Annotated in this window: 67 protein-coding genes and 8 pseudogenes (1 of these 75 only partly in view); 50 read left to right on the top strand and 25 right to left on the bottom strand. The window is 64.5% G+C overall.

Annotation, left to right across the window (positions count from 1 at the left end; all coding sequences use genetic code 11):
- The 4 genes in view from P3102_RS07335 to P3102_RS07350 are tightly spaced (at most 30 nt apart) and all read left to right on the top strand, a layout consistent with a single transcriptional unit that may run on beyond the window.
- Nucleotides 1–653, top strand: the 3' portion of a protein-coding gene (locus P3102_RS07335; protein WP_276367607.1) for a lanthionine synthetase C family protein. The gene continues 694 nt to the left of window position 1, outside the view; only the last 653 of its 1,347 coding nucleotides appear in the window; its start codon lies beyond the left edge, outside the window; it ends in the stop codon at nucleotides 651–653.
- A gap of 30 nt (nucleotides 654–683) precedes the next feature.
- Nucleotides 684–3,998 carry a lantibiotic dehydratase gene (locus tag P3102_RS07340; protein WP_276367609.1) on the top strand — a complete coding sequence of 1,105 codons (3,315 nt, stop codon included), beginning with the start codon at nucleotides 684–686 and terminating at the stop codon, nucleotides 3,996–3,998.
- Nucleotides 3,979–5,835: an ABC transporter ATP-binding protein gene (locus P3102_RS07345; protein ID WP_276367610.1), complete on the top strand. Its 1,857-nt coding sequence runs from the start codon at nucleotides 3,979–3,981 to the stop codon at nucleotides 5,833–5,835. Before P3102_RS07340 ends, P3102_RS07345 begins: the two co-directional genes overlap by 20 nt.
- An 8-nt stretch (nucleotides 5,836–5,843) precedes the next feature.
- Nucleotides 5,844–7,181, top strand: coding sequence for an erythromycin esterase family protein (locus P3102_RS07350; RefSeq protein ID WP_276367611.1), 1,338 nt, complete (start codon nucleotides 5,844–5,846; stop codon nucleotides 7,179–7,181).
- A gap of 1,609 nt (nucleotides 7,182–8,790) precedes the next feature.
- On the opposite strand, the gene P3102_RS07355 is transcribed toward P3102_RS07350, so the two are convergent.
- Entirely contained in the window at nucleotides 8,791–9,810 is a 1,020-nt protein-coding gene (locus P3102_RS07355; protein ID WP_276367613.1) for an FAD-binding protein, read from the bottom strand.
- Between the two features lie 80 nt (nucleotides 9,811–9,890).
- Here P3102_RS07355 and P3102_RS07360 point away from each other — a divergent pair, with 80 nt between their 5' ends.
- Nucleotides 9,891–10,496: a TetR/AcrR family transcriptional regulator gene (locus tag P3102_RS07360; RefSeq protein WP_276367614.1), complete on the top strand. Its 606-nt coding sequence runs from the start codon at nucleotides 9,891–9,893 to the stop codon at nucleotides 10,494–10,496.
- A gap of 369 nt (nucleotides 10,497–10,865) precedes the next feature.
- Here P3102_RS07360 and P3102_RS07365 read toward each other — a convergent pair whose 3' ends face one another.
- Nucleotides 10,866–13,478 (bottom strand): LuxR family transcriptional regulator, encoded by a 2,613-nt coding sequence (locus P3102_RS07365; RefSeq protein WP_276367617.1) that lies wholly within the window; start codon nucleotides 13,476–13,478, stop codon nucleotides 10,866–10,868.
- An 85-nt stretch (nucleotides 13,479–13,563) separates the two neighbouring features.
- Here P3102_RS07365 and P3102_RS07370 point away from each other — a divergent pair, with 85 nt between their 5' ends.
- From P3102_RS07370 to P3102_RS07385, 3 genes and pseudogenes are all read left to right on the top strand, one after another.
- Nucleotides 13,564–14,691, top strand: a complete 1,128-nt coding sequence (locus tag P3102_RS07370; protein WP_276367618.1) for an MFS transporter — start codon at nucleotides 13,564–13,566, stop codon at nucleotides 14,689–14,691.
- Complete coding sequence (locus P3102_RS07375) at nucleotides 14,688–15,098, top strand: Dabb family protein (protein ID WP_276367620.1); 411 nt, start codon at nucleotides 14,688–14,690, stop codon at nucleotides 15,096–15,098. The genes P3102_RS07370 and P3102_RS07375 overlap by 4 nt, the downstream gene beginning before the upstream one ends.
- Nucleotides 15,099–15,858: 760 nt before the next feature.
- Nucleotides 15,859–16,094: pseudogene (locus tag P3102_RS07385) on the top strand (ArsR family transcriptional regulator); the annotation flags it as partial.
- Nucleotides 16,095–16,510: 416 nt separating this feature from the next.
- On the opposite strand, the gene P3102_RS07390 reads toward P3102_RS07385, so the two are convergent.
- The gene (locus P3102_RS07390; RefSeq protein ID WP_276367622.1) at nucleotides 16,511–18,526 is read right to left on the bottom strand and encodes an RICIN domain-containing protein; all 2,016 of its coding nucleotides are present in this window, start codon (nucleotides 18,524–18,526) and stop codon (nucleotides 16,511–16,513) included.
- Nucleotides 18,527–18,774: 248 nt separating this feature from the next.
- On the opposite strand from P3102_RS07390, the gene P3102_RS07395 reads away from it, so the two are divergent.
- The 8 genes and pseudogenes from P3102_RS07395 (at nucleotide 18,775) to P3102_RS07430 (ending at nucleotide 32,985) form a co-directional block, all read left to right on the top strand.
- The gene (locus P3102_RS07395) at nucleotides 18,775–19,839 is read left to right on the top strand and encodes a hypothetical protein (RefSeq protein ID WP_276367623.1); all 1,065 of its coding nucleotides are present in this window, start codon (nucleotides 18,775–18,777) and stop codon (nucleotides 19,837–19,839) included.
- On the top strand, nucleotides 19,733–24,139 hold the full coding sequence (locus P3102_RS07400) for a hypothetical protein (protein ID WP_276367624.1): 4,407 nt from the start codon (nucleotides 19,733–19,735) through the stop codon (nucleotides 24,137–24,139). Before P3102_RS07395 ends, P3102_RS07400 begins: the two co-directional genes overlap by 107 nt.
- A gap of 67 nt (nucleotides 24,140–24,206) precedes the next feature.
- Nucleotides 24,207–24,722: a hypothetical protein gene (locus P3102_RS07405; RefSeq protein ID WP_276367626.1), complete on the top strand. Its 516-nt coding sequence runs from the start codon at nucleotides 24,207–24,209 to the stop codon at nucleotides 24,720–24,722.
- Nucleotides 24,723–25,141: 419 nt separating this feature from the next.
- A pseudogene (locus P3102_RS07410) lies at nucleotides 25,142–25,516 on the top strand (ATP-binding cassette domain-containing protein); the annotation flags it as partial.
- A 451-nt stretch (nucleotides 25,517–25,967) separates the two neighbouring features.
- Nucleotides 25,968–26,845: pseudogene (locus P3102_RS07415) on the top strand (IS5 family transposase).
- Between the two features lie 1,002 nt (nucleotides 26,846–27,847).
- Complete coding sequence (locus tag P3102_RS07420) at nucleotides 27,848–28,495, top strand: hypothetical protein (protein ID WP_276367627.1); 648 nt, start codon at nucleotides 27,848–27,850, stop codon at nucleotides 28,493–28,495.
- Between the two features lie 12 nt (nucleotides 28,496–28,507).
- The gene (locus P3102_RS07425; RefSeq protein WP_276367629.1) at nucleotides 28,508–29,992 is read left to right on the top strand and encodes a hypothetical protein; all 1,485 of its coding nucleotides are present in this window, start codon (nucleotides 28,508–28,510) and stop codon (nucleotides 29,990–29,992) included.
- A complete protein-coding gene (locus P3102_RS07430) occupies nucleotides 29,989–32,985 on the top strand; it encodes an amidohydrolase family protein (RefSeq protein WP_276367631.1) in 2,997 nt (998 codons plus the stop codon). The genes P3102_RS07425 and P3102_RS07430 overlap by 4 nt, the downstream gene beginning before the upstream one ends.
- Nucleotides 32,986–33,042: 57 nt before the next feature.
- Here the strand turns inward: P3102_RS07430 and P3102_RS07435 are convergent, their stop codons facing one another.
- Complete coding sequence (locus tag P3102_RS07435; RefSeq protein ID WP_276367633.1) at nucleotides 33,043–34,182, bottom strand: histidine decarboxylase; 1,140 nt, start codon at nucleotides 34,180–34,182, stop codon at nucleotides 33,043–33,045.
- 654 nt (nucleotides 34,183–34,836) lie between these two features.
- Between P3102_RS07435 and P3102_RS07440 the strand changes: the two are divergent.
- The 11 genes and pseudogenes from P3102_RS07440 to P3102_RS07485 form a co-directional block, all read left to right on the top strand.
- A pseudogene (locus tag P3102_RS07440) lies at nucleotides 34,837–34,977 on the top strand (MerR family transcriptional regulator); the annotation flags it as partial.
- A 172-nt stretch (nucleotides 34,978–35,149) separates the two neighbouring features.
- A complete protein-coding gene (locus P3102_RS07445; protein ID WP_276367634.1) occupies nucleotides 35,150–35,314 on the top strand; it encodes a hypothetical protein in 165 nt (54 codons plus the stop codon).
- A 24-nt stretch (nucleotides 35,315–35,338) separates the two neighbouring features.
- A complete protein-coding gene (locus P3102_RS37795) occupies nucleotides 35,339–35,491 on the top strand; it encodes a helix-turn-helix domain-containing protein (protein ID WP_346660166.1) in 153 nt (50 codons plus the stop codon).
- A gap of 27 nt (nucleotides 35,492–35,518) precedes the next feature.
- The gene (locus tag P3102_RS07450) at nucleotides 35,519–35,761 is read left to right on the top strand and encodes a transposase (RefSeq protein WP_276367636.1); all 243 of its coding nucleotides are present in this window, start codon (nucleotides 35,519–35,521) and stop codon (nucleotides 35,759–35,761) included.
- Between the two features lie 181 nt (nucleotides 35,762–35,942).
- Entirely contained in the window at nucleotides 35,943–36,257 is a 315-nt protein-coding gene (locus P3102_RS07455; protein WP_276367638.1) for an IS3 family transposase, read from the top strand.
- Nucleotides 36,257–36,688, top strand: coding sequence for an IS3 family transposase (locus P3102_RS07460; protein ID WP_276367639.1), 432 nt, complete (start codon nucleotides 36,257–36,259; stop codon nucleotides 36,686–36,688). Before P3102_RS07455 ends, P3102_RS07460 begins: the two co-directional genes overlap by 1 nt.
- 1,170 nt (nucleotides 36,689–37,858) lie before the next feature.
- Entirely contained in the window at nucleotides 37,859–44,563 is a 6,705-nt protein-coding gene (locus P3102_RS07465; RefSeq protein ID WP_276367641.1) for a LamG domain-containing protein, read from the top strand.
- Nucleotides 44,564–44,659: 96 nt separating this feature from the next.
- Nucleotides 44,660–50,509 carry an RHS repeat-associated core domain-containing protein gene (locus P3102_RS07470; protein ID WP_276367642.1) on the top strand — a complete coding sequence of 1,950 codons (5,850 nt, stop codon included), beginning with the start codon at nucleotides 44,660–44,662 and terminating at the stop codon, nucleotides 50,507–50,509.
- Nucleotides 50,506–50,901: a hypothetical protein gene (locus tag P3102_RS07475; protein ID WP_276367644.1), complete on the top strand. Its 396-nt coding sequence runs from the start codon at nucleotides 50,506–50,508 to the stop codon at nucleotides 50,899–50,901. The genes P3102_RS07470 and P3102_RS07475 overlap by 4 nt, the downstream gene beginning before the upstream one ends.
- A gap of 668 nt (nucleotides 50,902–51,569) precedes the next feature.
- On the top strand, nucleotides 51,570–51,965 hold the full coding sequence (locus tag P3102_RS07480; RefSeq protein ID WP_276367645.1) for a hypothetical protein: 396 nt from the start codon (nucleotides 51,570–51,572) through the stop codon (nucleotides 51,963–51,965).
- Entirely contained in the window at nucleotides 51,934–52,530 is a 597-nt protein-coding gene (locus P3102_RS07485) for a hypothetical protein (RefSeq protein ID WP_276367646.1), read from the top strand. The genes P3102_RS07480 and P3102_RS07485 overlap by 32 nt, the downstream gene beginning before the upstream one ends.
- 1,114 nt (nucleotides 52,531–53,644) lie before the next feature.
- Here the strand turns inward: P3102_RS07485 and P3102_RS07490 are convergent.
- Together P3102_RS07490 and P3102_RS07495 are read right to left on the bottom strand one after the other, a co-directional pair.
- Complete coding sequence (locus P3102_RS07490; protein ID WP_276367648.1) at nucleotides 53,645–53,848, bottom strand: hypothetical protein; 204 nt, start codon at nucleotides 53,846–53,848, stop codon at nucleotides 53,645–53,647.
- Between the two features lie 488 nt (nucleotides 53,849–54,336).
- Nucleotides 54,337–55,323 (bottom strand): hypothetical protein, encoded by a 987-nt coding sequence (locus tag P3102_RS07495; RefSeq protein WP_276367649.1) that lies wholly within the window; start codon nucleotides 55,321–55,323, stop codon nucleotides 54,337–54,339.
- Between the two features lie 717 nt (nucleotides 55,324–56,040).
- Between P3102_RS07495 and P3102_RS07500 the strand changes: the two genes are divergently transcribed.
- The 6 genes from P3102_RS07500 to P3102_RS07525 all read left to right on the top strand — a co-directional run bounded on the left by P3102_RS07500 (nucleotide 56,041) and on the right by P3102_RS07525 (nucleotide 63,901).
- On the top strand, nucleotides 56,041–56,847 hold the full coding sequence (locus P3102_RS07500) for a hypothetical protein (RefSeq protein ID WP_276367650.1): 807 nt from the start codon (nucleotides 56,041–56,043) through the stop codon (nucleotides 56,845–56,847).
- Nucleotides 56,844–57,929, top strand: a complete 1,086-nt coding sequence (locus P3102_RS07505; protein ID WP_276367651.1) for an ImmA/IrrE family metallo-endopeptidase — start codon at nucleotides 56,844–56,846, stop codon at nucleotides 57,927–57,929. Before P3102_RS07500 ends, P3102_RS07505 begins: the two co-directional genes overlap by 4 nt.
- Before the next feature lie 138 nt (nucleotides 57,930–58,067).
- On the top strand, nucleotides 58,068–58,418 hold the full coding sequence (locus tag P3102_RS07510; protein ID WP_276367653.1) for an RIP homotypic interaction motif-containing protein: 351 nt from the start codon (nucleotides 58,068–58,070) through the stop codon (nucleotides 58,416–58,418).
- Between the two features lie 87 nt (nucleotides 58,419–58,505).
- Nucleotides 58,506–62,330, top strand: coding sequence for a hypothetical protein (locus P3102_RS07515; RefSeq protein WP_276367654.1), 3,825 nt, complete (start codon nucleotides 58,506–58,508; stop codon nucleotides 62,328–62,330).
- A gap of 594 nt (nucleotides 62,331–62,924) precedes the next feature.
- Nucleotides 62,925–63,512: a hypothetical protein gene (locus P3102_RS07520; protein WP_276367656.1), complete on the top strand. Its 588-nt coding sequence runs from the start codon at nucleotides 62,925–62,927 to the stop codon at nucleotides 63,510–63,512.
- A 173-nt stretch (nucleotides 63,513–63,685) separates the two neighbouring features.
- On the top strand, nucleotides 63,686–63,901 hold the full coding sequence (locus tag P3102_RS07525) for a hypothetical protein (RefSeq protein WP_276367658.1): 216 nt from the start codon (nucleotides 63,686–63,688) through the stop codon (nucleotides 63,899–63,901).
- 308 nt (nucleotides 63,902–64,209) lie between these two features.
- Here P3102_RS07525 and P3102_RS07530 read toward each other — a convergent pair whose 3' ends face one another.
- The gene (locus P3102_RS07530; protein ID WP_276367660.1) at nucleotides 64,210–64,488 is read right to left on the bottom strand and encodes a hypothetical protein; all 279 of its coding nucleotides are present in this window, start codon (nucleotides 64,486–64,488) and stop codon (nucleotides 64,210–64,212) included.
- Between the two features lie 306 nt (nucleotides 64,489–64,794).
- Complete coding sequence (locus P3102_RS07535; RefSeq protein ID WP_276367662.1) at nucleotides 64,795–67,539, bottom strand: hypothetical protein; 2,745 nt, start codon at nucleotides 67,537–67,539, stop codon at nucleotides 64,795–64,797.
- Between the two features lie 103 nt (nucleotides 67,540–67,642).
- Here P3102_RS07535 and P3102_RS07540 point away from each other — a divergent pair, with 103 nt between their 5' ends.
- Together P3102_RS07540 and P3102_RS07545 are read left to right on the top strand one after the other, a co-directional pair.
- The gene (locus P3102_RS07540) at nucleotides 67,643–67,825 is read left to right on the top strand and encodes a hypothetical protein (RefSeq protein ID WP_276367664.1); all 183 of its coding nucleotides are present in this window, start codon (nucleotides 67,643–67,645) and stop codon (nucleotides 67,823–67,825) included.
- Nucleotides 67,826–67,930, top strand: a pseudogene (locus P3102_RS07545) (pentapeptide repeat-containing protein); the annotation flags it as partial.
- A 27-nt stretch (nucleotides 67,931–67,957) separates the two neighbouring features.
- On the opposite strand, the gene P3102_RS07550 reads toward P3102_RS07545, so the two are convergent.
- From P3102_RS07550 to P3102_RS07565, 4 genes and pseudogenes are all read right to left on the bottom strand, one after another.
- A complete protein-coding gene (locus P3102_RS07550) occupies nucleotides 67,958–68,917 on the bottom strand; it encodes a hypothetical protein (protein WP_276367666.1) in 960 nt (319 codons plus the stop codon).
- Between the two features lie 459 nt (nucleotides 68,918–69,376).
- Nucleotides 69,377–70,673, bottom strand: a pseudogene (locus tag P3102_RS07555) (IS3 family transposase); the annotation flags it as partial.
- A gap of 49 nt (nucleotides 70,674–70,722) precedes the next feature.
- Complete coding sequence (locus P3102_RS07560; protein WP_276367668.1) at nucleotides 70,723–71,547, bottom strand: hypothetical protein; 825 nt, start codon at nucleotides 71,545–71,547, stop codon at nucleotides 70,723–70,725.
- Nucleotides 71,548–72,285: 738 nt separating this feature from the next.
- A complete protein-coding gene (locus P3102_RS07565) occupies nucleotides 72,286–76,632 on the bottom strand; it encodes a leucine-rich repeat domain-containing protein (RefSeq protein WP_276367669.1) in 4,347 nt (1,448 codons plus the stop codon).
- 172 nt (nucleotides 76,633–76,804) lie between these two features.
- On the opposite strand from P3102_RS07565, the gene P3102_RS07570 reads away from it, so the two are divergent.
- The 3 genes from P3102_RS07570 (at nucleotide 76,805) to P3102_RS07580 (ending at nucleotide 80,217) form a co-directional block, all read left to right on the top strand.
- Nucleotides 76,805–77,407 (top strand): TetR/AcrR family transcriptional regulator, encoded by a 603-nt coding sequence (locus tag P3102_RS07570; RefSeq protein ID WP_276367671.1) that lies wholly within the window; start codon nucleotides 76,805–76,807, stop codon nucleotides 77,405–77,407.
- A 372-nt stretch (nucleotides 77,408–77,779) separates the two neighbouring features.
- Nucleotides 77,780–78,922, top strand: a complete 1,143-nt coding sequence (locus P3102_RS07575; RefSeq protein WP_276367673.1) for a substrate-binding domain-containing protein — start codon at nucleotides 77,780–77,782, stop codon at nucleotides 78,920–78,922.
- Nucleotides 78,922–80,217 carry an IS256 family transposase gene (locus P3102_RS07580; protein WP_346660167.1) on the top strand — a complete coding sequence of 432 codons (1,296 nt, stop codon included), beginning with the start codon at nucleotides 78,922–78,924 and terminating at the stop codon, nucleotides 80,215–80,217. Before P3102_RS07575 ends, P3102_RS07580 begins: the two co-directional genes overlap by 1 nt.
- Before the next feature lie 80 nt (nucleotides 80,218–80,297).
- Here the strand turns inward: P3102_RS07580 and P3102_RS07585 are convergent.
- A pseudogene (locus tag P3102_RS07585) lies at nucleotides 80,298–80,824 on the bottom strand (transposase).
- Nucleotides 80,825–81,189: 365 nt separating this feature from the next.
- Here P3102_RS07585 and P3102_RS07590 point away from each other — a divergent pair.
- A protein-coding gene (locus P3102_RS07590) for an IS5 family transposase (RefSeq protein WP_276363339.1) occupies nucleotides 81,190–82,007 on the top strand; the annotation gives its coding sequence in 2 pieces (ribosomal slippage) (nucleotides 81,190–81,532 and nucleotides 81,532–82,007; 819 coding nt in all).
- Between the two features lie 223 nt (nucleotides 82,008–82,230).
- On the opposite strand, the gene P3102_RS07595 is transcribed toward P3102_RS07590, so the two are convergent.
- A complete protein-coding gene (locus tag P3102_RS07595; protein ID WP_276367675.1) occupies nucleotides 82,231–82,599 on the bottom strand; it encodes a winged helix-turn-helix domain-containing protein in 369 nt (122 codons plus the stop codon).
- Between the two features lie 146 nt (nucleotides 82,600–82,745).
- Between P3102_RS07595 and P3102_RS07600 the strand changes: the two genes are divergently transcribed.
- Entirely contained in the window at nucleotides 82,746–82,949 is a 204-nt protein-coding gene (locus P3102_RS07600) for a hypothetical protein (protein ID WP_276367676.1), read from the top strand.
- Between the two features lie 29 nt (nucleotides 82,950–82,978).
- Here P3102_RS07600 and P3102_RS07605 read toward each other — a convergent pair whose 3' ends face one another.
- Nucleotides 82,979–83,128 (bottom strand): hypothetical protein, encoded by a 150-nt coding sequence (locus tag P3102_RS07605; protein WP_276367678.1) that lies wholly within the window; start codon nucleotides 83,126–83,128, stop codon nucleotides 82,979–82,981.
- A gap of 322 nt (nucleotides 83,129–83,450) precedes the next feature.
- Here P3102_RS07605 and P3102_RS07610 point away from each other — a divergent pair, with 322 nt between their 5' ends.
- Nucleotides 83,451–83,960 (top strand): hypothetical protein, encoded by a 510-nt coding sequence (locus P3102_RS07610; protein WP_276367679.1) that lies wholly within the window; start codon nucleotides 83,451–83,453, stop codon nucleotides 83,958–83,960.
- Nucleotides 83,957–84,541, top strand: a complete 585-nt coding sequence (locus P3102_RS07615) for a hypothetical protein (RefSeq protein WP_276367681.1) — start codon at nucleotides 83,957–83,959, stop codon at nucleotides 84,539–84,541. Before P3102_RS07610 ends, P3102_RS07615 begins: the two co-directional genes overlap by 4 nt.
- A gap of 100 nt (nucleotides 84,542–84,641) precedes the next feature.
- On the opposite strand, the gene P3102_RS07620 is transcribed toward P3102_RS07615, so the two are convergent.
- The 6 genes and pseudogenes from P3102_RS07620 to P3102_RS07645 form a co-directional block, all read right to left on the bottom strand.
- Complete coding sequence (locus P3102_RS07620) at nucleotides 84,642–89,456, bottom strand: hypothetical protein (RefSeq protein WP_276367683.1); 4,815 nt, start codon at nucleotides 89,454–89,456, stop codon at nucleotides 84,642–84,644.
- On the bottom strand, nucleotides 89,453–92,554 hold the full coding sequence (locus tag P3102_RS07625; protein WP_276367684.1) for an ATP-binding protein: 3,102 nt from the start codon (nucleotides 92,552–92,554) through the stop codon (nucleotides 89,453–89,455). The genes P3102_RS07620 and P3102_RS07625 overlap by 4 nt, the downstream gene beginning before the upstream one ends.
- Nucleotides 92,551–93,384, bottom strand: a complete 834-nt coding sequence (locus P3102_RS07630; RefSeq protein ID WP_276367686.1) for a hypothetical protein — start codon at nucleotides 93,382–93,384, stop codon at nucleotides 92,551–92,553. Before P3102_RS07630 ends, P3102_RS07625 begins: the two co-directional genes overlap by 4 nt.
- A gap of 201 nt (nucleotides 93,385–93,585) precedes the next feature.
- Nucleotides 93,586–94,883, bottom strand: a pseudogene (locus tag P3102_RS07635) (IS701 family transposase).
- Nucleotides 94,884–94,983: 100 nt separating this feature from the next.
- Nucleotides 94,984–95,801 (bottom strand): IS5 family transposase gene (locus tag P3102_RS07640; RefSeq protein ID WP_276363339.1). Its coding sequence is split into 2 segments (ribosomal slippage): nucleotides 94,984–95,459 and nucleotides 95,459–95,801, totalling 819 coding nucleotides; the frame shifts between segments, so codons are not numbered across the junction.
- 712 nt (nucleotides 95,802–96,513) lie between these two features.
- On the bottom strand, nucleotides 96,514–97,599 hold the full coding sequence (locus tag P3102_RS07645) for a hypothetical protein (protein ID WP_276367687.1): 1,086 nt from the start codon (nucleotides 97,597–97,599) through the stop codon (nucleotides 96,514–96,516).
- Nucleotides 97,600–98,113: 514 nt separating this feature from the next.
- On the opposite strand from P3102_RS07645, the gene P3102_RS07650 reads away from it, so the two are divergent.
- The 3 genes from P3102_RS07650 to P3102_RS07660 all read left to right on the top strand — a co-directional run bounded on the left by P3102_RS07650 (nucleotide 98,114) and on the right by P3102_RS07660 (nucleotide 102,553).
- Nucleotides 98,114–99,178, top strand: coding sequence for a hypothetical protein (locus P3102_RS07650; RefSeq protein WP_276367689.1), 1,065 nt, complete (start codon nucleotides 98,114–98,116; stop codon nucleotides 99,176–99,178).
- 229 nt (nucleotides 99,179–99,407) lie between these two features.
- Nucleotides 99,408–101,261 (top strand): AAA family ATPase, encoded by a 1,854-nt coding sequence (locus tag P3102_RS07655; protein WP_276367690.1) that lies wholly within the window; start codon nucleotides 99,408–99,410, stop codon nucleotides 101,259–101,261.
- Complete coding sequence (locus P3102_RS07660; RefSeq protein WP_276367693.1) at nucleotides 101,258–102,553, top strand: hypothetical protein; 1,296 nt, start codon at nucleotides 101,258–101,260, stop codon at nucleotides 102,551–102,553. Before P3102_RS07655 ends, P3102_RS07660 begins: the two co-directional genes overlap by 4 nt.
- 52 nt (nucleotides 102,554–102,605) lie before the next feature.
- Here the strand turns inward: P3102_RS07660 and P3102_RS07665 are convergent, their stop codons facing one another.
- Together P3102_RS07665 and P3102_RS07670 are read right to left on the bottom strand one after the other, a co-directional pair.
- Entirely contained in the window at nucleotides 102,606–103,901 is a 1,296-nt protein-coding gene (locus P3102_RS07665; protein ID WP_346660168.1) for an IS256 family transposase, read from the bottom strand.
- A gap of 109 nt (nucleotides 103,902–104,010) precedes the next feature.
- A protein-coding gene (locus P3102_RS07670) for an IS5 family transposase (protein ID WP_276363339.1) occupies nucleotides 104,011–104,828 on the bottom strand; the annotation gives its coding sequence in 2 pieces (ribosomal slippage) (nucleotides 104,011–104,486 and nucleotides 104,486–104,828; 819 coding nt in all).
- A 270-nt stretch (nucleotides 104,829–105,098) separates the two neighbouring features.
- On the opposite strand from P3102_RS07670, the gene P3102_RS07675 reads away from it, so the two are divergent.
- Nucleotides 105,099–108,284, top strand: coding sequence for an AAA family ATPase (locus P3102_RS07675; protein WP_276367695.1), 3,186 nt, complete (start codon nucleotides 105,099–105,101; stop codon nucleotides 108,282–108,284).
- Nucleotides 108,285–108,564: 280 nt separating this feature from the next.
- Here P3102_RS07675 and P3102_RS07680 read toward each other — a convergent pair whose 3' ends face one another.
- On the bottom strand, nucleotides 108,565–108,804 hold the full coding sequence (locus P3102_RS07680; RefSeq protein WP_276367696.1) for a hypothetical protein: 240 nt from the start codon (nucleotides 108,802–108,804) through the stop codon (nucleotides 108,565–108,567).
- The gene (locus P3102_RS07685; RefSeq protein ID WP_276367698.1) at nucleotides 108,795–109,784 is read right to left on the bottom strand and encodes a hypothetical protein; all 990 of its coding nucleotides are present in this window, start codon (nucleotides 109,782–109,784) and stop codon (nucleotides 108,795–108,797) included. Before P3102_RS07685 ends, P3102_RS07680 begins: the two co-directional genes overlap by 10 nt.
- 174 nt (nucleotides 109,785–109,958) lie before the next feature.
- On the opposite strand from P3102_RS07685, the gene P3102_RS07690 reads away from it, so the two are divergent.
- From P3102_RS07690 to P3102_RS07705, 4 genes are all read left to right on the top strand, one after another.
- On the top strand, nucleotides 109,959–110,624 hold the full coding sequence (locus P3102_RS07690; protein ID WP_276367700.1) for a hypothetical protein: 666 nt from the start codon (nucleotides 109,959–109,961) through the stop codon (nucleotides 110,622–110,624).
- Between the two features lie 19 nt (nucleotides 110,625–110,643).
- Complete coding sequence (locus P3102_RS07695) at nucleotides 110,644–111,765, top strand: ImmA/IrrE family metallo-endopeptidase (protein WP_276367702.1); 1,122 nt, start codon at nucleotides 110,644–110,646, stop codon at nucleotides 111,763–111,765.
- 298 nt (nucleotides 111,766–112,063) lie between these two features.
- On the top strand, nucleotides 112,064–113,230 hold the full coding sequence (locus tag P3102_RS07700; RefSeq protein WP_276367703.1) for a hypothetical protein: 1,167 nt from the start codon (nucleotides 112,064–112,066) through the stop codon (nucleotides 113,228–113,230).
- 257 nt (nucleotides 113,231–113,487) lie between these two features.
- Nucleotides 113,488–114,942, top strand: coding sequence for a serine/threonine-protein kinase (locus tag P3102_RS07705; RefSeq protein ID WP_276367705.1), 1,455 nt, complete (start codon nucleotides 113,488–113,490; stop codon nucleotides 114,940–114,942).
- Nucleotides 114,943–115,343 lie beyond the last annotated feature (401 nt).

The raw sequence follows: 115,343 nt of genomic DNA on the forward strand, positions 1-115,343 counted from the left end.
ATGTCAATCTCGGTCTCGCGCACGGGCTCCCCGGCCCACTGGCGGCGCTGTCGTGCGCGGTGCTGGCGGGTGTTCGGCACGAACGGTTGCCGGAAACGATCCAGCACGTCGCCGAGTACGTCATCGAGTTCTCGCTCGCGGAACCCGATGGCCCGCACTGGCCGACCGGGGTCGGGCTGACCGATGACGGTGCGGAGGATCGGGCGCGGCGCCCCCCGGCTGCCTGGACCTGGTGTTACGGCACCCCCGGCGTCGCCTGCGCACTGCTCAAGGCCGGTGCCGCCCTCGGTGACGACGGCCTGCGCACGGCCGCGGTCGACGCCTTCGAAGGCTTCCTTCGCCGGTTGGACAAGCACAGCCGGTTCCCGTCGGCCACCTTGTGCCACGGCGGCGCCGGAGTGCTGGCCATCTGCGCGCTGTTCGCCAGGGAGACCGGAAGCGTGCTCGCGCGGGACAAGCTGGGACTGCTGCTCGAACAGGTGCTCGCACACTGCGACCCCGCTTTGCCGCTGGGGGTACAGGAACTCGAACAGCCGGGCATCCTACTGGACAGCCCGGCACTGCTGAGCGGATCGGCGGGTGTCGCACTCGCGTTGTGGTCCGCGACCGCGCCGATCGGCTCTGGATGGGAACGCGCACTGCTCATCAGCTGACCCCACCTCGCGAAAGGGAGCGCACGGACCATGAGCGAACCGCCACTGGACGACTCTGCAGCGGACGAAGAGGCCGGCTACCGCACCGCCGGCTTTTATCTGCTTCGCGTACCGACGCTGCCCTCTGCGGAGTACCTGAGCATGATGTCGACGGCGGACACGGACCTGCCGGGAGCAGAGGATGGCGTCGCGGATCTCGACCGGCTGCGTGACGAGGGCAGGGCGCGGCTGCGCGAAATCGCGGCACGGCCGCGCGTGGCACAAGCGCTCCGGGTCGCCAGCCCGAGCCTGGTGACAAGCTTGGCCAAGCTGGAGTCGGGAAACGCCAGGAAACCCGGCCGGGTATACGCGTCCCTGTTCCGCTACCTCACCCGAATGGCCACCAGGCCGACGCCGTACGGGCTCTTCGCCGCGGTGGGAATGGGTGAGTTCGCCGCGACGACCGCGGCCACTTTGGTGTCCGACCCGGTCGCCGAGACACGGACGCGAGCCGATCTGGCGTGGTTGCTCGCCCTCATCAAGACGATCGAGGAGGACGGAGGCCTCCGGGACGAACTCCGCGTCGCCATCAACCCGTTGCTGTACCAGGTCGGCGACCGGGCGGTGTTGCCGTTCGCCGACGTGCATGGGCAATCCGACAACCGCTCCATCGCGTTCCGGGTCACCGAACCGGTGCGTGTCGCGCTGCGCGCCGCCCAGCTGCCCGGTGCCGCTTACGCCGACGTGGTGGCCGCCGTGCGCGACGAAATGCCCAGCGCCACCGAGGAACAGGTGCGCGCGATGCTCTGCCAGCTCTGGGACGTGCACGTGGTGACCAGCGATCTCCGGCCGTCTTTGACGGTTTCACTTCCCGAGCTGGACCTCGTCAAGAAACTGGACGGTCTGCCGGGCTGTGCGGCGGTGCAGGGCGAGCTGCGGAGGCTGCGCAAGCTGGCCACCACGGTCGACGAAGGGCGTGGCTCCGATGGTGGTGCCGGCTTGGCCGAACTTTCGCGACAGCAACGTGCGCTGACACCGGACTACGACGGTGACACCTACCAGCTGGACGCCGGACTGGCGATGGCGAACCGCAAGCTGTCCGAGGATGTAGCGCGGACCGCCGAAGACGCCGTTCGGACGTTGACCCGGCTCGGGGTGTCGCCTCGGCGGCCGCAGCACATTGTGGAGTATCACAACGCTTTCCTTGACCGCTACGGCATCGGTGCCGAGGTGCCGGTGCTCGAGTTGCTCAGCCCCGAGGCCGGTTTGGACGCTCCGGCGACCTACCTGTCACCGCCGCGGTCGTACCCGTTGCCCGTCATTCCGGAGGAAGACCATGCGCACCGCGACATGGTGTTGTCCGCGCTCGCCTCGCGGGCCCTCTACCGCGGAGACGACGCGGTGGAACTCACCGACGAGAGGCTGGCCGCACTGACGGCGTACGACGCACCGGACGACCACGTCGCCGCACGGCCTTCGCTCGATCTGTACACGCAGCTGGCCGCGGAATCGCGTGCCGCGCTCGATCGCGGCGACTGGCACATGGTCCTGTGCTCCGGGTCGACGACCGACGGAGGACGTACGTTCGGCCGGTTCTTCGACTTGTTCGGTGAGGAGTCGCTCGAGAAGCTGGTGGAGTTCACCCGCGCCGAGGAGCGGCTACTACCCGATGTGGTGTTCGCGGAACTCAGCTACCTCACCCCGTTCGGCCGCAGTGGCAACGTGACCGTGCACCCGCCCCTGCGTCGTTACGAAGTGTCTGTCAACACCGCCCCCTCAGTACCGGAGGAACGGCGGATCCCGCTCGGTGACATCCATGTCGGGGCCACCGTGGACCGCTTCTATCTCCGTTCACGACGGCTGGGCAAGGAGCTGTGCGTCACCCAGAGCCATATGCTCGGGCATATCGGCGCGCCGAACGTCTGCCGCCTGCTGCTGGAGCTGTCCCAGGACTTGTTCGCGCCACTGCCGAGTTTCGATTGGGGAATCGCTGGTGGCGCACCGTATCTGCCCAGGGTCACCCGAGGCCGTGTCGTGCTGCAACCGGCCCAGTGGCGTCTCGGCGCGAGTTTGCTGCCGGGGTTGGCGAAAGACGCCGATCTGCCAGGCGGCAACGGGTTCTTCGAGATGGTGCGCCAATGGCGACACGAGTGGAACGTGCCCCGCTACGTCTATCTGGTGTGGATGGACAACCGGCTGCTGCTCGACCTCGACCATCCCCTCGCGGTCGACGAACTCCGATACGAGGTCCGGCGTGCGATGCGGACCGACCGCCGTAGTGGGGTGCTGCTCCACGAAATGCTCCCCGGCCTCTCGGATGCCTGGTTGACCGACACCGAAGGCAGGCGCTACCACTGCGAAGTCGTGGTGCCACTGCTCGCGAAGCGAGCCGCGGACGTCCGGCGGCCGGCCATCGGCGCGGCACCGGTGCTGCCGAATGGCGACGCGCCGGGTCTGCTGCCGGGGGACACCGCAACGGTCGCACCGGAGCGGCGGAAACACATCGGGTCCGAATGGGTGTACCTCAAGGTGTACGCCGCCACCGCACAGCAGGACGGCATAGTGACCGGCGCGGCGGACTCCCTGACCGCGGCCCTGCGTGCGGAAGGGTTGCTGGACCGGTGGTTTTATCTTCGCTACGGCGATCCGGAGCCACATCTGCGAATCCGGCTGCGCGTACGACAGGGGCAAAATTCGCTCGCCGTGCTGGCGAGAACCACCGAATGGGCCCGCGGCCTGATCGAGTCCGGACACGCCGCCGATTTCGCGTTCACCAGTTATCAAAGGGAGATCGAACGTTACGGTGGACCCGAAATGATCGACACGGCCGAGTTCGTCTTCGAGCGTTCCAGCGAGGTTTCGATCGGTCTGCTGAACATTCTGCGCCGACACAAGGCGGATCTCGAACCCGAAGTCGTGTGCGTGCTCGCGATGCACGAACTGTGCCGGGCATGGGGACGTGATCCGGTGCACGAGATCCGGCCGGGGGCCGAACTCGACGTTCCCGGGAAGACCCGTGCCCACTTCCGGAGCGTGCAGTCGACGCTGTGTGATCTCCTCGAACCGTGGGACGAGCACCCGGACCCGGTCGCGCGCAGCTGCCAAGGCGCGCTCCGAGAAGTCTTCGCCGGGCAATGGGAAACCGTGGCCGCAGCCGGTGAGCGGGCACGGAGCCTGACGGCGCGGGGCCTGTTGACGGGAAGCGAGGACACGATCCTGGGCAGCCTGGTGCACATGCAGGTCAACCGACTGCTCGGAGTCGCGCGGGATCGCGAGGTGCTGTGTCACGAACTATGGTCGCTCGCGCGCAGATCCATTCGTCGTCGGCCGGGCTGGGGAGACAACAGTGACCGCAAACAGCGCTGAAGACCCGACGCGGCGAGGAAATCACTGGCTGCGGGCTTTGGTGCTGCTTTGGCGGGTCAGCCCACCGCAGATGTCCGGAGTATTGGTGACGACGCTGGTGCTCGCGCTCGTTCCCGCGCTCAACGTGTCGCTGACCACGCACGCCGTGCAGTCGGTCGCCGATGCCGTGAGCCGGCGTGAATCGGCAGAAGCGCTGAACCAGGCCTTGTTCGCGGCGGGGGCGATCGCGTTCGTCACCGCGATCGCACAGCTGCTGACCGCCGCCCGTGGTTACCTGGAAACGTTGTTGCGGTACCGGATGGCCAACAGCATCCAGCTGCAGATCATGGAGAAGTCAGTCCGGCTACCGCTCCAAGACTTCGAAGACGCCGGAACCTACGACAAACTGCAACGCGCCAATCGGGAGTCCATGCACCGTCCGTACCAGATCTTCACCAACCTGATCTCGACGGTCTCCAGTGGGGTGTCGCTCAGCGCGGTCAGTGTCGTCCTGATCTCTTGGGACGTCCGGATCGCTCTACTGGTCATGGTGGCGCCGCTGCCCTCGCTGGCGGCCAACATCTTCTACAGCCGGATCATGTGGAAGCTCGAATACGACCGGTCCTCGGACCGCAGGCGGGTGAACTACCTGCAGTACCTCGTCACCACTGACCGCAACTACAAGGAGACGAGGCTGTTCTCCCTCGGGCAGATGTTCGTCGGCCAGTTCCGTGACCTGGTGGAGCGGTTCTATGTGATCGACCGGAGATGGGAAGGCAGACAGGCGGCGGCTACAGCCGCGCTCGGCATGCTGAGCGTCGCGACCGCCGCGGTCGCCATCCTCTTCGCGGTACAGGCCACGGTGTCCAGTGGGACGATCGGCCAGTTCGCCGGTTATGTGATGGCCGTGGCGCTGGTACAGACCACTATCCAGACGTTGGTCGGCAGTGTGGCGCAGCTGTACGAGCACAACTTGTTCCTCGGTAATCTCTTCTCCTTTTTGGAGAAGCCGGAGCACGGACCGGGAACCGAAGGAAAACGCGCGTTCCCGACGACCTTGCGCAAGGGCATCGAATTTCGCGAGGCGTCGTTCACTTACCCAGGTACGGACAACGTCGTCCTCGACCGGGTGAACCTGTTTCTTCCGGCGGGAAGATGCGTCGCATTGGTCGGCCCCAACGGAGCAGGCAAGACCACTATTGTGAAGTTGATCGCGCGGTTCTACGACTGTGACAGCGGCACCATCCTGATCGACGACGTTCCGGTGGAACAGTACGACCTCGAGGACCTCCGGAAAAACATCGGAGTCATCTTCCAGGACTTCATCCAATATGAGGCTTCCGCGCTGGACAACATCGGGTTCGGCAATCTCGCGGCGCGCAACGACCGGTCGAAGGTCGCCGAGGCGGCGCGCCAGGCTGGAGCGCTGCCGTTCCTCGACGAACTGCCGAAGGGACTGGACACCCCGCTCGGTCGCTGGTTCGACGAAGGACGTCAGTTGTCCGGTGGGCAGTGGCAGAAGGTGGCGCTCGGCCGGGCATTCCTGCGTGACGCGCCGGTCGTGGTGCTGGACGAGCCGACCGCGTCCATCGACGCGGCCACGGAGGCGGAGGTTTTCGGCAGACTGAAAGAGATCGCCGGACGGGCTACCACGCTGCTCATCGCTCACCGGTTCTCGACGGTACGGGTGGCCGACCATATCGTGGTGATCGACCATGGAAAGGTAGTGGAGGAAGGCGGTCACACCGATCTGATGACGAGGAACGGCATGTACGCGAACCTCTTCCGGCTGCAGGCGGCGGGTTACCAGTATGATGCCGACGATTGTGCGACTTTGCAGGACTCCGGCATGGCGTGAGGGATTGAATGGCGAAACGGCGGGTGAATCGTGACGCGGTCTCTTCCTGGCTCGCCGAGTCCGCGATCGTGCTCCGAGCGCTCGAGCCCAAGGGCGACCTGGACGATTTGACCCCATTCGCCACCGTGCTGGAAGGCGTACAGGTCGTCGGACTGGGCGAGGCGACGCACGGCAGCAAGGAATTCTTCACGCTCAAGCACCGGCTGATCGAGTTCCTGGTGCGCGAACTGGACTTCACGGTGATCGCCTTCGAGGCGGGAAGGTCGGTCTGCCGGGCCGTCAACGACTACATCCAGTCCGGCGAAGGCACCGCTTCGGCCGCGCTGACCGGTGTGGGGTACTGGACTTGGGACACTTACGAAGTGCTTGCCCTTGTCGAGTGGCTCAGGGAGTACAACGCCTCCATGCCCGCCCAGAGACGGGTGCGGTTCCACGGCATCGATTCGGGAATCGACGAAGGTGCGGTACAACTGGTCGCGAAGTACCTGGACACCGTGGTCCCGCACCGCACCGAGGCCTTCCGTGAAGCGATCCGGACGACGAACATGGGCGAATCCTCGGCCGGCATCGGTGGTCTCGTGGGGGGATCCATAGCCGGGACGGTGCGCCGTCTCTTCCGGCGGAAGGCCGCAGCCGGTTCCGTGAGCCCTCACACCGCGAGCCGGGTTCTCCTGGACACTGCCGAATTCCTGCGGACCGAACGTGCCGGACTTGTCGAGGCGAGTTCGGTACGAGACTGGTCCGAAGCCGTAGAGAGTGCCACAGAACTGGCGAATGCGGCTGACATCGCGGCGTATCCGTTGCTGAGTGCCGATGGGTGCGCCGTGCGGGACCGATACCTGGCCGACGCCGTGCGGGAATTGGCGGACGACGGTGAACGGGTGGCCGTGTGGGCACACAACGGTCACGTTGCACGGAGCACGGTGAGCCGAGGCGTCGCGAGTATGGGGGCACACCTCAGCGAGGTATACGGCAGCGCTTACTACGCGCTGGGCCTGACCTTCAATCAAGGTTCGTTTCAGGCTTCACGGGCCGGATTCGCCGGAAACACCGGCCTTGCCGAGTTCACCGTGGAGCCCGCCGTACGGCGGAGTGTGGAAGCGTTGCTCGCACAACCGGGAATCGGTGACTACCTGATCGACTTTCGCGCAGCGCGGTACAAAGAACCGGTCATGAACTGGCTGACCACACCCGCGCCGACACGTTCCTACGGCGCGATCGTGGGCTTCTGGCCCATGGTCAAAAAGGTCACCGGTTCGGTGACACTCGCCGACGAATATGACGGGTTGGCTTTCATCGAGCGAACTACGCGTGCGCGATCATGTGCTCTCGGCGGCGCTTGGTGACATGTTGCGCCGTGATGATGCACTTTTCAGCATTGCTCGGCCGCAATATTTATTTCGCTGTTTTTCTCACTGAGTAAAAGGGCGCCGGTGGACCTGGCGGGTTCTGTGCGCCGACTGGGTGATTGCCTGCTTAAGTGTTTCACAATTGGGGTCATCGCTGTCACCCTGATATCGGGTCGGCTCACGGCCTCGTCGGCAATATGGCCGGCGCCACACGATAGGGGGAATTTCATGTCGGTACTCAAACGCGCGGTGGTGATCGGAGCGATCACCTGTGGCGCTCTGTTGGGAGGCGGCGTCGCGGCCACGGCGGCTCCGGCCGTGGACAGTCCGTCAGCGACCCAGTTCAAAGGGCACTGCGAAACCCTGTACAACCGGGATGTGCGAATTTGCAGGGCACTTCCACTGCCACCGGCACGGGCCGCCTGCTATGCCGCTGCCGCGGCCAAGTACGCCGCTTGTCTCGCCGAGGGATGACATAATCCAGAGATGGGCATTCATTCCGTGACCGACATCGTGGCCACCCGCACACTGGCGAGCCCCGATGGTCCGATTCGAGTATTGATCGGGCGGCCGAGACCGTTCGATGAGACCCAGCCGGACGGGGACTACGTCTGTCCGTTCCGTATCGAGGGACTGGAGGAACCTCCAGTGGAGATGTCCGCGGGAGGTGTGGATTCGCTCCAGGCATTGGTCCTGGCTCTCGGGATGATTGGTGACCGGCTCAGAGCGTCCGGAAAGGACTTGTCATTTCTGGGCGGTCCGGAACTCGGATTCCCGGTGTCGTAAGGGGTTGCCGGGGATTCAACGATTCGGACGGTCCGCGTCCGTATCCGATGACGCTGTGGTCACACCGTGGGCAGTGAGTGCAACCGGCCCACGCGAGTCCCTTCGGCCGAGTGCCGCTCGGCACTGGGGCCTGCGATCGTTAAGAGGCCGGCTTGAGGCACCTCGCCCGGCGATGATCTCGAGTCAGCGTAAGGCGCCAGCGTGTTCGATGGCTCATTGGGCGAAGGTGCGTGCTGGACGGCCGGTGACCTCTTCGACGGTCGGCAGGACCGTTCGACCTCGGCAGGCCGGTCCATGCCGCAGCCTGCGCACGCGCACGGCATTCCCGCCGACATATGTCGCCAACGCCAAGGGCGTCTATCGCAGCATCGGCTCTCGCGACGAGCAGAAGTACCTCGGCCACGGCGTGTGGACGCGAAGCGATGAGCTGTCGAGAACCGGCGACCGGGACTCCTACGACGACTACCGCGAGGTGAGCGCCGCGGAGCTGGAGAAGCTCAAGCAACTGGCCGACGATCGCGTGCCTGTGAAGCAGGAGCGGCGGGACGGGTTCGAAGGCGGCGGATTCGCGGTGTTCCGGCGGGAGACCGACATGATCGATCTGCGCTCCGCGTACGCCGTGGTCGACGAGTTGCCGCCGGAACACCGTTACGCGTTGTCGCTGGCCCCTTTCGAACGGGACAGCCTTACGGGCATCGTCGCTCTGCTGGCGGCACGTCGGCGTGCCGAACAGGTGGCGGGTCACTATTACTTCGCGGAGTTCGAGAGGCTGGACGACGTCGCGGACTTCGACCGTGCGCACGCGCTGACCCGGTGCCCCTCAAGCGGTGACGGCGAATGGGAGACCTACCTGCAAGAGGGTGTGTGGGTGCTGGGGAAGGAGCCGCGAGACAGGGTTGTGCTGCCGGTCGGCCGCGACGATCTGGAACGGGCCGTCCGCGGACGGGAGACCGCCGAGGTCAGGTACTTCGACGTGTGGCACGGCCTCGACACCAAGGGCGGGTACCACATCCACGATCTCGTTCGCCGCACCGGATCGGCCGACGAGATCCCCGACGACCTCGGCTGGCAGCGCAGCGACGTCCTCGGGCGACTGAAGCCCGGCTGGTGGGTGGTGGAGCTCAGCGAGTGGCACTTCCGCATCGCACGCGCCGTCGCTGGGATCACAGGGAGATCGCGCGCGTTCCGCGGCCGGACCTACGACTACCAAGCAGTCTTCCACAGAGGGGACGACGTCTACGATCTCGATAACGCCCTCTTCCTGGTCAAGCGCCTGCCGAACCCGTATGAACTCGAATACGAGCTGTGGACATCGGACGGCTGGCAGCCGACCAGTAACCTGCTGCTCGAGTACAACACGCTCCCCATCTCCGAGGAGGAGTTCCGGCGGCTGGCAGTGTTCAGCCCAAACGGACCCAATACCGGCGACCTCGGACGCTGAGGCAGTCGTGGGCCGAGCGCCGACTCCCTCGAACGCTCCATACCGCGGAGCCAAGGGAACCCGACCGGCCTGTCTACGACCAGCCGGATGGAGTGGTCCTGCTCGCCGCGTCTCTGTTACGCGATTGCGGTGGTCTCGGTCCTGTAGGCCGTATCGCGGCCGTAGGTCCTGTCGCATCGGGCTCAGGTCGAGCGTCAGTCCGCCGTCGGCCAGCGCGCGACCGGCCCAGTCGTGCCCGCCACCGCGGACCGACAGCGGGAGCCCCTTCTCCAGGGCGGTCCGAATCCCGGCCTGGACATCAGCCGTGTCGGCGCAGCGAAGGACGGCAAGCGGACGGCTGGTCACCGCGCCGTTCCAGATGGACAGGACCGCTTCGTATTCCGTTCCGGATGTCAGCATGTCACCAACATCACCAGAGTAACCCTATATTAATCAGAGTTAAACTCTGATGAGTGGCCTCGGGGTATGCTGGGATCGCCATGACCGAGCTTCCGAGAGGCCGCCGCGCCGAGTACGCCGCGGCCACCCGCACCGCCATCACCGACGCAGCGCGTCTGCTCTTCGCCCGTAACGGATTCTTCGCGACGAAGATCGACGACATCGCGGCGGAAGCCCGGGTGGCACCGGCCACGGTGTACGCGGTGACCGGCGGTAAACAGGGCCTGATCCGGACGCTGGTCGACCTGTGGAGCCGAGCGCCGATCGTGGCGCAGACCCTCTCCCGGATCGAGACCCTCATCGACCCGGACGAGATACTGCGGCACACCGCGGCCGTGGTCAGGTCCATGCGCGAGAAATACGGCGACATCATCCGGCTGGTGCTGTCGACCGCGCCACACAATCCCGAGGTCGCAGAGGACCTGCGCGTGGCCACGAAGCGCTACCGCGATGCCATCGAAGCCGTCGCCACCCGGCTCCGCGACGTCGGCGGTCTGCGCGAAGGAACGACGGTCGCGGAGGCGAGCGACATCCTCTGGTTCTACTTCGGATATTCCGGTTACTTCACCTTGCACGATGACAATGGCTGGACCTACGAGAAATCGGAAAGCTGGCTGGTCGCTCAAGCCGCCGCGGCCCTTCGCTGACACGCGCTCGTGCCCGGCCGTCGGAAGCGGGAATCGGGCACGTGGTCGACGGCTGCCTGCAGCGTCTCGGTTTCGGTGGCCAGAATCGATTCTTCGGAAGGTAAGGTTGATCGCCGTGCCGCCCACAGCCACCTGATTTCGCGTGCACCCCAGCCTGTTCGGTGGATGTCCACGTAGCGCTGGCATTGTGTCGTCACAAGCTTCACCAGGGCCTGTATCGAAGTCGGTCAATTCTCGTTTCGTCGTGGCGGGGGCCGTTATGGGTCGCGGAGCAGGTGTCGGCGCGTGCACGGCGCTTACGAGAGACAGGGAACGTCCCGCTCGTCGGCATGTCGCGCACCGGGACCGGCTGCGAGGCCACCCCTCCGGTCAGGCGATCGGGATGCGCTCCGGCTCCCTGAGCTGGCGCCGGGAGGAGATGCCGAGCTTGCGGAAGATGTTGCGCAGGTGCGCGTCGACCGTGCGGGGGCTGAGGAACAGCCGTCCCGCTACTTCCTTCGAGGTCGCTCCGGTCGCGACGAGCCGGGCGATGAGTGTTTCTTGAGCGGTGAGCGCCTCGGACGTGTCAGCGGTCTTTTTTCGTGCCACCTCACCGGTGGCACGCAACTCGTTGGCGGCGCGTAGGGCGAATGCCTCCATGCCCATGTCCGCCAACGATTCGTGCGCGGCGCGTAGCTGTTCGCGGGCGTCCTTGCGGCGGCTCTCGCGGCGTAGCCACTCGCCGTAAAGCAGGCGCGCCCGCGCTCGATACGGAGCCGGTAGACCGGCCAGCTCCACCGCGTGGCGGTAATCGTCCTCCGCGCCGGTCACCAGCGCTCTCGACCAGGCGGTGACGCCCAGCGCCCACGGGGTACCGCTCGCGTCGGCGCGAGCGGTGAGGTTCTCCAGGGCTTCGGTGGCCGCGTCGGGCTCGCCGCAGCGGACGGCGGCTTCGATCAGTTCCGGCAACGCGATACCCGCGAGATAGAGATCACCCGGTGCGGTCGCTTGCCGGGCCGCGGCGAGAGCGGCCGGGTAGTCCGCGCAGGCGTTGTACAGCACCGCGGCGGCCCAGTGCGCGTTCGCGACCAGGTGGCCGTTTCCGCGGGCGTCGGCGTCGCGCAGGGTACTGCTGATCAGCCGAAGTGTTTCCACGCGCCTGCCGCGCAACGCGGTGGCGTGCACTCGCGCGTAGACCATCGGCGGATCGTCGAACGCGTCCGCGATCGCTTCCTCCTCGGCCACCGCGATCATCGCGGTGCCGAGATCACCAGCGTGCGTGGCGGCGACTGCCTGCTGCGCGAGGGCGAGGCGCAGGACCCACGGCGAACCGGTGTCGCGTCCGGTGCTCAGCAGCCATTCGGTGATCTCGCGGTGCGCTTCGATGTCCCAGAGCTCGCCGGCGATCATCATGGCGAGAGCGGGTCTGCGCGTCCACGACGCGTTCTCCGTGAGTACCCGGCGCAACATCGGGCCGGCGGTCCGATGGCCCTCGGTATTCAACAGGATCAAGGCGTCCAGCACGTCCGGAGCCGGAGCCGGCGGAGCGTGTCGTGCCTCGGCGAGCACGGTGTCCATCACGCCGTTCGCCCGGCCGACGACGAGGCTCATCTCCAGAGCGTCCAGGAAGCTGTCGCGTGACCACGCCGGGTCCACGGCCGACAGACGGTGAGCGGCTCGCAGCATCAAGGCCGGGCCGTCGCCGTCGTTGCGGACGAACGCGATCCGGCCGCGCAAGATCTCCGTGCGGGCGAGTCGCGCATCGTCTGCCACGTCGACGGTCGTGAGCAGTTCCGCCGCCACGCCGGCCGCGCCCGCGTCGAGTTGCGCCTGGACGGCGGCGAGCGTGCGTTCGGTGCGCAGGCCCGGGTCCGACGAGAGCGCGGCGGCTCGTTCCAGGAAAGCCGCGCAAGCCGCGACACCACCTCTGGCGCGGGCGCGCGTCGCGGCGGTATCCAGCTCGGCGGCGATGTTGTCGTCCAGGCCGGTCGCGGCCTCGGCTCGGTGCCACGCCCTGCGGTCGGGGTCGGTCACCGGATCGGTCACCGCCGCCAGGGCCCGGTGTGCGGCGCGGCGCTCATCGGCGGACGCCGCCCGGTAGACGGCCGACCTGGCCAAGGGATGGCAGAACCGCACGCGCGTGGAGAAGGTCACCAGGTCGGCGGCGTCGGCGTTGGTCCTGATGCCCAGGCGCGCGACCGCTGCCCACAACAGGCCCGGGTCGCCGGTCGGGTCGGCGCTGGCGACGGTCAGCAGCTGCCGGGCCTGCGCCGGAAGCCGGTCCAATCTGGCCCGGAAGCTGGCCTCGATCCGTTGCGTCACCGAGGTCGCCTCCGGCAGGCCGAAGCCACCCGCGTTCGGCAGTTCCAGCAACGCCAGCGGGTTTCCCTGTGCCTCGGCCAGGATTCGTTCCCGCACCCGGTCGTCGATCGCGGGGGTGAGCAACGCACGGGCGTCGGCGTCGGCGAGGCCGGTGATGGTCAACGCGGGCAGCTCGTCCAGGCCGTGCCGGGCGGCGAAGACGATCGCCACCGGTTCGGCGGCGACGCGTCGAGCCAGGAACGACAACGCTTTCGTCGATGCCGTGTCGAGCCAGTGCGCATCGTCCACCACGCACAGCAGTGGCTGGGCACGTGCCGCGGTGGCGAGCAGCTCCAGCGTCGCCAGTCCTACCCGGAACATGTCCGGCTCGCCGTCGGTCATACCGAACGCGACTCGCAACGCCTCGCGGTGACGTGCGCCGAGGTCGTCGAGATGCTCGAGCACCGGAACGCACAGCTGGTGCAGGGCCGCGAACGGCAGTTCGGTTTCGAACTCCGACCCCGACGCCTCGACCATCCGGAAACCGGACGCCTCCCGGATGTGGTCCAGCAGCGTGGTCTTGCCGATACCGGCGTCGCCACGCAGCACAAGGACACCGCCGTGGCCATCGGCTGCGGCGTGGAGCAAGCCGTCCAGGCAGCGGATCTCGTCGTGCCTGCCGACCAGCGGACCAGTGCGCATGCACCGGACTATAACTACCTAGGCGGACCATCTAGGTGGTTCTCACCGACGCGACTGCCCGTAGGTTTCGACCACTGTGGGATGCGTGACCACGACACGAACCGCGCCTCCGCTGCTCGCACGGGCGATCGTTCTCGGTGCCGCGACACTCACCATCATGGCCGCCGCGATCATCGCGCCGAGCCTGCCCGCGATGAGCCGGGCGTTCGACGCGGACGTCCTGGTACGCCTGGCATTGACCATCACCTCGCTGGCCATCGCGGTCAGCGCGCCGCTGGCAGGCGCCTTGGCCGACCGAATCGGCCGCCGTCCGCTCCTGATCGCGGCACTGCTGCTCTACACGGTGAGCGGCACGGCCGGCTTCTTCGTCACCGACCTGACCGTATTGCTGATCAGCCGCGCGCTGCTCGGGCTCGCCGTCGGCGGCATCATGACAGCGGTCAGCGCGTTGATCACGGACTGGTTCGACGGCCCGCGCCGGGCGGCGTTCCTCGGGCTGCAGCAGGCGTTCGCGAGCCTTGGCGGTGTGGTGTTCCTGCCACTCGCGGGGGTGCTGGCCGGGATCGACTGGCGAGCACCGTTCTGGCTCTACTCGGTCGCCGTGGTCGTCGTGCTGGCCGCCTTGGCGGGCTTGCGCGACGAGCCGCGCGTGAAGTTCCAGGGCGGTGTGTTCCGGCCGCCCGCCAGGGCACTGGGTATCTACGCCGTGGCACTCGTCGCGACCCTCGTGTTCTTCATGGCGCCGACACAGCTGCCGTTCCTGCTCTCCGAACTGAGCGTCGGTCCTGGCGCCATCGGCATCGTGATCGCGGGCAGCACCCTGACCAGTGTCATCGGCGCGCTCGTCTTTCCCCGGCTGCGAATGGGACCGCGCACCATCACCGCGTCGAGCATCGCGTTGCTCGGCGTCGGCTGGCTGCTCGCCGGCACCGGCACGGTCGCCGGGATCGTGACAGGCCTGCTGGTCGGCGGTCTCGGCGCCGGCATCGTCGTGCCCCACCTCAACGTCCAGCTCTCCGGGATGGCCGCCCCGCAGCACCGCGGCCGGATCCTCAGCGGCCTCGTGGCGGGGATCTTCCTCGGCCAGTTCCTCTCGCCGCTCGTCGTCGCCCCGCTCGTCCAGGCTGCCGGAATCGCCGGCGCTTTCGTCTGGACCGGGGTGTTCACCACCGTGGGCGCACTCGCCGCCCTCGTCACGAAGGAGAAGAAATGATCTACCACGGCAACCGGTTCACCCTCCGCGCGGACGCCCCGCCGGAACAGGTCGAGGAGGCGTTGGAGAGCCTGCGCAACCAGGGACGTGCGATCCCGTCGGTCAAGTCGTTCGTCGTCGGCCGGGACTTCGGCGGCGAGTACGAGTGGGGCGCGGTGTTCGTCATCGAGGATCTCGAAGGCTACTGGGAGTACCTCATCCACCCGGCCCACCGCCACACCGACCGGGTGGGCCTGCCGGTCGTCGACAAGTTCATGTCGTACGACATCACCGACGATGCGGACCCCGAGATGGGTGCCAAGATCGCGGCACTGCACCAGAAGCGCTACGACGGCGACCCCGAGCTGACCCGGCTCGTGTCCGGCCTCGGTGAGTACAGCGGCAGTGCTGCGCCGGGAAAGCACTGACAACCCCGATGAGCGCTTCACCGTGCACGCGGCACGGTGTGGGGTCGTTGAGGGGTAAGGCCAAGGTGTCGTGTTCGGGCGCGGTGCCGGACCGCCTCCCTTCGCCGGGCCGCGTCCCTCAGTCCCTCACTGGGTGGATTTTGCTGCGTTGGATGACTCGAAATCCACTCAGTCCGGTGAGACCGTCCTTGTCACGCCCGGTCCAGGAGGGGTGTGTGGAAATGGAGACCCAACGTCCCTGTTCCCGCACACCCCACCTTTGCCTTGCCCCTCAATAGAACTCTGCAGCTCACTCACGACTCCGGCGCGCTTCGTTTTCTCGCTGACCACTTCATCTCCGTTTCATTCATGAAGCGGAGATGAAGTGGTCAGCGAGTAGTTGTCGTCGATACTGCCGAGACAGCTCGGTTCCGGTCGCCGGCGCCTCGGGCGGGCTCTCCCAATCTCGTGAAGGCCACCTTCATCGCGTGAGACGTAATGAAGGTGGCCTTCACTTGCTTTGCTCAGTCAGGAGGGGTTGGGCGGCGGCATGCCGGGCACGCTCTGGTTCTCCGGGACCACGCCGTCGACCAGGTAGGCGTCCTGCTCGGGACAGTGTGAGCTGACGGCGATGAAAGCCGAAGTGCTGTGCTGGGAAGCGGTAGACGTCGGTGAGGGTCATGTAGTGGTGAAGAAGGGGTCCGACCGCTCTGGGTAGTACATCCCGCGAGCGAGGTCGGTGTCGGTTTCTGCGTCGATCACCACGACGGGCAGCTCGTTCATCCCCGTCGGATTCCCGCCCGAACGCGAAGCGGCTACCTACGCCGCATGGTTCACCTGCCTGGCCGAGCCAATGCGAGTCAAGCTGCTGCACGCCGTCGCGACCGCGCCGCGCTCACGGAGGTCCTTGGGACCAGCCAGTCCACGTGCTCCCATCACGTGCAGAAACTCGCCGAGGTCGGTTCTCTGCGCTTGCGCGAAGAGGGCACGGCGACGGTCGTGACGATCGGTCAGGCCCCAGGTGGCTGTCCCTTGAGGGTCGAGGTATGGCTGATGGGTTTTAGTGGTCTGTGAACACCGCCGGGGACCTGGTCCCTGGCCCAGCCAAGTCCATTGTTTCCGGCATTCGACGACAGCAAGCAAACATGCTCGGTAACAGCGGCGGCACCGATGCGCCACGCTGTGCGCTGCAGTGGAAACCTCCGAACTGACTGCGTTCATCGCAGTGCTCGCGACTGGCGTAGCGCTGATCGCGCATGGCATCTCCCCTAGATCATTCGCCGCCATCGCGAGTGCGCTGTCCCGGCTCTATCTGCCGTGGAAGTACTGAGCCCTTCGGCCAAGGCCGCTCCGAAAGCAGTGATCAGCCGAATAGTGAAGGCCGCCATCAGGAACGCTCTCACTGATGGCGGCCTTCGAAGAGATACCGTCGGTTACGCGGTGGTCATTTGGAGAATGGTCCAGCGCTGGTTGGCACTGCCGGTGCCGTCGTACTGGGAAATGCCCGCACCGTTTCCGGTCTGCCACCCGGTGACGTCGGCGAACTTGCCGGTCAGGGCGCTGGCGAGGCCGAGGGTGTTGTTGTCGCCTTGGACGAACACCCACTGCTGGGCGCCGCCGTAGTGGCAGCCGAACTGGATCAGCGGTGTGCCGTTGGCGACCTCGCCGTAGCGCACGTCGAGGCACTTCCCGGAGTTCTTGTTCTTCAAGCCGTACTTCTTGTCGCCCAAGGGGACCAGTTCCCAGACCTGTTTGACTCCGCCGGCGCAGTCCCAGAGTTCGGTGCCGGCGAGGTCGGCATTGGCGCCCTGGTTCGGCGTGCCCCAGACACCCGCGACCTGGACGCACCGGCCGGAGTGGACACCCTTGATCTGAATGGTGCCAAGTCGCATCTCGACGGTCCACGAGACGTGGGTCGGATCGATGAGGCGCCACCGCTGATCGATCGAGTTGGTGTTGGTGTACTGCACGATCAGGGTCGCGTTGCCGGTGCCCGAGTCGGCAGCGGTGGCGAACCGGCCGGAGCCGACGTTCTTCAGCTGGAACGTGCCGTCGGCGTTCTCCAGGAATTCCCAGCGCTGGTTCGGGTGGTCGTTGCACGGGTTCTGAATCACGTTGTCACCGGTGATGTCCAAGCACATCTTGGACGCGAGGTTCTGCAGACGGTACTGGCTGCCGCCGGTGGCCTGCAGCTCCCAGACCTGTTTCGGGCTGCGGGCACAGTCCCAGAGTTCGCCGCTGGCGCCGGGTGCGAGCGCGCCTTGGCCTGGCGTGTCCCACAGGCCGGCGACCGAAAGGCAGCGGCCGGACTGGATGCCCTGCAGTTCGATGACTCGCTTGTCGGCGGGCTTGATCAGGTCGAGCTTGGCGGCGGCATGCTGGCCGGTGAGGAGGAACGTGTTGCGCTGTGCGGTGGTACCGGCGAGCGCGGCGCGGGCGGCGGCGACCAGGTTCGGCTGGTAGCCATCGCGTTCGGCCTTGTCGAGAATTACCCGGACCTGGCGTTCGGCCTCGATGGCGTCGAGGCGTTCCTGCTCGTCGATGTCCGCTTGGTGTGCCTGGTGCACGCCGGTGAAGATGAATGCCTTCCATGCGGCGGCGTCGCGGCTGTCGTAGGCGACCTGTGCGGCTGCCTTGACCTTGGGACCGGTGGCGCGCTTGATCACCTCGTAGATGAACTCGTGATCGGGCAGGTTCTTGAGTTCTTCGGTGGCCGTCGACTTCGTCGCGGCCGCCCAGGCGCGTTCCTTCGCCGCACGGTTCGCCTCGCGCTCGAGACGCTCACGTTCGAGTCGCTCGGCTTCTTCGATCTTGCGCTTCTTGTCGGCGGCGGACGCGGTGTAGATGCCCGTGACGACGAACTCTTGGCGCTGGTCGTCCGTGGAACCGGTCTTCAGGACGGCCGCTGCGCCCTTCTTGACGTCGCTGCCTTCTTCGGCCATCTCCCACAGCTTGAAGACGAAGTTCTCCAGTGACCCGTCGAGCTGCGCCTGGGGCACGGTGACCCAGCCGATCTCGGCCGCGGCGGCAAGTCGCTGACGGTCGCGCTCGGCCTTTTTCTCCAGCTCGATCTGGTCGAGCCGGGCGGCGTCGAAGATGCCGGTCTTGATGAAGTTGTAACAGGCCAGTTCGTCGGTCGAGTCGGCGAACGCCTTGAGCGCGGCAGCCTTGATCTGGCTGCCCTCGCGGGCCTTCTGCCACAAGGTGATCACGAAGTTCTTGTCGCTCATCACCGCCATTTCGGGCGTGAGGAGGAGGTTGAGCTCACGCGCGGCCGCGGCCTTTTCATCGGTGGTCGACTCCTGCACGGCCTGTGCGGAGGCCGTTGAGGACGGAGTGGACTCGGCCGCTTGTGCCGGGGCCGCGGCGACGCCACCAGCCAACGTTGCCGCGATGGATAGCGCGGCGATTCCACGCACGCCGCGACCGACCAGACTGAATCTGGACAAAGAATTCTCCCCCTCTGGGACTAACGAAATTCGCCCTATTGGACTACGTCGTAAGTAGTGCCTCGACGTCATTAGTCAATGCTTCCCGAACTTTGACACGGCTCACGCGGGAGCAGCAACTGTGAGTGGTCTAGATCACTGATCATCTGCGTTCGATGCGTGCTAAGAATTAGGCGGGCGTTCTTGCTCGTCAGGCTGTTTGTTCGGGGGATTAGTTTAGGGGGAACAAATTGGGCCGTCATGTACTCATGCGCACGGCGCTGGCTGCTGTGATCGCTGCCGGAGGGATCGTTTCGGTTGGCTCGTCCGCGGCGGCGGCAGGAGATGTCATCGTCGCGACTGATCCTGCTGACCAGGTGGAACAGGCAGAGCGCAGCCGGGTCCGGCGGATAGCGACGCGGGACTACCGGCCGGAAGTAACGGCAGAGGCCTGGCACGCGATACTCAGTTCCAGAGGAGCCGAGGCGATCAGGGAATTCCTGGATTTCGGGTATCAGAAGGCGAAGAATCGAGCGGCGGAGACAGTCGCCCGTAATACCCGTTACATTGGGGATGTCAACAGGTTTTCGATTCCCGGAAGTGCGGTGCGCGCTACGTCTACCCGCATTCTGCAGGGCTCGGACGCCGAAAAGGCCGACTACGTCCAGAGCGGTCTCGCGAAAGCGCAAGAACTCGACCGAATCAACGACAACAGGTACGAAGAGAAGTTCGCCGCGCAGGTCCAAGCCGACCGTGACTACGTGACCGATCTCGCCACACGCGATCCCGGTCCACAGGTACGCGCTGCCGCTGGGCGCGCGTTGTCGGTCGGTGATGACGTCGCGATCGGGTTGTTCTTCAAGTACTACTGGGCGAGCGCCGCGAAGCTGGACGACGAGGCGTTCCGCCGTAACGCGGCCGATCTGGACGCCGTGTGGCACAGCAAGATCCGGCTGCTGACCGAGGCCGCGCTGGCCGCTGAGAAGGCGGAACGTGAATCGAGCGGCGAGCTCGCGCGCAAGGCACGCGCCGACGCGATCGCCGCGTGGCGTTCGATCGACGGCCAAGCTGGTCAGTCGTCCGTGGACTGGGCGGCCGAACGGGACAAGGCGGCTTCCCAGGCCGCGGCGTGGGCCGAGGTCGCCGCGCACGCCCGTGCCGCGACGACCGGGCAGGACTGGGCGAGTGTCATCGCCCGCGCCGAGCAGGGCAACACATCGTGGGCCGATGAGGCCGAGTGGGCCGTCCAGCAGGCCGGCGTCTGGCAGGCGATCGCCGCGCAAGCACGAGCGAACGCCGCCGCGGCCACCGATCGGGACAGAGGGGATCAGTAACCGCATGAACAAGACATCTACTGGCGCCGCGATGTGGCGCAGATCCGTGACGGCCGTGGTCCTCACGATGATCATGGCGTTGCTGGGCGGTCTTGCCCCCGCCGAAGCTGCTGCAAGGCCCGCGACGGCGCCGGCCGGCGCGGCCATGGCCACCGTGGCGGAGGATCCCCCTCCCCTCGACGACGAGGACCAGTTCAACCGCGAACTGGTCGAGGACATCGCCAAACACGCGCCCGACATCGAAGTCCGGGAAGCCGCCCAGGCGGCACTGGACACGAACGACCCAGCGAGGATCCTCTGGTTTCTGGACTACGGCGAGGCAGAGGCCAAGGCCAAGGCCGCGGAACGCAAACGTGCCACCGCCGCGAAGAACCGGGAACTGGTCCAAAGCTGGGCGAAGACCGGCGGCCCGCACGTCCGGGCTGGGGCGCAGGCGGCGCTCGATTCCGGCGACGACACGACGATCGCCGACTTCGTGGCCTATGGCAAGGAAATCGCCGAGAAGCAGGACCAGAAGGACGCTGAGGACTCGAAGGCCGAGCAGGATCGCATCATCGGCCGCGTCCAGGAAATGGTCGCGCACGGCGGTCCGCAGGTGCAGGTCGAGGGCGAAGCGATCCTGCTCACCGGCGACTACGCCCGCATCCGCGAGTTCTACCTGACCGGTTACGCCGAGGCGAACCAGCGCGACCACGATTTCCAGCAGGTCATCGAGAAGGCGCTGGAGGATCGCAACAAGGCGATCACCGAGCTCAACGCCTTGGCACGACGTGCGGAAGCCGCGGCGGACGCACGGGCCGAGATCATGCGCGCGAACATCAACGCCGTCAAGGTCATGGAAGACGGCCTGTTCGCGATGCAGATGGCCGTGAAGGCGGCGCACAAGGCCGACAAGATCTTCCAGGAAGACAAGCCCGGCCGCGCCAACGGCGCCAAGGGGCGAAACCAGGACATCGACGCGTTGCGTGCCGAGGCGACGGAGTACGCCGCGCGCGGCGGCCGCATCGCCGGGGAAGCCCGGGGTATCAACACCCAGGTCCACAACGCCGCGGCCCGCCTCGTCGAGACAGGTCTGACCAACGGCCTGGACTGGGCCAAGGTCACCATCGGCATCACGCATGCCGTCGAGGCGGCCGCGCTGGCGGCGGAGACCGCACAGCACGCGATCGAGGCGACGCTGGCCGACAGCCGCGCGCTCGACGCGGACCGCAACGCGCAGGAGCACGCGAACAACGCTCACAAGTACCGCGCGGAAGCCGAACGCCAGGCGCAGCGGGCACTCGACCTGGCCGCGGCGGCGAGGGTCCAGCGTGACATCGCCCTCGTGGCCCGCGATCGCGCCGAACAGCAGAAGAACCTCGCCGCCCAAAAGGCGGTGCAGGCCAAGCAACACGCCGCGAACGCCCGCACCGCCCGGTCGAACGCGCAGGGCGCGGCCAAGAACGCGATCGCCAAGTCCAAGGACGCCACCACCGCCTACAACAACGCTGTCCAGCACAAGGCCGACATGGACGAGACGGTCCAGAAAGCCGCGAGGCTCGGGAAGGAACTCGAGGTCGCCGAGGGTCTCTTCGGGCAGCACGTCCGGGTCTATCACGAGTACGAAAAGCTCCTGGTCGTAGCGCATAAGAAGGCTGAGGATCTCGGCGGCGAGGCATGGGACGAGTACCGGCGCATCGAGGGCGACACCAATCAAGCCAAGGCCGCGGCCGCCCAGTCGGAAGCGTGGGCGAGCCGTGCCAGGGCCGCGGCGGCCACTGCGCGTGCCGAGGCACAGCGGGCGACGAACGCGGCGAACGCGGCGCACCAGGCGGCACTACGCGCAAACCAGGAAGCGGTGACGGCACGCCGCGCCGCCGACGAGACGAATCGTCTCGCGGTGGAGGTTGCCAACGCGGCTGTCGCTTCCAACGCCGCGGCCGAAATGGTGCAGAGCGAGGCCGAGTCGGCGGTACGTGAGGCCAACCAGTCTGTGTACCAGTCCATGATCGCGGACCGGGCGGCGGCCGCAGCGGCTGCTTCGGCCGAATTGGTCATCGACCCCGTGCGGGCGGCGGAGAGCATCCTCAAACCGTTCGCTGCGATCAACGCCGACGCACGACGGGCGCTGGCAGGTGCTGCTGAAGCGCTGCTCATCAGCGAGGAGCAGTCTCGCCTCGCGCGGGAGAAGGCGACCGAGGCGGCCGCAGCGGCGGTCCGCGCGCAGAAGGCGGCAGATGAGGCCGTCGCCGACGTCAAGCCGGCTTACGAGGCTGCCGCTCGCGCCGTCAACGCTGCGAACGTCGCCGCTCAGGACGCACTCACCGCCAACGACGCGGCGAACACGGCGGCGCAGCACGCGAACGCCGCGTCAGGTTCGGCGGCCACGGCCGCGCAGTGGGCGAACTCGGCCCGTTCGGACGCGACGCTGGCGACCCGGTCCGCCAACGCGGCGAGCGCTGCGGCCGCTGCGGCGGGCCAGGCGGCGGGAGCGGCGGAGAGGCTCCGCAGCGCGGCGCTGGAAGTCGCCAAGGGTTTCGACGCCTTCGAGAATTCGATCGTCGAGCGTCTGAACCAGGTCACTGACCTGAGGAAGCGTTACGACGAGGCCGTGCGCCTCGCCGCGGCGGAAGCCGACCGCAAGCGTCAGGAGCTGAACGAGCTGACGTTGCACAATCTGGCAGGCGCACTCGTCTGCAGGGTGTCCACGTCGCTCCCGCCTTGCCAGGAACTGCTGGCCAAGGTCAAGGGACAGCTCGGCCCGGCACTCGACGCCTTGGGCAACTACGTCGAGGACTGGTTCTGGTGCACCTCCGGTATCGACGAGAGCGCTTGCCAGCGGTATCACGAAAAGTCGAAGAAGGCTCTCGAGTTCACTTGGGAGGCGATCAAGGGTTTCGCCGAGGCCGCGGTCAGCCCGTTCGTCACCGTGTGGGAGGTCGGCGGTTGCGTCGTCTCGGGCGTCGACTCGGGTGACTGGTCCAAGTGCAAGGCGATTCTCGACGGCGCGATCTACACCATCGAGAACCCGTACATGTGGATCAATCTGCCCGAATGGCAGACCAACCCGGGCAAGGCGTTCGGCGGGCTTCTGTTCGACGCCGCCGCCGCCGCGGCCACCATCTACGCGGGCGGTTCCGGCGGCGCGGCTTGGAAGACCGTCCGAACTTTGTCGAAGAAGATCGACGGAGGCTCCGGCCCGCTGTCGCAGATGGTAGCAGGCCTGGAGCGCTATGCGGTCAAGCTGCACGAGTCCGTCCGCGACAAGTTGCCGAACGCGGTCGGTGAACTACTCAACCTGAAGGCGCGTTTCGACAACGGCGACGCCAAGTTCGACGGCGCCATCGCGGTCGTCGACGATCGGCTGTACCGGATGGAGCCTTTCGCGATCCGGCCGGAAGGCACGCCGAACCTCGTCGACGGGGCGACCATCCGCCTCGAAGGCGGCACGCTGCGGATCGAGAACGGCCTGGCGAAACTCGACGGCGCCAAACTGAAAGTCGAGCCGCCGAAGCAGTGCGTCGTCGGTGTCGCGGTCCGTGCGGCCGCTGGTTGTGGTGGTGGCTACCCCCAGCCGGTCGAGGGTCCGGACGGCTACAAGCACGACCTCGGCAAGCTGAAGATCAGACTCAGCCCGGAGGAGAACAAGTGGGCCAACGACCTGCTCGACAAGGCCAAGGCGGCCGCGCCGGACGTCACCAGGTCCGTCGAGCAGGTCGCGGCTAGAACGGGCGGACAGCGCTACGGCAAGCAAGGAAGCGAGCTGAAGTCCCCAGAATCGCTTAAGCGCAAACTGTTCGAGGAGCTACAACCAGAGAAAGACGGGATCGGCAACAAGCCGATCTCCGCGATCGAGCACGAGATGAACGACTCCGTCCGGTACACGATCTCGTTCGCGAATCACGACTACGCGTCGCGCGTACTGGCCGCTCTCGACGAGTTCGGGAGGAGCTACCAGCTCGTCAAGCTGAAGAACTTCTGGAAAAGGAATATGGCAGAGGGCGGCAAGACCGACGGCTATCCTGGCATCAACGTCACGTTCAAGACGCCTGGCGGGTTGCTGTTCGAGGTTCAATTCCACACGCCGGACGGCCTCCGCGCCAAGGATTTGGAAACACCGAACTACGAGGACCGCCGAGCGAACCGAGCCGCGCAGAAAGTGATCGAGAACAATACGAATTTGTCCCGGGAGGAGAAGGAGGTGAGATTGAGGGTCCTGCAAGAGGAGCAGGAGGAACTCGAGCAGCAGAAAAGGCGGATTTGGGGCGAGGTGCCAAGGCCGGTCGGCGCGATCTTGATCGACGAAGTGCCCAGGGGCTGACAACGGCCACAATAGATGTGCCCCTGGCGCCTGCCAGGGGCACATCGAATCGAGAGACGAGGTTCAGGTGAGTCCTGAGTACCAGTACTACGCCATTTCCATCAGGGGCAACGACCTGGGACTTGGGCCGACGCAGATTTGCCGTCGGTGGGTGGACGAGGACGGGCGGCACGATGAGGTGTACACCAAAGCGGCATCGTGGTCCGCCACATCGGAGTTGATCGAGGCGGAGTCCGGTCAGTTCGAGACCGAGGCACGCGCGATCTCAGCGAGGTTGGCATTGAGTCTCGTAGAGATCCAGAGCGGTCGTGGCGTCAGTTACGAACCATCCGACGGGAGGTACAGCTACTTTGCCTGGCTGGCTGACGACAAGTCTTCATTGGACGACGCGCGGCAGGTCATCCGGACGTGGAAGAGTCCTCAGGGGTACAGCATGGAGGAGTCGTACACGTTCGATTCCGGGTGGGAGAGGAGTTATCTATACCAGGACGTACGTGACGCGCGCAAGAGCGGCTGGCTGATGTCGATCACCGAGGAAGACGTCGAGCGGTTCAAGGAGATCGTGGCTGAGAGGCGGAGCTAGGGCTGATGATCATGGCTTCCGCCCTCGGCCTCGTCTCTAGTGGTGCAGCCGTTCCTGATGTTGAGCGAAGTAAAGGGCAAGAAGCCAGGCAGTGTGTTGCCGGGCTTTCGGCAGAGCGACGATCAATAGTGGCCACCGCACTCACCTCAAACGGCACGACGTGCCGATGCGGCGGCGCGGGCTGTCGCCGGAGCAGGTCGACGACGCCATCCACCTCTACAACCTCGGCTGGTCCTTGCGCGAGTGGGCGAACACCTGGGCGTCAACCACACCACCGTGCTGACCAATTTCGGGAACGCGGCATCCCGCTCGAGACAGCCACGGACGACCACGATCTTGACCGCGCGAGAAGGTTGACGTTCTGGGCCGGAATAGCTGCGGCGTGAGGCCCCGGCGATGCCACCTACGCCGTCGCGCCACTGCAGGACATCACTCTGTCCCTGAAGGTGACCGCGTGGGCCTGGTCGGACACGACGGCGCCGGCACGTCGACCTTGCTGCGGTTGCTGTCCGGCATCCACGAGCCGACCCGCGGAAGCTACCCGGGTCGCCGGCCGGATCGCGCCCGTGTTCGACCTCGGCGTCGGGCTGGACCCCGAGGTCTCGGGCCGCGAGAACATCCTGATCCGGAGCCTGTTCCTGGGAAAGAATCGCAGACAGATGGAGAAGTGGATCGACGACTACCTGCACCTGCCCTTGCGTACCTACTTCGCTGGCATGCGGGTACGCCTTGCGCTCGGCGTCGTGACCACCATCGACCCCGAGATCCTCATTCTCGACGAGGGCCTGGGCGCTGGGCCTGCACGGCGACGCACGAGGCGGCCCGCCCGGCATCCGGCTGTGCCTTCACCACGACGTCCTCGCCCATCGGCCAGCCGCATCGCGAACACCGCCGATATCGACCGCTCTGCGGACACCACGCTGACTGGCTCGTCTCCCAGATGAGCTACGCACCAGCCCGGCAGCCAGTCCGGCAGGTCGTCCAGCGCCATGACGAGGACTGTGCCATGCGCCGAACACAGCGGAAGCGATCATCGTCAGCTCTTCTGAGGTTGGCCGGACTCGATCGGTCACGGTTATTTCCCGGCCTTTGTCTTCATGGCCGTCCGGCGGGGACCGTGGCGCCGACGTCGAACCACGAGCCGGATCCAGGCTGGGACAATCCCACACGCCAGGGCGAAGAATGCGGCACCGACTAGGGCGTGTCCTGCGGATCTTTCTCATGATCGTGTGCAGATGATGGTGTGTGGTCGGACGCGGTGAGCTGACAGACAAGGCCTGGGCAACGATTGCGCCGCTGTTGCCTGTGGAGACAGGTCGCAGGGGTGGGCGGTGGCGTAGCCACCGGCAGGTGATCAACGCGATTCTGTGGCATGAGCGGACGGGTGCGCCGTGGCGTGACCTGCCTGAACGGTATGGGCCGTGGAAGACCGCGCATGAGCGATTACGGAAGTGGGCCGCGGACGGAACCTGGGACCGGATCCTGGAACACGTGATCGTCAAAGACGACTCACTCGGGACGCTCGAGGACAACATCGAGTTTGTGATCAGTGTCGATTCCACGAGCGTCCGGGCCCACCAGCACGCGGTCGGCGCCCGGAAAAAAGGGGCTGCGCGGACTGGATCGAAGAGCTCGCCATCGACGGCGAGTGCCTCGGACGATCACGAGGGGGACTGACCAGCAAGATCCACTTGGCTGTCGATGCCGCCGGTCTGCCGTTGGCGGTGATCCTGACACCAGGGCAGGCCGCGGACAACCCGCAACTGCTTCCGCTGCTGGATGACATCCGTGACATCGACGTGGACGGGCAGAGGGTGCGGGTCGGGCGGGCGCTGGCCGACAAGGCCTACACCCACCCGAGCACCCGACAGGCGCTGCGGGAGCGCAGGATCAAGGCCACCATTCCCGAACGCGCCGACCAGATCGCCCGCCGGAAGGCGAAGGGCAAGGCCGGTGGCAGGCCACCGGCCTTCGACCCCGACCTCTGCAAGCTCCGCAACGTCGTCGAACGATGCTTCAACCGGCTCAAACAATTCCGGGGCCTGGCAACACGATACGCCAAACGAGCCGCCTACCACCGCGCCGAAATCATCCTCGCCAGCATCGTCCTCCACCTCCGATGAAGATCCCCAGGACACGCCCTAGCCGCCGGAGGGAGACCGCGGCGAGAACGGTGTGCACAAGATGACAGAAGATAACGCCTACCGTCCTCGCGTAGCGGTGGTGACCGGTTCGGAATCCGGTATCGGCCGTCGCCGTCGCGCCGGCCGGTGCCGGCACCGATCTCGGAAGCACGCAGCACACCGATGAGCAGGGTGCCGTGACATCGCGATGGTCATCGGTGGCTCCGGCCGCGGTGGCCGAACGCGCGGAACTCGGTGAGCTTGTCTTCTGTCAAGCTGTACGCCGACAAGGCCTACGGCCATGCCGCCTCCGACGCCTCACCCTGCATTGCGAACGCAAAGTCAGCCACTTCCGCGGAGTCGCTCGCACCTGCCGCAAGATACTCCGCAGACTCACCACGCGGGACACTTTAAAGGTGCTGAAAATTTTCAAACCGCGGGCGGCGGTGGGTTCAACATGTTCAACAGGGAAAACTTCGTGAAGGGTTGACGTACGTCTGTGGTGTCTATTCACTGGAAGGTGAACGGCCCGCAAGAAGGCCGCATCGTAATGCGGAGGAAGAATCTCCTGGGTAGCGGGTCCGACTGCATCGACGATTTGAGCGAAGGTTTCGGGAAGTTGAAACGGGTTCATGCAAGAGCAGGAAGAAAGGTGGTTGGACGCAAGTGAAATAAGCAAAACAATGAGAAACTCGAACCGCTGGCGAGTGCATGGCCCTACTGGCGAAATACTTTTCGGACGGCGCACGTAAAATAGGGCGAGCCAAAATGAAGGCTTGCGCGCGGGGATTGACCGAGGTGACAATCTTTGTCGTCGTGTCGACGTCGGAATCCCCGTTTCTTTTGCGTGCCGATGGTCAATGAAATCATGCAGGCAGAAGCGGCAAATTCAACAAAACATATTAGATCCCTCTAACTGCCTGTTCGTGTCGACGTCGACTCGGTAGAGGAATTTGCTTGATTGGACGTGTTCTGACGCTCGATGTGCAGAAAGGTACCGCAGTGGATGCCAGTGCGATCGTGAACAAGCTCGACATCTCGGTCAAGAATCATGTGGAGAACAATGAGTTCATTGTTGCCGCGCGGAACGGGAGGCTTGACAAGAAGCAGATACACAGGCTGCTGCAGGTCGAGTTCCAGACGCAGGAGGCGGAATTCGCGGCCTATCCGCTGTTGGCGATCCGGTTCCGGCACGAGGTGCCCGCGAGCCTGTTCGTCCACGTCGCCGACACGATCCTCAAGGCCAGGCGCTTCCTGGTGAAAGATGTGGCAGCCGCTGTGGGCCTCGACGTGGAGGACCTGCGACGGGAGCCGCTGCCGCCCGCGATCCAGGAAGCCGCGACCATGCTTTCCTGGATGGGTTTGCACGCGGGCGCCGGTGAGGCGGCGTTGGTCGCCCGGACCGACTTCCTGTTGTGGACCGCGGCGTGCGGAACGCTGTTGGACGTCTTGTCCGACAGCGACGTTCCCGACCTGCTGATCTCCTACCTGCAGCAGTACGCCGAACCGCCCGCGGAGGTCATCGACGGCGCGGTGGAGGTCATCGATTTCGCGTTGGCCGCGGGCGAGGAAGCGGACAAGGTGATCCGCAGCGCACCGGGAGTGGAACCGATGCTCGGCAACCTGTGGCATTTCGCCGCAGCCGGCTGAGCGGCACACCCGATGGGAGCGCGGATCGGCGCCGAGGCGTTCGCGGACGGTGACCGCGAGATTTTCCGCCGTCGTCTGGAGGACTCGCTGTTCGTGTTGGACACCGTGCTGCGACGGCCCGGTTTCGGTGAACCCGCCGATAAGGTCGGCGCCGAGTTGGAGATGTTCCTCATCACCGAGGACGGCACTCCGGCACCGGTGAACCTCGCGGTGATCGCCGCGGCCCGCGACGAGCGGCTCACCCACGAGGTGGGCAGCTTCAACCTGGAGCTCAACCTGACCCCCAGGCGCTTCGCGGGCAGGCCGTTCACCGGCATCCAGACCGAGATCGAGGCGGTTCTGGGACTGCTGGCCGACGTCGGCAGGCAATTCGGGGCACTCGCGCTGCCCATCGGGATGCTGCCGACCCTGCGCCTGGGCGACCTCGGCAGCGACACGATGACCGACGTGCTCCGGTACCGAGTACTCGACCGCGAGTTGCGCCGCCTTCGGGACGGACCGTTCCGCATCGACATCAGCGGACCGGACGAATGCGCCATCGAGGCGGACTCCATCGCGGTCCAGGCCGCCTGCTGCTCGTGGCAGGTCCACATCACCGCGGTCCCGGAGCAGTTGGCGATCACCTACGACGCGGTGCAGTTGGCGACGGCGCCGCTGCTGGCGGTGTCCGGGAACTCGCCACTGCTGCTGGGGCAGCGGCTGTGGCAGGAGACCAGGATCGCGCTCTACGAGCAGGGCATGGGCGACCACGCCGCGGCCACCGCGGCCGGGGCCGTGCCCCGCGTATCCTTCGGATCGGGGTGGACGCACGGGACCGCAGGCATCTTCGAGGACCTGGTGCGCGACCACGAGGTCCTTGTTCCCCAGTGGTCCGACGAGGACCCGCTGACGGCGCTGCAGCGGGGCCACAACCCGCGCCTGGACGAGCTGCGCCTGCACCAGAGCACCGTATGGCGATGGAACCGCCCGGTGTACGACCCGGCGGGCAGCGTCCGGGTGGAAGCGCGCGCGTTGCCCTCCGGTCCCACCCCGGTGGACATGGCGGCCAACACCGCGTTCCTGGTCGGCCTGACCACTCATCTGACCACTGCCGGGAGCGGGTTCACCACCGCGTTGCCCTTCGTCGCCGCGAAGGAGAACTTCTACCGAGCCGCGGCCATCGGTCCCCAGGCGCTCTTGTGGTGGCCGTTTCCCGATGGTGTGCGGCTGCTCCCCGCCGCCGAGCTGGTGTGCGAGCTGATCCCGGTGGCAGCCGACGGGCTGCTCGCACTCGGCGTCGACCACGCCGAGATCGACCGGTACCTGTCGGTGGTGCGATGCCGCGCCACCACCGGGCGGACCGGCGCGCGGTGGCAGCAGCGCGCCTTCGAGGCGCTGCGGCGGCGGTCGTCCACTGAACGGGCGCTGCACGAGTTGGTTCACCGCTACGACGAACTGTGCACCACCAACGAGCCGGTGCACACCTGGCCGGCGCCATTTCGAGGAGCGACCCAGTGAGCACACCTCCCGCGGCCGACCTGCAGGTCGACTTCCCCTTCGACTATGCCGCCCACGTGGCCGACGGGCGGCGCATCGGCCGTTTGCCGACGAGCGTCCTGGGGACCCGGGTCGCGGTGATCGGGACCGGTGGCAGCGGGCTGACCGCAGCCTACGAGCTGCTTCGCGCGGGCTGCATCCCGATCCTCTACGAGGCCGAACGCTCCCCGGACGGCCCAGGGGGCAGACGGTTGGGCGGGCGCATGTACTCCCTGCGACTGGCCCCCGCCGACAGCGCGGTGGTGGAACTGGGGTGCATGCGCGTCCCCGACTCCGCCCGGCTGCTGCGGCACTACGCCGACAGGTTCGGCCTGCACTGGCAATCCTTCCGCGACGAGTATGTCGCGGACACCACCCCGCGCACCGTCCTGGACATCGACGGTCGCACCCACACCGTGCACGAGGTCACCGACCTGTACCCCGAGAGCGAGGTGTTCCGGCAGGCACACACCCAGTGGCTGGCGGCGCTGGAGCGGATCGGCCTCACAGACCTGCGCCGGGCGGTGGCGGACCGGGAGCCCGAGGAGATCCGACGGCTGTGGTCGGCCTTGCTCGGCCGCTACGAGCAGTGGACCTTCCACCGCTTCCTGCTCGATCCCGACGGCGCCGGGCTGACCTGGGACCAGGCCCGTGTGCTGGGCACCTCGGGCGTGGCAACGGCGGCCTGGGACTGCTTCTTCGAACTCGCCTTCACCGAGATCATGCGGCTGCTCCTGTGCACCGAGGGCGCCGAGGTGTTCCACCTGCGCGAAGGCATGAGCGCGGTGGCCGAGGGCTTCTGGAATCACCGGACCGGTCTGCCCGACGGCCGCTTCACCAGCCTGGCCGAGGTCAACGACGGCGCGCCACGGCCCGGGGTGGTCACCCTGGAGGTCGGCGAAAACGCAGCCGAGGGCGTGGTCGTGCACGACGAGGACGGCCGCGCGGACTGGTTCCCCGCCGTCGTCTTCACCCCGCAACTGCACGTGCTGGAGACCTCCGTGCAGGTCCGCCCGCTGCGCCCGGGCGGCCCGGCGCCCTTCGGGCCCAGATTGCTGCGGGCCATCCGCAGGCTCAGCTATTGGCAGTCGGCCAAGACCCTCCTGGTGACCGAGACACCGTTCTGGACCGGAACCAGCCTCGACGGGGTGACCCTGACCGACCGGCTGCCACGTGCGACCTACACGATGGACTTCGGCGAGCCGAGGGAACCGGGCGGCAGGCGATCGGTGCTCGTGCTCAGCTTCACCTGGGCCGAGGACTCCATGAAGGTCGGTTCCTCCACCCTGGAGGAACGGGTGGCGGCGTTCGTGGGCGAACTCTGCGAGATCCACCCGGAGATGGCCGAGGAACTGCGCCACCAGGTCGCCGCGGGCGCCGCCTGCACGATCTCCTGGGAAGGACAGCGCAACTTCAAGGGCATCTGCCGGTTCTCACGGCCCGGGGAATACCCCTACCAGTGGGACCTGTTCTCCCACTTCATGAAAGACGCCACGGGCACGGCGGCGGTGCCGGGGGAACCGGCCAACCCGCTGTTCCTCGCGGGCGACGACGTGGCGTGGTCCACCGGGTGGCTCAACCAGGCCATGACTTCCGGCCTGAACGCGGCCTGGGGAGTGCTGCACTGCCTGGGTGGCAAGACCTTCCCGGACAACCCGGGCCCCGGCGACGTCTGGCGGCACGAGCAGTACCGGCCGCTGTCGCCCACCGAGGTCGTGGACCGGCCGGAACCCGGTCGGCCGTCCACCACGACCCGCCCCCGTGACACCGGTCACGACGAGTTCGTGGTGACCGCCGACCGCCTGTGGGACGGGGAGCGGATGCACCCGGCCGTCGAAGCGCGGGTGCTGGTGCGACAGGGCCGCGTCGAGCAGGTCGGCGCGCGGGTGGCCGTGTCGCCGGCGGTGGGCAGCATCGACCTGCCGGGACACACCCTGCTCCCGGGTCTGATCGATTGCCACGTGCACGTGTTGGACGAGGCGCTGAACACCGCCTCCATCGGAAAGCAGACCCTCAGGGCGCTCCCGGCGATGCGGGCGCTGCTGGACAACGGGTTCACCACGGTGCGCGACCTGGGCAGCGCCGACTACCCCGCCACGATCGACCTGCGCGAAGCGGTCAAGGAAGGGATCGTGATCGGTCCCCGCCTGCTCACCGCGCCTAACATCATCTCCGCCCGCGGCGGGCACGGCGACAAGGAATCGGAACTGACCAAGCGGTTCACCATCGAGGTCGGGACCCTGGCCGACGGCACCGCCGAGGTGCTCACCCAGGTCCGTCAACAAGTCAGGGCGGGCGCCGACTGGATCAAGTTCGCTGCCAGCGGCGGGTTCGGTACGCCGTCGGACCATCCGGCCGCGGTGACCTACACCCAGATGGAGATGACCGCGTTGGTCGCCGCCGCCACCGATCTGGGCCTGCCCTGCGCCGTGCACGCCTTCAACGACGAAGCGGTGTGCCGTGCGGTACGCGCCGGGGTGCGCTCGGTCGAACACGCGAACATGGTCGGGGCCGACACGTTCGCGCTGCTTGCCGACCGCGGTGTCTACCTGGTGCCCACGCTGTACACGATGTTCCACCACCTCGACCGACTCGACGACGAGGACTTCTGGGACGGCAAGTCGGACAGCATGCGCACCAAGTTCGAGGAGTGCGCGGAGGCGATCCGCTCCTCGACAGGCCACCTTGCCGACAGCGACGTGCTGCTGGCCTTCGGCACCGACGCCAGCGTCATCCCTTACGAGGACACGTGGCGGGAATTCACCGCGATGGCGCGCGTCGGCATCGCCACCGACCGGATCCTCAAAGCCGCGACGTCGGTGGCGTCCGACCTGTTGCGGCAGCCCGGACTCGGCCACGTGCGGCCCGGCGCGGTCGCCGACCTGGTCGCGGTCCCCGGTGACCCCATCGAGGACATCGACATGATGGGCAAAGTGGACTTCATCATGCAGGAGGGCATCGTCCGAAAGCCCTGAAAGCCGGTGGACCCCGGGAGAGACGCGGTCCGCGTCTCTCCCGGGGTCCACCGGCTTTCAGGCGGAAGCAGCCAGCTCCTCGCACAACGTGTCGACCAGCCGTTCGGTGACGTGGGGCATAACCACCAACGCCGCGTGCTCCTCGTCGCGGACCAGGTGCCAGCGGTGGCAGAAATCTTTCGAGGGCCGGTCGAACAGCACGATGGTCCCCCCGCGCGCTCGGGTCGGGTTGCGGCCGATCTCGGCGAGCTTGCGCTGGGCGTGGGCGGCGGTTCGGTGGCACTGGCGCACCTGTTCGGCCAGCCCGCTCCTGCCCAGACCTCGGAGTTCGTACCACAGCAGGGCCGGTGCCAGCGAATCTCGGGAACCGGTGATGGTGTCGTCGTCGGAACCGATGGCGACCCCTTCCCTTCGGATGATCGTGACATCGGCCTCCGGCACCAGAACCACACCGCAGGGCACCGGGCAGCCGATCACCTTGTGTCCGCTCATGGCGACGCTGTCGGCCCCCGACGCGAGGTTCCACGGGATCGCCTCGTCGCCGAACTCGGCCAGGATGCCGCCGAACGCGGCGTCGCAGTGCACCCAGCCGCGCTCGACCTGCGCCGCTGCGAGCGCTTTGCGCACCCCGGGCAGGTCGTCTACCGCGCCGCGGCCGGTTGTGCCGATCGTGACCGCGACCACGGCGGCCCGGCCGGGGTGCCGGGCCAGTTCCCGGACCAGCGCCGTGTTGTCCATCGTGCCATCCGACCGGGTTCGCACCGTGACGTAGGGCATCCGCAACAACCTGGCCAGCTTCGGGAACGAGTAGTGCGCCTCCGCCGAGGCGTAGAGCACGGCGTCGGGGTGGCGCTCCCGCGCCACCCACACCGCGAATATGTTGCTCTCGGTTCCCCCGCTGGTGAGATACCCGAACACCCGGGACGGATCACCCCCGGCCAGAGCGGTGAAGAAGTCCAGCACCGCCACCTCGAACGGTTTGGTGTCGATCCGGAACTCGTTCTCCACGCGCGGGTTGCCCGCATTGTTGCCGTGCACGGCCAGGAGATCCGCCAGCGGGCGGTAATCGAAGTCGAGGTTTATGGGTAACCCCACCATGCGGTCGCACTCCGCGCGCATCCACCGCACCGCTTCAGTCAGCGGACCGACGTCCTGGCTGCCGTCCTCGCCGATGCGCAATTCTTGAGAGTCGAACATTTTCATGATTGTCTACCTCCACTGCATTGTGGGAACGCGTGACGTGCGCGGCCATGCCCGATTCGTGCGTGGACTGCGACGCCTCGGACTACTGGCGCGGAATGTCGATGCCAGGCGGTCGGATCGCGGTCCGTTCCGCCCGTGGCATGTGATGCGGGTACTCCGCGGGAACGCAACCGCATTCGATCAGCCGCTCCGGGGTGCCGTCGGCTTGTCATCGGTGCTCCGGAGCGCGCCCCAGGCGCCTCAGCGTCCATCCTGCGAGGTCGCTCCGCCGGACTCCCAATAAAAATGTAGTCGTTCGACGGTCGGGGCGGTAGGCCCATACGGGCTGTTCGCTCCGACTCTCCAGAGGCCGAGTGTCTTCTGCGGGGATTGTTTCGAACCTGGCGATCCGTGTACTTCCTGACTTCTTCCTCCCGCTTACGGAGCGGGTTCGCCGCTGATCACAGGACTCACCCGGAAGGGAGATGGCCTCAGTGGCGAGGCCGTGCTTGAATTGAAGGGGAACTATGGAAAAGAACACAAATTCGATCGGCACTCCGCCGTCAAGCGCGCCGCACAGCGTTGGTTCCCGAAATTTCGACCGTCCGGCCCGCGCGCCCTTTGGGGAGGCTCGGTGGACCGGGCACAAATTCATCATCGAGGTCAACCAGGTCGTGCGCGAAGCGGGTGCGCAGCCTCGACGAAACCGGATTCCTCACACCACAACGCTCCACCGACGGACACCGCCGCTACTCCGGTCACCAACTCCGCCTCGCCGCCCGCGTCCGAGAACTCCTCGACCACGGCACCGGCCGTAATCTGGACAACATGGTGACGAAACCGGGCGCCCTGTCAGCGTAGTTGGCCGGGTTGGGCTGGGACGGTCGGTGCGAGCTAGTGCTGTGTCCATGAACGTTGGCCGGGTTGGCGACACGCCGGTCGATGTTCAGGCGTGGTGATCGTGAGGTGCCAGTCTGGGTGGATGGCGGAACGAGTTCGAGCGCGTCGGTTGACCGACCAGGAAGGTCAGCGGCTGCAGAAGATCGTGCGTAGAGGCACCGGCTCGCCGATCCGGTTGCGGCGGGCGATGGTGATCATGGCTTCGGCCAGCGGAAACACCGTCTCCGCTATCGCCGGCCTGGTCTAGGGCGACGAGGACGCGATCCGGGAAGTGATCCACCGGTTCAACGACATGGGCCTGGCCTGTCTGGACCCTCAGTGGGCGGGTGGCCGTCCCCGCCTGATCAGCCCTGACGACGAAGCCTTCATCATCGCGACGGTCACTGAGCTTCCTCCGGTTGTCCGGACACCTCACCTGAGGTGACCGCCGGTCACCAGGGAGGATGTTCTGGTGCCTGCACCAGACCCGCCTGAGTTTCGTCGGCGTGCCGTCGAGCTGGCCCGTCTGGGCGACAAACCGGTCGCCGCGCTGGCGAAAGATCTCGGGATCAGCGAGTCCTGTCTGCGGAACTGGATGGCTCAGGCCGACGCCGACGAGAACGGCTCGACAACGAAGTTGACGAGCACCGAGAAAAGGGAACTTGCCGAGCTGCGCCGGAAGAACCGGCAGCTGAGCTGGAGAATGAGATCCTGAAACGCGCGGCCGCGTACTTCGCGCGGGAGAACATCCTCCCAAAGTAACGTTCCCGCTGGTCCATGAACTCGCCGCGGACGGTATCGATGTCGCGGTGGCCTGCCGGGTGTTGCACGTCTCTCGTTCCGGCTAGGACGAATGGCGGGACCGGCCGGCCTCGGCGCGCCAGGAAGAGAACGCGTTGCTGCTGAAATACATCGAACAAATTCATGCCGATTCACGAGGCACCTATGGCTCTCCGCGGGTGCACGCGGAACTGACGCTCGGGCTCGGGTTTCCGGTCAACCGCAAACGGGTCGAGCGGCTCATGCGTGAGGCCGGGATCCAGGGTCTCTACCGGCGCCGGCGCACCTGGACCACGATCCGTGACCCACACGTGGATCCCAGCCCAGACCTGGTCAACCGCCAGTTCACCGTGGATGCCCCGGACCGGTTGTGGATCACCGACATCACCGAGCACCCCACCGAGGAAGGAAACTCTACTGCGCGGCGGTGATGGACGCCTATTCCCGGCTCATCATCGGCTGGTCCATCGCGCACCATATGCGCACCGAATTAGTCACGGACGCGCTCGGCATGGCCATCCTGCGCCGCAACCCGGAGAACAACACCACCATATTACATTCCGATCACGGTTCCCAATACACCTCATGGGCGTTCGGGAAACGACTCCGCGCCGCCGGGCTACTCGCTTCAATGGGGACGGTCGGAGATTGTTACGACAACGCCATGATGGAATCCTTCTGGGGCACACTCCAACTCGAAATACTCGACACCAAACAATGGAAAACCCGCGACCAGCTTGCCAACGCCATATTCGAATGGATAGTGTGCTGGTACAACCCCAAACGGCGCCATTCCAGTATCGGGATGCACGCCCCGGTCACGTTTGAGGCTCTCCACACGCCGCCCGACGCGACCGCTTGACCCCACCCCCGCCGTGTCCGGCGAACGGGGGAAGCCCACCAGGCCCCACACCCCTTGGAATCAACCGTCCTAGGCAACATGGCTGAGCTGCGGACTTTTAATCCGAGGGAATCTGCAGCTCATCGACGTGGGGTGGAGCCGCACGCTGCGGGCGCTCCCGAGGAGAACTATCCAGTCGGGTTACACAGCTGGAGCAGAAGATGTGACCCCAGTTGACGTGGGTGGGATGGCCTGCTCCAGGTTTGCTCCAGCTACTGAACAGTAACTGAAGTTCGCCCCACCAATTCTCAAATAGAGGTCAAACGAAAAAACCGCCCTACCTCGGCAAACTTGCCAGGTAGGCGGTGTTTCGTCACTGTGGAGCTAAGGGGACTCGAACTCCTGACCCCCTCACTGCCAGTGAGGATCAAGCAAGGCGCTGACCTGCGGTTATCGAGAACCCGCTGGTCGGCTAACGCGGTTGTGCTTCGTTCAACGCGGTTCATCGTTGTTGGGCGCTGTTGTAACCGACGTCGTGCTCCAGATCTGCTCCAGGAAAATTGGTGAGAGAAGACGTGGTTGCTGTGGCCGTCGGCTCTGATCGGAGTGGTCTTGCTTGTGCCCGCGTTGAGTGCCGTCCGTCCGTCTATGTGTATGCCGGGGCGACCCGGTCAGCTGTGACCCGATGGGCCACGGTCCGCGATCAGTCGCTGCTGCGCGACGACACGTACAGCCGTGACTATCGCTTGCAGCTTTCGGCTACTGCGCCAGCACTCGTGATGGCGGTGCGCTCGACAGCCTTGTGCGGGCTTGCCGGTGGCTATCTGTAGGTGAACGCCTCTGGTTGTGATCAGGCGGCTTTCGAGGCAAATTCTTCGGCCGCGTCGCTTGCCGTAGTGCGGATGGTGCACTGGAGGTTCCGGTAACGCAGTATGCGATAAGTCGGAAAAGTCCCAACAATGCCCGGCGGGGAGGCTTTGCGGATGTCCTACATGGATCATCGGTACGGGCAGCCCGCTTCATGATCGTTCACTCTGTTGGAGTCTTCCTTCACTCGATAGTGATCGTGAAGAGTCATGGTGACTTTGTGGGTCGCGTGGCGTCGGGGACGCGTGCTGACCGGGCCGAGGGGGTCCTTTTCCAATGATGCGTCCGTCAGTGACGCGTGGCTTCAGGCTGCGCGCGTTACCCATGATCTTCCTGATGTTGGCCGGTGTCGTCGTGGTGACGGCGAGCTCGCCGAAAAGTTCACTGCCTGCGGCGGTGGTCCCTGTTGCGGAGGCGCCGGATGCCGCTAGTGCGTTCGCGGCGGCGCGGTTGCAGGGCTCGCCGGTCGGGGTGGCTGATCAGACCGCTGAGGCGAAGAAGGTGCTGGCGAATCCTGACGGGACGTTGACGGCGCAGTTGTCGCCGCAGCCTGTGCGGGTCCGTAAGGCCGACGGTTGGGTTCCTGTCGATACGACACTGGCGTCCGTGCCGGACGGCACGGTGAGGCCGAAGGCCGCTGTAGCCGATGTGGCGTTTTCCGCTGGTGGAGCCAAGGGTCCGCTGGTGCGATTCTCGCGTAACGGTAAGAGCATCGCGTTGCGGTGGCCTGGCTCGTTGCCGAAGCCTGATCTTGACGGCGGTACGGCTAGATACCGGGAGGTACTACCTGGCGTCGACTTGGAGATGCAGGCAGAAGCCGAGGGCTACAACCAGCGTTTCGTGGTCAAGACTGCAGAGGCGGGGCGTGACCTCGCGCTGTCGTCGATCAAACTCGCGCTCGAGACGGAGGGCGTGCAGCTCACGTCGGATGGAACCGGCCGGGTTCAGGCCGTCGATGACACCGGGCAGAAGATATTCGTCGCACCGACCGCGACAATGTGGGACGCCAGAGGGCGCGAGAGCACGAGCACACCGGTCGAGGTAGCGATCGATCGCTCCTCGATGACGTTGACACCGAACGCCGCGATGCTGGCGAGTCCGGGCACGCGGTACCCCGTGGTGGTTGACCCGGACATGCGATCGCCAGGGCAGAGCATGTGGGCGAAGGTGTTCCGCGGCTACCCCAACGACTCCTACGTCAACGGTACGGGTGACGGAGACGCCTGGGCGAAGGTCGGTAAATGTACCTGGAGTGAATGCGGCAGTATCGACCTCGCTCGTACGTACTTCCAGTTCGATACGGCGTTCCTTGCCGGAAAAGAAATCAAAACGGTCAATTTCAACACGGCCGTGGTGCACGGTCCGAACTGCGGCCCCAAGGAACACGAGCTCTTCATCGCGAGAGACAACATCTGGTGGGGCACGACCTGGAACAACGCGCCCGGTGGGGATCTTGTTTCCACCGTCTGGGTTCCCAGTAACTGGAACTCCTGCTCGGGGAACAAACCGGTCGGATTCCCGGTCGGCCTCTACATCAACCCGAACGGTCCTTCGACCTACTTCTTGAAGGGGAAGTCCGAGACGGATTCCGACGCGTGGCGTAAGTACGACGTGCCCAGCACGATCCTGCAGATCACCTACAACACGCGGCCGAACCCGCCGTACGACATGAGGACCGATCCGCCGCTGCCCGCGCCGTGTCGCTGGTGTGACGGTGTGCCGTATGTCGGGGATCCGTCCATCCGGCTGTTGAGCAGGTTGTCTGATCCGGACGCCAACGACCAGCTCCGCCCGGTGTGGGACATCTACGGCGGCGCTCCGGACCAGCGTGCGCCGGCGATCTACCAGGCATCGGGCGCCTATCACAGTACTGATGTCGATCTGACGAAGCGGAATGGACAACGTGTCACGTGGACGGTGTGGGGGCATGATTCCGCGGATGGTGGTGATTGGCGGAATGGGCCTGGCCCGTTCATCGTCGACCGGACGGGGATCGGTATCAAGCCGACGGTGACGGCGCCGCTCTACAAGGCGGACAATGCTTGGCACGGTGGTGTCGGTGTACCGGACGTGTTCGAGTTCGATGCGAGCGACGCGACCACCAAGGTCACGGATGTCGACCACTACCTGTACGGCTGGACGGACCCACCGACAACGCCGGTCGACGCCGTCGCGCTCGGCGGTAAGGCTTACGCGAAGCTGACCCCGCCCGGTGACGGGCCACGAGACCTGTATGTGCAGAGTGTCGACCGGGCCGGGCACCACAGTCCGACGCAGACACACCACTTCTACGTGCGGGCGGGTAACGGTCCGTTGGCGCAGTGGTCGTTGGAGGGCAACACGAAGGACACCGCCACACTCGGGTTCCGCGACGCGACGTTGCACGGCGGGCCCGTCTATGTGCCGGGTAGTACCGGGTCAGGTGTCAAGCTGGATGGTGTCGACGACTACGCGACGGCACCGATTTCGACGAGCACGTACCCCAGTTTCTCCTTTTCAGGCTGGGTCAATCTCGCGGAGAAGAAGCCGGGCTGGTCGACGCTGCTGAGCCAGAACGCGTCGACGACGGCGATGGTGAAGCTCGGGCACACCGGGACCGCGACCGATCGCTGGGCGTTGGAGTTCCGGCCTGGTAACGACCCGGCTACGGCGCCGACGACGGTGTCGTCGCTCACCCCGGCGCAGACGAACACGTGGACTCATCTTGCTGGTGTCTACGACTCCGGGGCACAGCAGATCCGGCTGTATGTCAACGGTGATTTGCAAGGCAGTGCGGCATGGAAGTCCCCGTGGCCCGCGACTCACGAGTTCGCGGTCGGTCGCGCCATCGTCAACAGCGTCGGGAAGGACTACCTGGCCGGTGCGGTCGACGAGATCCGCACTTATGACCGGGTGCTGACCGATGCGGAGGTCAAGTCCGCGGTCACGCGGGACAACGTCACCGCGGGCTACTGGAATCTCGACGACGCGGACGGGACGACCGCACGCAACGCCGCCTCGGGCGGTGAGATGGCGGTGCTCCAGCCGGGCGCCAGGTTCGCTCCCCAGGGCGCGGTCAACGGTGCGGCCACTTTCGATGGGGTCAAGGGATTCGCGGCCACGTCGGGGCCGGTGGTGCGAACCGATCAGAGTTACGCGATCACCGCCTGGGTGCGACCGGACAAGCTCGGGGACATGACCGCCGTCTCCCAGGACGGCACGGCGGTGAGCGGTTTCTACCTCAAGCAGAACAACGGTTCCTGGGTCTTCGGCGTGAACCCGGGTGACGCCACCGGTGGCACGGCGACGGAGGTCAGGTCCGGGGCGAACACGGTGCAGACCGTGCCGTGGACACATCTGGCCGGCGTGTACAACGCGACCGCCAAAACCCTCACGCTCATGGTCAACGGAAAGCAGGTCGCGAGCGTCCCGGCCCCGGTCACGCCGTGGCACGCCACCGGCCCCTTCGCCATCGGGCGAGGGAAGTACGGGACGCCGCTCGGTTACTGGTCCGGTGGGATCGACGAGGTGCGTGCCTACAGCCGCGCGCTCGACCTCGCGGAGATCCAGGGCATCGTCGCCCAGAACAACGTCACCGCCGCCACCTGGAAGCTCGACGGCGACGCGCAGGACACCTCGGGCATGGCGAAACACGGAACCGTGAAGAATGGCGCCCAGTGGGTCGCCGGGCAAACCAGTTACCCCGACCAGACCGATCTCGCGGTGAATCTGGACGGCATCGACGACCACGTCAGCGCACCCGCGCCGATCGACAGCAGCATGAGCTTCTCCGTCGCCGCCTGGGTGAAGATGACCAACAAAACCCCTGGCTGGGGCGCCGTGGTGAGCCAGAGCGGGCAGAACGTGTCCGCGTTCAACATCGGCTACACCGGCGCTGCCGATGACCGGTGGGCGTTCGCGATGCACGGCCCCGACAGCACCGCACCGACTGCGGTCATCCGCGCGCGCTCGGCGCAGCCGGTCCAGACCGGTGTCTGGACACATCTCGCCGCCAACTACGACAGCAACACCGGTGAGATGCAGCTGTATGTGAACGGCACCCTGTCCGGGACCGCGACGTTCACCGCACGGTGGAACGCGACCACCGAGTTCGACATCGGCCGCGGCAAATGGGCGGGCAACTGGTTGGACAACTTCGGCGGTGCGGTCGACGACGTCAAGGTCTACAGCCGCACCTTGTTCACCGACGAAATCCGCACCATGTCCGGCCAGGACCTCACGCTGGTGCACAACTGGCAGCTCGACGAATCCAGCGGCATCAAGGTCGCCGACTCCACCGGCGCCCGCACCGGAACACTCGAACCCGGGACACAGTTCGCGCCCGGCCGGGTCGGAAACGCCGTCCAGTTCGACGGCAAGACCGGCGCTGTCGGTACCACCGGTGTCGACCTGCGGACCGACGAGAGCTTCAGCGCGTCGGCGTGGGTCTACATGGACCGTAAATCCGACATCGTCTCCAAGCTCACGGCTCTGAGCATCGATGGCGAGCGGACCAGCAAGTTCCGGCTAGGGCACGTCGCCGACGAGATGAACGCGACCTGCTTTGGTGGCGAATTCGAGAATCCCAACGTCTGCGGCAAGTGGGTGTTCGAGATGGCGGAGACCGACACGGACAACGCAGTCGCGAGAGCAGCGGTGCCGACTTTTCCCGCCGAGATCAATTCCTGGGTGCACCTGGCTGGTACCTATGACCGGCAGAGCAGGAAAATCTGGCTTTATGTCAACGGACAACGTGTCGGTGACGGGACTCTGAACGGGCGCTGGCAGGCGTCCGGCGCTGCTCAGATCGGACGAGGTCTGACCGCGGACAAGCCGAGCCAGTTCTGGACCGGCAAGGTAGACGATGCCCGTCTCTACACGTCAGCGCTTGACAGGGACAGGATGGCGGGGCTGTACAAGTCGTATCCCGCCGCTGACGGCGGCCCTGCGACCTTGCCGGCTGCTGACGCCGCTTACTGGCGTTTCGATGAGAAGGCCGGTCAGACGGCCCAGGATGTCAGCGGCCAAGGGAAGAACGCGACGCTCAAGGGCGGGGCGGGCTGGACCGACGGGAAGATCGGGCCGGCGGTGTGGCTGGACGGGACGACCGGCTACGCGGAAACGACCGGGGCGGTCATCGACACCACGAAGAGCTTCTCGGTCTCGGCGTGGGCGCACTTGACCAAAACCGACAACGGCTACTACAGCGTCTTCGGTCAGGACGGCAACAGAGTCAGTGCCTTCCTCGTCCAGTACGACGGCGGCACGAAGAAATGGCGTGCCGTGGTGCCCAGTGCCGATCAGAACGACCCACCGGCGGCGTCGCTCTTGTCGGCCCAACCCGCGGTCCTCAACGCATGGACCCAGCTTGCCGTGGTCTACGACGCCCAGTTCCGGCAGCTCAAGCTCTACGTGAACGGTGTCCAGTCCGCCATCCAGGTCGGAGTCGCCTCGATCCCGTCCGCTGGGCCGTTCACCATCGGCCGCGCCCGCTGGAACGGGAACAACAACAATTTCTTCTCCAGGGGCATCGACGACGTCCGCGTCTTCTCCAAGGCGCTCAGTGACGGAGAAGTCCGCAAGGTGCACGACGAACTACCTCGTGGAGACGGCGGTGCCTGGCGATTCGACAACGGAACCGGCAAGGATTACAGCTGGCGAGGCAACGCCGTCGTCCCGACCGGTGGCGCGTCCTTCGCGCCGGGTGTGAGCGGTACCGCGATCAAGCTGAACGGCATAGATGGGCAGGCGACCGCGCCCGAGCGAGGTTTGGCCATGGAGGACAGTTTCACCGTGTCCGCGTGGGCCAACCTCGCCCGTACCGATCAGGTCGCGACCGTGCTGTCGCAGGACGGTGCGCGGATGAGCGGCTTCACTCTCCAGTACCGGCCGGAAGCCGGACGGTGGACGTTCGGTACGACCGCCCAAGACGTCGACGCGTCACCGGTGTCCTACGTCAGCTCGTTCGACCCGGCGGTCGTGAACCGGTGGACACATCTCACCGGCGTCTACGACCAGGCCGCTCGTCAGCTCCGGCTGTATGTCGACGGGCAGTTCGCGGGCAAGAAGGACGGTGTCGTCCTCTGGCAGGCGAACGGGTCCTTCGCCATCGGCCGCGCCAAGACCAACGGCAAGTCCGCCGAGTTCTTCCCCGGCATGATCGACGAGGTCTACGCCCACTACGGCATGGCCTCGGAAGCGACCATCCGAACATACGGCAGCTTCCCCGCACCCGACGGCGGCCAGCTGGGCAGCTATGTCGACGGGGCAGGACGCAAGCGAACGGCGAGCACGAGTGTCACACCCGCGGCCGGTTACCGGTTCGACGGGAGCCTGGGCATGCTCATCGACGGCGCCCAGCCCAACACTCGTGTGCTGTACTCCTGCCAATCCGGCACGGATTTCTTCACCTCGACCGACGCGGCCTGCGAAGGCAAGACCAAGATCGGTGAGATCGGCTCCGTCTACACCCAGCAGCCGACCAACATCCCCACGATCCCGGTCTACCGGTGCACCTCGTCGACTGGGCATTTCGACAGCCGCCAGGCCGACTGCGGGGGCGCGACCCAAGAATCACTCCTCGGCTACACCCTCGCCTACGCGCCACTCGTGCGGTACTACAACAACACCGCCTACGACCACCTCAGCACCACGCAAGCCGCCCGGCCCGGGTACTACGCCGAATTCCGGCACGGGTACCTGCCGCTGCTTCCGCAGACCGGGACACAGCCGCTGACCGCGTGCGTGAACGACGCGGACCAGTTCGTGTCACTCGACACGAACTGTGAAGGCAAAACCGTCATCGGTTCGCTTGGCCAGCTCTGGACTCAGCGGCCGGACGGGCCGGATGTCCAGGTTCTCTACCGATGCGGCAGCAGTGTCGAATCGATGACCAACACCAGCGACAACTGCGGCGCCATGGGCAACGACCGTTCGCTCGGCTACGTCATCACCACGCTTCCTCAAGTCCAGCCCGTCTTCGCCGCGCCGAGCAGCGGAGTCACGGCAGGGCGCGAACCAACATCGTCAACGGGAACCGGCGGCGGGTAGACCGCCGCTCGGGAATCAGCGAACCGATCGACCACAGCCACTTGAGGCCCTCCTGGATCACTGGCAGAGCCTCACTGCGTCCAGCCTGGAGAACTGATGCGACAGAAGTCGTCTACACGCCGCACGTCGAGAGCCCTTACCGTGGCGTTGATCTGCTCGCTGGTCGTGACCGGCGTCAGCACCTCGCAAGTCGCGAACGCGGCCAATGGCTGGAGTGTCGACTCACCGGCAGTCAACTCGACTCCGGTGACAAAGCAGACCATGCAGGGGCGAAACCTCGACGAAGCGAGCCTCAAAGCGCTCACCGGGAACCAGCCCACCGGTTCCACCACACCTGACGGAGGAGGTACCAGCAGCGCGACGTCCCTGTCGCCAACGGCGACATGGGATGTGTCGAAACAGACCGGCGACTTCACTTGGTCCTACCCGCTGCGTGTGCCGCCCGCGCCCGGTGATCTGCAGCCCAACCTGGCGTTGTCCTATAACTCCTCGACGGTTGACGGACGTACGAGCGCCACAAACAACCAGGCGTCGTGGGTCGGCGACGGCTGGGACCTGCACCCGGGTTTCATCGAACGCACCTACGGCAGTTGCCAGGACGACAAGGAAGGCGGAACCACCCCACCGAAGGTCGGTGACCTCTGCTGGAAGAGTGACAACGCCACCGCCGTCTACAACGGGTCCGGCGGCATGCTGATCCATGACACCGACAAGAAGGTGTGGCGGCAGAAGAGCGACAACGGCTCCCGTATCGAGCACCTCACCGGCGCCGCGAACGGCGCTCGTGACGGCGAGTACTGGAAGATCACCACTGTTGACGGCACTCAGTACTTCTTCGGGTCCGCTCCGGCGTCGAAGTCGACCTGGACCGTGCCCGTCTACGGTGACGACGCCGGCGAACCTTGCCATGCGGTGGACAACAAGTTCGACAACTCGGCCTGTATCCAGGCCTACCGCTGGAACCTGGACAAGGTCGTCGACCGGCACGGCAACCTGATCCTCTACAGCTACGACATCGAGACCAACAACTACGGGCAGAACGTCAAAGACACCGCGGTCTCCTACGTCCGTGGTGGGACGCTCAAGGAGATCCAGTACGGCCTGCGTGAAGGTGACCCGGCTCCCGCTGCCGGGAAAGTGACCTTCGTGACCGAGGAGCGATGTGTCCCCGGTAGCCTGTGCACGCTCGACAAGCCCGAGAACTTTCCCGATGTCGCCCTGGCCGACCGGTGTGACGGACCAACGTGCAAGGACCACTACAGCCCCACGTTCTGGTCGACCAAACGCCTCGCGAAGATCACCACCCAGGTCCGCGCGGGCACCGGCTACACCGACGTCGACAGCTGGACTCTCGAGCAGCAGTTCCCGAACCCCGACGACGGCAACAAAGCCGCTCTCTGGCTCAAATCCATCACACACACCGGCCACGTCGGCACGCCCATCACGCTGCCTAAGGTCACGTTCGAAGGCAAGAAACTCCCGAACCGGGTCGTGAAAGACGACGGTGTCGGCTATCTCAACCGGTACCGGCTCTCCGCCATCGTCTCCGAAGCCGGTGGCGTCACCACCGTCAACTACGCACCCGCCGACTGCTCCGCCACGTCTTTGCCGGACAAGCCGGAAACCAACACCAAACGCTGTTTCCCAGTGACGTGGACCAAACGGGATTTCGCCGAACGCACCGACTACTTCCACAAGTACGTCGTCGGTTCCGTCGTCCAGTCCGATTGGATGAGCACCAGTTCCGAACAGGTCACCAACTACGAGTACCCGGAGGGCGCGGCGTGGCACTACACCACTTCCGAGTTCGCGCCTGAAAAGGACAAGACCTGGAACGAGTTCCGCGGCTTCGGCAAGGTTATCGTCCGCACCGGTAAACCCGACAACCCCAGCGGGCCGACCAGCTACAGCGAAACCCGGTACTTCCGCGGCATGCACGGGGACAAGCTCCCCAACAACGGAACACGACCCGTCAGCCTCCCGGACAGCGAAGGCGGATCCCACGTCGACGAGGACTGGCTTCAGGGACTGGAGCTGGAAAGCCTCACCAAGAACGGCGAGGCCGGCGCTGTCGTCGGCAAAACGATCACCGAACCCAGCTGGCAAGGTCCGACCGCGACGCGCGGGGTATACAAGGCCTACATCGTCCGAACCGGAACGCAGCACTCCTTCACCGCCCTGGCCGCAGGTGGCTGGCGAACCACCAAAACCACCACGGACTACGACCCCAACGGCCTGCCGACCAAGGTCAACGACCTCGGTGACCTCAACGTCACCGGGGACGAGCGCTGCACGAACACGACCTACGCCCAGAACACCGACCGGTGGCTGCTGAATTTCCCGTCGCGGGTCGAGACCCTCTCGACGGTGTGCGGGTTCCTGCCGGTCTATCCGCGGGACACCATCTCCGACGTCCGGTCGTCCTACGACACGCTCGCACCCGGCGTCCCGCCCACGGTGGGTGACGTCACGCTGGCTGAAGAGGTCGACGGGTACAACGGGTTCACGCCGGTTTACCGTCCCGTCGCGAAGACCAAACGCGATGTCCATGGGCGCGCGATCGAAATCACCGACGCCGACGGCAACACCGCCACCTCCACCTACACCCCGGTCACCAGCGGGCCGGTAACCCAGCTTGTCACCGCCAACGCTCTGGGACACAAGACGACGACCGTCTACGAGCCGGCCTGGGGATCTGCGCGGACGATCACCGACCCCAACAACCGGGTCATGGAGATCAGCTACGACGCGCTCGGCCGCAAAGCCGAAGTCTGGCAGCCCAACCGGCCTCGGTCAGACCATCCCACCGAACCCAGCGCGCGCTTCACCTACGAAGTCCGGAACAACGCGCCGAGCTCGATCACCTCGATGCGGTTCGGCCCCAACAGCAACTACGTCACCTCGACCACCATCCTCGACGGTCTCTACCGGACCCGGCAGGTCCAGGCGCCGGCACCTGGCGGGGGGAGGCTGCTGGTCGACACGCGCTACGACTCGCAGGGGCGCGCCTACAAGACGACACAGCCGTTCTACAACGACCAACCAGTCGACACCTCTCTTTGGGTGGCCAGCGACACCGAAGTACCCGGTCTGACCGTCACGGAGTTCGACGGCGCGGGCCGTGCGATCGCCTCCACTTACCGAGGCGGCGACAAAAACTGGCGTACCAGCACGACCTACGGCGGTGACTCGGTCAGCGTCACACCGCCGGAAGGCGGCAGCGCGACCACCACGATCACCGACGCCCGCGGCCGAACCCGCGCTCTCCGGCAGTACCATGGCGCTCAACCGACCGGCGACAACTACGACGAAACCAAGTACGACTACACCAACTCGGACAAACTCGCCGCGCTCACCGACTCCAGTGGTAACCGCTGGTCCTACACCTACGACATCCACGGCTCCCTGATCCGCACCGACGATCCCGACCGCGGCGCCACCACCTACGTCTACAACAAGCTGAACCAGCAGATTTCGAGTACCGACGCACGCAATGTCACACTCGCGTTCCGCTACGACAAACTCGGGCGCAAGACCGGTGTCTTCAAAGACAACCTCACCGGAACCAAACTCAGCGAATGGGCCTACGACTCCGCGTACAAGGGCGTCGGACAGCTCGCGTCGTCCACGCGCTGGGTCGACGGCAACGCCTACGTCAACAAGGTCAACGTCTACGGGCCGCTGTACCAGCCGACGACGACGTCCATCATCATCCCGCCGAGCGAGGGCCCGAAGCTGGCCGGCACCTATCAGTCGTTCTTTCAGTACAAGGACGACGGAAGCCTCGGCGGTACCGGAATCCCGAAGGCCGGAGACCTGCTGGCCGAAAGCATGCTCTACACCTATGACGACCTCGGGAAGCCGCTCACTACCGAAGGCAGCTGGGACGGACCCGTCTATCAAGACTACGTCTCCGCGACCGACTACACCCGCTACGGCGAGCCTCAGCGGATCCAGCTCGGCGGTGAGAGCAGTACCTCCACTGACGGAAAACGGGCCTGGCTCTCCTACTACTACGACACCAACACCCGCAGGCTCGACCGCACCATCGTCGACGCCGAAGTCCCGCAGCCGATGCAGACCGACACCCGCTACAGCTACAACCCCGCAGGCAACATCACCGCGATCTCCAACGCCCCGATCGGGCAACCCGCGGACAAGCAATGCTTCGGCTACGACTACCTCCAACGCCTCACCGAAGCATGGACACCCGCCAACACCGACTGCGGCGCTCCTCGAGCGGCCAACGCCCTCGGTGGTCCTGCTCCATACTGGCAGTCCTACGCCTACGACAAATCCGGAAACCGCACCGGCGACACCCAGCACCTCGCTGGAGGTGACGTCACCCGCAAGTACAGCTACGCCGCACCCGGCACGCCGAAGCCCCACCTGCTGAATGCCGTCACCTCGGAGGGGTCGGCAGGTACCAAGACAGCCCAGTACACCTACGACGAACTGGGCAATACCAAGGCTCGCCCCGGCACGTCCGGACAGCAAGCACTCGACTGGAACGTCGAGAACAGGCTCGAGAAGGTCACCGACGGCACCGCCGACACGACCTTCCTCTACGACGCCGACGGCAGCCGCCTCATCCGCCGCGACCCCACCGGCACCACCCTGTATTTGGGGCCGCAGGAGGTCCGGCTCGACAAAACGAGCGGCACCGCAACCACCACTAGGTACTACACCCACGGTGGCGCGACCATCGCGATGCGCAAGAGCGGTGCCCTGACCTGGCTCGCAGGAGACCACCAGGGCACCATCCAGGTCGCGATCAACGCCAGCGACCTCACGGTCAAGCAGCGCCGTCAAACCCCGTTCGGAGCCGAGCGCGGCCCGAGCGCCGGTATGCCGGGTGAACGTGGCTTCGTCGGGGGCATGATCGATGCCTCGACTGGGTTGACCACTCTCGGGGCTCGTAGCTACGACGCGGACCTTGGCCGGTTCATCTCCCTAGACCCGATCATGGATCCGAGCAGCCCGCAGCAGATCAACGGCTACAGCTACTCCATCAACAATCCCATCGCCTTCAGTGACCCTTCCGGCCTCGCCCACGAGGACTCACCCGGCTATTGCGTCGGCTGGCGCGGCGACTGCGGAATCGACCCCGGAGCCAAACTCTCGGACGGCTCCTACGGCGCGGACATCCTCGGGGAGTACAGCGACGAACAACTAACGCAAAAGGGTGCCAAGCGAGGCCAAGCCGCGTCGAAGCAGGCGGATCGTAGGAGGTGGGTCAACGGCAACTCTCCCAGTGCGAAAAATCGTAACCACATGATGGTTGAATTTGAAAAGATCATCTTCAATCCGCGTGCTTCGTCTGATTACTGGAATCACCCTATCAATGTTGAACCGGGTGTCAGTGCGTGCTTCGGACAAATGGGCTGCGACAAAGCCTGGAAATACCTGCAAGCGCCCGAAACGGAGAATGACCTTGAAGGCGCGCGGGTTATTGCGGCTACTTACTGCATTGAAAACTATGCCGAATGCAAGCTGGCGGCAGGGGTTCAGCAGCTCGGAGCCGAGGCGCTCGCGGCGCTGGTCGGAATGGTGGGCGCTGGGTTGTCTGGCGGTGCAAGTGCTGGACCGCGGGGAACTCCGTCAAGGACCTTCAGTTCATCCGACCCCCACGTGGCAGACGTGGCGAACGCGGTCGAGGCGGCGATGCCTGGTAGGGTGGTTGATGTTAACGTGCATCGACCTATGTCGAATGGCTTGACGCGCGAGATCGATATAGATCTCGGCAAAATCTATGTACAAGTCAAAGGTGGTGCAGCCAACGGGCTGACTGGGCAGATCGCCAAGACGCAGAATACTACGGGCAGAATGACGGTTGGCTTTGCGCCGGGAATATCCGATGCTGCTTGGAAAAATGCTGCCCTGCAGGGAACGCCCATTTTTAGAACGACGGACGATTTGATTGCTTATGTGAGGGAGTTTGGGTGAAAGGTGGCTTTATAATCTCTCTTGATGGCGACTTTTTTCGGCATGTGGAAAGTGTGCTCGTCGAGATGGGTGCGGCAACTGCGTCTGACGGGCCGGGTGAATCCGTGGTCCAGTTGAAGGACGAGTGTGGACGTTTCTTTACAGTGTTCGAAGGAATTCCTGCTGGCACGGAATGGGAGGTGACTGAAGGTCCTTTTGAGGCCGCCGACGGTGTTTGCATACCTGACATGACTAAAGTTTTTGCATGTTCATTTGAGTGCAGATGGACAGATTTGGTTGTTCGTTTGCTCGAGGCCGTGGCGCGGAACGCTGAGACTCCTATGTGGGTAGTTGATGGTAACGGTGTCGTATGGGATCCAAAGCGTTTCGATCCGCAGAAAATAGTATTGTGATGGCGTACTGGATATAGTCATAACTTCGTCGAAATGGGTGACCGTGCAGGGTTGGCGTGGTGGTGCGCCCGACGTGTTGGCGGGATGGGGCGCAGAGTGCGGGACTCCACGGGCTCGGGCGGCGGGCTGCTCAAGCTCGGCTCGGGGAGTATTGCTGGGGATCGTGCCGTGCGTGACAACGAAAGGTCTGTCCGCGGGCAAGCTGGCGACAGCCTCTCCCGCTCGACTGTAGGGAGCCGAGGTCATGCTCGCGATGACGACGAGCCGACATCTTGGCCTCGTTCTTGTTCCTGAACCGTGCCGACGTAACCTGCACGCTGCCGACTGGGGCGACATGATCGTCATGGACAACCTGACTTTTCACGGCGCGTACGCGCCCTCGCTCCCAGGCCACGCGCGGGCGCTTGTGGATCGTACTGGTGATCGGAATCGGCAGGGGGTCGGCAGCAGGAAGGGCAGTTTCGAAGTTCGCGGCACGGCTGATGAAGTTAGAAGGGGGGCTTGGAATCCAAAGGGTGGCGGTACGGATGGAGCGTGGTTTTATAAGCAAGGAAATGATCTCTTGGTGCTAAAGCCGGATGGAGGATTTATCTCAATGTTTCCATTGAGTAAGCCGAATGGGTGGTTCGAACAGGCTACGCCGGTCAGGTTTTAGGCTGGGAGATGAAATGGCTTTCATTGTGCATGAATCGAAACTTTTGGAACTGGATGGTCGACGAGTTCGCTCGGTTCGTTGCGTCAGACATGAGGACGGGTCGCTCGCTGCTGTGAGGGTTGTTTTCACGGCGTCGACATCGGTTATTGCCACAGTTTGGACCGACTGGTCGCTTGTTGTTGACGAAGTGGGCGAAGAAGAGATTCCGGATTATTTATGGCCTGTCGGAGAGTATGTGGAATCCCATTCTTCCCTGCCCGTTTCATCGGTCGGCTATCTGGTGGAACGTGTTGCAATTAGTCGGGATGACGCTAATGTGATCACTGGTCTGGATTTCGTATTGGAAAACGGGTTTCGTGTAATCTTACGATCGTTCGGTGGTGAGCTTGTTCTCGAAACAAGTGCGTAAGGCCTGGCTATTGACGGTGGCCGTGTGCTGCGGGTGCTCGATGGGATCTGGGCACGTGGTGGCGAATCCGGTCGGGCCGGTCTCGGCTCCCTCTTCGAATTGGGCTCCTGTGGTTTCGCCGGAAGTGGTTTCTGCGGCTTGCGGGTTCCTTGGCGCTGATGAGCTTCAAGGGGCCCTGGAGTCGAAGGCTGCTTACCGATCGGTCGAGGAGAAGCCGGTTGAGGGGCAGCGGAGCATTGCCTATGGTTGCGAGTTCAGTCGTGTTGATGACGGGTCTGGCGTCGGTAGCTTGATGGTGACCGCCATCAAGGGTGAGGCGGCGCCGGGGAGCGCACTCGCCGTTGCCGAGCAGGGCTGTCTGGGTGAGGGGCAGGCTCAGCCGTTGGCGGGCGCCGGGGATGCGGCGATGTGGTGCCGGAGCGAGGATCTCGACACGCTGGTCGTGACCGTGAAGCGGAGCCACGGCGAGGTCCGGATCGCTCACTTGACGCTTGCTGGTAGTCCGATGGCTGCCAATATCCCTGGGTATGCCTCGCTGGCGCGGCTTCTCGGCGGCAGGCTGTAGCGCCCGAGGTGTAAGCGAGCCATCCAGTCTCCGATCGACCCGGCACGGCAAGGCACTCAATTGCCTGCATACAAGACCGCGAGACGCATTGGCCTCGATGGGAACAACGTGTCCGAGGCAGCACAAGACGGGAGCACCGACACGGACGGACATGCCGTGAACGGGCGCGCTCGCTGTCTGCCGCTGACGAGGATCGGCTTCCGAGCGCTGCCGGCAACGTTGTTCAATCCACCCCGGCGAACGATGCCTCGGTTCTTCACGCATTGGGTGAGCGGGTGAAGCTCCTCGGTAGTCGACTTTAGTGATGGAAGAAGTGGAACGTTGGGGGATCACGCCGTCTCCGATTGGGCTCCGTTGCCGACGTAGAGCCCGGTACGGCCCGATACGGCCTGGCACCCGCTTCGGCGGCGATGTCCGTGTTGACCTGCACGGATGATCAAAATCCGACACTTCGCGGCACTGTCTGGCACAGTGGCGGAGCGGACTTTTAATCCGAGGGAATCTGCAGCTCATCGACGTGGGGTGGAGCCGCACACTGCGGGCGCTCCCGAGGAGAACTATCCAGTCGGGTTACACAGCTGGAGCAGAAGATGTGACCCCAGTTGACGTGGGTGGGATGGCCTGCTCCAGCCTTGCTCCAGCTACTGAACAGTAACTGAAGTTCGTCTCGCCAATTCTCAAAGTGAGGCGGAACGAAAAAACCGCCTTACCTCGGCTAACGCGCCAGGTGGGCGGTGTTTCGTCACTGTGGAGCTAAGGGGACTCGAACCCCTGACCCCCTCACTGCCAGTCAGGTTCGGCCAAGGCGCTGACCTGCGGTTATCGAGAACTCGCTGGTCGGCTGGTGCAGTTGTGCTCTGTTCGATGCGGTCCGGTGTCGTTGGGCGCTGTTGTAACCGACGGACTGCTCCAGGACTGCTCCAGGAAAATTGGCGTGAGAATCGGACTGCCAAGTGGCAGTCGTGAGTGATTGCCTTCGTCGTGGGCTCGAAACCTGGCCTCCTGTGGGCGCCACTCTCGGAGTCGGCGGACCACTGCTCGCAATGTTCAGTCTGCCTGTGCATGCCGTGTCGACAGCGTCCGCTCATGCCGATGTGCGGTGGCGACTTCGAGGTCAGCGATGGGGTGCACGAGGATCGCTGAGTCGGGCGTGACGTCGGCGATCGAGCACGAGCAGGCTGGCCAGTACGGCCAAGGCGCCTCCGGCGATGCCAGGCCCGCGCGGAAAGTCGATGAGCCGACTGCCGCCGTACCCGATTCCGGCACCGGCCAGAACCAGCAACGCGATCGCTGCCCAGCCGAACAGATTGAGCTGCACGCTGCGAAACAATCGGGCACGGCTCAGACGGCGGCGCCACCGAGATGTCGGTCAATATTCGGCATGGTGACGTTGCACGTAACCTCGATTGCGGCGAAGAGGCGCATCTTGACCGCAGGATCCTCTCATGCCGCTCAGCGCACGTTCGACCAGTGCATTGGCACGCCGATGACAGTGTGCTCGGATCTGAGTTATTGGCGATTTTCCGTTTTTCAAGGAGTCAGATTGACTGCGGCGAATTTATATTCAGTCCTGGGGCTTCCGGTGTTCCACTATCCTGGATTTGAACTGGCTTCTCGCAGTTGGTGGACAGCGAAATCGCTCCGGTCTATTTTCTCCGGTCTTCTTGGCGAAACCGGATCAGGACGATCAGTACCTTTCGTGCATCGGCTCGCTGGCTCGCATCGCGGGCGAGGAGTGCGGTCGCAACTGTCAGAAGTGTTGCGATCGACCATGTTGCGGGCAGAAAGAGCAGGGCTGCGTGGGCTTCAATCGGCACTGCTTTCCCCGTTCTTTTCACGGTGGCGAGCAGTGGTTTTGTCGCATCGACCGGTGCGTCGCGGTGGCAGGACGTCGTTATAGAGGTCGCTGCGCCGTAAGTTGAGGACTGTCGCGCCGATTGTGCAGTCGACTAATCTGGCGGAAGAAACATGTGTGCTGCATGGTTCGCAATAGCAGTGCGTTAACGTAATAGGCCGCATTGGTAGCCCGAATCGCCGGTCCAGGAGCCGGGCGATCAGGGTGGCGTGGTCCAGGTCGCCGGCCCACTCGACTGTGATCACAGCCCCGGCGTCGACTAAGTTGAACCAGAGGTCGGTGAACCTGAGCTGAGTTCGTGTGCGGAACGCGTGTGCTCTGCGGAGGAGCCTGCTGAGGAGGCGGACCGCGAGTTCGCCGTGTTCACTACGGTGGGCGAGTGGGTAGCCAAAGAAGGAGTATCGTTCTTCGCTGTGCAGAGTTGCGGCATCGCCCTGATAGGCCCTGTCGACGAAGTTGGGATCTTCATACGCCGCATACAAGGCGGAATTCCAGGCGGCACGTGATACCCCGCGCAAGATCACCTTTCCCGGGTGGTGCAGGCGGTGAAGTACGGCATCGCCGTGGTGTGTGAAACCTAGGCGTAGGCCCGCCACGCCGTTCAGGCCCGTGTCCACGTGTGCAAAGGGTGCGACGTGGCCTGCGAAATCCTTGAGGCAGTCCTGAGAAGGGGCGAGAGTTAGTAGCAGCTCGTTTTTTCGAGGAGTGCAGTCGGCGATGCCGAACGGATGCTGCGACGAGGACCCCGAGGATTGCGCTGGGGAGCCGTGGCCGATCTTGTCGAGGATCGAGGCTTCGAACTCCGCCTGATCGGGGCTCGCGTCGGGAATCAATGATTCTGTGTGGTTGAGTTTACGGATTTCGTCCAGCGCTCGAGTATACGGCTCGTTGGTGAAACGCATACGGTCACGGACGAGCTGGCTGCGGTTCTTCGACACAACTATCCTCGTGGCGCTCGCCCGGCCGTACGCACTAGGTAGCTGTGGGCACCGTGGTGGTCAACACTCTCACAGGCAGGCACGCAGCCCATTTCGTCTTATGACTCCACTGCCGGGGTGGGGCCAACCGAGGCGCCTGTGCGCCGAACTCACGGTACCCATGTGATCAAGTTGCTGTCAAAACGGCACGCGGCGGGGCAGGTCGATGCGTGCGTTCGCTGCTTGCCGACGGGGGATCCCATGTCGTGACAAGTGCGCGATGGTGGCGTTGCGCCGGTCGCTGTGGGTGAGAGTCTGGCCTTGATCTCCTCCGTTGGTTTGAGCTGCCGTGAGCCGTTCGGTGCGTTGCCGCCGAGCTCGTTAACCGGGTGTCGCTGGGCTGCGGGACGGTCGATGCCCGCTGTTCAGAGCGGTCCAGAAGGGGAAGAGAGGGAAGCCGCGGTGACGGCGACGGTCAGAGCGCGGCAGGTACGAACTCTGAACTAACGGCAGTGCCGCAACGGCGAGTTCTTGTGTTGCAGCGGCTGGGAGCTGTCATCGGTAATGTCGCCACCGTTTGCGAGGCGAGGTGAGGGCAGGGTCGGCGATAGGGCGAACTTGACGTCGTATTTCTGCAGCGCGTTCGGGTAGCGGCGTTCGTCGGCAGGGGGCGAGCCCAGAGGCATACGCGGTTCATTTCTTCGCACTCGATACTGCATTGGGGTAGAGTTCGGACTCGTGACTGAGCAGGCGAGGGTTTTGGGGATGTTGCGTGGCTCTGGCGTGCTGGACGGCATCGCCTGGGCGCACAGGTCGGCCTACCGGCAGGTGCGCCAGGACTACAACCCTGCAGGTGGCCACAAGCAGTCCTGGATCGGCTACAACGCCTACATCTACCTGCTGGATCGTCTCGACCGGGTCTTCCAGTGCGGAGACTTCGCGGCACAGCCGGGTGAGGAATCGGTGGGGCGCGACGTGCTGGCGGATGGCATCGCCGGGCGGGACTTCCAGTCGATACCGTTGCTGCCTGCGGGCACCGTGGTCCGATATGACCTCAACGGATCTCCTGGCTGGGTGGTCGATGGCTGGCGATGGCTGCTGGCCTCGTACAAATTCGGGCAGGTCAGGAAGATTCGCTGGCCGGAGAAGAGCGATACGAAGCAGACAGTCGCGCGGCAGCCTCACTCCGAGGACGACGGTGGCCTGTTCCCGGTCACGGCGATTCCCGGCTTGCCGCCGTTGGAGGGGCTTCCGGACCACGAGCGTGATCTCCGGAAGACCTTGGTTCTCGCGCATGCGATGGACCCGGTGACCGTCGACTTCGAGCTGTTCTTCGGTCGCATCCGGTGGAACTCTGACCATGGCGATGCCTGGGTGTGGCGGGAGAATCTGCTGGATCTGCCGCCTGGGCCCCAGAAGAGTGGGACGCGGCCGCAGCCGGTCGACCCGATTCTCCCGCCGTCCGGAGATGCCGCTGACGCGGACGTGCGAGTCCGGAGGTCGGCGCGCGGTGATGGCGGACCGCGTGCTATTGGTGACGCATGACTGAACGGCTGGGCGATATCGCCGCCTTCTTCGACGGCGGTCGCCTGACCCTGGCTCGACAACTGGCGGGCTTGCGGAAGAACGCTCTGGCGGCGTTGATCCAGAAAACGCCTACAGCGGTCGCGGCATACGAGAGCGGGACGAAGAGACCGGCCCCGGCCACGGTAGGCGCCCTGGCGATGGCATTGGAGGTCGCGCCGGGATTCTTTCTGGCCCGGAAGCAGTCGTTCCCGGTCGCCGCCACTGCCCCGCATTTCCGGTCATTGAGATCGACCAGTCAGATCTCGCGTGATCAGGCCTACTCCTACGGATGCCTCGCCGTTGACATCGCGACCACGATCGAGCGACATGTCGAGTTCCCGAAACGTGACCTGCCCAGCTACCCGGTATCAACCGAAGAAACCGGTGGCCGCGCTCCGCAGGAGGCGGCGTTACTGCTGCGGAAGCAATGGGAAATGCCGTCAGGGCCAGTTGGACATCTTGTCAGGCTGGCGGAGAGTCACGGCAGCCTTGTCGTGTTCAGTCCCCTGGACAACGCGACGGTCGACGCGTACTCCTTCGACACGCCCGAGTGGCCAATTATCCTGCTCAATCCATTGAAGGACGACTACTACCGCCAACGCTTCGACGTGGCACACGAGCTCGGGCACTTGGTGATGCATGTGGATGCCGAACCAGGGGGCCGGATCGTCGAGGATCAAGCGCACCGGTTTGCCGCGGAGTTGTTGATGCCGGCAGATGAGATCGCCGAACAGCTGCCAAGCAGGGCGGACTGGCGGCGACTCGGCCAGCTCAAGCAGCACTGGAACGTCAGCCTGCAAGCCCTCTTGTTCCGGGCGCGAACGCTCGGTGTCATGAGCGACGTCACCTATCGCAACGCGATGGTCACGGTATCTTCCAAAGGATGGCGGCGCCGCGAGCCTGGCCCGATGCCCTTACTGGAGCGGCCGTCTCTGTTGCCTCGCGCCATCGAACTCATTCACACCGAAACCCAGGTAGACGAACTTGCACTCGCATCGGAGTGTCAGGCACCGCTTGAGCTATTCAGGACCATCACATCGCGTTCTCCGGCGGTTGGCTAGCGCCAGAATCCGCCGAACTGTGCTGTCGGAGACATCTGAGGCTCGATCTACACGTCTGGTAGCGCCGTAGCGATCTTCGTGCAGCCAACGATTAATCTAGGACGAAGTCGCTGGCGAAGCGTCGGCTGGGGAGGTCGTATGGGCAGGCTTGGACGCCGCTTCTGGTGGCTCGGAGGCATGGCTGCTGTCGGCCTGGTGCTCTGGGGAGCGTGGCAGCTTGGCGCATTGAACTGGCTGTGGGAGGAAAACCATCCATATCGGCCGGTGGTCGAAGCACTGAGCTGGGTTGCAGGCATCGCAGGACTGATTCTCGGGGCAATCACGCTGATTGTCTCGCTACGCCAGATGCAGCGCGAACACAGAACCGAGGGTGGGGCTGCAACGCGACCAGCAACCAAGGTGGCCGGAAAGTATACGGTCGAAGTTCGAGACGGTCGTGGGGTCCAGATCGGTGACCACAACACACAGACCAACCACTTCGACCGGTAGTTAACAGTGTTCTCCCGAGATCGACAGGACCGCGGTCCGACCCCGTCGGAGCTGGCGCGGCGTGTCGACGTCAGCCAAAGCGAAGGCGTGCAGGTTGGCGATCACAACACGCAAAACAACACCTACGTGGTTATTCACCCCGAGGGTAACGGTGTCGTCCCGGCAGCACGGGACGATGAGGCGATCAGCGATACCGTGGACAGGAACTACCGGCGGAACCGGATCACGCGGCCGCCGGTCATGGCTGCTCATCCTGGAGCGTCACTTCTGGCCGACCGGTTGACTGCAGATGATGGCCGTCCAGTTGTTGTGATGCACGGTCGTGCCGGTTCAGGCAAGAGCACGGTCGCGGCCGAGGCTGTGAAACAGCTGACCGAGGCCGGCTGGACGGCCGCGGTAGTGCGCATGGACGCGATCGACAGTGTCTGCCGAAACGCCGCGGCATTAGGGAAGGCAGCAGACCTGCGGTCATCCCCTGTGGACGTCCTGGCTGCGGCAGCCGGCGGTGGACCGGCCGTTCTCGTCATTGATCAGCTCGATGCGGTGAGTACGTACAGCGGCCGCATCCCCGACAGCTACCACGCCGTCGCCGAGGCGGTCGAACAGGCGAGTAGGCACGGCCGAATGAAGGTCGTCCTCGTCGTGCGCACAGCTGATCTTTTGGATGATCCGAGAATGAGGTTTCTGCTACTCGACGAGGACAAGGTCGAGCAGCTCGAGGTCGGGGACCTTGATGCCACGGCGGTACGTGCTGCTCTCGCTGAGTTTAACGTCGACGCGACCTCACTAGCGGCCGATACGTTCGACTTGTTGCGCGTCCCTCTGCACCTGGCGGTTTTCTTCCGGCTGGAAGCCAAGTCTCGTGAGCTACCGTACCGGACACTTCCGGACCTGTATCGACAGTTCACCGGCCAGCTCCGTTCGCTGGTCGAAGGCGACCTTGGGGCGGCTGGCTGGCACGGGGCGATCGCCCCTCTCGTGACCTACATGAGCGAACACGAGACCCTGCATGCACCAGCTGCGCTCCTCGATCGGCTTCCGCCACGCGCACGGCCAGCACTGGCTTCGGCGGGGATCTTCCGCGATGACGGCGACACCGTCCAGTTCTTTCATGAGACCTACTTCGACTTCTTGTTCGCACAAGAATTCGTCGCCCAGGGACAAGATCTGCACGACTTCGTGGTGAACTCGGGTCAGCAACTGTTCCGGCGCGCCCAGCTGCGCCAGGTCCTCGAACACCTCATCGGGGTCAATCGACGGCGGTTCCGGACAGACGCGGTCCGGCTCTTGACCAGCGACGCGATTCGTTCGAACCTTCTCGACGTCGTGATCGGGGTCCTCAGTTCCCTGCCGGCCGCGGCAGACGACTGGCTGGCGATCGAACCGTTCGCATTCAGCGGCTCACGTCGTAGTGGGCGGCTCCTCGCTCTGCTGATGGAGCCCGCTTGGTTCGATGCTGCCGACTCGGCCGGTCGTTGGGAGCCGCTGCTCACGGAGACTGCGATGGCTACACCCACGGCCAACGTGCTGATCAGGGCGGCCAGGGAGCGTGGGAAACGCGTCGCTGAACTGGTCAAGCCGTTCATCGGCAGCTGTGACGAGTGGACGCTTCGACTGCGGTCCATGGTCGAGTGGTTTCTGTCGCCAGGCCTGGTCGACCTGACCGTTGAGCTGCTCCGCCGCGGCTTGTTGGACGGAGCTCGAGGGCCGATCGCGGTCAACAGCAACTTCTGGTCGATCATTGCCGGCCTGCATGACGAAGACCCCGCAGGAGCGGCGCGGGTTGTCGGTGCGTACTTAAACCGCGCCAGAGAACGAGCACAGGCCGACGACGTCGCCAACCCGTTTCCGGACTACATCGACCAGGCAAGAGGTGCCGGTGGCGACAAGACGATCGTCGAGATCGCCACAGCAGCGCCTCAGCAGTACCTGGAGCACGTGCTCCCCTTCGTACTTACTGTATTGGACGACACTGCCACGGACGCCGATGGCGAGCGAAAGGCCGGCGGTCCTTGGGCGTACAGGTTCTACCGATCTCATCAAGTCACCGACGCAGTCTTAGACGGCATCGATATCGCCCTACGCGCGACTGCACATGACCTTTGGAGCAGCTCGAGCTCCATTATCCCCACTTTGCGCAGCAGTGATCACGAGGTCGCGCGATTTCTCGCGTGCCGTGCCTACGCAGTCATCGCCGAGCAAGCAGCGGACGAGGCGATCGACTGGCTGCGATCGGATGACCGAAACCTGAAACTAGGCTGGCATGGCAGCAACGTCTGGGCATCACGGCTACTCATCGAGGCGGCCACACCGCATTGCGGCGATGCCCAACTCGAGGCTCTAGGCACGAAGCTCCTTGCCTACTACCCCGCCTGGGAGAAGAAACCCGGTAGAAATGGAGCCTGGGGGTACACCCAGTACGTGCTGATGTCGGCGTTGTCTGAGAGCCGGCTGTCACCTGCTGTCAGACGCAGGCTAGGTGAACTCGAGCGCAAGTTCACTCGCGCCGTGATCCGGCCGCCCGAGCCTGTTGAAGCTCACTTCGTTGGCCCGCCGGTGCCCGAAAAGGCAGGCGAACACATGACCAACGAAGACTGGTTGCGAGCTATCGCCAAGTACAGTTCGAGGGAGGAACTCGCTCGTCGGAACTTTGCGGTCGGAGGCTCGCGAGAACTCGCCCAACTGCTCGGTCGCCGTGCCACGATCGAACCGCAACGCTTCACCGAACTCGCCTTGACCTTTGACGAACAAATTCCGACATACAACATCATCGAAGTCGTCAACGCAGTCGCTGGCAAGATCACCACCGCAGAGCTGACTGAACTGTGCGAACACGCAAGGCATATCGTAGGAGAAGCGGCTGGCCAAGCCGTGTGCCGCGCAATTGCGAACTCCGCTGAGGAAGCTACGGACGCACTGATCGACCTGGTCGAGCACTACGCTCGAGCAGCTGATCCTGCGGTGGAACGCGCGGGAGGACGACCCGATGACGACTTCGAGCTGGCAACGGAAGGGATGAACTCGACGCGTGGAGTTGCCGCTGCGACTATCGGTCAGATTCTCGCCGCCGAGGCGACGTACGGACCTCGGCTGCTCCCAGTTGTGGCGGAACTCGCGCAGGATCCAATCCTGTCTGTACGCGCAGAGGCCGCTCGTCCTAGTTTGGCGCTATTCGCAAGCCACTTGGAGCAGGCCCTCGATATCGCTGACGCCCTGTTCTCCACAAGTGCGATCGAGATACACTATTCAAACCCCGCTAACGAGCTGCTGTTGCAGGCCATCTTCGATGCAGGTCCGCGTTTCGCACGGCACCTCAATCGTGCGCTCAAAACAGACAGCCCCATCGCGGTGAGGGCTGGCCACATCTGGGCCAACGCCTTATTGAACGACCGGCTACCGGAGGCATGCCCCTCCGACGTCACCGACTTGCCGATCCTGGCGCGGCAGGGGGCCGCGCAAACCATGGCCACTGCACCGCACCTTGCTGCCACCGAGCTCGTCAGGCTATTTGACGACGGCGACCCAGATGTCCGCAAAGCCGCCTCTGCGGCGATCCGAGTCCTCCACGAACCAGCCTCTGCCTCGATCAGTGAACGCGTCGTGGTGGCGTATGCGACCAGCCGAGCCTTCCCAGACAACTGCGGTGACCTCTTCCACGCGCTCAAGCAAAGCCTGAGACTTCTGCCCTCCATCACGATCATCGCTTGCGAGCGCGCCGTCGAACACGCTGGTGTTGAACTCGGTGATCTAAGCAGGGCTACCGCGGCTATCAGCCGTGACATTGTCACCGTCGTGCTCCGGCTCTATCGACAAGGCGACGCGGCGATGCGCGATAGATGTCTCAACGTCGTGGACAAGCTGGCCGATGTCGGGGCATACGGGCTGCCAGAGGCGCTCCAACGCGAGCGCTGACAGGCGGGCGCGCGGCCTGGGCAGCGCCTCTGGTTGTCTACCTGTTCAGAGGACGTTGCTGAGGCATTTCTTGTGATCCCATTTTCGCCACCGTCGGCCAGTGCTCCAGCGTCACCTAGTGACCCTGTCGGGTAACCGGGACTCGTTGATGGCAGGGAGCCGCTGTAGAGCGGCGAGGCCGCGCCTGCGCCGTCTCCGATTGGGCTCCGTTGCCGAAGTAGAGCCCTACACGGCCCGATACAGCCTGGCACTTGGATGGAAGGCAAGACCTGCGCTGACCTGCACAGATGGCCGAAACTCGCCCCTTTGCGTCACTGGCTGACCGTGCGGTGGAGGGGACTTGTAAACAGAAGGTCAGGGGTTCGAGCCCCCTTGGCGGCTCAAGATCAACATGATCGTTAACCTGCTGATTCGCCGCGTTATGTGAGCGTTGTTCATATTTTCCTCGGCGTCATTGGGCTCCGTTTCGTCTCCGTTTTCACAACCGTGCCGATTTCGGGTCGAGTCTGCCTGCGGTACGGACGATGTCTGGGCAGGATGAGGCGGGCGCTCAGGACGTGCCTCTCAGGGCTCTGGCGAGGCATGCTGTCTCGCATGGGCAGAGGTCCGCGCCGCGAGCGGCTCAGGTTTAGGCAAGAGGCCGATGGAGCGAGCACGCGCGAGTTTCTAAGGCGCGAAGAAGCTGATCCGGTCAACGCTCGCGACGGCAACGGCCAGCCGATCCGCACGCTGGAGAATCGTCGCAAGTGGCGTGAGGAGTCCGAACGGCTCGCGAAGTGGTTCTTCGATCTTCACCCGGTAACGCAGAAGAAGGTGACGGCGTTCGTGGTCCGGTGCCCGGCGAAGGGATGTCTGCTCGGTCGGGTGTTTCGGCGAGGAGACCCACGGACGGGGGTCCGCTACGTCTGGCTGGGCGAATCGGTCCCAGGCCGAGATGCGGCGGCCATCGTCCATTGGGCTTGGGACGGCGGCCGTGGTTCGAAGGACTTCATGTTCGCGAGCTGCAAGCACGGAACGGGACGCATCCGGCTCGGGGTGCTCATGGGCATGGCCGAGGCGCTGGATTTCCCGCCCCCCACTCCATCCGAAGACTGGCTGCATCACTACGACGAAGCCGTTCAACGCGGCTACGCCCGCCAGACGATCATCGTGCCGGACGCACAGTGGACTGCACGCCCGTGACGACGGCGTCGGACCGGGTATGCTGGCGCGTACAACCCAATACCGTTTGCTCGAGCTACATCAGGCCCGTCGTGGGCCGTAGGCGTCTGAGCGCCCCAGTCATCACAGGAGAGCGCCGGCCGTAGCCGCTTGGAGATGAGCACCAGGACCATCCCCTGGAGGGTCCTGCAAGCATGCTCGTGAACATTTTGACCGGCGTAGCATCCGCACTGCCGGGTCTGACCGTGCCGACCTTCAGCTACCTGAAGTACCGCGCCTACTTGAAGACGGTCCGGCACATCGTCGACGCCCTAGGAGGCGACGGCCTCAAGAAGATCGACGCGGTCCGCCCACCTTCGGGTCTGGCCAGACAACCACGGTCGCACCAGAACTATGCGCAGCTTGGATAAGGACAAAGCGCCGGGGCGTCGCTTCGCGATCGACGCCCGGCTTGGCGACACCGCGTCTACGAGTCGGTAGCGGCGTCGTCGTCGAACGCACCCGCGGCGCCACTCGGGATGAGATCGGTCCGGCCGCCGGCGGCATCAGCAAGCAGTCGGCCTAGCGCCGGTGGGCCGACGCGCTCGCCAATGGGGTCGGCGCGGACGTGCTGCGCAGCCGAAAACGGCCACGAGCCGGAAGCTGGCAGAGAACCTCGACGCTTGGTGCCTGCGGCACCTCGAATCCGGCGACGTAGTCGATGACACGGACCAGCCCGTCAGCGGCTACTTGGACACCGCCCGGCTTTGCGGCGCAGTTGGTTCAAGACAGCGGTGAAGTCTGCCCGGCTCGCGATCTTGTCGAACTGCGGTGTGCTGAGCGATTCGGTTGCGGCCCCGGAGGGCTGACTTGTGCCATCGAGGGCGGTCTTGACCGCCTCATAGAGGTTGAAGAGTCGAATCGTTCGGATCAGATCACGCTTCCGCTGTCGAGCGATCAGGCCAAGTTTGGTGGTCTCGAGAAGCGCGCCGAGCTTGCGGTCCTGTTGTTCCTCCAACTCGACCGCCTTGCCCCGGCGCCAGGCGGCATGCAGGGGGACTGATCAGTTTCTCGTCGTCGGCGAAGGTGGCTTCGTCGTCTCCCGCCGGCATTCCCATCAGTAGAGACCGTGCCGGTGGGCGCCCCCTCGGCATTACACGACGTGGACGTGCGATTCGGATCACGACGTCCACTATTAGGCTTTCGTGCTTTTAAGCTTTTAGAAACCGCAGGTCAAGGTGGCTGCGGTCGATACACCTGGTTAATCACAACCCAGCATGAGCAGTCGTCTGGGAGTCAGCCGCAGTTCATCTCTCACATCGAGCTAGGCCAGGTCGCTCCAGGACCAGTGGGACGAAGGCTCTCGGTTCGGATCGCGACCGTACGGGTACTGGCGTACTACGTGCGGAAGCAGGGTGGTGCAGGCGGCGAAGTTCCCTGCGTCGGCGATCCGCCATGCCAGTCGGGCAATAAGGTCGGTTGCGCCGATCGCCTCCAGTGCGGATAGCACGACGCGCCGGATCGACTTGGAGTACCAGGGATCGCACTCGGCGACGACCTTGGTCATTACTGCTTTCGCCGCGGCGCTTGGTCCCAGTTCGCGGGCTAGTGCGCACAAGTGCTCGGTCCGGCTCGGTAGCAAGTTGAGTTCGATCCGCTCCACCAAGGTGTCGCGGGCGTCATGGTGACCGCCGGCGCGTAGATGCCACAGAAGGGCAAGCAGGCGTTCGAGGTTGGCCACATCCACCGACTGTGCCGCCTTATCGGCGGCCGCGAGTGTCAGGTTGCCCAGTTCCGCCGCGAAGGCCTCGGCCACGTCCTCGGCTCTGGTGTACGGGCTGAGGTTGATCGACGACCGGGCTGGGCGTGGGGCCGGTGGCTGCGGCTCGGGATCGAGTTGCAGCCGGCTGCTCACATCCAGGGGAAGGTTGGCCAGCATTGCCTCCCGGTTGGGGCTCCAGCTGCGCAGTCGGCTGTCCTGGTTGACCATGGCGATGACGGCGGTGAGTTGGTCGGTCATGGCGAGGTCGGCCAGCATCCGCAGAACCCGCGCGGCATCCCTGAGGTGGTCGAAGGACAGGTCGGCCGGATCGGTCCGCTCGAGGAGGTAGCGGACTTCATCCGGGAAGTTGTTGTCGTGCAGGACTTCCAGCACCCGGACGATCTCATCAGGCTCCTCGCCCGCAGGCAGTGCGAGGAGATGTGCGCGGATCGTGTGCCGGAAACCGGCGGCGACCATCGGGTGCACGAACCAGGCGAGGTGCCGCGAGTTCTCGGTGAGCATGCGTTTAGCGAAGATCTCGGCCTCGGCATGATCTACCTGGGCGAGGGGCCCCAGGATGTTGACGTTCGTCGGCATAGCGAGGGCGGGACGGCGGGCGAGGAAGTCCGCGGTCGCAGCATCATCGTCGGAGGTGGCGAGCCACCGGACCAGGCGGACGATCTCCGGGTCAGCCAGGTTAGCCGTTTGCGTGGCTCGCCGGTGCAGGGCCGCGCGTGCCTCCGGTTCGTCACGCCGGGCCAGCTCGCGGTCCAGGTCCTCGAGTTGACGCAGGTTGATGACCGGTGTGTGTTCCACGATCCATGCGATCACGTCGTCACCGGCGCCCGGCACGTGTTCCAGCAGGGCCGCCGGGCCCGCGGGATGACCGGCTGACAGCGCTGCTTTCCGCAGGCTCGCGCCGATGCGGTAGAGACCGTAGCCGTCCGCGCGGGTAGCCAGCGTCGCCTGCTGCTCCGGGGTGCCAAAACGGTGCGCCGCGTCCCAGAAGGCCGCTTTCGGGATCTCCGTGCGGCGCTGGATACTGCCGTACTCCTCCAAGTAGAGGGCGAGCCGGACATCGGTGGACACGCTGCGGGTGCGGGTGCGCGGGATATCCGGGCGCAGCGGGCCGGGAAGACCTCGGACCGGTTCGCTGGCCTCGGCGAGCGCAGCTGGGAGCCAGTCCTGGTCGTGGACCTGTTGCCATTCAGCATCGGTGGGGTAGCCGGTGGCGGCTTCTGCGAGGAAATCCAACGGTAGCGGGGCGGGCAGCCCCAGTCGGCGGGCGTCGACGGCCGCCGTAATCAACGCTCGGGTCATCGGCTGGCCGTGCTGGTACACGTCGATCAGGGCGGGCACGCCGGCGAGGTACTGGGTGACCTCCATGCCGGCCTCGTAAGCCGCGCGAGCCAGCCGGGGATCCGCGGCCGCGGCGGCTGCCCACTCGGCTGGGTCCAGCGGGTTGAACTCGGCCGGGATGGGGATGACTTGCCCGGCGAGTAGGAGCCGTGCGGCCTCGGGGTGCTCGCCGTCGTCGAGAGCGCGCCAGACCTCGTGCCACATCTGCACGATCAGTGTCACCGGCTCCCGCGCCGTGTCCGAAACCACGGCGCCCAGGTACCGGGAGTTCTCTTCCGTCAGCTGGGTTTGGGGTTCGTCCAGCCAGACGACGGTGTGTGGTTCGATCCGGTCCAGCTCGCCCCAGTCCCCGGGCCGCCACACCCGCCAGCTCGGGTCCAAAGTCTGGATCGCTTCCCAGGCCGATCGGGACTTGCCGGTGGACGACCCGCCGATCAGGGTGATCACCTGGCCGTCGGCGACGGCTTTACGTAGCGGGACGTCGTGCGCGCGGTGGACGTAGCGCGGAAGACCGGCGGGGCCGTCCGCGCCGCCATCGATCGCCGGTTTCACGCCGAGCCGGAGCGGATCGCACTGGTCGACAGGGAGGCCGGGCCGGGTCGCGGCCAATGTCTGCCGCGCAGCCCCACGGGCGACGGCGTCCGCGGTGTCGGTGGCCCGAGCCCTGGTTTCGGCTAGGTAGGCGACATCCCACCGGCGCCTAGTGGTCAGGGCATCCAACTCCGGTGTGAGGCGGCTGTTCCGCTGTGCGGCGTCGTGGATCGCCGCGACCAGGGCAACCAGGGGATCAACGCGCTGCGGGAACGCCTTGCCGGCGAGCCACTTAGTTACGGTGGTGGGGGAGAACCCCAGCTTCCTGCCCAGGCTTCGTGTCGAGGCCAGGCCTCCGAGGTCCTTACGCGCACGGTCGAGCCGGGCCATCAACTCGTAGTAGTCGGGCTGGGTCACCTGCCCACCTTATGGGTGAGCGGGTGCGGCGAGCATCCACCGGGACCTGCGCTGACCACTGAACACTCCCAGGGCGCATGGGTGGGCGGGCAGCTTTGCGACCATGACGACGATTGCAGTTCTGGTTCTCCTGCTCGCTCTATCCGGGGCGCTCAACATCGGGCTGGTCGCGGGGGTTCTCTCCCGGGCGTCCGGCAAGCCCGTGGCCGCCGCCGCACTGTTCGGCGGCGGGGTGGTGCTCACTGTCCTGACCGTCTTCTTCGCCGCTGTCGCAGCGTATCGCTAGGCGCCGGTCAGGCTCGGTGGCCTCTACGCCCCCGAGCGCCTGGCCCAGGACAACGAGGCTCAGTGCCAGACGATCCTTAACGCCTTCTGTGCCTACCTGCGAATGCTGTAAGACCTCACAGTCGAGGGGATCTCAAGGACGGCTTCCGCGCCGATCAAAGCGAAATCTACCGTGTGAGGGCACAGGAGCGCGAAGTCCGGGTACTGGTCGGGACGCGGCATGCCTCGTGAGGTGCTCCTCGAGCAGCATGGTGGCTTTGGCGACCGCTGCCGGTGTCGTCACCACGACGGCGAGGTCCTCGATCAGATCGTCCCGCCATGCCGTGCCGGCCCGGCGGTGCAGCATCTCTGCTAGAGCGGCCTGCGGCCCGCCGCGCAGCAGCGCGGCGGCCACCACGCTGGCGGAAACACGACGCTGCACCTGCTCGGGATTGGGCTGTGTGCCCTGTGCGCTTTTCGAGGTGTGGCGCGCAGGGGCAGAACCGGCCAGCAGGTACTGCTCTGCCAACACTGCCCGCAGATCGCGGCCTGCAGCTGACTCGTCGGTCACCTCTGCCGCATGGTCACCAGACGCAGCCACGGCGGACCGGACCGCGTCCGAATCCACGAGTGCTTCTCGGAGCATCTCCTGCACTTGACGGGCGACCGCAGGGCGCAGCTGCTCGTCGCTGCCGGACTCGGTGAGAGCGGCCACGCGGACGTCGAGTTGTGACCTCACAGGCACGTCGACCGAGAAAGTGGCTGGCAGCAGCGGGAGCATCACACTGACGAGGCCGGACTTGGTCATGACCTCGTCGTCGACAGGTCTTCCGCAGGCCCGGCCCAAGAACTCGATTGAACTGGCCGGCACGTTCTCGTCGGACCACTCGTCGATCGAGCGTCCAAGACGAGCGGCGACCCGTTCCAGCAGGTCCCACTCTGGCATGGTGCGTAGTGGGGCGGGGAAGGGCCCGATCGGCCCGGCTCTGTCGGCGTAGGCCAGGCGGCGCTCCGCGTTGTAGTTCACTCCCACGCACAGCACACGCGAGTCCTCCGCTGTGCGCTGCAGAACAGGTTCACGTAAGCCTTCCGAACTGAAAAGTTCGACAGCCAAGCACCAACCGTCGAGCTCTAAGACGCACAGCGTCGGTAGATGCCTCGGGTTCGCGTGGTGTAGATCCGCCGCGTCCCTGATGCCACCGCGAACACTCTGTGTGACGTCACCGCCGAACCGACTGAGCACTTCTGTTGCCTTCGCGGATTCCACCGCGCTGACGCAGTAGTTATTGTGCCTCTGCATCCAACGGAACGACGAGCTCATATGCCCTCCCCGGTGATCGAGCTCCACGGTCACAGCGCCTTACCCTATCGCCGCCAGAGCACATGCAATGTGAGCCGCAGCTGGTACGCGCCCGTCAACGGAATTTGTCAAGGTGAGTGAGGCCAGTGGGTGTCAGGCGGCTTGGGGTTCGGTGTCCTGGTTGGTGTCGTCGGCTGGTCTGTTGATCCAGACGGTGTCGGGAGGTCGAGCACCTTCGGTGCTGTGGTGATGCCACCGAACCGGTGGGGGTGCCGCGCGGGCCTCGGCGAGCACGGTGCGTCGGTCGGCGGCTTTGGCAGCCGCCAGGCCGAAATGGACGTCGGCGGGCGTATGCAGGCCGATGCCGGTGTGTCGATGTTCGTGGTTGTACCACTGGGCGAAGGTGTCCATGAATCGTCTTGCCTCCGACAGTGATCCGAAGCGTTCGGGGAATTCCGGACCGTACTTCAACGTTTTGAACAGTGATTCCGAGTACGGGTTGTCGTTGGACACCCGCGGCCGCGAGTGCGATCGAGTGACCTCGAGATCGGCGAGCAGGACGGCGACGGTTTTGCTGGTCATCGACGTACCCCGATCGGCGTGCACGACCTGCGGAACGCCGTGGACCGTGAAAATCTGTTCCATCAGCTCCTTCGCCAGGGCACCGGATTCGTGGGCGTGGACATGGACGTCGACGATGACCGGGAGTAGATGTCGATCATCACGTAGGCGTCGAAGTAGGTGCCTTTCACCGGCCCCGCGAGCTTGGTGATGTCCCAGCTGTAGACCTGCCGGGCCGCGGTCGCGACCAGTTCAGGGCAGACCGCCTTAGGGTGGCGCGCCAACCGGCGGCGTTCCTTGACTTGTTTGTTCTCCGCCAGTACCCGATACATCGTGGACACCGAGCAGAGGTAGACGCCCTCGTCGAGCAGATGGGCGTAAATCTGCAGCGGTGCCAGGTCCACGAATCGTGTGCCGGTGAGCACCTGCAGGATCTGTCGGCGTTCGGAAACGGTCAGCCTGTTGAGCGGGTCCGGCGCCGGTTGCGGCACGGCGACCGGTGTGGGCGCGGCGGCGGCTTTGCCGTGACGGATCGCCGTCGAGCGCACCAGACCGGTCAACCAGGCGGCTTGCCTGGTCGGCACACCATCGGCGGTCATCGACGCATAGGCGTGGGTCAGCGCTTCTTGTGCTTCTCGTCGGAATCCGCTCTCTCGGAAAGACTTTCCAAGAGAGCGTGCGCCTTTCCCATGATGTCCAGCGCGGTCTCGGTGGTGTTCAACCGTTTGTTCAAACGGGCGTTCTCCCGGGTGAGCCGGGCGATCTCGGCTTGCTCCGCGGACAGCTTGCCGACCTTCTCGCCCGGCTTCCTGCCCGCCAGCACGCCGGCATCGCGCTGCTTGCGCCACTCGCTGATCAACGAGGAGTACAGGCCTTCCCGTCGCAGGTACCCGCCGCCGTCGTGCTGCTCACACGCCGCCTCGTAGGCGTCCAGATGGGCGAGTTTCTCCGACGCGGTGAACACGCGCCGCCGACGCGGCCCGTCACTACGCGGGTGCTGGGAAGCCATCCGCTCATTATCGCCCTCAACCAGCGAGGACATACTCGTGCGGGTCATCTCAATCGATCCGTATCTCGCCCTGCATCAGGCCGGGATTGCTCTGAACCAGCGGACTCAACTCACCCTGACACGCAGGGGTTCGGGGTGCCGGAGTCACCGGGATCGCCCAGTCTCGCTCGCGGATCAACGCGGTGAGCGAGTCGACGCTGGTCCCCAGGATGCGCAGCAGAGCGCTCATGGGCAGTTCGGCCACTGCGGGGCCTGCGGCCTTGCCCATTACCTCCCACACGAGATAGCCGGTCAGCAGGCCCGCCGCATCCCATCCCACGGTTGACGGTGCCACCCGGTGTCGGGCTGCGCGGACGCGTTCCTGCACGTCGACGCGAACCTGCTCGATGTCGCGCGGGTCCAGCACGACCTCCATGCGGACAAGTCGTTGCCAAAACTCTGGCTCCTGGGCCGCCAGTTCGGTCGCCACTTTCCACCGGCCGGCCAAGGCGAGTACCCGTTCGCGCAGGTCAGAACCTTCAATGCGCATTAAGATCAGTAACTCGGAGAGGTTGTCCCCGGCCGAGCGATTGGTCACCACCAGGTAGTGCTCGGCCGAATGGGTCGGCAGGCGGACCGCAATGGACAGGAAGTTCGACGCCGTGAACGCCGAGGTTGCGCCGCCGCTCTTGATCTGGGCGACCGTCATGATGCGGTCGCCGCGCCGCACTCCGAAGTCCACGATGTCCTGATCGACCCTCAGTCGGGTGGTCAGGACGTCCTCAACCTGAATCGCTGTGGATGCCGGATCGTCGACGAACAGTGCCGACAGCCCGTACTCCAGGGTCCAAAGAAACTGGTACTCGAACCCGCGTATGGCGTCCTGTGCGCCCACGTGTGATCTTCTCTGCGGTGTTGCGGCTCATGACCCCGGCTCGAACTTCCCGGTCTCGCTTGTCATCGCGGTAAGGCGCGATCGACAAGCCACGTCATGTCGTGAGGCATTTCAGGGATGGAGCATCCCCAGAATCAATGACCAGGTGTACTCGCAGGGGACCCTCTGATGGTATCGGCGGTGCTGACACTGCTACTGGGCCAGCCCCTGCCTTGTATCTGACCGATTAGTTTGACCAGGCAACCTGTCGCTGTGGCTGCGCTCGAATGGCCGAGGCCGCATGTGCCCGCCCGCGGAGCGCATCCAAAGCCACGAACTTAGCGAGACTGGTCGACGTGTCACAGACCAGCTTGCGCTACGTGGTAGGTGTCCTCGCCGTGCGAGGGCTAGCTCGCCACTTCAATCCAGGTGGGCATGTCGCGCAACGTCGCGGTTGCGACGAGGGCAGTGGCCGTTCTGGCTCCACCTGCTGACATCGTTCGGGCGCCCACTCACGAGCTCATTGGAATCAGAGGCGCCACTGCGGCAACAAGGCGCTGTGGGGCATGAGCGTGCTCGGGGAAGGCCCGGAGCAGGCGGAACCGTTGATCGGCACGCTCAAGAAGAGCACGGAGTACCTGACCATGACCTAGGGGTGGCGTCCAGCTGGGCGACGGCCGCTGTCCCGGCGTCGTCCTGAAGGACTTAACGGCACAGGAAGCCCGCGGAATCCTTCTTCGCCAACGAGTTCGTCACCGTCTAGACGCGTCGGTAGGCGGTCACATGATCGGCGCACAGGTACAGAGTGAGACCTTCCGGGGTAGCTGTCCGGGAGAGTCCGCCCCAAACCCGTTCGGCGTCCAAGCCGGTCAGCATGACCTCCAGCGCCCGGAAGTCGGCGTCGTTTGTCGCGCGTGCGGCGGGCAGGCCGGACGGATCTATCCCGTCGAGCTCGTCGTCGTGCCGGAGCTGGGAGGGGGTTTGAGCGACCAGTTCCTTCATCAGGTCACAGTCGGATTTGAGGTGCTGATCGAGCACGCCCACGCTCATGCCGAGCACCGGACCAGCCAGCGGCGCCGCGTGTTTGAGCACTTTGAGTAAATGCTGCAGGTAGGGCCCGAATCTGCGGAGCCATTCGGCGGGCTGGGAGATCGCATAACACCCGTCTTCTTCTGGCAGCCGGTGCCAGGAACCGGGTTCCTCGCAGTACAGGCGCAGTTCGTACTGACCGTTACCAAGGCGTCGGCGGCCTGCCGGGACAATGGCGAAAACGCTGGGACAGCGGGTTTCCTGTTGCAGTTGAGCCAGGCGTTGCAGTTTGAGGAACATGCGCTGGGCGTACTCGGTTTGCTCGGCGAGTTTCCCGTCCATCTGCTCCAGCGTTTTCGCGATCCGCTGAAGCCCGATCCGGGTCGCGTCGCGGTCTGAGGGCGCGAGTCCGAGCAGCAGACTGGGCACGTCGACGTATTCGCCGGACTTCCGACACTCGATCTCGTGGCGCGGCGGCGTGCGTTCCAATCTGCGGTGCAGGTCGCGATAGTCGTAGAGCTCCGCACAGGGTTCGCCCGACGCGTTCTGGCAGGGGCAAGGGACTTGACGGGTGATGTCGAGCCCGGGAAACCGTTCCAGCGTCCGGTTCAGGCCATCATCTAGGATGGAAAAGAAGGCGGCGGGTGATGGGCCCCGCACTGCCAGTTCCACGGTGCTGCGGTGCCGGTTGGCCCTGATCAGCGCTCGATGCCTGCCATCGGTGTGCTTGAGCACCGCGCCGGTCCGCCACTGGGTCTGCGTGCTAAACCGGTGGGTTCTGGCGATGAACCAGGTCGGGATGCCAGGCGGCATGGTGTTGAGCCGGTAGAGCACCCGGATCTCCTGGTCTCCTCGGATTTCGTCCCATTTATCGAGAAATGAGCCCGGATCCCAGGGCAGGCGCTCGACGACGAGGCTCACGTCGCCGGTCGTGCCGCCTTCGATCTGGTAGGAGAGGTCGTACTTGTCCATCATCCCGAGAAAGTGGTCGCGCAGACCACGGTCATCGAGGTCGCTCCACAGCTCATCGAGGTGATCGCGCGTCAGAAGTCCTTGCGCGAGAGCCACTTCGTGACTGTCGAGTACCTTGCTGATGTACTCGTTGACCCATTCCGGCCGCAGCACGACGGTCTGCGCGAGCTCCGGATCATCCGCGTAGTACAGGATGTCGCCGAGTTGGTGCAGTGCATTGGCGATGTACTGCTGGTGCGACTTGTCGCTGACTCCGGCTTCCGCGAGCATTCGCCACATCCGGGCGGGTGTGACATGCTTTTCGGTCGCCTGACGCAGTGCTTCGGCGCCTGCCAGCCAGGTGGTCGGCCATTCGGACCCCATCAGCGGAAGCTGAGCCGCTTGGCAGGCCAGCCGTGTTCGCAGGTCGTCAAGAGCGTGCCTGGTCGCGTTGTCCACCGAGACGCTGTCGACGATCATCGGGTACTCGTCACGGAGTTCGTCGAGTGGCAGGTCGACGGGCCGATCGTGCACGTGCGTGGCCACCAGAAGGATCGGCGACTCCGGGGCTCGCGCGGAGATGATGTCCAGCCAGTAGCGGATTTTGCCTTGTTCCCAGCCGAGTCGCGAGTTCCAGAGCAGGAGAAACAGCGAACGGTTGGTGAGGAAGAATTGGTGTGTCGCGTGGTAGATCTCCTGGCCGCCGAAATCCCAGGCGCTGAGCCGCATCTGCACCGGCTGGCTGGGGTGGTCGAGGTCGAGGTGTTCGATACGAAGGCCGTGTGTCGACAGCTCGTCGGGATCGTAGGGTTCCCCGGCGAGCGCCTTGACCAGCGAGGTTTTGCCGACACCACCCTCGCCGACAACGAGCAGTTTCGACACCCATTGCGCGGAGCTGCCTTCTTCTCTGGCGCGCAGGAACGATATGACCGGCGCCGAGCCGCTCGCCGCGATCTCCGGTGGTGGACTTACCAGCGGATTACCGTCAACCGCAAGGGTTTCCAGCTTCGCAAGGTTTGTCAGGCAGCTCGGCAGAACAGCGATCTTATTGTCACTGATGAGTAATTGTGTCAAGCTGGGTAACTCGCCCAGAGTTTCTGGTAGAACGGTAAGCTGATTTCCGTCAAGATCGATCTTGACCAGTTCGCTCAGTCTGTTGAGGCTGTCGGGGAGAGTGCTGATCTGGTTTCCGTATGCCAACAGATGTGTCAGTCCGACGAGGTCTCCAGTTCTCTCAGGTAAGGAAGTGAGACGATTCTTGTGGACTGCGAAATAGGACAAATTAGTCAGGTTGCAAAAGCTGTCCGGAAGGCTGTCAATGTGGTTTGCGCCGAGCCACAGATAGCTCAACTTCGTGAGGTTGCCTAACCATATTGGCACCGTGGTGAGGAGGTTATTATCCAGCGCCAGCGTTTCGATTCCTGACAGGTTTGCGAGCCACTCCGGTACGGTGTCCAGCTCGCAACCGTCGAGGTGCAGCGTAGCTATGCCAGTGAATTCGCCCAGCCATTCGGGCAGCACGGTAAATTTGTTGTCACTCAGCTGGAGCGAAGTCAGTCCGGTCAGTCCGGCGAGGCTGTCCGGCAATTCGGTGAGTTGGTTGCGGTCAAGGTTGAGCGAGGTCAGCTCGGTGAGAGTTCCCAGCCAGTCTGGCAAAGACGCGAGCAGATTCTCAGAGAGACGAAGATGGCTGAGTTTGGTCAGCAAGCCTAAGCAGTCGGGCAGTGCCGCGATCTCATTCCCGTCCAGGTCTAGTCTGGTGAGGTTGGTCAGCGTACCCAGCCACTCCGGCAGCTTCGCGAGCTTATTGCGGCCGAGTCCCAGTCTAGTCAGCTCTGCTCGGCTGCCGAGCCAGCTGGGTAAGGCTGTCAAGCCGTTTCCGTCGACACCGAGTTCCGTGAGTTCGGGCAGGCGGCTTAGCCATTCGGGCACCTCGGCAAGCTGGTTGTTCGCGAGGTGTACCCTGCTCAACTTCGTCAGGGACGTCAGTGAGTCTGGCTGGAACTTCAGCTGGTTGCGGTTGAGGTCTAGCCGGGTGAGCTTGGTCAAACTCCCCAGTGCGTCGACGTTGGTGAGCTGGTTGCGGTCGAGATCCAGCCAGGTGAGTTCGGTTAGTGAGCCCAGCCAACCTGGCAGTGCGGTCAGCTCGTTGTTACTGAGCCACAAAGTGGTCAGCCTGGTAAGCTCAACCAGACTGTCCGGCAATGTCGTAAGGCCATTACTGCCGATGGCCAGTTTCTTCAGGTTTGTCAGCTCGCCTAACCAGTTCGGCAGCGGCGCAAGCTTGTTTCTGTCGAGCAAAAGCTCACTCAACTCGGTCAGCTCAGCCATCGAGGGCGGCAAAGTGGTCAGCTGGTTGCCGTTCAGGCCAAGCGTGACGAGGCCGCTTAGGCAGCCCAGCCAAGGTGGGAGCGTGCTGAACTGGTTGTTTGCCAGGTAGAGAACGGTGAGGTCGCCCAGCTCGGTCAGCCAGCTCGGTAGCACACTAAATTTGTTACCCTCGAGATCGAGGTGTTGGAGGCTGAAGCGGCCAAGCCAGTCAGGCAGGGTCGAGAGCTGGTTGTAGTCGAGATCGAGCCGGGTCAGCGTCGTGAGGTTGGCCAGCCAGCCGGGCACTGAGGTGAGTAGAAGTTTGTCAAGGTATAGCTCTCGAAGTCTGGGGTAGCTGCCCAGCCATTCCGGCAAATCTCGCAGCCGGTTGTTGCCGAGGTCGAGTTCGGTGAGGCCATCTAGCTCGGCCAGTTGCGCGGGCAACGAGGTCAGTCTGTTCTTGCCCAGGCTGAGCGAGGTGAGGCCGGCGAGATCGGCCAACCAGACTGGCACCTCGGTGATTCGGTTGCCGGACATGGCCAGCGACTTAAGTTGCCCGAGTTCGGCGAGTTCAAGGGGTACGACTTCAAAGCGGTTGTCGTCGAGATCGAGTTCGGTGAGGCTGGGCAAGTTCCCGAGCCAGCTCGGCAGGGCGGCGAGCCGGTTGCCGTTGAGGTCCAGCGTGGTCATTGACTTCAGCTCAGCCAGCCCTGGCGGCACCGAGTCGAGTCCGAGGTTGCTCAAATCCAGTGCCGTCTGACCATCTTCGAGCGCTTTCGCGACCCGCCTGCCCGCTTCGACGACCCCAGGACGCATGCGACTCCCTACTCCTCGATCTGCCGACCGACACGCTACCGCCGATCAGGCCCGTGAGTGTTCGCGCCGGAGTTTAACCGTCCGCACACTCACCACCCATCGGTCACAATTCTATTTCAGTGTTCGGGACGGTGGTATCCGCAGCGAGAGAAACCTGTCGTAGAGTGGACACATGTCCGGTTACCTCGACAACCATAGCGGACACGTGTCCGCTTCCGCTGAAGCCGGTGGATCGCGGCGCGCGGACGCACAGCGCAACCGCGAACGGATCCTTCAAGCCGCACACGATCTCGCGCACGAGCCGGGAGAGCTGAAGCTCAACGCAGTCGCGAAGGCCTGCGGTATCGGGCAGGGCACGCTGTACCGGCACTTCCCGACACGTGAGGACCTCCTCGTCGAGGTGTACCGCCATGAAGTGGAAGAGCTGGTTGCCGCGGCTCCGCGGCTGCTGACGACTCACCAGCCGCTGGATGCGTTGGCGGCGTGGTTCGACCGGGTGGCCGCCTACGCCCGGGTCAAGCGCGATGTGTTCGCCGCCGTCGAGGCGGCGACGTGGCGTGACCTCGCCGCCCACAGCCTCGGCCCGATCGGTGAGGCGGTGGAACTGCTCCTGGCTTCCGGTCGCTCGGCCGGCAGCGTCCGCGCCGACGCCGAAGCCCGCGACGTCATCGTGCTCATCAGCTGGTTGTCGCGGTTGGACGACGCCGAACTCGACGCGCGAGGGCCGCGATTGCTGTCGATCCTCGTCGACGGTCTCCACACACAGCGCCCCTGAAGCGAATGCACCGTGGGTGCGCTCATAACGCTGTCCGCACGGCGCACGCTCATGCCGCAGAGCGTGCATCGTCGAGTCATTCGTCGTCAGCCAGTGGCAGCGACCGACTCTCGTGCTCAACGGACTCACTCGGGCGCTCAGTCACACAAGGACGCCCGTCGGCCCGCGAATGACTGATAGTTCTGGTATTCGGTGACAGGTACCGTTCGCCGTCACACGCCCGGTCGCTACACAACCGGCACCCATGGAAGCCCCGCTCGAGCCGAAAGCCGCCTCTCGTCTCTGGCACTCGGCCAGGCATCGGGCCCATACTCACAGCCTGCGGGGGCATGTCGGCTCCTCGCGGTTGCATCCGATCGGGGGGACCTCACGATGAAGGTGCCGGACCGCGATCGCGCTCCGCTACGGTTCGCCGTCCTGACCTCGGTTACCGGTGGTCTTGTTCTCGCCGGGATCCTGGCGATGCTCCGTAGCGATGTGCTGATCGCGAAGGTGCCCGCGTGGACCGTTCTGGTTGCAGGCGTGCTGGCCACGGTTTCGCTGCTGCGGTGGGTGCCGTGGACTAGGCGCACGCGTCGGGCATTCCTGGTGACGTCGGCATTCAGGCAGAAGTACTGGCTTGCGGGCTTGGTACAATGCCTGCACCGCACGCTGGACCGCGCCAACATCGACCTGGTGCTGAAGGTGCCCGACCGGGACTACGACTCGGCCGCGCAGGCGCATCACCTGCGCAGGATTCTGGCCGCGCGCAAGGGTTACATCGGCGGGGTCATCGTCGCCACCGAAGTAGACCGTCTCCGGCCGGATCTGGTCGAGTTCTGCTCCGAACTGATGTTGCCGGTGGTTTTCACCGACATCGAACCGTTCGACGATGAGGGCCACTACCCGGGCAACGCCGCCTTCGTCGGCTACCTCAGTTCGGACATCGGGACCCTCGCGGGCCGGTGGCTGGCGACACACCTGCGCAAGGGCGACAGGCAACGGCCACACGTGCTGATCGTGGCCAGCGGGCAACATCAGGCCCGGCAACGCCGGTGCGCGGCTGTCCTGCAGGCCGAGTTGCCCGGCGTGTCGATCACCATCGACGACACCTGCGCCTTCCATCGCGTACGCGCCCACGACGCTGTGCTCTCCCACCTTCGTCTGCTCGCCTCGCAGCAAGGTCGTCTGGATGCCGTGTTCTGCACCAACGACGAAATGGCACTGGGCGCTATCGACGCCCTCCGAACGATCACTTCCCCTACCACGACAGACACCGTGGTCATCGGCGTGGACGGAACCAGCGAGACAAGGACCCTGATCGACGCCGGCACGAGCCCTCTGCGAGCCACCGTCGTTCAGGACTCCCACCGCCTTGCCGAGAGTGTCGTCGATGTTCTGGAGAAAATGCACCAGCGCCGCAAGACGACAAAACGCACCATCCTGGACCTGGAGGTCTACGGGGACTGTTCCAAGATCGGTGTTTTCGGCCCGACACGCCGGGCTGAGGTCCGGCGGGATGGGCACTGTGAGTGATGACATCGGAGCTTGTGAGTCCACGTAAGCGTGAGTCCAAGCCGGCGCGGGAGCTGTCGCCGGAGCAGGCCGCCGCGGCGGCGATGGTGGCTGAGGCGAAGGCTCGCGGGCTGGCGCTGACCGGCCCGGACGGGTTGCTGAAGCTGTTCACCAAGAACGTGCTGGAAACGGCACTGAACGAGGAAATGACCGAGCATCTGGGGCATGAGAAGAACCAGGCCGACCCGGATCGTGAGTCGACGAACGTGCGCAACGGCTCCCGGCCGAAAACGGTGGTCTCGGATGCGGCGGGCGAGGTCGGGATCAACGTTCCGCGGGACCGGGAGAGCACGTTCGAACCGCAGATCGTGAAGAAGCGGCAGCGTCGGCTGACCGAGGTGGACGAGATTGTGCTGTCGCTATATGCGAAGGGAATGACGACCGGGGATATCTCGGCGCATTTCGCCGAAATCTACGGGTCCTCGGTCAGCAAGGAAACGATCTCGCGGATCACCGACAAGGTCGTCGCCGAAATGAACGACTGGGCCAGCCGCCCGCTCGACCCGGTGTACGTCGCTGTGTTCATCGACGCGATCCACGTCAAGGTCCGCGACGGGCAGGTCGCCAACCGGCCCGTCTACGCCGCCATCGGCGTCACCGTGGACGGCCGCAAGGACGTCCTGGGCCTGTGGATGGGCGTCGGCGGCGAGGGCGCGAAGTTCTGGATGAGCGTGCTGATCGACCTGAAGAACCGCGGCATCCGGGATGTGTTCTTCCTCGTCTGCGACGGCCTCAAAGGCCTGCCCGACGTCGTGGCGAACGTCTGGCCGCAGGCCATTGTGCAAACCTGTATCGTCCACCTGATCCGCAACACCTTCCGGCTCGTTTCCCGCCGGGGCTGGGACGCGGTGAAACGCGACATCAAACCCATCTACACCGCACCCAGCCCGCACGCTGCGGCGGCCGCTCTGGACGAATTCGAAGAGAAATGGGGCGCGAAGCATGCAGCGGTGATTCGTTTATGGCGCAACGCTTGGGATGAGTTCACGCCGTTCCTCGACTACGACGTCGAGATCCGGACGATGATCTGCTCCACGAACGCGATCGAGTCGCTGAACGCCCGTTATCGGCGGGCGATCCGTGCACGTGGACATTTCCCGACCGAGCAGGCCGCGATGAAGTGCCTGTACCTTGTGACCCGCAGCCTGGACCCGACCGGGACAGGCCGCGCTCGATGGACGATGCGTTGGAAGCCAGTGATCAACGCTTTCGCCATCACATTCGGTGACCGCTGGCCGGGAGCCGAGACCTACTGATCGACAACGCCGGAAACACCGATCACGGGACAGGCCCGGTCTACGAAACGAGATAGCTGTCACGTCGCTGGGCTAAGGGATCAGTTCACGGTGAGTTTGCGGAGGCAGATGATTGAGCAAGCGCTGAGGATGGCTTGGTGGATGCTGGCTTGATGTTCGGTGCGGATGCGTAGCCTCCGGAAGCCTTTGAGCCAGGCAAAGGTGCGTTCGGCTGGCCACCGGATCTTGCCCAGGCCGGAACCATGCTCGACACCGCGCCGGGCGATCAGCGGGGTGATGCCACGGGCTCGGACCAAGCGCCGGTACTTGTCGTGGTAATAGCTGCGGTCGGCGCCGGCAGGTCGAGTAGGCCGGCGGCCCGCAACTCGGCGAGCAGTGTCTCGTGCAACCGTTGCCGCACCCCGGCCTCCTGCCACTCGGCCCACCGCCGCCGGCAGGTGGCGCCGGAGGCGCCGGACGGGTTCGTGGGCAGCCTGTTCCAGCCGATGCCGGTGCGCACAACGTAGAGGATGCCCTCCAGTGCAGCCCGATCTTCCGCGCGCCGTCGACCTGGATAACGGAAGCGTCGTGGATGTGCCGGTATCAACAGCCCCAGCCGCGCCCGCAGTTTCGGTCAAAACCTGCTCACGCATCTGATGATGCTGGAAGATCCCACACGCAGCCGAAACCGACACGCCAGCTCATTCTGCACTGACCTCTAAAGCCAAGACAGTGCCATGTTCCCTGCCGGACGCCGCCGAGCCGAGGCGGGTGTGGTGCACTGCGACGATCGGAGCGCTCGGGCGCCGGTCAGGTCCAGGTCCCGGCTATCCGCTCGAAGCCTTCCAGGGAGAGCACGTCGACGGTCACGGTTCGTCCACGGGTTCTCACGATTCGCGCCGGGACACCGCCACGCCGATCAGGTAGAGCGCAACGCCGGCTAAGAGCGTGTCTTACGTGGCGACCGGTGGCTGATGCGCCATGATCTTGGTCGTGGTTGATCGGTTGTCTTTGCGTCTTGTGCCGGATGAGCTGTGGGAACTGGTGAAGCCGTTGATCCCCGCGTTCACACCGCGTCCGCAGGGTGGTGGGACCGCGCCGTTGGATCCGCGGCAGGTGTTCACGGCGATCGTGTACGTGCTGACCAGCGGATGTGCTTGGCGGGATCTGCCGCCGTCGTTCGGCGTGCCCTTCCAGACCGCGCACCGCCGGTTCGCGCAATGGACAGAGGCCGGGCTATGGCGCGAGCTCCATCGTGTACTGCTTGACGAACTGGGCAGCCGGGGCTTGCTCGACTGGAGTCGTGCGATCGTGGACGGCGCCTCCGTCCGCGCGAAAAAGGGGGATCTCTGACCGGCCCCAGCCCGGTCGACCGAGGTAAACCCGGCTCGAAAATCCACGTCCTGTCCGACCGTGCCGGCCTGCCGCTCACGATCGCGATCTCCGCCGCGAACACCCACGACTCGCTCGCGCTCAAACCCCTGGTGATGGCGATCCCCGCGGTCAAGTCCCACCGAGGCCCGCGACGCCGCAAGCCCGCCAAGCTGCACGCCGACAAGGCCTACGACCAGCCCGCGCTCCGACACTGGGTCCGCGACCGCGGCATCACAGTCCGCATCGCCCGCAAAGGCATCGAATCCGCGGACAAACTCGGCAAACACCGCTGGGTGATCGAGCGAACCATGGCCTGGCTCACCGGATACCGCCGCCTCACCCTGCGCTACGAACGCAAAGCCGAACACTTCCTCGCCTTCCTTACCCTCGGAGCCGCCCTCACCTGCCACAAGAAACTCCGAAAGCTCACCACGTAAGACACGCTCTAAAGCTCTCGACCTGATCAATCACGGCACAACTGGCAGTTGTACTACGCCCAGTTGTTGGCCGGTGATGCGGTTCTCCGGCGATGCTCTGCGGTGTTCCTTCCAAGCAACACCGCAGGAGAACCGGAAATGGACAGCACGCCCACCGAGTACCACCAACCGATCCGTCAGCTGCGGGTAGGCACCGCGAAGGTCGAGGAGCTGGCGCGGCGGCTCACGACCCTGTCGAACGAGATCGATCCGCGCGGACCGCATCCTCCACCGCGGCCAGGCGCTCGGCCACCGACTCGACGGCGCCGCGCAGATCCTCGATCTGCCGCATGACGCCCGCGTAGTCGGGGGTAGGCGCGGGCGCATCCGGCACCTGCTCTACGTACACAGCCTTACCCGGCTGCCCAGCGACCACTCCATCGCGCTTCAACTCCTTGAGCGCGTCACGGACCACCGTCACCGACACATCGTGCTCAGACATCAACCGTGAGGTCGACGGCAGCGGCGAGCCGACCGGATAGGTGCCCGCGGCGATCCTGCCTCGCAGGTCATCAGCGAGTTGCAGGTACTTCGGACATCCGGTTGTCGCCAACTCCGCCTCCGGGTCATCGAGCGGCCATCGCCTCAGGCACATAGTGCACCACATCGATGATCCCGCCGAAAAACCCTAGATTCACCATTGACGTTCTAATGCACTAGGTGCCCTATGTGTAGTAGCTACTACGGGAGGTACTTCGGATGAATCAGCAGAAGCTCCTCACCCTTCTCAGAACAGCCGAACGCGAGGCCGAACACTGGGAGGAGCAGTTCGAGCTCGCAAACTCGCCATTGCAGTGGCGTGCGGCGCTGGTAGCACGCGAGTTCGCGTTGCAGTGGGCCAGCTATTGGCGAGCTTGCGTCGCTCACGGCAAAACCCCGTGCATCGGGGTGCAGTATGGCTGACACCGTTGATGACGCCCTGGCAAAAGCATTCAGCGCCCCTCAAGCTCACCGCGCCCGAAGGCGATGGACGGATCCTTAAAGAACGCTCCCGAGTGGAGGCCAGACCACTCCTCGGCCAACTGGCCCCCGATCGTCGCGACCGCGACGTTGGCGACGAGAACATCGGTGATGTCAGTCATGAGGACGGTAAGCGCCTCGCGCTCAGAACTCCAGTCAGCGGCGCGCAGGGTTCGACCGACGAGGGACGCGGTGGTGTACGAGATGTGGTCGGCTGGATCGCGGCGAGCTGGCAGATAGTGGGACCTCGATGTGCCCTCGGTCGTAGCGAGACATCTCAGCTCGGCTGGTTGGCTCGCCTTCCTCGTCAGCCTGAAGGACGTACTTAATCGTCTCGTCAATCTCGCCGTCCGCCGCGATCACAGCCGTCAAGCGCACACGGATGCGGGGTGCGCCGCCTGGAGTCTCAAGCGCCATGTGCGAGAAACTCGGCGGGACCGACGCGTGCTGTCCATCGTCTCCGGCCTCCGGAAACTCGATGTCGACCTCAAGCCAGAGCACAGGCTGCTCGGCGTGGACTTCGCTGGCGCTTCGGTCAACCGGGACATGGAAGTCCTCGACCCGTACGGTGCGCTGAACAGCGAGTGGGCTGAAGAGTCGCGACAGAGCCTCAAGGACGGCCGTCTTGCCCGACCCGTTCGGACCGAGGACGTAGGTGAGTTCCTCAAGGTCGATGGTCGTCGGTACAGAACCAAACGACTGAAAGTTCTTGAGGCGAATCTGACGGATCTTCATGTCTGGTTCTTGGGCTCCTTGGCGCCGCAATCGGTGCGCGTTAGCGGTCGTACGCTGCTTGCCTCCGGCGGCGCGGACCGGGTCGTGCGCTTCTGGGACGCCGGAACGGGCGCGCCCCTCGGCAGCGGCATGGGCCATACGAGGCCGGTGTTCGGCGTCGCGTTCTGTCCGGGACCCGGCGGCCGGCTTGAGCTTGCACGGCTGGCGAGGACCGCATGATCCGGCTGTGGGACCCAGGGACCGTCGTGGAACTCGGCGTTCTTGATAATCACACTGGACCGGTCCGGGCACTGTCCGCCGTCTTGACCCAGGACGGCCGATCATTGCTGGCCTCAGGCAGTGACGACCGGACCGTCCGGGTATGGAACCTGGAAGGGCGGACGACGGTCGCGACGCTTGAGGGCCATACGGACTGGATGCGCGGCGTCGCGCTCGCCAGTCGGCCTGACGGCCGGGTGCTGCTCGCATCGGCGAGTGACGACCGGACGATTAGGCTATGGGATCCGGACAAGCCCGCCTCGCGGCTTGGTCGTGAGGGCCATACCGTCCGGGTACGCGGCGTCGCACTCATGAGCGCAGCCGATGACGGGCCGCTGCTCGCGTCGGCCGGCGCCGACCACACGGTACGGCTCTGGGATCCCGACGACGGGCGGGTCCGGGCTACGTTGACCGGCCACATCAACCGGGTTCGTTCCGTGGTTTCGGGACCGGGCCGGACGGTCAGCTTCTTCTGGTCTCCGGCGGCGAAAACTCATACTTTGATCAACAACCCACGCCTCCCCTCCAATCCGGTCAGATGATCACAAACCAAGATCAGATGCCTTTAAACCGCCGCGTCGTGGGCAGGGGACCAACGACTCCCCGGCTTCGCGTCGTACGACGACATCAACACATGCCTGATCAAGCACTTCCGGTCGGTTGAGTGCCTTCTGTGGGGCCTGATGCGCTGAACACCAGGCGTAGCCTATGCGCCTCCCAATCGGCTCGGGCTGTGGCGTGAGAAATCCTCTCGTAAATCACGGGTTTCGCAGCCGCCAACGGTGCAACGAGATACGGGTCGAATAACGCCTGCTGGTACAGCAATCGCAGGAGCCAGAACGGTGCTCGTTCCAGCTTCCAGTTGATCGTGGGCTTTCTCAGTTCGGGTGCCTGGCCGTGCGCGGTCGCCATTAGCAAACAAGCCTGGTCGACCGAACCGGAGTATTCACGTTGGCGAAGCTTGGCGTGCATTCGCTGGAGCGCGTCATCGCCCCAACCGGGCATTTCCAGCTCGCCAGCTACCCAGGCGACCACGGGCGCGTACGCGTCGTTGGGCCGAATCACCGGCTCACTAATCAAACCGAAAATCCCGCCTTCCATGTTGCGCTTGACCCGCAGGGCACGGCCCACCTGCAGCCAGGTCTTCCGTTCGTCGAGCACCACCGGGCGCTTGACGACGGCGTCGATGGCCAGGTGCATGGCTCGCAGGGTTCGGGGCACCGCGTCGTGCTTGAGCACTTCGAGGACGTCGATCAGTTGGCAGAGGGTGTCGAGGCCGACACCGGCGAGGTCACTGGAGATCAGTTCACCCACGAGGCGCTGGGCGGAAGCTTGCCGGTCAAGCGCGCAAAGCGCTCGCACGAGTTGGACCGCGTCCGGCAGGTCAGCGACTCTTCCTCGCCGAATGCGCCTTCCGACACGGGCGAGGTTGATCTGTTTGGCGGCCTCGACTCCCCAGTCTCTGTCCCATGTGGACATCATGCGCAGCAAGGCGACGACGGATCGAGGACTCGCGAATCGGTCGATGGTCTGAATGCGCGCTGTGTAGACGGTGTCGATCCAACCCGCGTTCGCGGTTCCACGGGTCATCCCGCCGCGAGCGAGGTCACGAGCCGCAGCGGATTGTGTGACCGGATCCTGCACTTGCTGGATGTCGCCCCGAAACACGTAGATCGTGTGCTTGTCCTGTGCGACTTCGCTCAGCAGATCGGATCCGAGTCCGGGTTTCACATCGTCGATCGCCCTGATCACCTTGGACGCCACCACCGAGTCGCGCAGCATCGCCTTTCGCAACCAGGCCACGAGCGTGTCGACGGAACTGCCGCCAACGGTGACGGTGCTCTTCTTCGCTCTGAGCCGCTCCACGACCTCGATCGCGCCTGGCCGGTCGAGGTATGCGAGGTTGGCGATCGCCTGGGCGAAGCTCGCGGGCCTGCGTCCGAAAGCCAGCCTCCGTGCCCACACGTCAGCGCCCCCGCTTGTCTGGAAGATCATGGTCCCGGCCTCGGGCACATCCGCGATCGTCAGAGTCTTCGCAACTTCTGCGCACACCGCCAACGCAGCCGCCGGGGTGGAGGTGGAAAGACCTTCGACGAAGGTGTTCAGCTCCCACTGGTCGCGATACAAGGTTGGCACGTCTGCGTGCAGGACCCTCCCCAGACGATGGAACAGCACTCGGCCGTGGGCGGTGTTCGCCTGGAACATGTTGCGTACCAGCAGAGGGGACGCGACGAGTCGGCTCAGTTCCTCGATCGCCAATGCGCCGAGATCGGCGTCTGTGCCCAGCCGCAGGGCGATCTCCGCTCCCCAATGTTTGTAGTTGCGACCTACCGAGTTGACGACGATGCCGAGGACCAGATCCAGCACGTCCTCCCGATAGTTCGCCTCGGCATCCCACACACCTTTGATCAGGTGGTAGCGCGTTGACGTGCGCGGGTCTTGCAGGATCATTTCCTTGACTTTCTGATGGCCGATCTCCTCGGCCAGTTCGGTCGCGAAGCCGCCGGAACCGGAGTCGAACATGTCGCCGATCGTATGCGTGGTGGACAGCAGCCATCCGGCACCGGTGGCGTCGTCGACGTCCTTGACCCGCTTGGCGAAACTCCTCACCAGCTCGTAGTCCGGCATATCGGTCGACCTGTGCAGAATCGACGTGGCCGTGATGCTGCTCGATCTGGCGACGGCCTTCAACAACATCGCGGCCTCTGTCGGATTGGAGCGGCCCAGCAGAGTGCGGGCGCGGACAGCGAAGTCGGTCCAGTGGCCGAGCAACCACGTGCAGAAGGACGGACTGGACATGCGCAGGTGGTTGATGGCGTCAGCCAGACCCGCAGCGGTCGCGAACCTCATCGCAGCCGTCAGAGGCTTTTCGTACGGCTGGAGTCTGACCTCCCAATCGACCTTCTCGAACTGCTGGCGCAGGCTCATCGACCCGATGAGGACGCCCACGCCGTCGTGGTCCTCGGGCTCGTGGACGAGCAGCTCCTGGACAGGATGTTCCTGGTCCACCGGGTAGATCTCGATGTCATGCGGTGCACGCTGCTCAAGCTGGCGCTGCATCTCCTCCACCTGGTGAACCAGGCGATAGCCGCTCACCTGGTCGATCCTCAGCCCGGCGAGCACGTCCAGCAGACGATCTCCCAGCAACGCTCTGACCTCGTCGCTGTCGAGCCGCTCCAACGCCACCAGCAGCGCGAACCGTTCCTCCGGCGACCCGACTTGGTCGCCGACGAGGTGGTCGACCGCGTTGACGAGCCACCGCACGAACTCGTCGCGGTTGTCTGGTAGCAGGGCGAACTCCAGGTCCTCCATCGTCCGCACCAGGCCCAGCAACATGGCCGGGTGCCAGTCCACGGGTCCCGAAGGCAGCCTGTCGATCAACTGGTTCACCAGCGTCTGGGTCACCGGCTCGGGCAACAGGTCGGCGAGACCGAGAACCCGTACGACGCTTGAAACAGGTGCGGCTGTCACCCATGCCGTGAGAAGTCCTGCGGCCTCAGCCCTTTCGATCAGCGTCTCGCACACCGCGCGATGGAACAGCCGTGCACCGATGAGGAGACCTGCCGCGTGACCGCTGCCCGATCCCAGCGCATCGATCAACTCGGGCTCGACCAGATCGACGATTGTCTCGTTGCGTGCCTTCACAGGGGACTGGGCCGTGTTCGACGGGTTCGGCTCCTGACTCTCCCGGTGGAGATCGATCAGGGTCAGACAGTCGTCAAGCCCAGCAATGCTCACAGTGGAAGGCCTGCTGCCCGTGGCGATGCCGAGCAGAGCCCGGTCCGGCTCCTCGATCTGCTCCAGTCGTTCCTCGTCGACGTCACCGCCGATCACGCTGACTGCGGCGGCGGTCACCAGGGGCTCCCGTTCCGATTCCGCCCACTCGGCGAAACGCCGTTTCAGTTGCTCGCCAGGGTCCTCCTGCGTCGCCATCATCTGGGTGAGGCGACGCAGGTCTCCACTTCGGCCTTCGGCCAGCGCTGACCGTGCCCGCCCGGCATTCAGCATCGGATCTGCTTTCTCCAGGTCCGCCACGAACTGCTTGCGAGCCTGCTGACCCACGACCGACGTGACCACGAAGAGTCCGTTGACGGACCACTCGACCGATGAGTTGCCGCCGTAGAGCAGCACACCCAGCACGGGCACGGCCAACTCTTCAGACACGTGCCGGAGCACCTCGTTGGCTTTGTGGTCGCCGGTTGGATGAAGGTCCTCGAACACCAGCAATCGGCGTTCGGCTTGGTGCTCGACGGCGCCGAACGCGTGTGATGCCGCCGTAGCAGCAATGTGCCTGTCGGGCAGTTCCTGTGTCGGACCGGCCAGTACCAGTACCAGCCAGGGATTGCGCTTGCGGTCGGTGAGTGCGGCTGCCAGTCGTCGCACGACGGTGCTCTTGCCGCTCTGCGCGGTGCCACCGAGAACCGCGACGGAAATGCCGGTACTGTCGATGAAATGTCTCGTCAGCCGAAAGCTTTGACTCGTGTCCAGGTCAGCGATCGGCTGATGTTCCGGCACTTGACGCCAGTCGACGATCCGCCATCCCATTTCAGCCAGTTCGTCCGCGTGACGTTCCCGCTTCCAGCGCGCCCATTCGTCGCCCCAGATCACGGTCGCCGCTCCGTCCACCGTCAACGGCGCTTGCACGTGTTTCTTTTCGCCGTTCGGCGCGAACAGGCGCCATCCCGATGTAGTTGGAACGAGCAACTCGCGACCTGCGGTCGCAGCCGCTGTTTTGCGCGTGGCCTGCGCGTCCTCGTCGACGGGTGCGCAGCGTCCATCCGTGACCTCGCCCATGCTGAGCGGCACGGGCGAATCGAGCTTGGTGATTCGCTGGAGATGCCACAGCACGATCGGAAGTGTGGCGAACCGCGCTGTGAACCGCACACCAGAGGGCCATTGTACGGACACGGGTTGGCCGGGGTCCGCAGTCGACGTCGTTCGCCAGACCGAGGGGAACTGCGAAAGTGTGCCCCGTAAAGCGGACGCGACGATCTCCGCCACGCCAGCCAGTTCTGTGCGCCAATCGCCGTCGGCTTCGTTCCTCGCAGTGAGCAGGACACACCGTCCACAGGGCTCCTCGACGAGGAGGCCGGGACCATCGGTGCTCATTGGTATCGCGAATGTCTCAGAGGCGTCACGAACTCGATAGGTCAAGTCCAGCAGTTCGAGGAGCAGGTCCTCCGATACCTGAACGGAGTCCGGCACAGTCGTGCAGACCAACTCGTCGAGGTTCTCAGCGCCGGCGTCGGCGCGGACCCAGGACAGCAGGTTCGCGATCTCCTGGTCGGTCAGCGTCGAAGACCCGTCGAGCAACGGCTCGATGACTGCGGCGTGGAAGTCCGAAATGGCCGGCCACGCCTCCTGTGCGGGTATGTCCCCAGCGAGCAGTGCACGAACGAGAACCAGGCCGGCTGTGAGTTCGTCCCTGACGGCTTGAGCGGGCTTCGCGTCGTTCACCGTTTTGCTTCCTGATCGGTCGATGCAGGCCGGTCTCCGCGCGGAGGCAGGTTTCGATCGCGGAGTTCCAGCTTCAGCAACCCCGCCGGCCGTCCGATGACGGCCTGTCCGGTTTCGGGTAGCGCCACGCCGATCGCGGCCTCGTCGAGCGGGGTCGCGAACATCGGTGTTCGCCCTGTTATGTCGTGGGCGATCAACCAGCCCGGACCACGTGCGGGTCCCCCAGCGACCACCACCGAACGGTTGTCGACAGCTGCTGTACAAATGTTCTGCAGACGGCCGCCATCCAGCAGATCACCGTCCCCACTTGAACTGCGCAGGTGCACCTGGCCGCCGACGTCGACGACCAGCACCCGTTCCCCGTCGGGGGAAGCTGTGGCGATGAGCGGTCTGCGCGGTGTCGGAAGCTGCGTCAGGTCGAACTCGGGTGTGCTCCCGAGCCACAGCCGCCGGATTCGGCCGGAGTTGGTCACCAGCCAGGCGGACGGGCCCTCCGTAGGGCCCACCGTCAGGATCGAGTGCAGGTCGGAATCCAGGCTCACCGCGCGGCGCACTTGATTTCCGGATGTCAGGTCGGTGACCCACACGTCGGCGCCCAGCCCGACGACGACCTGCCCAGAGGGATGCAGCGACGCCAGCAGTTCGGCGGGTTTCGTACCACCGGCAGTTGTGGGTACGAGCTCCGGCCTGCGCACCGGATGTTCGTCGCTGTGGCAATCGATAGACCAGATCTCACCTTGCCATGTGGTGACGAGAGCGAGCACGACCCCGGCTACGGACGCCACAGTCACGGTCCTTGGCACGCCCTCGACCTGGACCGTCGACCGTATCGCGCGTCCGTCGGTCAAACTCCAGAAGTCGAGCGCGTCACTGTCGTCGATCGTGACCGCGACATCCCCCGCCTGCGCCGCCGACAGCCGGGTGAAGCGTGCTGTGCGCGGACGATCAGGCTGTACCCAGCTGACTTCTCGAGTCGGCCGATGTCGAGGTGGCCAGGACGCGACGGGCCTCAGCTTCACCCCGTAACGGCGCGCGGCGATGTCCAGAATCAATGCGCGATTGGCTGCTGTCTCGTTGGGTGGCACCGCCCGCGCTACGAGAGATCGTCGCATGCGGCCTTGGGAGTCGTTGCGCAGCCTGCGCACCGCGGCCGATACCAGGCTGGGCGGAGCGTCCAGAAGGAACCCGGGGTCATCGAGCATTCTGCCGCGCGGAGTGTCCAACGATGCGGCGAAGGCAACGAGCGTGCGCACCGCAGGATCAATCATACTCCAGTCCACTTCGGATGGTGAGTTGACCTGTGGAAGCCGAGCGAGGAAGCGTTCAGAAGGAGCGGAATCTGCGGAAACGCGGGCTTTGAATCGAGGCCGCCAGCGGGGCAGGCCACCGGCGCCCGGCCTGCACTCGACCAGCGAACCCAGCCGGGCTGCCGCAGTCGTCACATCGTCCGCAGTCACAAGTACACCTGACGGATCCGATGCCGCCGCAGCCCACTCGTGCGCTGGCACGACGATCATGTCGTCGTAGGAGCAGAGCGCGCACAACGCGTCGACGACCACCCCGGCACGTTCACCGAGATAGCTGTGCAGAATTGTTCGGCACACCCGGCGTGCGGCTCCCGCTGCCGCGCGCTCAGCGCGTGATTCCGCTTCTGCCGTTCGGAGTCCCTGCGCCACAGCGTCTGTGTACGCGTCCGCCGCGGCGACAGCGATCTTGAAGTGCAGACCCCACTTCGAATGGCTCGCGGTCAACGACCGCGTCGCCTCCTGTTGTGTGAGGCGGAGGCGTAGTGACAGGTATTCGCGGACATCCGTGTCGGTGCGGTCACCCAGCAAGTCGAGATCGGTCACCCAGTGTGGCGTGGAAACTCGAATGCCCGAATGCGACGGCAGCCCGAGCACGAGCCGGACACCGTTCACTTCGGCGAGGGCGGTCAGGACATCGTCCCAGCTCTGATCATCGGCCTCGGCGAGCTGGTCCAGGACGATGGTGGTCCGGCCGGTCGACTCGTGCAAGACTCGCACGATGTCGTCGAGTCGTTGACCGACCAGATCGAGCCTGCGCGCCAAACCTCGCAACACCGAGTCCCTGGTGCCTCGGCAAGCGATGACCCTGGTAGACGACCCAGGCCACCTCAGGCGTACATCCATCGGCAACACGTCTCGCGCGACGGACATCAACACAAAGTGCCCCAGCAGTGCGCTCTTGCCCGAGCCTGCGCCACCCCTCACGACGAAGATCTGCTCGGCGGTCTCGCCCTTGACGTGTTCTCGTAGCGCGCGGAGTTCGTTCTCGCGTCCCGTGAAGAAGAAACCAGGCCGGCTCGCCGCTGACACGCCCCTGGCTGCAGCCGCCCAGTCGGCCGGGATGGGCAGGTCGGCAGGTGGTGTCGCGGGTTGCCAGCACGGGTTCGGCAGGACGCGGCACGCGGTCGCGGAGTGGCCCTCCGCCAGCCACACCGTTTGGGATCCGCTCAGTGACGCGTTGACCTCGGCGGCGACCGCGCCAGGCTCGAAATGGCTGATCGACCACGAAGGTCGCGATTTCGACGCCAGCACAGTGGCGAACGCACTTGCGAAGGTCTTCTGGGGTGCGACCTCCAGTCGCCTGCTCGAGCCGATGCCCCAGAATTCCATCTGGGATGTCCTGGTGTTGGGTCGCCTCATCTCGCGCAACGCGTCGTCGACACCTGGTTCGGAAAAACACGCGTCCAGGATCAGCACGACCTGCCGAAGGCTTTTTCGAGCAGTCAGGGCGGTGAGGAGCGCATCCGTTTGATATGGGCGCCCGCTGGCCAACACCAGGCGAAACCGCGTATCAACTACGGACCCGTGTCCGGTGCAGTAGATGAGCAGGCGCTCTTCATTCTCGGAATCATCGTCCCGAGGAGTGTCGTGTGCAGATTCCGCCCATTCTCGCAGCTCGTCCTCGAGGTCGTCATGGCTCCGTTCGGGAGTGCTGAACGGGAACAACTCGGTCAAACCCAGGGCGCCGAGTGCTCGCCTTACTGTGCGGATCTCTTCAGTGACCCCGTCCAGGTTCGCGACCTTCTGGTAAGTACGGATCCCGGAAATGCAGAATAGCCCGCGAGACATCATCCGAGTGCCTTGTCGATCGCCCGCGCCGTGCGAACGTTCGTGAGATATGAGAGAGCGGAATGGGCGGACTTCCGGGGGTTGGCGCAGGGCTGGTCGTCGATGTCCGGGTGATAGAGGGGAGCCAGTTCCTTCACCATCGCGACCGCGTCATGGCCGGCCGCCACGTTGGTCCATGTCGTGACTTCACCCGGCCACCTCGACCTGTCGAGTGGCTGGTCGAGCCGGCTACGGATGGATTCGAGGCCGAGCGGCGACCCGATTGTCAGCATCGCGGGCGGGGAGTCGACCTGGTTGTGCACCAGCCAGTCGTACGCGATGACGCTGCCAAGGGAGTGACCGATCACCAGGCGGGGCGACTGTGCCATCGCGGTCTCAACCTCGTCGTGCACCCGCGCACGAAAATCTGTGTCGTCCAAGTATCGCCGTACCTGCTTGACGAAGGAGATCACGGCTGAATCGATCCCTTCGAATAAGGGAGTTCGTTGGATCGTAGCGAGAGCCTTTTGCAGTGCTCCGGGAAGATAGAGCTTTCCCTCATGTTCGTCATCGTTACCCTCGGCCGATTCGAGCAGTCCTGCTGCAATCGCCTCGACCAGATCCGTTTCCAGGCCGCACTCAAGATCCACAGCCGTGTACTCAGAGCCGCTATCCTCGGACTTTCCGTCGTTGTACTCGTGGCCGTAGAACACACACTCGAGAGTGAGTGAGTCGGAGTGCGAACTCCTGATGTTGCACAATCCGTCGATCATCGCACCGAGCCATTTTTCGTGCATGTCCGTGCGAAGGGAGCGATTCATCCAAATGCCATGAACCGCGACGACGTCGACCATGAAAGTCTCCTTTGGTGAGCACGGCGCAAGTTTGCTGAAAAATTCGAACATCGGCGCCCCGCACCGGGGCCTGCCTTGACATAAGGATCGCCGAGCCACCGCTTGCCGTTACACGGCACGGTTCGTGCAGGTTGCTCTGTTCGGCAACGATACTGACGCGTCCACCACCCCCGCCAGCGGCGTTCGGTAGCAGGCCTGGATTTAGTACTGCAATGACACTTCGTGATGGCCGCGCCGGCGGTAGTGGCTGGTTCGGGCGCGGGCTTGGCTGGTTCGTCGCCATCGTGACCAGTGCATAGCGTGCTGGATTGTGTGCTGGACCCGCGTGGTGACACGGTTGAATAGCTTGCGGATTTCGTTGGACGTGAGCGGTATCAGGCCGGGTGTAGATCCCCTTTTTTTGCGGTCTCTCGAGTGATGACGAGGAATGCTGCCGCTGCCATGGAGAGAGTTATATGCCGATACCATGCTTCGTATCGGCGGACCTGGTAGTGGTCGAGCCCGGTTTCGTTCTTTGCGGTTTGGAAACTTTCTTCGATCGCCCAGCGGCTGCCAGCGACGCGTACCAGTTCTCGGAGATCGGTTTCGGCGGGGCCAAAGCAAATGTAGTAGGAAATCTCGGTGGGGTCGCTGACCGAGCGGCGGGCCAGCAGCCAGTGGCCGACTTCTCGCCGGCGCAGCGGGCGGATGTCAACTACGGCCCAATCGTAGATCCGCTGCCCGTGGGCGCCATCGCCGCAGGACAGGCGCTGCCAGGCAGTCGGGGCGGCGTCCGCGATAACCGAGTGGGCGCGCCGCTGCCGCAGATCCATGGAAATCACCATCTGGGACTTGGGCACCGCCAGTACATGTGCGATGTCGTGTTCTTCCAGCCAGAGCCGCAGCCGTCCAACCTGCCCGTACGCTTCGTCGGCGGTGAACCACGCGAACGGGATACTCGCGGCGAGCGCGCGTTCCAACATTAATTGCGCCAGTTCGGGTTTCGTCGCGAATCCGACGCCGTCAGGAATGCCCGCAGCGCTGCACCGATCCCGATCGGCGATCCACTCTTTCGGTAGATACAACTCCCGATCGATCAAAGCCCGCCCCCGAGCCGATACATACGCCAAGAACACGCCGATCTGCGAATTCTCGATGCGCCCGGCCGTGCCCGAATACTGGCGCGCTACGCCCGCGGACTTCGTGCCCTTCTTCACGAACCCGGTCTCGTCCGCGATCAACACGCCACGTTCGGCGTCCGCCAGCACCTCGACCACCGTGGCCCGCACATCATCACGCACGCCTTCGGCGTCCCAGGCGTAGAAGTTCAGCAGCCGCTGCATGCCCTGCGGGCCGGCCTCGCCGGCCATCTCCGCCAGGGTCCAGCCGTTCTTGCGCTCGACTTCAGCCAGCAGTCCCCGCAGGTAAGACACCATCTGACGCCGCGGCTCCACCCGCGAGAACCGCGACGCGAACCGCCCCGCGAACGCAGTGAAATGCGCCGACCAACCCGTCGCCATCTCCAACACAGGAGATCAACTACACGATCGCCGGGCCAAAGCCTAACCGACACACTCAACCACTCTATAACGAAATGTCATTGCAGTATTAGAGCGTGTCTTACGTGGTGAGCTTTCGGAGTTTCTTGTGGCAGGTGAGGGCGGCTCCGAGGGTAAGGAAGGCGAGGAAGTGTTCGGCTTTGCGTTCGTAGCGCAGGGTGAGGCGGCGGTATCCGGTGAGCCAGGCCATGGTTCGCTCGATCACCCAGCGGTGTTTGCCGAGTTTGTCCGCGGATTCGATGCCTTTGCGGGCGATGCGGACTGTGATGCCGCGGTCGCGGACCCAGTGTCGGAGCGCGGGCTGGTCGTAGGCCTTGTCGGCGTGCAGCTTGGCGGGCTTGCGGCGTCGCGGGCCTCGGTGGGACTTGACCGCGGGGATCGCCATCACCAGGGGTTTGAGCGCGAGCGAGTCGTGGGTGTTCGCGGCGGAGATCGCGATCGTGAGCGGCAGGCCGGCACGGTCGGACAGGACGTGGATTTTCGAGCCGGGTTTACCTCGGTCGACCGGGCTGGGGCCGGTCAGAGATCCCCCTTTTTCGCGCGGACGGAGGCGCCGTCCACGATCGCACGACTCCAGTCGAGCAAGCCCCGGCTGCCCAGTTCGTCAAGCAGTACACGATGGAGCTCGCGCCATAGCCCGGCCTCTGTCCATTGCGCGAACCGGCGGTGCGCGGTCTGGAAGGGCACGCCGAACGACGGCGGCAGATCCCGCCAAGCACATCCGCTGGTCAGCACGTACACGATCGCCGTGAACACCTGCCGCGGATCCAACGGCGCGGTCCCACCACCCTGCGGACGCGGTGTGAACGCGGGGATCAACGGCTTCACCAGTTCCCACAGCTCATCCGGCACAAGACGCAAAGACAACCGATCAACCACGACCAAGATCATGGCGCATCAGCCACCGGTCGCCACGTAAGACACGCTCTTAGCCCCGAAGCCGTCCACGAGTCGTTGCAACGGCGACTGAGTCACCGCGACGAAGGTTCACACGTGAACAGCGGTGCACTCACCAGTTGGGGAGCCCCAGGTTCGCCCGAGGTGTCATGTACGGTGCCGCGAAGCTAAGGCGCGGCGCAACGACCAGTTGATCTGACACAATATAAACAAGTGTCCGTTGTAGGCTGCCTACCTAGGCTTGTTTGAGGTACGCCATGCGAAGACAAGCATCGAGCTCATCGTTCGACGCGGGCTCGTACAGCGAGTATCACGGGCGCGAGCAGGACCGGGCCGACGAAGCAGCTGACCATGACCGTCCAGGTCCCCGCCGTGGTCAGCTTCTGCCCGGCCTCACGGAAGACAACTGCTCCCAGGGCGACTCGAGTCGAGGTGCCCGCGCGGTCCCACGTCCACCGAGCGTTTCCAGTGGCAGCGGCGACGTCACATCCGTAGTCACTGTCACCGTGCTTGAGGTAGCGCATGAACTGGACCCGGTCCAGATAGCGAATCTGCCCTAGCTGTTCAGTTCAGTGCGACGGCGGGAGACGAAGTCGCCGCGGCTTCGCGATGGTGGTTCAGCTGCTTGAACTCGACTGTTCATCGGCCCGCTTCGCCCACGACGCCCCGCCAATGTCGACGGCCCCGCAGCCTTTCACTGATCGTCCTTTGCTACAGCGGCGACTACTATAGCCGCGATTCCCCCCGCGATCGCGTAGATGATCGAGCGCCTGAACTTGGCCAGGTCCGGCTCCGGCTTCAGCCGTGCAAGGTTGCTGATGACGCCAAGCGCTGAGAGGCTCACGATCACAAGCGCGACAGAAATGTCCAAGTTCGGCACGCCGTCGTTCTGCAGGTGGTCGTGCAGCCACGCCGCCATCGCATCCGGGTACCAGGAGTACGCGTCGAGGATGTTGCCGATGAGCATCAACATCGCAAGCGCCGACCCCACGGCGATCGCTCCCATGATGACTCCCCGGCGTCCGCTACCGGCGATCATGGTGCCCTGGATCTGGTCGACGAACAGCTGCCCGACCGTCGCCACGGCGAGCCCCACCAGCAGCAGTCCCACCACCTTGCCCACCGTGACCCAGAAGCTCTCAGGGATCAGCCCCAGGAGCAGGCCGAGCCCGCCGAACACTACGACCACCCCTGCCACGAACCCCAGCGCGATCAGCGTCGGCTTCGCCCACCCCTTCATGGCCGGACGCCATAGCACGAGCAGACCGACAACGATGATCGCTGGGGCCAACCACCACCAGCTCGTGAAGACGAAGACCAGGAAATCCAGGACGTCGTGGGCGACGTCGCCGAAGAAGCCGGCCACGGCGACGAACACGTCGGCCAGAAACGCGCCGACGTGGAAGACTACGAATCCGACCCCGCCGAGCAAGTGCGGCAGGGCCGCGGTTCCGACCGCGACCACTACGCCGATCAGGAACAGGCCGGGCTTCCAGTGCCGCAGGGAGACCAGAAGCAACGCGCCCAGGTACGCCAGGAGCGCGTAGCCCAGCCAGGTCAGCAGGTCGGGCAAGTCCGATAACGTCGTGTCGAGCCAGTTGCTGACGATCGCCGGCTCGGCCAACCACTCCCAGCTTTCACTCCGGGACAGCATGTCTGTTCGCCGTGGCAGACTCGCGACCAGGAAAACCGCTCCGACGATCAGCGTAAAAACCAGTCGTCCGAGGTGCTTGCCCAGTTGCCGACCGAGAGTGGGCGAAGGTGCGGTGGCGTAAACCATGCTCCCCGAGTCGCCCCGGCAAAGCGGCCTGTTACGGGATCTGCGGAAGACTCGTGAACCGCCGCGCTAAGACGAGCACCGTGGAGGCACAGCTTCGTAGCGCCTGTTCGCCCGGCATCTCGGCTATATGCGCCAGGTTGGTGAAGAACTCGACGTAACACCTCCGAGGTTTGACGCGACCCATGTGGCATGAACCGAAACCGCCTGGCGATCGCTCTCGGATCAGGAGTCTTCGCTGCGACTCGCATCAGCCTGACCTGGAACGTCCCGTCTGCTGGAGGGAAGCCGAGATTCAGGTATTGGCGACGTCGCACGTGTCGATCGCGTTGATCAACGACACGACGTAGTTTTCTGCGGCTACCCAACTTGCAGCGTCCTTCTCAAGAGCCTCCTAGGAGTCCACGATGCGGCAGCATTGGCCCGTCTTACGATGGGCTCTCTTGACCTCCGCACTGTCGACGGGGCTCGCTGTCGTTGTAAACCTCGCGACTGATCTCAAAGACAGCTGGTTGGCGTGGGTCGGCGTCGTCGTACTTATGGTTTATCTGGCGGCATCAACCTGGTTGCACAATACATTTCATCACGACATTCGTCTGCGCAGTTAGCAAGGTCTGACCGTCATCAAACTGCGGGTGGCGCAAAAGCGATATCCACCTCGGTCAGCGTGAATTCGGATCGAATCGAAGGCAATGTCCATGTTCACCAATTCGGTCGCAGGACTTTTGTAGCGGAAATTACTGCGGTCGTCGTTCTCGCGGCTGTCCTGACGTATCTCAGTCGCGATGGCCGAATCGCAGATCAGAACTCGATAGGCGATGTCGCTACTCCGTCCTCGTCGAATAATGCGGCGTCAACAGAGCTTTTGCCGTCTTTGGCGAGTGCAGCTGCGCCGACGACGCACCCGCAGCCTGCAGCGTTAGCGGTCGTCGCCTCTTGGCCGCTATCCCGAGGATGCGATGGTGGAACAGCCGTCGCGATGATCAACGGCGGACCCGCAATCAAGACATTTCCGATGAACAGCGGGAACGAACGGGAAAAGATGATCGATGCGGGCGCTGGAGTCTGGGAAAAGGGATTCCTGTATCTAGACTTGACCGCACCTCCTCAGAAAACAATGCGTATTCTGAACCTGCGTCCTCTCATCGACAAGACCTCACTTCCTCCGCCGTCGTGGATTTATAGCCCGGGTGGAGGCTGCGGCGGACCTGTCAGCCGCGTATTCGAACTGGGTCTCGATACGCCGAGCTTAAAAGATACAGGGGTCCAGGAGTCAGAGGACGGCAAGCCAGTGCCGGACACGCGCAGTGATCCGATCGGGCCAACATTTTCCGTAACCAAGGATGAGCCGGCCACGCTCCGCTTCGACGTGTCCGCCTGTAAGGCCAACTACCAATGGAGCATCGAGATAACATATTCCATCGACGGAGACCTAGGCAGGCACACCTTTGTGAGCGGGCCGTACCGCACTATGGCTTTTGCTGACAAGACCAAAATGTACACTTATGGAGAAAACAATACCTACGCCGAAGCTGGATCCGCAGACGGGCCAAGTGGCGGAGGTTGGACCTGTGTGAACTGACTTCAGTGGTCTGCTTCGAGCAGGGCGGAAAGGTAGCGGCCTGGCACTGCTGGTGGCAAACCATGCAAATATCACGCATTCGCATCGCACTGCTAACTATTGACCTGCTTTCGTGCGCAATTTTTCGATCGAGCGAGTGAGCTGCAGAGTACGATACTGAGCTACCGCGGCTGCTAACGACCAACGACACCGCGCTGAAGGCGTTACGAAGATTCTCGTACAGTGAGCGATGGCAACGGCTTATCGCGGATTGGACGTCGACGTAGTGGCACGCTTCTCCGAACGACCTCGAGATCTTGTGGACGAGACAGCACGGTCGTGGATCGAGCAGTGTCTGCTCGCCGATCGATCGCTGACGGATCCCTCGCGCGATGGTGTCTGGAACGTCAACGTTCTGCACGATCTTGACCGCCGGTTCAACGGCAACCCGCTCACCAGCGGTGAGGGCGGTGGTACCTTCACCGGGAAATGGGCGATCCAACTCGAACGTGGGAGCCCCGAGCTGGTGCTGCTGGCCGCGGAAGTCCTGCTGGTGCACTTCCTGTTCGTCAACTCGGTCACGTATCGGGGCAAGGTCGAGGTCATCAACGCGACTTTGGACGGCACAGAGGTCACGCTGGATCCGGAGTCACTGCCGATGAAGGCGATGGCGCAAGGTATCGCCCACCCTGGTATCGGGTTCAACACGAGGCGAGACCTGCAGGTCGGCTACCTCATCGACTTCTGTCTGCGACTCAAGCAGCTTGACCAGGACGAGCGCGCTGTTCTGCTGAAGGATCCTTGGGCGCTGCGGGACTTTGCCGACACCACGACCATGCCACTGCGGGAGATGCGGCACATCGTGCTGCACCTGCTGGACCCGGAGACGTTCGAGCGTATCTCGTCGGGGACACACAAGCGTGAGATCTGCACGGCGTTCGGTGACTTGGTCGAGACGGCAGGCGTGGACGTCGATGAGCAGTTGCTCGCGATCCGGGGCAAGCTGACGACGCTGATGCCACGGGGTAATGCTCCGGGACGCGCGATCGACTTCTACCACCCACCGTTGCTGGGGGTGTGGGAGCGTGCCGGAGATTCGGGGGAGGGGACCGGGGATCTTGAGGCGCTGGGGTGGAAGAAACAGATCGTGCTCTACGGCCCACCGGGTACCAGCAAGACCTACCAGGCCCGCGAACTCGCCGAAACGATCATCCGCCGCGCGGCGCTGAGCCGCTGGGGCTTCAAGAACTTCATCGAGCGCACCGAGCTGGTCGACAGCACCGTGGCGGCGAACATCTCCTGGGTGCAGCTGCATCCCGGATATGGCTATCCGGAGTTCATCCGCGGGCTGCGCCTCGACGGTGACCGCACCCGCTACCACCCGGGACTCCTACCTGCCGTCGTCGGACGCCACCGCGACCAGGACCTGCCCGATGGCCTGGCCCCGCTGCCGGTGGTCCTGGTGCTCGACGAGATCAACAGAACCGACCTGAGCGCCATGTTCGGTGAGGCCTTCAGCCTGCTCGAGGCAGGACAACGCGGCCGTGCGGTCACCCTGCCCGGCATCAACCCGGACGAGCCACCTGCCACTCTCGTGCTGCCCGAGGACCTGTACCTCATTGGCACGATGAACGAGATCGATCAGTCGGTGGAGACGCTGGACTTCGCGTTACGCCGCCGCTTCCTGTGGCGGGAGTGCCCGTTCGAGCGTGAGACACTGCTCGACATCATCCAGACCCGCTGGGAGAGCGCTGTCCGGGACGTCCGGTACGACCACGCGGCCGAGCAGCTCTCGCGCTTCGCCGATCACGCCGAGCGGCTCAACACCGCGATCTCCGACTCCGCGGTCCTCGGCCGCGCCTACCACGTCGGCCACACCTACTTCGCGGACATCGTCTTCTTCCTCGGCACATGGCTCAGTACCCGCAAGAGCCGCCCCGCTAACGGCGCGTACTTGTGGCGTCAGCCCCGTGACCAGCCGCAGCCGCCGTTGTTCGATTTGTGGAATCGTTCGCTCAAGCCACTGCTGGAGCAGTACCTCGCCGGCGTCGATGACCGCGACGAGCAGATGGACCGCCTCCGTGTCGCTTTCCTCGGGCAATGACCGACCGCATCGTCTTCGCGGACCTCGCCGGCCCGGTCGAGCGCGACCGGACGTTCACCGCGGACGAGGACCAGTGGCTCACCGCACTGGCGGCCGAGACCCGGCCAGAACAGTTCACCCTGACCCTGGCGCCCTCGTGCGCGTCGACGGACCCGCAGCCCATCCTCGAGCGGCAACTCGATGGCAGCTGGCGCGCCGGCCGCTATGTGGGTGAACTCCGCCGTGACGGCCGAATCTTGGAGATCCGGCCCCGGCTGGGCATCGACACCATCGCCACGTGGGCCAGTGCTGCCCTCAACCTCCATATCGTCCCCCGAGCCGCGCAGGCCCGCGGCAGCACCACGCTCATCGCCGAACTGACCGCGGCCCTGTGGCGGACCGCTCTCACAACAGCCGCCCGCCACGGCCAGCCCAGCTTCCGGGCGCACCGACATCATGTCGGCCCAGCGGTACGCGGACGCCTCGACCTACCAGGTACTGTCGCGCTCCGTGCGGCCCGCAGCCCCTTCCTGGCCTCAGTGGAACGAGCGAAACTCCTCACAAACCCGGTCAGCCAGGTGATTGTGGCCGCCGACCATGTCCTCGACACCCTGCTGCGCCAACGGCCAGGCTGGCGCGGCGACCGGGTGGAGGAAATCGTGCCGCGCCTGCGCGCGGCCGTGGGCGGACGACCGCGCCTGCCCAGCCAACGCGAACTCCGCGGTGTCCGCTACACCCCGATCACCCTGCCGTACAAACGCGTGGCCGAGCTGTCCTGGCAGATCGTGCAGCACACCGCCCCACAAGCCTCACCCACCGACGAACGCACCCACGGCCTGCTCATCGACGTCGCAGAGCTATGGGAACTGTTCGTCCTACACTGCGCCCGCCGCGCCACCGACCTTCCCGTCACCCACGGAACTCAACACCACACCCCCACGCCGCTGCTGCGAGCAGCCCACCATCCCGCCGCCGTACTAGGCCGCCTCTATCCCGACATCCTCATCGGTGATCCCCAGGCGCCAAAGGTGATCATCGACGCCAAATACAAACCACTCACCGACCACCGTGGGGTCGACCGAGAAGACCTCTACCAACTCAACAGCTACCTCACCGCACATCACGCAGAACTCGGCGCCCTCGTCTACCCAGTCTTCGACCAACATCCACTGCCAGACATCCAACTGCGCAACCCATGGCTCACCCAGCAGAACCGTGTAATGAACTTTGTCCAACTCGAGACGAGCGAAAGAGGCTGCACAACCGCACTAACCACGCTGGTCAGTGTCAGGCACACGGATAGTCACGACTGAAATATTCGGTAACGTGGGCCTGTCCCGTGATCGGTGTTTCCGGCGTTGTCGATCAGTAGGTCTCGGCTCCCGGCCAGCGGTCACCGAATGTGATGGCGAAAGCGTTGATCACTGGCTTCCAACGCATCGTCCATCGAGCGCGGCCTGTCCCGGTCGGGTCCAGGCTGCGGGTCACAAGGTACAGGCACTTCATCGCGGCCTGCTCGGTCGGGAAATGTCCACGTGCACGGATCGCCCGCCGATAACGGGCGTTCAGCGACTCGATCGCGTTCGTGGAGCAGATCATCGTCCGGATCTCGACGTCGTAGTCGAGGAACGGCGTGAACTCATCCCAAGCGTTGCGCCATAAACGAATCACCGCTGCATGCTTCGCGCCCCATTTCTCTTCGAATTCGTCCAGAGCGGCCGCCGCAGCGTGCGGGCTGGGTGCGGTGTAGATGGGTTTGATGTCGCGTTTCACCGCGTCCCAGTCCCGGCGGGAAACGAGCCGGAAGGTGTTGCGGATCAGGTGGACGATACAGGTTTGCACAATGGCCTGCGGCCAGACGTTCGTCACGACGTCGGGCAGGCCTTTGAGGCCGTCGCAGACGAGGAAGAACACATCCCGGATGCCGCGGTTCTTCAGGTCGATCAGCACGCTCATCCAGAACTTCGCGCCCTCGCCGCCGACGCCCATCCACAGGCCCAGGACGTCCTTGTGGCCGTCCACGGTGACGCCGATGGCGGCGTAGACGGGCCGGTTGGCGACCTGCCCGTCGCGGACCTTGACGTGGATCGCGTCGATGAACACAGCGACGTACACCGGGTCGAGCGGGCGGCTGGCCCAGTCGTTCATTTCGGCGACGACCTTGTCGGTGATCCGCGAGATCGTTTCCTTGCTGACCGAGGACCCGTAGATTTCGGCGAAATGCGCCGAGATATCCCCGGTCGTCATTCCCTTCGCATATAGCGACAGCACAATCTCGTCCACCTCGGTCAGCCGACGCTGCCGCTTCTTCACGATCTGCGGTTCGAACGTGCTCTCCCGGTCCCGCGGAACGTTGATCCCGACCTCGCCCGCCGCATCCGAGACCACCGTTTTCGGCCGGGAGCCGTTGCGCACGTTCGTCGACTCACGATCCGGGTCGGCCTGGTTCTTCTCATGCCCCAGATGCTCGGTCATTTCCTCGTTCAGTGCCGTTTCCAGCACGTTCTTGGTGAACAGCTTCAGCAACCCGTCCGGGCCGGTCAGCGCCAGCCCGCGAGCCTTCGCCTCAGCCACCATCGCCGCCGCGGCGGCCTGCTCCGGCGACAGCTCCCGCGCCGGCTTGGACTCACGCTTACGTGGACTCACAAGCTCCGATGTCATCACTCACAGTGCCCATCCCGCCGGACCTCAGCCCGGCGTGTCGGGCCGAAAACACCGATCTTGGAACAGTCCCGGTAACGTTGTCGACGCCGCGATCTAAGAGCGTGTCTTACGTGGTGAGCTTTCGGAGTTTCTTGTGGCAGGTGAGGGCGGCTCCGAGGGTAAGGAAGGCGAGGAAGTGTTCGGCTTTGCGTTCGTAGCGCAGGGTGAGGCGGCGGTATCCGGTGAGCCAGGCCATGGTTCGCTCGATCACCCAGCGGTGTTTGCCGAGTTTGTCCGCGGATTCGATGCCTTTGCGGGCGATGCGGACTGTGATGCCGCGGTCGCGGACCCAGTGTCGGAGCGCGGGCTGGTCGTAGGCCTTGTCGGCGTGCAGCTTGGCGGGCTTGCGGCGTCGCGGGCCTCGGTGGGACTTGACCGCGGGGATCGCCATCACCAGGGGTTTGAGCGCGAGCGAGTCGTGGGTGTTCGCGGCGGAGATCGCGATCGTGAGCGGCAGGCCGGCACGGTCGGACAGGACGTGGATTTTCGAGCCGGGTTTACCTCGGTCGACCGGGCTGGGGCCGGTCAGAGATCCCCCTTTTTCGCGCGGACGGAGGCGCCGTCCACGATCGCACGACTCCAGTCGAGCAAGCCCCGGCTGCCCAGTTCGTCAAGCAGTACACGATGGAGCTCGCGCCATAGCCCGGCCTCTGTCCATTGCGCGAACCGGCGGTGCGCGGTCTGGAAGGGCACGCCGAACGACGGCGGCAGATCCCGCCAAGCACATCCGCTGGTCAGCACGTACACGATCGCCGTGAACACCTGCCGCGGATCCAACGGCGCGGTCCCACCACCCTGCGGACGCGGTGTGAACGCGGGGATCAACGGCTTCACCAGTTCCCACAGCTCATCCGGCACAAGACGCAAAGACAACCGATCAACCACGACCAAGATCATGGCGCATCAGCCACCGGTCGCCACGTAAGACACGCTCTAAGTGTAACGATTTCATCGCGGCCACGAAGATTAGTGCCAATCCTGGCGGCCGTAACGATTGGGCGCGGCCTGAGGATGTCCATAACAGCTTTTTATACAGAACCAGGTGTTGTCGTCACTGTCGATGCCGTAGAATCTTATGTGTTGTTTGCGTAAGAGTGCTAGCGAACTTGGTATCACTCGACGAATATGACGGAATCCTCTTTCTTGGAGTCGCCCGTGTCTCGCAAGCCCTCCCTCACGTTCGCCGGCGCGTTGCGCATCCTTGGCCAGCACGAGCCAAAAACGATTGGCAAGCTCGACAAGGTGTTGGGTGGAACTGTCCTTGCTGCGGGAGCCGCAGCCGTGATCAGTGGTGGTGGTGCGGCGCTCGCGCCTGCGGCCCTTCTGGCCGCGGTATGGAGCTGGGTGGACCAGAAGAATGAGGCCACGCGGTTACTGCGGGGTTTGGTCGGTAAGTTATCGGACCGGATGGCTGGTGTTAAAGGTGTGGCGCGCCGTGACCTGATTATCGCCGCGCACAGCACCATCGCTGCTGCCGCGTTCTTCGAGGTGCTAGAGGAGAACCTTGGCACTCGACGGATGCGTGAGCTGGCTATTACCGACGAGGAACGACGGCTGCTCACTATCGGCGCGCGCAAGCAAGACACCCTGGATTACTATGATTTCGTCTACTGGTCAGTGATCCCAGCTCCTTCGTCAACGTGTGGCTTTCAGGAGAACTTGGCCAACGTGTCTCGCTGGGTCGAGGCGGCGATAGCGAGGTCGCGCGGCTTCTTCATCGGTCTCACCACCGGCTCAGGAGTCGGCGCGGTGTTAGGCACAGCCTTCCGCGAGCAAGTCTTGGACCGCTATCACTGGCACTACCTGGCGCTGGCCGAGAAAGTCCCGGAGTTTGCGTTCTGGGCTGTCCTCAACGAACATGCCGCCACTAGGCACCGCTTCGAAGCGCTCAACACCGACGTGCGGACCGCTCTGGGGTCGCATGGGCGAGCGCTCGCTCAGGTTCAGGTTCTGCTCGGCCTGGTCTCCGACCGTCGCGCGGCTGTCAGTCGGCAGCGCGAGGGGCTGCGTAGCGCGAATGTGGGTCTTCTCGCCACGCTCATCGTGCCGAGCGATACTGAGCGCTACGATGCTGACGTCGTTTTTCCGACGATCGAGCGAGCCTTTGTGACTCCACATTACCGGATTGTGGCGCACGATAAGGACAGCCGGGTCGCGGATGAGCGCTGGTGGGCGGACCAACCGGTCGGGCAGGACCTAGAGCTGATGCTTGCTGCGCATTTCACCTCGGTCGATTCCACGTCCGTGCCGATGCTGCTGCTGGGGCATCCCGGTGCGGGCAAGTCCATCCTGACGAAGGTCCTCGCGGCTCGGTTGCCAGCAGAGGAGTACACCGTGGTTCGCGTGCCGTTACGTGGCGTGTCGGCCGGTGCGCCGATTGCCGATCAGATCCAGCAAGCCCTGGATATTGCGAGTAACAACCGACTGCAGTGGCAGGCGCTATCCGACCAGGCCGACACCGTCCTGGTGGTCCTGCTAGATGGCCTTGACGAGCTGCTTCAGGCAGCCGAATTTGACCGTAGTGAGTATCTGCGGGAGGTTATGGAGTTCCAGCGGATCGAAGGCGAGCAGAACCGGCCAGTGGCGGTCGTCGTGACGTCTCGGACCGTAGTAGCTGACCGGGTGGACGTGCCGAATGGTGCGGCGGTGGTCAAACTTGATGAATTCGACGACGGCCAGGTCGCCAGATGGCTCGGCGAGTGGCGTGCCGCGAACCTACTGGCGATCCAGTCGGGGACGGTACGCGAGCTGACTGCTGCCGAGGCGCTTCACCAGGCTGACTTGGTCAGACAGCCGCTGCTGCTGCTCATGCTCGCCCTCTACGCCGCCGATCCGAGGTCGCCAAAGCTCGACGCAGTCTTGTCGAAGTCGGCGCTATATGAGCGGATCTTCGACAGTTTCGCCCGGCGTGAGGTGCGTAAGCGCGCGCTCGGCCGACTGAGTCATCAGGAGCTGGAACGTCGTGTGTCCGATCAGGTCTTCCGATTGGCTGTCGCGGCGCTAGCCATGTTTAACCGCGGTTTGCAGAGCGTGCAGGAGTCTGATTTGCGGTCCGACCTAACGGCGTTGACGGGACAAGGCAATCTTCGCAACGACGAGAGAGCTAAATTGCTCGGTGAGTTCTTTTTTGTCCACGCGCCCGAGGCGATGATGCGGACGACGGAACGTTCCTACGAGTTCCTGCATGCCACCTTCGGCGAGTACTTGGTGGCACAGCACGGGCTAGGTGAGCTGGCTGCATTGGCCAACGCCGCCTACGGGGGCCGCTACCAAGAGCGGACTCCCAATGACGAGGCGCTGTTCGCCCTGCTCTCTCATCACGCCTGGGCTGCGAGACCGTCCATCGGCGACTTCGCGAAAGAGATCTTCGCAGAGATGTCGCCGGACGAGCAGGACCACATCCGTCGCGCGCTGCTGGACCTGCTCAGGTCGTTCCGGCAGCGGCAACGCTCTGCGGTGTTTGATGCCTATCGCCCGACGCCGTTTGACTTGGTGCGGCAGCTGGCGGTCTACTCAGCGAATCTGACCACGCTGTCGATCCTGTTCAGCGACCCCGAGATCGGACTCCCTCTAGTGGATGTGTTCGGCTACGACCAAGCCGAGGCATTAGTGAACTGGCAGTCACTGCTGTCGCTGTGGCGGTCCGGTCTGGACCGCGATAGCTGGCTGGCGCTACTATCCTCGTTGAACCTGGAAAGTAACACCGCGCTGGTAGACCGCGAACCGGAGTTCCACAGTTTCGAGATGCCCGGCGGGGATGAGTACTGGGCGGCTAAGGTCAGTGGCGACGATGTGCACGCCTCAAGAATCAGACGAGGGATTGCTCTAGTTGATGGCGCGCAGTTCTATAATCAAGGTCCAACTTGGGCGGACGAGATGCTCACGTTGCTGCAATTCGACGTACTCTCTGTGCATGGCTCAAATGAATCGTTACTAATCGTCGACCCGCCGGAAAATACCCCTTACGCAGATATCGAGTCTGTTGGGAAAGTGCTGGTCATGATGTTGCGTGTTTGTGCCCAATCGCTATCCGCTGAGTTCGCAACTAAGGTAGTGCAGAGTCTGGCTAGATATCCAGAACCTTTCGAAATTAGCCCGAGTGATGTGCTTGCGATCGCATACAAGCATCCGGAGGTTCTATTGCGCACCCCGCGGTTCCAGGATCAGGGTTTCTACGCTAATGTGAAAGAGGCGCTCCAGGCGGTTTTAGATAATGGCAAGCATGCTCTTGGTCCTGAGCTTCACGTGCAATGGGAGGAGTTGCGAACCCGGCTTCTCGGAAAAGATGTGCCCGAGCGATACTCCTACGATCAGTTGAGAGAGGTGCTCGGCAATTTCTGAGCGTGTGAAAGTTGCTCCTTGCGATTCGATGTCAACCTTACGATGCCTTGGTCGGATCTACGACGTGTCAGTGACCATTGCGTGCAGGTGATTGATGGCCGCACCCAGCGTCGTCCCGATCGGGTGCGAAACCCGGAACGGCTTGCAGTCGCGGTCATCGCCGGCATCGCGCTCCCCACGCCAACGCAAACCCGCCGCGCGTGCCCCTGCCGGTCAACTTGGGTAGCCGCACGCTCGGACATCTTCTCCAACTGAGTTTTCGCCCGGCGAACATCTCGGTTCACGTACCGCTGCGTCGAGAGTCGGCTTCCTTGATGGCAGTGATGCTCGGTCCGTCGGCGCTAATGCCGGTTTTGTCAGCGTCACGCTCAAGGTGGAAGTCGATGTTGATGGTCTTCCATGCCTGCGCTTTCACCTTCACGGAACGCAGTGTCGCGTTGCGGTCGAGACGCAGCACGACCACGGCGCCCAAGGCTGCGGTGGCCAGAGCACCGAAGATCACCAACGCGGCTACGGCCATGAGGTGATCCCCTCGTCGGGGTCGCCGTCGCCAGCGTTCAAGGCGTTCGGTGCTGGTGTCGTCGACACTGGGCCCGCTCCAGTGGCTGAGGAGGTCTTGTCGGTGGCGGGCTCCTCGCGGACCCAGCCGTTGTCGTCCTCGTAGACGACGGTGATGCCGGTGTGCTTGAGCAGGGCCAGAAGGTCTGGCCGGGGCCGTGTCGGTACGAGCAGCACGAGACCTGCCGCGTTGACGAACCGCGCGCAGTCCAGCAGGGCCCCGATGGCACTGCGGATTTGGTCTCGGGTGACCTGCGCCTTGATCTCAACCAGCTCGCGTGCTGTGTCATCCCACAGGCTGGGGCTGAACGGTTGTGCTTCCTCAGGGGGGAGGATCCGCAGCATGCGGGTCTCGTGGCCGATCCGTTCGAGATACTGCGTGTACCGATCGGCTAGTTCGTTCTTCTCGGCGCGCGAGCTGCGACGCAGAGGCTGGTGCCGCTCACTGGAGAGCATGAGGGGAGCTGCTTCGATGCGAAATACCCGGGCAGGAGCGTAGGGCGCCCTGGGGAGGGGGACGGGTAGATCGCCGAGCGGCTCTAGTCGGAACACGATGACCTGGCGCAACAGGTGTGGGTTGGTCGGGTCCGGGGCGTCCACCTGATAGAAGTCAGCGAGCGTGAACTCGCCCAGGTACGTGGCCCCGGCCTGGCCGGTCACGAACCCCTCCAGGGTCCGGCCATCTTGCTGGTGGTTCAGGATGGCCTTGTTGCCCTGAGTGAACTGCTGGTCACCGTTCTGCCCTTCGCCGAAGTAGTGCAGAAACCCATCATCGCCCAAACCGCCGAAGAAGCCAGTGCCCGGAGGTGAGTTGGTCACGGCGAAGAACATGACCACGCGGGCGCGGCTGGACGGGCTGATCCCGCTCTGCGGCCTGCCTCCAAAACGCTGGTGAATCTCTCGACGCGGCAGCTGCGCGCCGGGAGTCAACCCTTCAAGCAATCCGACCCTCCTCATTTACCCTCGAAATTTAGGGTAAATGTACCACCTCAAGAACTGTGCGGTGGGCGACCCTGGAAAATTGCTGGTCGGGGGTTGCGACTCGCTGGTGAAGCAAAAAAAATGACCTCATTTGAGGTGTGTCCTATAGTCGTCATGACTCTGAGGAGGCAGATTTTGACCCACGCGCAAGCTCTGCCGGACCCGCACGACCTCGACGCGTGGCGGGCCTGGGCCAACAGCCAGCTCGCCCGTCTCGACCTCACGGTCGACCTGCTGCACCGGGTTGTCGAGAACAGTCAGCGCAAGAGGGACGCGACCAGTCCGCTGGCCCCGGTGCAGACTCCCGGTCAGGACGGGTGGAGTGAGGCGGTGATCAGCTTCCGGGAGCAGACGGGCTGGGACCGCGACGAGGACGAGGGGCTTTCCCGGACCTGGCACCCCTCGCACACCTTCTACGTCGTGGTGCGTCCCGGCAACGACAGCACCGGCGTGTTCGGGGCGACGCCGAGCCCGAAGACGCGGCTGCGCACGGTTCTGCGGGACCTGATCGACGAGGTGCCCTATACGGCGCCTCTGTTCGACGTCACTGGGGACGGCCAGTCCAAATTGTCGCTGGAGGAGCGGCCGCAGCTGTGGCTGTTCCTGTTCTCCTACCGCGACGGCATGCTGTACGCGGAGCTGTCCCGGCCTGCGGAACGCATCGAGGACAAGATCACCAGGTATCACCAGCGGATCCCGCTTCCGCCGCTGCCGTACAACCGGACGGACACTAGTGTGATCGTCACCCCGGACGACGATCTGGACACCGGGCCAGACATCGACGTCCAGCCGATCTCATAGTCAGAAGCGGAGTTCTCGCGTGCCCGTCTCACCGTCCCGTCTCACGTTGGCGCGCGCCCTGCGCGGACAGACGCTGGCCGAGCTGGGACGCCAGACGGGCCTGAGCCCCCAGACGATCAACCGCTGGGAGAAGGGCCACCAGGAGCCGACCCCGGAGTACCTCGGCCGGTTGGCCGGGGCTCTTCGGCTGCCGGTCGAGTTCTTCACGCAACCCGAGATCGAACCGGTCCCGGTCGACGCCGTGAGCTTCCGCGCCGTCACCAAGACCCCGGCGTTCCGCCGCGACGCTGTGCTCGCGGCCGGCGGCATCGCCCGCGAGATCGCGACCTGGATCTCTGAGCGCTTCCGGCTGCCCGCCGCCGACGTCCCCTCGCTCAACCTGCCCCCCGACGCGTCCTTCCATGATGTCGAAACGATCGCCCTGCGGGTCCGCGGCCAGTGGGACCTCGATCAGCGGCCGATCCCGAACATGGTGCACCTGCTCGAAGCCCGCGGTGTCCGCGTGTTCTCCCTCGTGCAGGAGGTCCGCGACGTCGACGCCTTCTCCTTCTATATGGAGAACGAGCCGTTCGTCTTCATCGACACCGGAAAAACCGCGGAACGGCAGCGGTTCGACGCGGCCCACGAACTCGGCCACCTCGTCATGCACCAAGGACCCGAACGCGTGCAGAGCCGGGAAGCCGAACGTCAGGCCGACCGCTTCGCCGCCGCCTTCCTGATGCCCCGAGCCGACGTCCTCGCGTGCAACCTCCGCAATGCCGGCCCCGACCAGCTCATCGACGCCAGCCGCCGGTGGCGGGTGTCAGCTATGGCGCTCGCCCACCGGCTCGGAGAACTCGGGCTGCTCACCGAATGGGGCTACCGCAGTGCCTGCGTCGAGCTGGCCAAACGCGGCTACCGCCGCAGCGAACCTGGTAGCCATCTCGTCCCCGAATCATCACAGATCCTGGAGAAGGTCTTCGCGCACCTGCGCGCGAATGGGTCAGGTGTCAAAGCGATCATCGAGAGCACCAAACTCACCTCCGAAGAGTTCAACCGGCACGTCTTCGGCCTGGCGAAGACCGTCAGCCTGGGTGGTTCTGACGGGCTGGTCGTGACTGCGCGCCCGAACCGCAGTCACCTGCAACTGGTAGACGGCTAGCTGCAGGCAGAACGCGTAGCTGGACAGCCCCTGGGCGAAGTCGATCGCGCCGTCGTGGGGTTTCGTTGCCGCAGGCGAAGGCCTCGTGCACGCGATCCCTGCCCGAACGAGCTCGCGGTCGGCGCGGGCCCGGGGATCGCACTCGTCGACGACGCGCAGCGGCATGGGAGCGGCAGCCGCTTCCTGGTCCGGTTCCGCCACGATCTGCCCGGCTGCCGCAGGGCAATCACCCCGGAGAAACCCACGGCGCGGCCGTTCTGAGACGCGATCCGCGCGGGTGGCCGCCTACGATCGCGGAGTGGTGGACTCGACCTACGACTGGCTTCCTGAGCGTCATCTCGGCGTCGCGGCGACGCTGTCACATGCGGACGAGTTGATCGAGCAGGTCAGTGATCTGCTCTTCGAGTACCAGGCGCGGTCCGAGGGCGTGTTCGGTTTGCGTGAGGTGCCGGCGGGGCCTGTCAGTCGGACCGTGGTGGATCGTGTGGCTGTTGTTCCGCGCAAGGTGCCGTTGCTGGTGGCTGACGCGCTGGTGGCGTTGCGCGCCGCGCTCGAGCACGTGTTGTTCGCCGAGGTCGAGTTCGTGGACGGTGCGCCGCTCGGCGAGAAGGCGGCCAGGCTCGTGGAGATGCCCGCGTTGGACACGTACGAGAAGTTTGAGGCGTGGCGTAAGGGACGAGAGAAGAACGGTCCCTTGTCGCTGCGAGCGGGGAGCGAACTTCTTCGGCGCGTGGCCGGCCTGCAGCCCTTTCAACGCCAGGTGGAACCGCAGATGCATCCGCTGGCTCGTCTGGTTGTCCACACGAACCATGCGAAACACAGGACACCGGCGGTCGCGACTGTCCGTTTGGCTGCCATGTACCGCGGCGATCAGGTGCCCCGCTCGATTGAGGACCTGCCGCAGCAGCCCGAGAAACCGCTGCGTGTGGGCGACGTCATCGCGGAGACTCCGATCGGCACCAGGGTTCCCCTCACCCTGTTTCCGACGGTCGTGATTAACAGGCCTGGTACGGAACGCTGGCCCGTGCTCATGCAGGAGCTCGACGAGATCTCCCAGTGGGTCCGCTGCCAGGCGGTGCCACGCCTGATCACCGGTTCGGAACCGCCCCAGCCGCCACTTCCAGCGCGTTACAAGATCGGTATCGGTCACCAGGATGAACGCCGTGCGATAGCGGCGGGGCCATTGACGTCAGCTGCGAGCCGCCACACGCAACGTCTTAGTGCCGCATCGGCTCGGAACGACCTAGTCGGTCTCCTCGGCCAGATCGACGGCTTCCCGAGCGCTCAGCAGGTGTCGGCATGGCTGGCGCGACTGGCCGACGAGGAAGTCCTTGACAAGATCTCGACGTTGAAGCAGACCCACGACTATGACCCGCACGTAATGCGGCATAACGCTGAAGTCCTGACGCGCCTGCGCGACGAGATTCTGAACTTCGCTCGCAACAACAAGCCTGCCGAAGAGTAAGCGGATCACCAGGACCCGATCGCGGACCGTTATCCGCGGTCGACGAGGATCGGGCAGAGCAGACGATCGCCGCGTACGCGGAGCGGATTGGTCCAGAAAGGTCGCCACGACGCGTGCTCAACGTCATCTGACAGGCCGCTTGCCGAGTCACGATCGGTGAACGTTGTCGGTCCTCTGGTGATCTCATCTCACCCAGGGGCTGCGCGCGCCAAGGACAAGTTGTTGGGGGATGTTCTACTGTCGCAGTGTGAGGGAAGATGGCTGAGCAGGACCGGTTGGGCGCCGAGTTCGTCGGCATACGTGGCGACCGGTATTCGATCGTGTCGAGAATCGCCCCGGGCCGTCGCGGCACGATCGTGTACCGCGCGTTGAAGAACCCTGTGACGACGGTAGCCGAGAATGCTGGCGAGCCCGTCGCGGTCAAGGCCATTCCCCATAGTGCACGTAGCCACGATTTCGCCGCGTGGTACCGGGACGGTCGCTTGATCGAACGGGAGTGGGACATCTCCCAGGAGCTCCGCCGACTCAGTCATGATCATCTACTGCTGCTTGAGGACCGCGCTGTAGACGGGGACATCGAGTACCACGTCATGCCGCTGGCCGAAGAGACCCTCAGCGCGAAGGTCGGCACACTAAGCGACGCCCAGATCCTGGCGGTCGTACGCGAGTTGGCTCACGGACTCATCGAGCTCGCTGCTGCCTCGGTAGTACACCGCGACATCAAACCGTCCAACGTGTTGTTCTGGAATGACCGGTGGCGACTCGCCGACTTCGAGATCTCGCAGGACTTGAAACGCGAGAACACAGCCACGTGGACGGGGTCGGGTACACGGAACTATCAGGCCCCGGAGATCTTCACCGCAGGTCGGGAGAACATGCTCTCTGACCTCTATTCGCTGGGATGCCTGGTGTATGAGCTGCGTACGGGTCAGCCTCCCTTCGCCGATGCGACTGATATCCCGGGAGCTCATCTCAGCGCGGCTCCCGCACCGATCGCCGACATCGATCCCCAGCTTGGCCAGTTGATCCACCTGCTGCTCGCGAAACGACCGGCAGCACGTCCGCAGAGCCCGGAGGAAGTCCTCCGGCTCGCCCGACCGAGCACCACGCCGTCCCCACTGCGGCAACAGTTCCGCAAGCTGGCCGCCCGCTACGCCCGCGAGATCAGCGAGAGAAGCGTGGCCGAAGCCCGGCAGGACCGGCGGCGGCGCCTCACCGGAGAGGCCATTGTCCGGTTGGACAGCCTGCTTGCCCAGGCGACCCGGGAGCTCGAGTCGACGCCGATGGACGTGGTGTTCCGCAAGGATGAGCACGCGAGTTCGTGGTTCATCCGGCTCTACGGGCACCAGTTGTCGATCATTTTGGTGGATGGCAGCGATCGCGTGGACGACATTGTGTGCATGGGTGTCCTGCACGTCTTGGCGGAGGGCGAGCGCGCCCGCCGATACGCGACCGCGAACGTAGTGTGCGAAGAAGCCGATGGGATACCCCGCTGGTCGCTCCTCCGGTTCACCGCGAACGGTCTCGCCGTGGAGAGCGACCGCATCGGCCGGCAGGGACGCTGGGTGGGTCTCAAGGAGAGCGATCTGTGGATGGCGTGGGCACACCGGAAAGACGCGGTCGCGCCCGCGATCCTGAGCCGAACGAACCTCACTGTGGACGTGTTATTGGAGACCCTTCTCACCGAAGCCGAATCTGGTAGCAACCCCTAACCCCACGCACCAGCAGGCGCGGGGTGACCGCGGCAACCCCATCACGGCCTTCTACGACGGCCAGGGCACGACGATCCTTCGATGCACGAGCAGGGCCGATGGCGAGTATTCGCATTGTCCGTCCCGGTTTGGGCACCGGGTTCTTCCCCCTCACCCACCCTAACGACCACTATCAGGTGTTACTGGCCAGCGACGTCATCGCGGAACGCCGGAGCCGAAGCTACCCACGCGTGTCCTAACCGACCGGCATTGCTGCTACGCCCGTGTCAGCCGTTCCAGCTCACCGAGCCGTAGGCCTTCGGCGGCACCCGTTGACGGCACGGTCGGGCAGCAGGGTCCACCCACGCCGCGTGCCACAGGACAAGATTAGTACGTTCAACGACACTGGCGTTCGCCTTACA

The sequence above is a fragment of the Amycolatopsis sp. QT-25 genome (assembly GCF_029369745.1).
Lineage (GTDB): Bacteria > Actinomycetota > Actinomycetes > Mycobacteriales > Pseudonocardiaceae > Amycolatopsis.

What these genes read in the sequence shown, in the direction of transcription:
- P3102_RS07340 (WP_276367609.1), top strand. Translation starts at nt 684, where the DNA reads ATGAGCGAACCGCCACTGGACGACTCTGCAGCGGACGAAGAGGCCGGC.
- P3102_RS07625 (WP_276367684.1), bottom strand. Translation starts at nt 92,554, where the DNA reads ATGATGTCTCGCGGGCTATTCTGCATTTCCGGGATCCGTACTTACCAG.
- P3102_RS07605 (WP_276367678.1), bottom strand. Translation starts at nt 83,128, where the DNA reads ATGACTGACATCACCGATGTTCTCGTCGCCAACGTCGCGGTCGCGACG.
- P3102_RS07375 (WP_276367620.1), top strand. Translation starts at nt 14,688, where the DNA reads ATGATCTACCACGGCAACCGGTTCACCCTCCGCGCGGACGCCCCGCCG.
- P3102_RS07580 (WP_346660167.1), top strand. Translation starts at nt 78,922, where the DNA reads ATGACATCGGAGCTTGTGAGTCCACGTAAGCGTGAGTCCAAGCCGGCG.
- P3102_RS07600 (WP_276367676.1), top strand. Translation starts at nt 82,746, where the DNA reads ATGAATCAGCAGAAGCTCCTCACCCTTCTCAGAACAGCCGAACGCGAG.
- P3102_RS07665 (WP_346660168.1), bottom strand. Translation starts at nt 103,901, where the DNA reads ATGACATCGGAGCTTGTGAGTCCACGTAAGCGTGAGTCCAAGCCGGCG.
- P3102_RS07400 (WP_276367624.1), top strand. Translation starts at nt 19,733, where the DNA reads ATGAGGCCGAGTGGGCCGTCCAGCAGGCCGGCGTCTGGCAGGCGATCG.
- P3102_RS07365 (WP_276367617.1), bottom strand. Translation starts at nt 13,478, where the DNA reads ATGCGCACTGGTCCGCTGGTCGGCAGGCACGACGAGATCCGCTGCCTG.
- P3102_RS07520 (WP_276367656.1), top strand. Translation starts at nt 62,925, where the DNA reads ATGGGCAGAGGTCCGCGCCGCGAGCGGCTCAGGTTTAGGCAAGAGGCC.
- P3102_RS07575 (WP_276367673.1), top strand. Translation starts at nt 77,780, where the DNA reads ATGAAGGTGCCGGACCGCGATCGCGCTCCGCTACGGTTCGCCGTCCTG.
- P3102_RS07445 (WP_276367634.1), top strand. Translation starts at nt 35,150, where the DNA reads ATGGCGGAACGAGTTCGAGCGCGTCGGTTGACCGACCAGGAAGGTCAG.
- P3102_RS07540 (WP_276367664.1), top strand. Translation starts at nt 67,643, where the DNA reads ATGACGACGATTGCAGTTCTGGTTCTCCTGCTCGCTCTATCCGGGGCG.
- P3102_RS07465 (WP_276367641.1), top strand. Translation starts at nt 37,859, where the DNA reads ATGATCTTCCTGATGTTGGCCGGTGTCGTCGTGGTGACGGCGAGCTCG.
- P3102_RS07470 (WP_276367642.1), top strand. Translation starts at nt 44,660, where the DNA reads ATGCGACAGAAGTCGTCTACACGCCGCACGTCGAGAGCCCTTACCGTG.
- P3102_RS07360 (WP_276367614.1), top strand. Translation starts at nt 9,891, where the DNA reads ATGACCGAGCTTCCGAGAGGCCGCCGCGCCGAGTACGCCGCGGCCACC.
- P3102_RS07505 (WP_276367651.1), top strand. Translation starts at nt 56,844, where the DNA reads ATGACTGAACGGCTGGGCGATATCGCCGCCTTCTTCGACGGCGGTCGC.
- P3102_RS07565 (WP_276367669.1), bottom strand. Translation starts at nt 76,632, where the DNA reads ATGCGTCCTGGGGTCGTCGAAGCGGGCAGGCGGGTCGCGAAAGCGCTC.
- P3102_RS07510 (WP_276367653.1), top strand. Translation starts at nt 58,068, where the DNA reads ATGGGCAGGCTTGGACGCCGCTTCTGGTGGCTCGGAGGCATGGCTGCT.
- P3102_RS07655 (WP_276367690.1), top strand. Translation starts at nt 99,408, where the DNA reads ATGGCAACGGCTTATCGCGGATTGGACGTCGACGTAGTGGCACGCTTC.
- P3102_RS07660 (WP_276367693.1), top strand. Translation starts at nt 101,258, where the DNA reads ATGACCGACCGCATCGTCTTCGCGGACCTCGCCGGCCCGGTCGAGCGC.
- P3102_RS07355 (WP_276367613.1), bottom strand. Translation starts at nt 9,810, where the DNA reads ATGCTGACATCCGGAACGGAATACGAAGCGGTCCTGTCCATCTGGAAC.
- P3102_RS07525 (WP_276367658.1), top strand. Translation starts at nt 63,686, where the DNA reads ATGCTCGTGAACATTTTGACCGGCGTAGCATCCGCACTGCCGGGTCTG.
- P3102_RS07615 (WP_276367681.1), top strand. Translation starts at nt 83,957, where the DNA reads ATGATCCGGCTGTGGGACCCAGGGACCGTCGTGGAACTCGGCGTTCTT.
- P3102_RS07425 (WP_276367629.1), top strand. Translation starts at nt 28,508, where the DNA reads ATGGGAGCGCGGATCGGCGCCGAGGCGTTCGCGGACGGTGACCGCGAG.
- P3102_RS07395 (WP_276367623.1), top strand. Translation starts at nt 18,775, where the DNA reads ATGCGCACGGCGCTGGCTGCTGTGATCGCTGCCGGAGGGATCGTTTCG.
- P3102_RS07570 (WP_276367671.1), top strand. Translation starts at nt 76,805, where the DNA reads ATGTCCGGTTACCTCGACAACCATAGCGGACACGTGTCCGCTTCCGCT.
- P3102_RS07350 (WP_276367611.1), top strand. Translation starts at nt 5,844, where the DNA reads ATGGCGAAACGGCGGGTGAATCGTGACGCGGTCTCTTCCTGGCTCGCC.
- P3102_RS07645 (WP_276367687.1), bottom strand. Translation starts at nt 97,599, where the DNA reads ATGGTTTACGCCACCGCACCTTCGCCCACTCTCGGTCGGCAACTGGGC.
- P3102_RS07680 (WP_276367696.1), bottom strand. Translation starts at nt 108,804, where the DNA reads ATGGCCGTAGCCGCGTTGGTGATCTTCGGTGCTCTGGCCACCGCAGCC.
- P3102_RS07480 (WP_276367645.1), top strand. Translation starts at nt 51,570, where the DNA reads ATGGCTTTCATTGTGCATGAATCGAAACTTTTGGAACTGGATGGTCGA.
- P3102_RS07705 (WP_276367705.1), top strand. Translation starts at nt 113,488, where the DNA reads ATGGCTGAGCAGGACCGGTTGGGCGCCGAGTTCGTCGGCATACGTGGC.
- P3102_RS07630 (WP_276367686.1), bottom strand. Translation starts at nt 93,384, where the DNA reads ATGGTCGACGTCGTCGCGGTTCATGGCATTTGGATGAATCGCTCCCTT.
- P3102_RS07435 (WP_276367633.1), bottom strand. Translation starts at nt 34,182, where the DNA reads ATGTTCGACTCTCAAGAATTGCGCATCGGCGAGGACGGCAGCCAGGAC.
- P3102_RS07460 (WP_276367639.1), top strand. Translation starts at nt 36,257, where the DNA reads ATGGACGCCTATTCCCGGCTCATCATCGGCTGGTCCATCGCGCACCAT.